Annotated in this window: 97 protein-coding genes, 2 tRNA genes and 3 pseudogenes (2 of these 102 running past the window's edge); 52 read left to right on the top strand and 50 right to left on the bottom strand. The window is 62.6% G+C overall.

Annotated elements, in window-relative coordinates:
- Positions 1-288, top strand: partial view of an acyl-CoA thioesterase gene (locus tag ACIQUF_RS12620; RefSeq protein ID WP_403131760.1) — the 3' portion only. The gene continues 153 nt to the left of window position 1, outside the view; the window shows 288 of its 441 coding nt (coding positions 154-441); its start codon lies beyond the left edge, outside the window; it ends in the stop codon at positions 286-288.
- Positions 289-395: 107 nt separating this feature from the next.
- On the opposite strand, the gene ACIQUF_RS12615 is transcribed toward ACIQUF_RS12620, so the two are convergent.
- The 4 genes from ACIQUF_RS12615 to fdhD all read right to left on the bottom strand — a co-directional run bounded on the left by ACIQUF_RS12615 (position 396) and on the right by fdhD (position 4,855).
- A complete protein-coding gene (locus tag ACIQUF_RS12615; RefSeq protein ID WP_403131759.1) occupies positions 396-848 on the bottom strand; it encodes a hypothetical protein in 453 nt (150 codons plus the stop codon).
- A gap of 145 nt (positions 849-993) precedes the next feature.
- A complete protein-coding gene (locus ACIQUF_RS12610) occupies positions 994-1,473 on the bottom strand; it encodes a glycine zipper domain-containing protein (protein WP_016484415.1) in 480 nt (159 codons plus the stop codon).
- 203 nt (positions 1,474-1,676) lie between these two features.
- Positions 1,677-4,022: an FdhF/YdeP family oxidoreductase gene (locus ACIQUF_RS12605; protein WP_403131758.1), complete on the bottom strand. Its 2,346-nt coding sequence runs from the start codon at positions 4,020-4,022 to the stop codon at positions 1,677-1,679.
- Entirely contained in the window at positions 4,019-4,855 is an 837-nt protein-coding gene (gene fdhD, locus ACIQUF_RS12600) for a formate dehydrogenase accessory sulfurtransferase FdhD (protein WP_403131757.1), read from the bottom strand. The genes ACIQUF_RS12605 and fdhD overlap by 4 nt, the downstream gene beginning before the upstream one ends.
- Before the next feature lie 175 nt (positions 4,856-5,030).
- Here fdhD and lysM point away from each other — a divergent pair, with 175 nt between their 5' ends.
- The gene (gene lysM, locus ACIQUF_RS12595) at positions 5,031-5,471 is read left to right on the top strand and encodes a peptidoglycan-binding protein LysM (protein ID WP_403131756.1); all 441 of its coding nucleotides are present in this window, start codon (positions 5,031-5,033) and stop codon (positions 5,469-5,471) included.
- A gap of 103 nt (positions 5,472-5,574) precedes the next feature.
- On the opposite strand, the gene yrfG is transcribed toward lysM, so the two are convergent.
- The gene (gene yrfG / locus ACIQUF_RS12590) at positions 5,575-6,237 is read right to left on the bottom strand and encodes a GMP/IMP nucleotidase (RefSeq protein ID WP_403131754.1); all 663 of its coding nucleotides are present in this window, start codon (positions 6,235-6,237) and stop codon (positions 5,575-5,577) included.
- Positions 6,238-6,301: 64 nt separating this feature from the next.
- Here yrfG and nudE point away from each other — a divergent pair, with 64 nt between their 5' ends.
- The gene (nudE, locus tag ACIQUF_RS12585; RefSeq protein WP_403131753.1) at positions 6,302-6,868 is read left to right on the top strand and encodes an ADP compounds hydrolase NudE; all 567 of its coding nucleotides are present in this window, start codon (positions 6,302-6,304) and stop codon (positions 6,866-6,868) included.
- Entirely contained in the window at positions 6,865-7,683 is an 819-nt protein-coding gene (cysQ, locus tag ACIQUF_RS12580; protein WP_403131752.1) for a 3'(2'),5'-bisphosphate nucleotidase CysQ, read from the top strand. The genes nudE and cysQ overlap by 4 nt, the downstream gene beginning before the upstream one ends.
- A 123-nt stretch (positions 7,684-7,806) precedes the next feature.
- Here cysQ and ACIQUF_RS12575 read toward each other — a convergent pair whose 3' ends face one another.
- The 5 genes from ACIQUF_RS12575 to rfbC are packed head-to-tail and all read right to left on the bottom strand — an operon-like array spanning position 7,807 to position 12,916.
- Complete coding sequence (locus ACIQUF_RS12575; protein WP_403131750.1) at positions 7,807-8,262, bottom strand: YiiD C-terminal domain-containing protein; 456 nt, start codon at positions 8,260-8,262, stop codon at positions 7,807-7,809.
- Positions 8,249-9,667: a sigma-54-dependent transcriptional regulator gene (locus ACIQUF_RS12570; RefSeq protein ID WP_403131748.1), complete on the bottom strand. Its 1,419-nt coding sequence runs from the start codon at positions 9,665-9,667 to the stop codon at positions 8,249-8,251. The genes ACIQUF_RS12575 and ACIQUF_RS12570 overlap by 14 nt, the downstream gene beginning before the upstream one ends.
- Positions 9,664-11,478: an ATP-binding protein gene (locus ACIQUF_RS12565; RefSeq protein WP_403131746.1), complete on the bottom strand. Its 1,815-nt coding sequence runs from the start codon at positions 11,476-11,478 to the stop codon at positions 9,664-9,666. Before ACIQUF_RS12565 ends, ACIQUF_RS12570 begins: the two co-directional genes overlap by 4 nt.
- A gap of 38 nt (positions 11,479-11,516) precedes the next feature.
- Entirely contained in the window at positions 11,517-12,377 is an 861-nt protein-coding gene (gene rfbD, locus ACIQUF_RS12560; protein WP_403131744.1) for a dTDP-4-dehydrorhamnose reductase, read from the bottom strand.
- Complete coding sequence (gene rfbC, locus ACIQUF_RS12555; protein ID WP_403131743.1) at positions 12,374-12,916, bottom strand: dTDP-4-dehydrorhamnose 3,5-epimerase; 543 nt, start codon at positions 12,914-12,916, stop codon at positions 12,374-12,376. Before rfbC ends, rfbD begins: the two co-directional genes overlap by 4 nt.
- A 186-nt stretch (positions 12,917-13,102) precedes the next feature.
- Between rfbC and ACIQUF_RS12550 the strand changes: the two genes are divergently transcribed.
- Entirely contained in the window at positions 13,103-16,003 is a 2,901-nt protein-coding gene (locus ACIQUF_RS12550; protein ID WP_403131742.1) for an aminotransferase, read from the top strand.
- A 151-nt stretch (positions 16,004-16,154) separates the two neighbouring features.
- Positions 16,155-17,261 carry an agmatine deiminase gene (aguA, locus tag ACIQUF_RS12545; protein ID WP_403131741.1) on the top strand — a complete coding sequence of 369 codons (1,107 nt, stop codon included), beginning with the start codon at positions 16,155-16,157 and terminating at the stop codon, positions 17,259-17,261.
- Positions 17,262-17,763: 502 nt separating this feature from the next.
- On the opposite strand, the gene ACIQUF_RS12540 is transcribed toward aguA, so the two are convergent.
- On the bottom strand, positions 17,764-19,866 hold the full coding sequence (locus tag ACIQUF_RS12540) for a TonB-dependent receptor (RefSeq protein ID WP_403131740.1): 2,103 nt from the start codon (positions 19,864-19,866) through the stop codon (positions 17,764-17,766).
- Positions 19,867-20,340: 474 nt separating this feature from the next.
- Between ACIQUF_RS12540 and ACIQUF_RS12535 the strand changes: the two genes are divergently transcribed.
- The gene (locus ACIQUF_RS12535) at positions 20,341-21,660 is read left to right on the top strand and encodes an OprD family porin (protein WP_403131739.1); all 1,320 of its coding nucleotides are present in this window, start codon (positions 20,341-20,343) and stop codon (positions 21,658-21,660) included.
- A gap of 30 nt (positions 21,661-21,690) precedes the next feature.
- Here ACIQUF_RS12535 and ACIQUF_RS12530 read toward each other — a convergent pair whose 3' ends face one another.
- The 3 genes from ACIQUF_RS12530 to ACIQUF_RS12520 form a co-directional block, all read right to left on the bottom strand.
- The gene (locus ACIQUF_RS12530; RefSeq protein WP_403131738.1) at positions 21,691-23,358 is read right to left on the bottom strand and encodes an FMN-binding glutamate synthase family protein; all 1,668 of its coding nucleotides are present in this window, start codon (positions 23,356-23,358) and stop codon (positions 21,691-21,693) included.
- Between the two features lie 242 nt (positions 23,359-23,600).
- Positions 23,601-24,968 carry an ATP-binding protein gene (locus ACIQUF_RS12525; RefSeq protein ID WP_403131737.1) on the bottom strand — a complete coding sequence of 456 codons (1,368 nt, stop codon included), beginning with the start codon at positions 24,966-24,968 and terminating at the stop codon, positions 23,601-23,603.
- 1 nt (position 24,969) lies between these two features.
- Positions 24,970-25,689, bottom strand: a complete 720-nt coding sequence (locus ACIQUF_RS12520) for a response regulator (RefSeq protein WP_403131736.1) — start codon at positions 25,687-25,689, stop codon at positions 24,970-24,972.
- 139 nt (positions 25,690-25,828) lie between these two features.
- Between ACIQUF_RS12520 and ACIQUF_RS12515 the strand changes: the two genes are divergently transcribed.
- Positions 25,829-28,090: a TonB-dependent siderophore receptor gene (locus ACIQUF_RS12515; protein WP_403131735.1), complete on the top strand. Its 2,262-nt coding sequence runs from the start codon at positions 25,829-25,831 to the stop codon at positions 28,088-28,090.
- Between the two features lie 138 nt (positions 28,091-28,228).
- On the opposite strand, the pseudogene ACIQUF_RS12510 reads toward ACIQUF_RS12515, so the two are convergent.
- Positions 28,229-28,372 (bottom strand): annotated as a pseudogene (locus ACIQUF_RS12510) (DUF3079 domain-containing protein); the annotation flags it as partial.
- 171 nt (positions 28,373-28,543) lie between these two features.
- On the opposite strand from ACIQUF_RS12510, the gene moaB reads away from it, so the two are divergent.
- From moaB to ACIQUF_RS12485, 5 genes are read left to right on the top strand one after another with little or no spacing between them, the layout of a single operon-like run.
- The gene (gene moaB / locus ACIQUF_RS12505; RefSeq protein ID WP_403131734.1) at positions 28,544-29,098 is read left to right on the top strand and encodes a molybdenum cofactor biosynthesis protein B; all 555 of its coding nucleotides are present in this window, start codon (positions 28,544-28,546) and stop codon (positions 29,096-29,098) included.
- A complete protein-coding gene (gene glp, locus ACIQUF_RS12500; RefSeq protein WP_403131732.1) occupies positions 29,095-30,327 on the top strand; it encodes a gephyrin-like molybdotransferase Glp in 1,233 nt (410 codons plus the stop codon). Before moaB ends, glp begins: the two co-directional genes overlap by 4 nt.
- A 25-nt stretch (positions 30,328-30,352) precedes the next feature.
- On the top strand, positions 30,353-31,348 hold the full coding sequence (locus ACIQUF_RS12495) for a peptidase U32 family protein (protein ID WP_403131731.1): 996 nt from the start codon (positions 30,353-30,355) through the stop codon (positions 31,346-31,348).
- A 7-nt stretch (positions 31,349-31,355) separates the two neighbouring features.
- Positions 31,356-32,243 carry a U32 family peptidase gene (locus ACIQUF_RS12490; protein ID WP_403131730.1) on the top strand — a complete coding sequence of 296 codons (888 nt, stop codon included), beginning with the start codon at positions 31,356-31,358 and terminating at the stop codon, positions 32,241-32,243.
- On the top strand, positions 32,240-32,695 hold the full coding sequence (locus ACIQUF_RS12485) for an SCP2 domain-containing protein (RefSeq protein WP_403131728.1): 456 nt from the start codon (positions 32,240-32,242) through the stop codon (positions 32,693-32,695). The genes ACIQUF_RS12490 and ACIQUF_RS12485 overlap by 4 nt, the downstream gene beginning before the upstream one ends.
- A gap of 121 nt (positions 32,696-32,816) precedes the next feature.
- Here the strand turns inward: ACIQUF_RS12485 and narL are convergent, their stop codons facing one another.
- Positions 32,817-33,455 (bottom strand): two-component system response regulator NarL, encoded by a 639-nt coding sequence (gene narL / locus ACIQUF_RS12480; RefSeq protein WP_403131727.1) that lies wholly within the window; start codon positions 33,453-33,455, stop codon positions 32,817-32,819.
- Positions 33,452-35,257 (bottom strand): HAMP domain-containing protein, encoded by a 1,806-nt coding sequence (locus tag ACIQUF_RS12475; RefSeq protein WP_403131725.1) that lies wholly within the window; start codon positions 35,255-35,257, stop codon positions 33,452-33,454. Before ACIQUF_RS12475 ends, narL begins: the two co-directional genes overlap by 4 nt.
- A 234-nt stretch (positions 35,258-35,491) precedes the next feature.
- Here ACIQUF_RS12475 and ACIQUF_RS12470 point away from each other — a divergent pair, with 234 nt between their 5' ends.
- The 12 genes from ACIQUF_RS12470 to ACIQUF_RS12415 all read left to right on the top strand — a co-directional run bounded on the left by ACIQUF_RS12470 (position 35,492) and on the right by ACIQUF_RS12415 (position 50,188).
- Positions 35,492-36,745, top strand: coding sequence for a nitrate/nitrite transporter (locus ACIQUF_RS12470; RefSeq protein ID WP_403131723.1), 1,254 nt, complete (start codon positions 35,492-35,494; stop codon positions 36,743-36,745).
- A gap of 19 nt (positions 36,746-36,764) precedes the next feature.
- Positions 36,765-38,144, top strand: coding sequence for a NarK family nitrate/nitrite MFS transporter (locus tag ACIQUF_RS12465; protein WP_403131722.1), 1,380 nt, complete (start codon positions 36,765-36,767; stop codon positions 38,142-38,144).
- A 61-nt stretch (positions 38,145-38,205) separates the two neighbouring features.
- On the top strand, positions 38,206-41,976 hold the full coding sequence (locus ACIQUF_RS12460) for a nitrate reductase subunit alpha (protein WP_403131720.1): 3,771 nt from the start codon (positions 38,206-38,208) through the stop codon (positions 41,974-41,976).
- Between the two features lie 10 nt (positions 41,977-41,986).
- Positions 41,987-43,525 (top strand): nitrate reductase subunit beta, encoded by a 1,539-nt coding sequence (narH, locus tag ACIQUF_RS12455; protein WP_403131718.1) that lies wholly within the window; start codon positions 41,987-41,989, stop codon positions 43,523-43,525.
- Positions 43,526-43,527: 2 nt separating this feature from the next.
- Complete coding sequence (gene narJ, locus ACIQUF_RS12450) at positions 43,528-44,280, top strand: nitrate reductase molybdenum cofactor assembly chaperone (protein WP_403131716.1); 753 nt, start codon at positions 43,528-43,530, stop codon at positions 44,278-44,280.
- Positions 44,273-44,968, top strand: coding sequence for a respiratory nitrate reductase subunit gamma (gene narI / locus ACIQUF_RS12445; RefSeq protein ID WP_403131714.1), 696 nt, complete (start codon positions 44,273-44,275; stop codon positions 44,966-44,968). The genes narJ and narI overlap by 8 nt, the downstream gene beginning before the upstream one ends.
- A 15-nt stretch (positions 44,969-44,983) precedes the next feature.
- On the top strand, positions 44,984-45,817 hold the full coding sequence (locus ACIQUF_RS12440; RefSeq protein WP_403131713.1) for a peptidylprolyl isomerase: 834 nt from the start codon (positions 44,984-44,986) through the stop codon (positions 45,815-45,817).
- An 83-nt stretch (positions 45,818-45,900) separates the two neighbouring features.
- The gene (gene moaA, locus ACIQUF_RS12435; RefSeq protein WP_403131711.1) at positions 45,901-46,890 is read left to right on the top strand and encodes a GTP 3',8-cyclase MoaA; all 990 of its coding nucleotides are present in this window, start codon (positions 45,901-45,903) and stop codon (positions 46,888-46,890) included.
- A 90-nt stretch (positions 46,891-46,980) separates the two neighbouring features.
- Positions 46,981-48,732, top strand: a complete 1,752-nt coding sequence (locus ACIQUF_RS12430; RefSeq protein WP_403131710.1) for a ribonucleoside triphosphate reductase — start codon at positions 46,981-46,983, stop codon at positions 48,730-48,732.
- Positions 48,707-48,856, top strand: coding sequence for an anaerobic ribonucleoside-triphosphate reductase (gene nrdD / locus ACIQUF_RS12425; RefSeq protein WP_403131709.1), 150 nt, complete (start codon positions 48,707-48,709; stop codon positions 48,854-48,856). The genes ACIQUF_RS12430 and nrdD overlap by 26 nt, the downstream gene beginning before the upstream one ends.
- Positions 48,857-49,021: 165 nt before the next feature.
- Complete coding sequence (locus ACIQUF_RS12420; protein ID WP_403131708.1) at positions 49,022-49,741, top strand: anaerobic ribonucleoside-triphosphate reductase activating protein; 720 nt, start codon at positions 49,022-49,024, stop codon at positions 49,739-49,741.
- Between the two features lie 90 nt (positions 49,742-49,831).
- The gene (locus ACIQUF_RS12415; protein ID WP_403131706.1) at positions 49,832-50,188 is read left to right on the top strand and encodes a hypothetical protein; all 357 of its coding nucleotides are present in this window, start codon (positions 49,832-49,834) and stop codon (positions 50,186-50,188) included.
- A 285-nt stretch (positions 50,189-50,473) separates the two neighbouring features.
- Here the strand turns inward: ACIQUF_RS12415 and ACIQUF_RS12410 are convergent, their stop codons facing one another.
- The 7 genes and pseudogenes from ACIQUF_RS12410 to ACIQUF_RS12380 form a co-directional block, all read right to left on the bottom strand.
- On the bottom strand, positions 50,474-51,115 hold the full coding sequence (locus tag ACIQUF_RS12410; protein WP_186703136.1) for a hypothetical protein: 642 nt from the start codon (positions 51,113-51,115) through the stop codon (positions 50,474-50,476).
- Positions 51,115-51,510 (bottom strand): hypothetical protein, encoded by a 396-nt coding sequence (locus ACIQUF_RS12405; RefSeq protein WP_403131704.1) that lies wholly within the window; start codon positions 51,508-51,510, stop codon positions 51,115-51,117. Before ACIQUF_RS12405 ends, ACIQUF_RS12410 begins: the two co-directional genes overlap by 1 nt.
- 4 nt (positions 51,511-51,514) lie before the next feature.
- Entirely contained in the window at positions 51,515-52,564 is a 1,050-nt protein-coding gene (locus ACIQUF_RS12400) for a hypothetical protein (protein WP_186703138.1), read from the bottom strand.
- A gap of 567 nt (positions 52,565-53,131) precedes the next feature.
- Positions 53,132-54,112, bottom strand: a complete 981-nt coding sequence (locus tag ACIQUF_RS12395; RefSeq protein ID WP_403131702.1) for an integrase domain-containing protein — start codon at positions 54,110-54,112, stop codon at positions 53,132-53,134.
- Positions 54,113-55,033: 921 nt separating this feature from the next.
- Positions 55,034-56,353 (bottom strand): annotated as a pseudogene (locus ACIQUF_RS12390) (tyrosine-type recombinase/integrase).
- Positions 56,354-56,515: 162 nt separating this feature from the next.
- A tRNA-Thr gene (locus ACIQUF_RS12385) sits at positions 56,516-56,591 on the bottom strand.
- A gap of 98 nt (positions 56,592-56,689) precedes the next feature.
- Entirely contained in the window at positions 56,690-56,935 is a 246-nt protein-coding gene (locus ACIQUF_RS12380; protein ID WP_403131700.1) for a hypothetical protein, read from the bottom strand.
- 470 nt (positions 56,936-57,405) lie between these two features.
- Here ACIQUF_RS12380 and ACIQUF_RS12375 point away from each other — a divergent pair, with 470 nt between their 5' ends.
- Positions 57,406-57,678: a hypothetical protein gene (locus ACIQUF_RS12375; protein WP_403131699.1), complete on the top strand. Its 273-nt coding sequence runs from the start codon at positions 57,406-57,408 to the stop codon at positions 57,676-57,678.
- Positions 57,678-57,950: a DUF3077 domain-containing protein gene (locus ACIQUF_RS12370; RefSeq protein ID WP_403131698.1), complete on the top strand. Its 273-nt coding sequence runs from the start codon at positions 57,678-57,680 to the stop codon at positions 57,948-57,950. Before ACIQUF_RS12375 ends, ACIQUF_RS12370 begins: the two co-directional genes overlap by 1 nt.
- 275 nt (positions 57,951-58,225) lie before the next feature.
- Here the strand turns inward: ACIQUF_RS12370 and ACIQUF_RS12365 are convergent, their stop codons facing one another.
- From ACIQUF_RS12365 to ACIQUF_RS12345, 5 genes are all read right to left on the bottom strand, one after another.
- Positions 58,226-59,431 carry a methyltransferase gene (locus tag ACIQUF_RS12365; protein WP_403131696.1) on the bottom strand — a complete coding sequence of 402 codons (1,206 nt, stop codon included), beginning with the start codon at positions 59,429-59,431 and terminating at the stop codon, positions 58,226-58,228.
- 95 nt (positions 59,432-59,526) lie between these two features.
- A complete protein-coding gene (locus ACIQUF_RS12360) occupies positions 59,527-60,216 on the bottom strand; it encodes an ABC transporter permease (protein ID WP_400803770.1) in 690 nt (229 codons plus the stop codon).
- Positions 60,213-60,908 carry an ABC transporter permease gene (locus tag ACIQUF_RS12355; protein ID WP_400803772.1) on the bottom strand — a complete coding sequence of 232 codons (696 nt, stop codon included), beginning with the start codon at positions 60,906-60,908 and terminating at the stop codon, positions 60,213-60,215. Before ACIQUF_RS12355 ends, ACIQUF_RS12360 begins: the two co-directional genes overlap by 4 nt.
- A gap of 54 nt (positions 60,909-60,962) precedes the next feature.
- Complete coding sequence (locus ACIQUF_RS12350) at positions 60,963-61,715, bottom strand: ABC transporter substrate-binding protein (protein ID WP_403131694.1); 753 nt, start codon at positions 61,713-61,715, stop codon at positions 60,963-60,965.
- Positions 61,716-61,726: 11 nt separating this feature from the next.
- The gene (locus ACIQUF_RS12345; protein ID WP_400803778.1) at positions 61,727-62,500 is read right to left on the bottom strand and encodes an ABC transporter ATP-binding protein; all 774 of its coding nucleotides are present in this window, start codon (positions 62,498-62,500) and stop codon (positions 61,727-61,729) included.
- Between the two features lie 641 nt (positions 62,501-63,141).
- On the opposite strand from ACIQUF_RS12345, the gene gabP reads away from it, so the two are divergent.
- Positions 63,142-64,527, top strand: coding sequence for a GABA permease (gabP, locus tag ACIQUF_RS12340; protein ID WP_403131691.1), 1,386 nt, complete (start codon positions 63,142-63,144; stop codon positions 64,525-64,527).
- A 120-nt stretch (positions 64,528-64,647) separates the two neighbouring features.
- Here gabP and ACIQUF_RS12335 read toward each other — a convergent pair whose 3' ends face one another.
- The 6 genes from ACIQUF_RS12335 to ACIQUF_RS12310 all read right to left on the bottom strand — a co-directional run bounded on the left by ACIQUF_RS12335 (position 64,648) and on the right by ACIQUF_RS12310 (position 69,653).
- Positions 64,648-65,091 carry a hypothetical protein gene (locus ACIQUF_RS12335; protein WP_403131689.1) on the bottom strand — a complete coding sequence of 148 codons (444 nt, stop codon included), beginning with the start codon at positions 65,089-65,091 and terminating at the stop codon, positions 64,648-64,650.
- A gap of 87 nt (positions 65,092-65,178) precedes the next feature.
- Positions 65,179-65,640 (bottom strand): DUF4234 domain-containing protein, encoded by a 462-nt coding sequence (locus ACIQUF_RS12330; protein ID WP_403131687.1) that lies wholly within the window; start codon positions 65,638-65,640, stop codon positions 65,179-65,181.
- 270 nt (positions 65,641-65,910) lie between these two features.
- A tRNA-Phe gene (locus ACIQUF_RS12325) sits at positions 65,911-65,986 on the bottom strand.
- A gap of 90 nt (positions 65,987-66,076) precedes the next feature.
- Positions 66,077-66,349, bottom strand: coding sequence for an oxidative damage protection protein (locus ACIQUF_RS12320; RefSeq protein ID WP_400803789.1), 273 nt, complete (start codon positions 66,347-66,349; stop codon positions 66,077-66,079).
- Entirely contained in the window at positions 66,346-67,413 is a 1,068-nt protein-coding gene (gene mutY / locus ACIQUF_RS12315) for an A/G-specific adenine glycosylase (protein ID WP_403131685.1), read from the bottom strand. Before mutY ends, ACIQUF_RS12320 begins: the two co-directional genes overlap by 4 nt.
- Positions 67,410-69,653 (bottom strand): AsmA family protein, encoded by a 2,244-nt coding sequence (locus ACIQUF_RS12310; RefSeq protein ID WP_403131684.1) that lies wholly within the window; start codon positions 69,651-69,653, stop codon positions 67,410-67,412. Before ACIQUF_RS12310 ends, mutY begins: the two co-directional genes overlap by 4 nt.
- 369 nt (positions 69,654-70,022) lie before the next feature.
- Here ACIQUF_RS12310 and ACIQUF_RS12305 point away from each other — a divergent pair, with 369 nt between their 5' ends.
- The 6 genes from ACIQUF_RS12305 (at position 70,023) to hisF (ending at position 74,855) form a co-directional block, all read left to right on the top strand.
- Entirely contained in the window at positions 70,023-71,681 is a 1,659-nt protein-coding gene (locus ACIQUF_RS12305) for an OFA family MFS transporter (protein WP_403131683.1), read from the top strand.
- Between the two features lie 134 nt (positions 71,682-71,815).
- Positions 71,816-72,409: an imidazoleglycerol-phosphate dehydratase HisB gene (gene hisB, locus ACIQUF_RS12300; RefSeq protein WP_346613547.1), complete on the top strand. Its 594-nt coding sequence runs from the start codon at positions 71,816-71,818 to the stop codon at positions 72,407-72,409.
- Positions 72,410-73,048, top strand: a complete 639-nt coding sequence (gene hisH / locus ACIQUF_RS12295) for an imidazole glycerol phosphate synthase subunit HisH (RefSeq protein ID WP_403131681.1) — start codon at positions 72,410-72,412, stop codon at positions 73,046-73,048.
- Positions 73,049-73,309, top strand: coding sequence for a DUF2164 domain-containing protein (locus tag ACIQUF_RS12290; protein WP_403131680.1), 261 nt, complete (start codon positions 73,049-73,051; stop codon positions 73,307-73,309).
- A 27-nt stretch (positions 73,310-73,336) separates the two neighbouring features.
- Complete coding sequence (hisA, locus tag ACIQUF_RS12285; RefSeq protein WP_060494680.1) at positions 73,337-74,074, top strand: 1-(5-phosphoribosyl)-5-[(5-phosphoribosylamino)methylideneamino]imidazole-4-carboxamide isomerase; 738 nt, start codon at positions 73,337-73,339, stop codon at positions 74,072-74,074.
- A gap of 10 nt (positions 74,075-74,084) precedes the next feature.
- On the top strand, positions 74,085-74,855 hold the full coding sequence (gene hisF, locus ACIQUF_RS12280) for an imidazole glycerol phosphate synthase subunit HisF (protein WP_079226229.1): 771 nt from the start codon (positions 74,085-74,087) through the stop codon (positions 74,853-74,855).
- A gap of 74 nt (positions 74,856-74,929) precedes the next feature.
- Here hisF and choV read toward each other — a convergent pair whose 3' ends face one another.
- The 3 genes from choV to ACIQUF_RS12265 all read right to left on the bottom strand — a co-directional run bounded on the left by choV (position 74,930) and on the right by ACIQUF_RS12265 (position 77,982).
- On the bottom strand, positions 74,930-76,108 hold the full coding sequence (gene choV, locus ACIQUF_RS12275; protein WP_403131676.1) for a choline ABC transporter ATP-binding protein: 1,179 nt from the start codon (positions 76,106-76,108) through the stop codon (positions 74,930-74,932).
- Positions 76,105-76,953: a choline ABC transporter permease subunit gene (gene choW, locus ACIQUF_RS12270; RefSeq protein ID WP_400803860.1), complete on the bottom strand. Its 849-nt coding sequence runs from the start codon at positions 76,951-76,953 to the stop codon at positions 76,105-76,107. The genes choV and choW overlap by 4 nt, the downstream gene beginning before the upstream one ends.
- A gap of 81 nt (positions 76,954-77,034) precedes the next feature.
- The gene (locus ACIQUF_RS12265; protein WP_403131674.1) at positions 77,035-77,982 is read right to left on the bottom strand and encodes a choline ABC transporter substrate-binding protein; all 948 of its coding nucleotides are present in this window, start codon (positions 77,980-77,982) and stop codon (positions 77,035-77,037) included.
- 441 nt (positions 77,983-78,423) lie between these two features.
- Here ACIQUF_RS12265 and ACIQUF_RS12260 point away from each other — a divergent pair, with 441 nt between their 5' ends.
- The 7 genes from ACIQUF_RS12260 to ACIQUF_RS12230 all read left to right on the top strand — a co-directional run bounded on the left by ACIQUF_RS12260 (position 78,424) and on the right by ACIQUF_RS12230 (position 90,479).
- Complete coding sequence (locus ACIQUF_RS12260; protein ID WP_403131673.1) at positions 78,424-79,800, top strand: L-serine ammonia-lyase; 1,377 nt, start codon at positions 78,424-78,426, stop codon at positions 79,798-79,800.
- 392 nt (positions 79,801-80,192) lie between these two features.
- Positions 80,193-81,299, top strand: a complete 1,107-nt coding sequence (locus ACIQUF_RS12255; protein WP_403131671.1) for a GlxA family transcriptional regulator — start codon at positions 80,193-80,195, stop codon at positions 81,297-81,299.
- Between the two features lie 173 nt (positions 81,300-81,472).
- On the top strand, positions 81,473-81,973 hold the full coding sequence (locus tag ACIQUF_RS12250; protein ID WP_403132509.1) for a sigma-70 family RNA polymerase sigma factor: 501 nt from the start codon (positions 81,473-81,475) through the stop codon (positions 81,971-81,973).
- 88 nt (positions 81,974-82,061) lie between these two features.
- Positions 82,062-83,027, top strand: coding sequence for a FecR family protein (locus ACIQUF_RS12245; RefSeq protein ID WP_403131670.1), 966 nt, complete (start codon positions 82,062-82,064; stop codon positions 83,025-83,027).
- Positions 83,028-83,190: 163 nt separating this feature from the next.
- Positions 83,191-86,028, top strand: a complete 2,838-nt coding sequence (locus ACIQUF_RS12240) for a secretin and TonB N-terminal domain-containing protein (RefSeq protein ID WP_403131668.1) — start codon at positions 83,191-83,193, stop codon at positions 86,026-86,028.
- Positions 86,029-86,058: 30 nt separating this feature from the next.
- The gene (locus tag ACIQUF_RS12235; RefSeq protein WP_403131667.1) at positions 86,059-88,827 is read left to right on the top strand and encodes an insulinase family protein; all 2,769 of its coding nucleotides are present in this window, start codon (positions 86,059-86,061) and stop codon (positions 88,825-88,827) included.
- Entirely contained in the window at positions 88,824-90,479 is a 1,656-nt protein-coding gene (locus ACIQUF_RS12230; RefSeq protein WP_403131666.1) for an ABC transporter ATP-binding protein/permease, read from the top strand. Before ACIQUF_RS12235 ends, ACIQUF_RS12230 begins: the two co-directional genes overlap by 4 nt.
- 59 nt (positions 90,480-90,538) lie before the next feature.
- On the opposite strand, the gene ACIQUF_RS12225 is transcribed toward ACIQUF_RS12230, so the two are convergent.
- The 5 genes from ACIQUF_RS12225 to choX all read right to left on the bottom strand — a co-directional run bounded on the left by ACIQUF_RS12225 (position 90,539) and on the right by choX (position 94,456).
- The gene (locus tag ACIQUF_RS12225) at positions 90,539-90,796 is read right to left on the bottom strand and encodes a hypothetical protein (RefSeq protein ID WP_401078610.1); all 258 of its coding nucleotides are present in this window, start codon (positions 90,794-90,796) and stop codon (positions 90,539-90,541) included.
- A gap of 254 nt (positions 90,797-91,050) precedes the next feature.
- The gene (locus ACIQUF_RS12220) at positions 91,051-91,527 is read right to left on the bottom strand and encodes a thioesterase family protein (RefSeq protein WP_403131664.1); all 477 of its coding nucleotides are present in this window, start codon (positions 91,525-91,527) and stop codon (positions 91,051-91,053) included.
- 10 nt (positions 91,528-91,537) lie between these two features.
- Positions 91,538-92,503 carry an L-carnitine dehydrogenase gene (locus ACIQUF_RS12215; protein WP_403131663.1) on the bottom strand — a complete coding sequence of 322 codons (966 nt, stop codon included), beginning with the start codon at positions 92,501-92,503 and terminating at the stop codon, positions 91,538-91,540.
- Between the two features lie 18 nt (positions 92,504-92,521).
- A complete protein-coding gene (locus ACIQUF_RS12210) occupies positions 92,522-93,406 on the bottom strand; it encodes a 3-keto-5-aminohexanoate cleavage protein (protein WP_346613562.1) in 885 nt (294 codons plus the stop codon).
- Positions 93,407-93,511: 105 nt separating this feature from the next.
- Complete coding sequence (gene choX, locus ACIQUF_RS12205) at positions 93,512-94,456, bottom strand: choline ABC transporter substrate-binding protein (protein WP_403131661.1); 945 nt, start codon at positions 94,454-94,456, stop codon at positions 93,512-93,514.
- Between the two features lie 146 nt (positions 94,457-94,602).
- Here choX and ACIQUF_RS12200 point away from each other — a divergent pair, with 146 nt between their 5' ends.
- Entirely contained in the window at positions 94,603-95,547 is a 945-nt protein-coding gene (locus tag ACIQUF_RS12200; RefSeq protein WP_403131659.1) for a GlxA family transcriptional regulator, read from the top strand.
- Positions 95,548-95,648: 101 nt separating this feature from the next.
- On the opposite strand, the gene ACIQUF_RS12195 is transcribed toward ACIQUF_RS12200, so the two are convergent.
- On the bottom strand, positions 95,649-96,050 hold the full coding sequence (locus tag ACIQUF_RS12195) for a lysozyme inhibitor LprI family protein (protein WP_403131658.1): 402 nt from the start codon (positions 96,048-96,050) through the stop codon (positions 95,649-95,651).
- Between the two features lie 286 nt (positions 96,051-96,336).
- Here ACIQUF_RS12195 and ACIQUF_RS12190 point away from each other — a divergent pair, with 286 nt between their 5' ends.
- The 6 genes from ACIQUF_RS12190 to ACIQUF_RS12165 all read left to right on the top strand — a co-directional run bounded on the left by ACIQUF_RS12190 (position 96,337) and on the right by ACIQUF_RS12165 (position 104,141).
- Positions 96,337-97,314: a dipeptidase gene (locus ACIQUF_RS12190; RefSeq protein ID WP_325976750.1), complete on the top strand. Its 978-nt coding sequence runs from the start codon at positions 96,337-96,339 to the stop codon at positions 97,312-97,314.
- A gap of 77 nt (positions 97,315-97,391) precedes the next feature.
- Positions 97,392-97,922: a DUF5943 domain-containing protein gene (locus ACIQUF_RS12185; protein WP_027594293.1), complete on the top strand. Its 531-nt coding sequence runs from the start codon at positions 97,392-97,394 to the stop codon at positions 97,920-97,922.
- Between the two features lie 15 nt (positions 97,923-97,937).
- Positions 97,938-99,998, top strand: coding sequence for a dimethylglycine demethylation protein DgcA (gene dgcA / locus ACIQUF_RS12180; RefSeq protein ID WP_403131656.1), 2,061 nt, complete (start codon positions 97,938-97,940; stop codon positions 99,996-99,998).
- A 177-nt stretch (positions 99,999-100,175) separates the two neighbouring features.
- The gene (gene dgcB / locus ACIQUF_RS12175; protein WP_403131654.1) at positions 100,176-102,128 is read left to right on the top strand and encodes a dimethylglycine demethylation protein DgcB; all 1,953 of its coding nucleotides are present in this window, start codon (positions 100,176-100,178) and stop codon (positions 102,126-102,128) included.
- Complete coding sequence (locus ACIQUF_RS12170) at positions 102,128-103,360, top strand: electron transfer flavoprotein subunit alpha/FixB family protein (RefSeq protein WP_403131653.1); 1,233 nt, start codon at positions 102,128-102,130, stop codon at positions 103,358-103,360. Before dgcB ends, ACIQUF_RS12170 begins: the two co-directional genes overlap by 1 nt.
- A gap of 10 nt (positions 103,361-103,370) precedes the next feature.
- Entirely contained in the window at positions 103,371-104,141 is a 771-nt protein-coding gene (locus tag ACIQUF_RS12165) for an electron transfer flavoprotein subunit beta (protein WP_400803848.1), read from the top strand.
- A 695-nt stretch (positions 104,142-104,836) separates the two neighbouring features.
- Here the strand turns inward: ACIQUF_RS12165 and gbcA are convergent.
- Complete coding sequence (gbcA, locus tag ACIQUF_RS12160) at positions 104,837-106,129, bottom strand: glycine-betaine demethylase subunit GbcA (protein WP_403131651.1); 1,293 nt, start codon at positions 106,127-106,129, stop codon at positions 104,837-104,839.
- Positions 106,130-106,424: 295 nt separating this feature from the next.
- Between gbcA and gbcB the strand changes: the two genes are divergently transcribed.
- Complete coding sequence (gene gbcB, locus ACIQUF_RS12155; protein WP_400803852.1) at positions 106,425-107,525, top strand: glycine-betaine demethylase subunit GbcB; 1,101 nt, start codon at positions 106,425-106,427, stop codon at positions 107,523-107,525.
- Positions 107,526-107,571: 46 nt separating this feature from the next.
- On the opposite strand, the gene ACIQUF_RS12150 is transcribed toward gbcB, so the two are convergent.
- From ACIQUF_RS12150 to ACIQUF_RS12135, 4 genes and pseudogenes are all read right to left on the bottom strand, one after another.
- Positions 107,572-107,844, bottom strand: coding sequence for a DUF3077 domain-containing protein (locus ACIQUF_RS12150; protein WP_403131650.1), 273 nt, complete (start codon positions 107,842-107,844; stop codon positions 107,572-107,574).
- 3 nt (positions 107,845-107,847) lie between these two features.
- The gene (locus ACIQUF_RS12145; RefSeq protein ID WP_403131649.1) at positions 107,848-108,117 is read right to left on the bottom strand and encodes a hypothetical protein; all 270 of its coding nucleotides are present in this window, start codon (positions 108,115-108,117) and stop codon (positions 107,848-107,850) included.
- A gap of 436 nt (positions 108,118-108,553) precedes the next feature.
- Positions 108,554-109,417: a methyl-accepting chemotaxis protein gene (locus tag ACIQUF_RS12140; RefSeq protein WP_403132506.1), complete on the bottom strand. Its 864-nt coding sequence runs from the start codon at positions 109,415-109,417 to the stop codon at positions 108,554-108,556.
- Positions 109,409-110,164, bottom strand: a pseudogene (locus tag ACIQUF_RS12135) (MCP four helix bundle domain-containing protein); the annotation flags it as partial. The pseudogene ACIQUF_RS12135 and the gene ACIQUF_RS12140, both read right to left, overlap by 9 nt.
- 290 nt (positions 110,165-110,454) lie before the next feature.
- Between ACIQUF_RS12135 and ACIQUF_RS12130 the strand changes: the two are divergent.
- From ACIQUF_RS12130 to ACIQUF_RS12120, 3 genes are all read left to right on the top strand, one after another.
- Complete coding sequence (locus ACIQUF_RS12130) at positions 110,455-110,685, top strand: hypothetical protein (protein ID WP_400803857.1); 231 nt, start codon at positions 110,455-110,457, stop codon at positions 110,683-110,685.
- Positions 110,682-110,984, top strand: a complete 303-nt coding sequence (locus tag ACIQUF_RS12125; protein WP_403131647.1) for a cell division protein ZapA — start codon at positions 110,682-110,684, stop codon at positions 110,982-110,984. The genes ACIQUF_RS12130 and ACIQUF_RS12125 overlap by 4 nt, the downstream gene beginning before the upstream one ends.
- A 108-nt stretch (positions 110,985-111,092) precedes the next feature.
- Positions 111,093-113,030, top strand: a complete 1,938-nt coding sequence (locus ACIQUF_RS12120; RefSeq protein ID WP_403131645.1) for a methyl-accepting chemotaxis protein — start codon at positions 111,093-111,095, stop codon at positions 113,028-113,030.
- Between the two features lie 94 nt (positions 113,031-113,124).
- On the opposite strand, the gene ACIQUF_RS12115 is transcribed toward ACIQUF_RS12120, so the two are convergent.
- Positions 113,125-113,889, bottom strand: partial view of a low specificity L-threonine aldolase gene (locus tag ACIQUF_RS12115; RefSeq protein WP_400798096.1) — the 3' portion only. The gene runs 276 nt beyond the window's last position; 765 of the gene's 1,041 nt are visible here — the last part of the coding sequence; the start codon falls outside the window, past its right edge; its stop codon occupies positions 113,125-113,127.

The following is a 113,889-nucleotide window of genomic DNA, read 5'->3' as shown; positions in this document are numbered from 1 at the left end:
TTCGACCTGCGTGAAGGCGAACTGGCGGCATTCGTGGTCAGTTCGGCGGCGGATTTCTTCGCGTTGCCGGGCTTCCCGGATGTGCTCGAGGTGGGCCTGGGCGTGACGCGCCTGGCAGGTAGCACGGTGGAGTACCGGTTGGCGCTGTATCGCCCGGGCGAGACGGAAGCCTGTGCAGTGGGAGCGGTAGTGCAGGTATTTATCGAGCGAGCAAGCGGCAGGCCGGTACCGCTGCCAATGGCGCTACAGGTCATTCTTTGTAGCTTGAAGCTCAACCCACAAACCTGAAAAAAGCCGGTAGTAATGTCTTGCCAGTTTATTGTGCATGCGAGCTAAAAAGAGCCTGCAGTTAACAGGCTCTATTTTTTGGCGCGGGCAGGATGCAGCTAAATTAATCAATCCACATAAACTGTAGTAATGTCGGTGATGCTGAAGTCAACACCTTGGTCTGCACTAACGGGGACTATAAAATCAATATGCTCAATGTCCTTGCCGGTTGTGTAATCAAGAGCGTAATCGCCCAGTGCAAATTCGTGGCTTTCCACCGTGCCGTCCACAGCAAATGCTTTGAATTGCGGCTTGGTACCGTCCGGCGATCGCGTATTAATTAAAATGGAGAACTTTTTCAGTTTTTGAGCACGGTCTGTTTTTGCGTAAAAGCTGAAGGTTGCTGATGAGGGGAAGTGCAAGCCGCCGTCGCCTGTGATCTTCTTTCCATCTTTTGACGATGGTTCAACCCTAAGTCGAACATCTTCAGGAAGTTTTAGAACAAAACCCTCACGCGTCAACTCACGAGTATTCAGGTCACCGACTAGCAAATTTTCGAATGAATCTTGATAAGTGGGCATGACAGCCTCCATTGCTTGGTTGGAGGCATGAATTTAAAGTCTAGGGTCGCGAAGCGCTACTGGTAAAAATGATAGTTTTTTATTGTAAGTTAACACTATCGACGCAAATGAAAAGGCCCTCCTGAGTGAGGAGGGCCTTGGAACATCAATCGCGCCAGTGGCGCTTGTGCTTGCGGTGGCCATAATGACGGCCGCGGTCATAGTGACGACGGTCGTCGTAACCACGACGGTAGCGGCGATCGTCATGGCGCTCGTCTTCATCGGCCTTGTTGCCCATGTAGTTACCCAGCGCGCCACCGGCGCCGCCGCCTGCGGCTGCACCGATGTAGCTACCGGTGGTGCCACCCACCGAGCGACCGACCACGTTACCGCCTGCAGCGCCCAGTGCACCACCGATGGCGGCCTCACCACGCTGGCGCTTGTCGGCACCCAGGGCACCGCCGGCCGCGCCGCCCAGGCCGGCACCAATGGCGCCGCCGGTGCTACCGCCGATGGAGTTGCCCACTACGGAGCCGAGTACCCCACCCAATGCGCCGCCAATGCCGGCCTCGGTATTGCCGCCTGCCATGGCAACGCCGCTGAGCAAGCTGAAAGACAACAACAGAATCGAGGAGTACTTCTTCATCAAGAGAGCCTCATAGGGATGACGAGGGCGAATTTGAGGCTCTGCGATGCGCCTGGCAATGGAAATCCGACGAGTAGCACGAGTTGTACACAATTCTCTAAGTTACTGTATTTGCTATGAAACTTAATCGATTTTCGCGTGTCTGAGGTTATTGTGACAAAGCCCTGAACCCTCGCGGAACAGGGCTTTTTCGTTTTTGCCCGTTATACGATCCGGCCGTCGTCGCGCGCCCGTTCCAGCTTGATGGCGACGAATTTGGAGGTTGGCGTATGGCTGCCCTCACCGATGCTTTCCAGCGGAATCAGCGGATTCACCTCGGGGTAGTAGGCCGCCGCCTGCCCAGCCGGGATATCGAAGGCCAGTAGGGTGAAACCCTGCACTCGGCGCACATGCTCATCGCCCCACAGCGACACGATGTCTACCTTCTGCCCCGGCTGGAAGCCCAGGCGGATGATGTCGGCTTCATTGACGAACAGCACGTCCCGCTGGCCGCGTACGCCACGGTAGCGGTCGTCCAGGCCGTAAATGGTGGTGTTGTACTGATCGTGCGAGCGCATCGACTGCATGATCAGGTCCGGCACCTGGCCGCTGGCGCGCACGCGCTCATCGAGCAGAGTGTCGGGCAGCAGGTTGGCCTTGAAGTTGGCGCGGCCGCTGGTGGTCTTCCATTGGCGGCTGCCGGCGCTGTTGCCCAGATAGAAGCCGCCGGGGTGGCTCAGGCGCTGGTTGAAGCCAGCGAAGCCGGCGATGGTGTCGCCGATCAGGTCACGAATACGGCTGTAGTCCGCGACCAACCAGTGCCAGTCCACCGGGCGTTTGCCCAGCGTGGCGGCGGCGATGCCGGCGACTACTGCCGGCTCCGAACGCATCTGCTTCGACAGCGGCTTTAGCTGGCCGTTGGAGGCGTGGACCATGCTGAACGAGTCTTCCACCGTGACCGCCTGCGGGCCGTCGGCCTGCAGGTCGATGTCGGTGCGGCCCAGGCAGGGCAGAATCAGCGCCTGCTTGCCGTGGATCAGGTGGCTGCGGTTGAGCTTGGTGCTGATGTGCACGGTCAGTTCGCAGTTGCGCAAGGCCTTTGCTGTGCGTTCGGTATCCGGGGTCGCCTGGGCGAAGTTGCCGCCCAGGCCGATGAACACCTTGGCGCGGCCATCGAGCATGGCGTGGATCGCCTCGACGGTGTTGTGGCCGTTGTGTTGCGGTACGCGGAAGCCAAAGCGCTTTTCGATGGCATCGAGCAGCGCCACCGGCGGGCGCTCGTTGATGCCCATGGTGCGGTCGCCCTGCACGTTGCTGTGGCCGCGCACCGGGCACAGGCCGGCGCCGGGTACGCCGATATTGCCGCGCAGCATCTGCAGGTTGACGATTTCCTGAATGGTGGGAACCGAATGGCGGTGTTGGGTAATGCCCATCGCCCAGCACATGATCACCCGCTTGCCACGGCAATACATGCGCGCGGCCAGTTCGATGTCGTCCAGCGCCAGGCCGGATTGCTCCTGGATGTGCTGCCACGAGGTGGCGTCCACCGCCGCCAGGTATTCATTGACGCCGTGACCATGCTCGGCGATGAATACGTGGTCGAAGATCGCCGGCTCGCCCTTGGCCTGAGCCTCGCGCTCCCACTGCAGGACGAACTTGGCCATGCCGCGCAGCATCGCCATGTCGCCGCCCAGTGCCGGGCGGAAGAACGCGGTATTGGTCGGGCGGTCGCTGTTGGTGAGCATCTCCAGCGGGTTTTGTGGGTGCTGGAAGCGCTCCAGACCACGCTCCTTGAGCGGGTTGACGCACACCACCTGGGCGCCGCGCTTCACCGCATCGCGCAGCGGGTCGAGCATGCGCGGGTGGTTGGTGCCGGGGTTCTGGCCCCAGACGAAAATCGCATCGGCATGCTCGAAGTCGTCGAAGGTGACCGTGCCTTTGCCCACCCCGACGCTCTGGCCCAGCGCCACACCGCTGGCCTCGTGGCACATGTTCGAGCAGTCGGGAAAGTTGTTGGTGCCGAACGCGCGGACAAACAATTGGTACAGGTACGCCGCCTCGTTGCTGGCGCGGCCCGAGGTGTAGAACTCGGCCTGGTCGGGCGTGGCGAGTGCGTTCAGCTCTCGGGCGATCAGGGTGAAGGCCTCTTCCCAGGCGATCGGCTGGTAGCGATCGCTGGCCGGGTCGTAGACCATCGGCTCGGTCAGGCGGCCCTGGTATTCGAGCCAATAGTCGCTCTGCTGGAGCAGTGCGCTGACGCTGTAACGGGCGAAGAAGGCCGCATCCACACGGCGCTTGGTGGCTTCCCAGTTGACTGCCTTGGCGCCGTTTTCGCAGAACTTGACCATGCCGCTTTCGGGAGAGTCGCCCCAGGCGCAACCGGGGCAATCGAAGCCGCCGTTCTGGTTGGTCTTGAGCAGGGCGCGCAGGTTTTTCAGCGCGTTGTCGCTGCCGACCCAGGCCTTGGCCACGCTGCGCAGCGCACCCCAACCGCCGGCAGGGCCGTGGTAGGGCTTGTAACGAGGGGTGGAGGCGGGGGCATTGTCGGGAAGAGGCTGGTACGAGGTCACGGCTGGTTCGACTCCGCCGCAGGGCTGTAGACCCGCGGTGCACTGTGTTTAGGCAGATGAATGAGGTTGAGGTTGTGCTTGCGCGCCCACTGCAGGGCGAGGCCGGTGGGCGCCGAGAGGCTGACCAAGGTCTGGATGCCGGCGCGCAGGACTTTCTGGATCAGCTCCAGGCTGCAGCGGCTGGTGACGATGGCCAGGCCGCCTTCTGTCGCAATGTTCTGGCGCAGCAGAGCGCCGATGACTTTATCCAGCGCGTTATGCCGGCCGATGTCTTCGCGGCCTAGCAGGATTTCGCCCTGGGCATTCATGAACAGCGCCGCATGCACGGCGCCGCAGTGCTGGCCCAGAGGCTGGAAGACACCGATGCGTTCACGCAGGCCGTCAAGCCACTGCGCGGGAGGTAACGGCGCACCAGGCAGTTCAGCCAGATCCGGCAGCGCCTGCTCCAGGGCCTCGACGCCACACAGGCCACAGCCACTGGTGCCGGCCAACTGGCGGCGCTGGTTCTTGAGGTTCCAGAACGCACGGCTGGAAATCTCAAGATCGGCGTACATCGCCGAGCCGCTGCCGGACAGTTTCAGGTCATAGATTTCTGCAGTGCCTTCGACAATCCCGCTGCCAACGCTGAAGCCGACCGCAAAGTCTTCCAGGTCGGTAGGGCTGACCAGCATCACAGCCTGGTTGAGGCCGTTGTAGGCGATGGCCAGGGCAACTTCCTCGGCCAGCGGCGTGCTGGCTCGTGCGGTGTCGTCGAGCTGGACGTAGTGGTAGGTGTTGCTGGCGGCAGGCATGGCAAGAGGTGTGGCGGCCGCGCAGACCGGAGGCTTGTTCATCGGCTGACTACCGGCGGCTATTTGATAGCACCCAGCCTAGGCCCGTGCGCCGGCCACGTCTAATCGCTAAGGTCTATGCCTTGATAGACCGCGTCGATTGGTCGCAGTGGGGCGGGCGGGGCAATCCTGGCCTAGACTCCTTTCTCCGAGGTTTTCAGTCAACAAGGAGCGCGCTATGAGCCTGTTCAGTTTCGTGAAGGAAGCCGGCGAGAAGTTGATCGACCTGCTGACCCCAGGCAATGCCAATGCTGAAGAGCAGTTGAAGAAACACGTGGAGAGTGTCGGCCTGGGCAACCCCAACATCACCGCCACGGTAGAGGGTGACAAGATCATCCTCAAGGGCGAGGTGGCCAGCCAGGAGGAGAAAGAGAAGATTATCCTGGCGGCGGGCAACATCAATGGTGTGGCCAGCGTTGATGATCAGATCACCGTGACCGGGCCAGTCGTCAAGGCTGCACGGTTCGTAACCGTGAAAAAGGGTGACACGCTGTCAGCCATTTCCGTAGTCGTGTATGGCAACGCCAATCAGTACAACAAAATCTTCGAGGCCAACAAGCCGATGCTCACCCACCCGGACAAGATCTATCCGGGGCAGGTTTTGCGTATTCCCGAATAAGTTCTCTAGCCTGACCCGGCCCTTTCGCGGGGCAAGCCCGCTCCCACAATGATGGGTGTTGCCAGGACCATTGTGGGAGCGGGCTTGCCCCGCGAAAGGGCCATTACAGGCCCTGCAGTAATTCCCGGTAATCCTCGACGGCAGCGAACTCCTGGGTATCTCGTGGCGCCGCCTGGCTGTCCGGCTGGCGCACCGCCAGCAAATGCCCCACGCCATACCGCTGTGCACTGCGAAGAATCGCCAGCGTGTCATCGATGAACAGACTCCGCTCCGGCACAAACCCGATATCCGCCTGCAACGCATCCCAGAACTGCGGGCTCTCCTTCGGGTAGCCATAATCATGCGAACTGATCAGCCGCTCAAAATACGGCGCCAACTCCACTCGCTCCAGCTTCAGCGACAGCGAATCACGGTGGGCATTGGTGATCATCACCACGCGCTTGCCCGCCTGGCGGATCGCTGCAAGGAAGGTATCGGCATCGGGCCGCAGGGCGATCAGGTCGGCGATCTCGCGCTTGAGCTCGCGAATCGGCAGGTTCAGCTCGTGGCTCCAGAAGTCCAGGCAGTACCAGTTGAGGGTACCGGCATTGCGCTCGAACAGCGGTTGCAGCTCCATTTCCGCCATGGCCCGGCTCACGCCATGCAGCTCGGCGTAGCGCTGGGGCAGGTGCTCCAGCCAGAAGCGGTTGTCGTAGTGCAGGTCGAGCAGGGTGCCGTCCATGTCCAGCAGGACAGTATCGATGGCGGACCAGGGAAGAACAGGCATGGGAAACTCTCGTTCAGTCGGCAAGCCACGGTATAGTAACCCGTTCACGCCAAGGAGCCGCCCCATGCGCCAGAAACCCACCGTTCTCAGACGCGAAATCGTCGCCAGCAGCCGCTTGTTCCGCGTCGAGGCGGTGCAGTTGCGTTTCAGCAATGGCACCGAGCGTACCTACGAGCGCCTGGTCGGCCGTGGCAACGGTTACGGCGCGGTGATGATCGTGGCCATGATTGATGCTGAGCACGCGGTGCTGGTCGAGGAATATTGCGGCGGTACCGACGAGTACGAGCTGTCGCTGCCCAAGGGCCTGATCGAACCGGGCGAAGACGTGCTGGCGGCGGCTGACCGGGAACTCAAGGAAGAGGCCGGCTTTGGCGCGCGTCAACTGGAACACCTGACCGAGCTGTCGCTGTCGCCGGGCTACATGAGCCAGAAGATTCAGGTGGTGCTGGCCACCGACTTGTACGAAGAGAGGCTTGAGGGCGATGAACCCGAGCCGATGCGAGTCGACAAGGTCAACCTGCGTGAGCTCTCGGCCTTGGCCATGCATCCGCAGTTCACCGAAGGACGGGCGCTGGCGGCGCTGTACCTGGCACGTGACCTGATGATTCAGCGAGGGCTGCTTGACCTATGAACGACCTGCAATTGATGCACGAAGTGGTGGAACTGGCCGGCCAGGCGGGCGAGGCGATCCTGCCGTTCTGGCGCGCCGATGTGGCGGTGACCAACAAGGCCGACGATTCGCCGGTGACCGCCGCTGACCTGGCCGCGCACCGGGTCATTGCCGACGGCCTGCAGGCCCTGGCGCCTGAGATCCCGGTGTTGTCCGAGGAAGACTGCAACATCCCGCTGGCCGAACGCCAGGGCTGGCAGCGCTGGTGGCTGGTCGATCCGCTCGACGGCACCAAGGAATTCATCGCCGGTAGCGAAGAGTTCACCGTCAATATCGCCTTGATCGAGAATGGCGACGTGGTGTTTGGCGTGGTGTCGATGCCGACCAGCGGGCGCTGCTACTTCGGTGGCCGCGGCTTGGGCGCCTGGCGCGCAGAGGCGGGCGGCCAGGCCCAGCCGATCCAGGTCCGCAGCGCTCCGCCTGCCGATGGCCGCTTCACCGTGGTGGCCAGCCGTCGCCACTCCAGCCCGCAGCAGGAAGCGTTGCTGGCTGGCCTGGGCGCTGCGGTTGGCGAACTGGAGCTGGCCAATATCGGCAGTTCGCTGAAATTCTGCCTGCTGGCCGAAGGCAGCGCCGACTGCTATCCGCGCCTGGCGCCGACCTCGCAGTGGGATACCGCTGCCGCCCAGGGTGTGCTGGAAGGCGCGGGTGGTGAAGTGATCGGGGTGGATGGGCTGGCGTTCCGTTATCCGGCTCGCGATTCGCTGCTCAACCCATTCTTCGTGGCGTTGCCCAAGAATGCCGCCTGGCGTCAGGCGTTCCTGAAGCTTATCTAAGAGCCTGCGCAATACCCCTGTGGGAGCGGCTTTAGCCGCGAAGCAGGCAACGCGGTGGATGGCACCGGCTTCGCCGGTGTTCGCGGCTGAAGCCGCTCCTACAGAGGATTGATGCAAGCCGTGTCAGCGGTGCAGGACGTACTGGCCGCTGAACGTGACGGCGGGCTCGTCGCTGTCGACGTTACTCACGGTAGTTTCCAGCGTCAGCCGCGCGCGGCCCCGGCGCTGGTACATCGTCACGAAACGTTCCCAGGTTTTGTCGTCCGGCGCTGCACAGCGTGCCACCGCCGTGCCGGTCACCGGCAGCGGATAGCTGATCTGGCCCTCCTGAATGACGATATGCCCGTCATCGATCCCCATCTCGCGCAGCCGCAGGTGCAGCCATCCCCAACCCACCAGCACAGCAGCGCAGTACAGGCTGCCGCCGAACATGGTGCTCTTGTGATTGACGTTGGCGGCCAGCGGCAATTGCAGGCGCAGACTCTTGCCTTGCCAATCGATGACTTCCAGGCCCATTTCGCGGGTCAGGGGAATATCGCTGTGCAGCACCGACTGCAGGTACTGGCTATCGCTGTTCATGGCGGTTGTCCTCGTTGTCATCGTGTCCGCTGTTGCCGCCGTCGAAATTGAGGCCGTGCTTGCGCAATTTGTCGTGCAGTGTCTTGCGCGGGACGCCGAGTGCCTCGGCCAGGCTGCGCATGGAACTGTGCGGCTGGGCCAGTTCGGCGGCGATCAGCGAGCGTTCGAATTGCTCGACCTGTTCACTGAGATTACCCAGCGATATCGGCGCCGAAGGGGCAGCCGCAGCAGGTGCCTGACTATCAAGGGCCAGTTCCAGGCCCAGGGCGAAGCGTTCGGCGGCGTTCTGCAGTTCACGCACGTTGCCGGGCCAACCGTGGCGCAACAGCATGGCCCGTTGCGCTGGCTGCAGGCTGTGCACCGGCAGGCCGTGGCGTTCGCTGGCGGTGTCGGCGAAATGCTGGAACAGCACCAGGATGTCATCACCCCGTTCGCGCAGCGGCGGGATGCGCAGCGGGGCCACGTTGAGGCGGTAATAAAGGTCGGCGCGGAAGCGGCCCTGGTCGGCGGAGGTGCGCAAGTCTTCCTTGGTCGCGGCGATGATGCGGATGTCCAACGGGATCAGCTGATTGCCGCCCAGGCGCTCAACCACTCGCTCCTGCAGCAGGCGCAGCAGCTTGACCTGCACGTCCAGGCTCATGCTCTCGATTTCGTCGAGGAACAGCGTGCCGCCGTTGGCGAACTCGAACTTGCCGATGCGGCGCTTCTGCGCGCCGGTGAAAGCACCGGGTTCATGGCCGAACAGTTCGCTTTCGACCACCGACTCGGCCAGCGCCCCGGCATTGATGGCCACGAATGGGCCGTCGCGGCGGCTGGACAGGTCGTGCAGGGCGCGGGCCACCACTTCCTTGCCGGCGCCGGTCTCACCGAGGATCAGCACGTCGGCGCGGGTGCCGGCCAGGGCGCCGATCTGCTCGCGCAGGCGCTGCATGGCAGGCGAATGGCCGACCAGGCGGGTGGCCAGTTGCTGGCGGTCGCTCAGGGCCAGGCGCAGGCTGCGGTTGTCCAGCACCAGCCGGCGCAAGGCCAGGGCGCGGCGTACGCTGTCGAGCAGGGCATCGGTGGCGAAGGGTTTTTCCAGGAAATCGTAGGCCCCCGCGCGCATGGCTTGTACTGCCAGCGGCACATCGCCGTGGCCGGTGATCAGCAGCACCGGCAGTTCGTTGTCGAGGCCATGCAGCTGCTCAAGCAATTGCAGGCCGTCGATGCCGGGCATGCGGATATCGCTGACCACCACACCGGGCCAGTCGGGCTCGATGTGCTCGGCCAAGCCCTGGGCGTCGGCCAGGGCGACTACCTTGAGGCCGGCGAGGTCGAGGGTTTGGCTCAGGGCCTGGCGCAGGTGTGGGTCATCGTCCACCAGCAGGACCTGGGCCTGGCTGTCGATGTAAGGCTCGGTGGTCATGCCGAGGGGTCCTCTGAAGGTTGCAGGTTGGCGCCAGGCGTGGCGACGCGCAGTTGCAAGGTAAGCAGGGCGCCGCCTTCCGGGTGGTTGGCCAGCAGCAGCTCGCCCCCCAGCGCACGCATCAGGCTTTCGCAGATGGCCAGGCCCAGACCGAGGCCCTGGGTGCGGGTCTTGGTGGTGAAGAACGGCTCCTTGGCGTGCTCCAGGGCCTGGCGGCTGAAGCCCGGGCCGTTGTCGCGGATGAACAGGTAGACGTAGTCGTCGCGCTTTTCGGCACTCAGCCACAGGCGGCGTGGGTTGGCCTTTTCGGTCAATGCATCGAGGGCATTGGCCAGCAGGTTGCCGAGCACCTGGCGCAGTCGGGTTTCGCCGGCCTGTACCCACAGGGTGGCATCGGGCAGGTCGCGGATCAGCTCCACGGCCATGGCCCGGCGGCGCTTGGCCAGCAGGGCCAGGGCGTCGTCCAGCGCCGGCTGCAGGGCAACGCTTTCCGGCGCGTGGCGATCGCGGCGGGCGAAGGCGCGCAGGTGCGCGATGATCGAAGCCATGCGCCCGGTCAGCTCACCGATCAGCTTGAGATTGCCGCGGGCATCCTCGGTACGTTGGTGGTCGAGCAGGACCTCGGCGTTTTCCGCGTAGCTGCGGATCGCCGCTAAGGGCTGATTGAGTTCGTGGCTGATGCTCGCCGACATGGTGCCGAGCACCGACAGCTTGCCGGCCTGCACCAGCTCGTCCTGGGCGCGCACCAGTTCTTGCTGGGCGTTCTCGCGCTCCAGCACCGCGCTCTTGAGCCGGGTATTCAGGCCTTCGAGGTCGGCGGTGCGCTGCACCACACGGTTTTCCAGCTCCTGGCGGCCGCGGGCTTCGAAGTCGATGCGGTCGATGTAGTGTCGGCGCCGCTGCATCACTAGGCCCGCCAACAGCATCAGCACCAGCAGCGCACCGCCGCCGATGGCCATGACCGTCTGCACCGAGCGGTCGACCAGCATGCGCGGGGCGAGGATGCTGACTTGCCAACCGGTCTCCTTGATGTCGCGGGTCTGGGCCAGCCAGGCGTCCTGGTTGAGCACCAGCGGCTGCGGCGCCTGGGTCGGGTAGGGCTGGATGGCGATGATCGCCTGGCGCTCGGCTTCGGTCAGCTCACGGGTGGCGCGGAAGCGCCAGTCTGGCCGCGAGGTGAGGATCACCACCCCATTGTGGTCGGTCAGCAGCAGTTGCTCGGGCGTGCGGCCCCAAAGGGTCTCGGTGTGGTCGAGGTCGACCTTGACCACCAGCACGCCGACGATGCGTTCGCGGTCGCGCACGGCGGCGGCAAAGAAGTAGCCGCGCTTGGCCGAGGTGGTGCCCTGGCCGAAGAAGCGCCCAAGTTGCCCGGCCATGGCTTCATTGAAATACGGGCGGAAGGCGAAGTTGCGGCCGACGAAGCTGTCGCGCTTGTCCCAGTTGGAGGCGGCCAGGGTGTTGCCGCTGATATCCATCAGGTACATCACCTCGGCACCGGTCTGGTGGACGATGTCCTTGAGCAGGCGGTTGGCGTTGGTCACCGCTTCGAGCTTGAACGGGTCGTCCAGCACGCCGCGCAGCGCCGGTAGGTCGCCGAGGATCTGTGGCAGGGTTTCGTAGCGGTGCAGGGTGCCGAGCAGGTTGGCCACGTACAGGTCGAGGGTCTGGCGGTTTTGCGAGGCCAGTTCGTCCTGGTAATAGCGTTCGGCGAGATGATGCAGCGGCCACAGCAAGGGGGCCAGGCACAGGGCCAGCAGGGCCAGGCTGCGCCAGCGGGGACGGCGAGGGTGCGTGGGTTTTGCAATCATTGCGAAAATGCGCCAGTGGAGTCTGGCGCAATTATGCGCTACTTGAGGCAGTCGATCAGTGCTTGCTGCCAATGTGCTGGCTGCACGTCCCATTCGCGGGCCAGGCGCGAGCAGTCCAGGCGCGAGTTGAGCGGCCGGCGGGCAGGTGTCGGGTATTCGCTGGAAGGGATCGGCAGTACCTCGGCGCAAGGCAGGCCGCGGGCCTTGAGTTGCTCGCCGATGGCCTGGGCAAAGCCGAACCACGACGTCTCGCCCTGTGCGGTCAGGTGATAAGTGCCCCAGGGGCCAGCCTCCCCGGCTTGCCAGCGTGCGATAAGCGCTTGGGTGGCGGTGGCGAGGGCCGTGGCCCAGGTGGGAGCGCCGATCTGGTCGTCGACCACGCGCAGCTGCGGCTTCTCCTGCAGCAGGCGTTGCATGGTCAACAGGAAGTTGCGCCCGTGCAGCGAGTAGACCCAGCTGGTGCGCAGGATCAGGTGCTCGCCCCCGACTGCGGCAATGGCCTGCTCTCCGGCCAGTTTGCTGCGTCCATAGACACCCAACGGGTTGGGTACATCGTGCTCGTTATATGGGGTAGCTTTCTCGCCGTCGAACACGTAATCGGTGGAGTAGTGGATCAATGGCGCGCCAAGGCGCAGGGCCTCTTCGGCGAGCACCCCGGGTGCCTGCGCATTGATCGCAAAGGCTAGGTCCGGTTCGCTCTCGGCCTGGTCCACGGCGGTGTAGGCGGCGGCGTTGATGATCAGCTCAGGCGCTAGCCGACGCAGCGGTTCGCGCAGTGCCTCGGGCCGGGCCAGGTCCAGTTGCTCGCGGCCAAGTACGTGCAGCTCACCAACGCCGGAGAGTTGCGCCTTCAGCGCTTGGGCGACCTGGCCGTTGCAGCCACAGACCAGCACTTTCATGGGAACAGGTCCGCGTCTTTAAGCAGCGCGCCAGCCTGGTCCTTGGGCGACAGCAACGGCGCTTCAACGCCCCAGTCGATGGCCAGGTCCTGGTCGTCCCAGCGGATGCAGCGCTCGGCCGCCGGGTTGTAGTAGTCGGTGGTCTTGTAGAGGAAGTCTGCCGATTCGCTGAGGACCAGGAAACCATGAGCGAACCCTGGTGGGATCCAGAACTGGTGGTGGTCCTGGTCACTCAGCCGGGTCGCTACCCAGCGGCCGAAGGTGTCCGAGCTGCGGCGGATATCCACGGCGACGTCCAGCACTTCGCCCTTGGTCACGCGGACCAGTTTCCCCTGGGGATTGTCGATCTGATAGTGCAACCCGCGCAGCACGCCGCGCTGCGACCGCGAATGGTTGTCCTGAACAAAGCGCACTTTAGATCCAATCTGCTCGGAAAAATCGCGTTCATTGAAGCTTTCAAAGAAAAATCCGCGATCATCGCGGAAAACCTTTGGTTCGATGATCAGTACATCAGGTATGTCAGTTTTGATGATCTTCATGGTGATTGTCTGACCTGTACTCAAGGGTTGTCCGCTGTGTTGAATGTAGCCTGCCTTGGCCTTATGCAATCCTAGATTGCCGTCATGATCGCGCACGGGCGCACATTGATCTTTTCATCTTTGCCACTTGTTTATCGGCCACTGCAGTGGCGAGATAAGCAAAAAAGTAAAAGAGGTTTCATCTTCATGCCCCTGCGCACCCTGATCCAGCGTTCCAGCCTGCCCAGCCCGTCGCTCAGCGAAGCCCAGGCGCATGCCTTGCTGCAGGCTCATTATGACCTGGCTGGCAGCCTGTCTGCGCTGGGCAGCCAGCAGGACCTCAACTTCCGCCTGGACACCGGGCAAGCGCGGTTCGTGCTCAAGGTGTGCCATGGCAGTTATGCCCAGGTGGAGTTAGAGGCGCAGCATGCGGCCCTGGCTTACCTGAGTGAGCAGGGGTTGCCGGTTCCAGCGGTACGTACGGCCCGGGACGGCAAGGATTTGCTGACGCTGGACATCGACGGCCAACCGCTGCGCGCACGGTTGCTGGGTTATATAGAGGGTCAGCCGCTGACGCGCCTCAAGCACATGCCGCCACGGCTGATGGCCGAACTGGGCGCGCTCTGCGCCCGCATCGATCAGGCCCTGGTCGATTTCGACCACTCGGGCCTGGCGCGCACCCTGCAATGGGACCCGCAGCATGCCCAGGCCCTGATCGAGCATCTGCTACCTGTGTTGCAGGATGCCGGCCAGCGCGCCCGCGTCGAGCAGGCCACCCGCCTGGCCGCTGAAAAGCTTGCACCGTTGGTCGGGCAACTGCCGAGCCAGGCCGTGCACCTGGACATCACCGACGACAACGCCGTGTGGGCTAGAGACGGCGAACGCCAATGGCAACTGCAAGGCGTCATCGATTTCGGCGACCTGCTGCGTACCTGGCGTATCGCCGACCTGTCGGTCACCTGTGCGGCATTGCTGCATCATGCCGAGGGAGATCCGTTGCGCATCCTGCCGGCAGTGCGCGCTTATCAGGCCGTCAACCCGTTGAGCGAGGCCGAACTGCGCGCCCTTTGGCCGCTGGTACTGAACCGTGCCGCCGTGCTGGTGCTGAGCAGCGAGCAACAACTGGCCGTTGACCCTGGCAACCAGTACACCCGCGACAATATCGCCCATGAGTGGGAGATCTTCGACACCGCTACCGCCGTGCCTTTCGCCCTGATGGAAGCCGCCATTCTGCAGGCAGCGGGTCTTGAGCCGTGCGCGCCCGATCTGGCTGACGCTGCACCCTTGCTCCCGGACTTGGCCGGGCAGGAGGTGGCCCGGGTCGATATGGGCGTGCTCAGCACGCACTGCGAAGCTGGAAACTGGGAGCAACCGGGGTTCGATCAGCGCCTGCTGACCGCGCAACCGGCGCCGGCGTGCAGCCTGCATGGGCAATACCGCCTGTCCCAAACGCACATCGACCGTCCCGAAGAACCCGCCACCTGCGCCTTGGGCGTCGAGTTGCACGTACCTAACGGCACAACGCTGCAAGCACCTCAGACAGGTATCTGGCAGCGCCAGGGCGATGGTCGCGGGAGCCTGCGCACGGCCCAATGGACGTTGTGGCTCAGTGGCCTGGAAGACGCACCGGCAGACGGCCAGTCCTTGACCAAGGGCCAGACGTTGGGCAGCAGTTGTGGCTTCCTCAGTGTTCAGCTATGCCTGGACGACGCTCTCCAACCACCATTCTTTGCCACGCCTTCCCACGCTGCCGCCTGGCTGGCGCTGTGCCCTTCGCCGGCAGCGCTGCTGGGCTTCGACTGCGACGCAGAACCGCTGGCCGACCCGCAGGCCCTGCTAGCCCGCCGCGACGCCAGCTTCGCCCGCTCGCAGAAGCACTACTACGCGCAGCCGCCGCACATCGAACGCGGCTGGCGCAATTACCTGTTCGACATGCAGGGCCGCGCCTACCTCGACATGCTCAACAACGTCGCGGTGCTCGGCCATGGCCATCCGCGCATGGTGGCCGAGTCGGCGCGCCAGTGGTCGCTGCTCAACACCAACTCGCGCTTCCATTACGCCGCCATCGCCGAATTCTCCGAGCGCTTGCTAGACCTGGCACCGGCCGGTTTCGACCGGGTATTCCTGGTCAACAGCGGCACCGAAGCCAACGACCTGGCGATCCGCCTGGCCTGGGCTTACAGCGGCGGGCGCGACCTGCTCAGCGTGCTGGAGGCCTACCACGGTTGGTCGGTGGCCACCGATGCCATTTCCACCTCGATCGCCGACAACCCGCAAGCCCTGGAAACCCGGCCGGATTGGGTGCACCCGGTCGAGGCGCCGAATACCTTCCGTGGCCGCTACCGGGGCGCCGGCAGTGCCGGTGACTACCTGCGCGACGTCGACGCCAAGCTGGCCGACCTCGATGCCCGTGGCCGTCAGTTGGCCGGCATGATCTGTGAACCGGTGTATGGCAATGCCGGCGGCATCTCGCTGCCGCCGAGCTACCTGCAAGAAGCCTATGCCAAGGTGCGTGCCCGCGGCGGCGTGTGCATCGCCGACGAAGTGCAGGTCGGTTATGGCCGCCTGGGTGAGTACTTCTGGGGCTTCGAGGAACAGGGCGTGGTGCCCGACATCATCACCATGGCCAAGGGCATGGGCAACGGCCAGCCACTGGGCGCGGTAATCACCCGCCGCGAAATTGCCGAAGCGCTGGAAGCGCAGGGTTACTTCTTCTCTTCCGCAGGCGGCAGCCCGGTCAGTTGCCGTATCGGCATGGCGGTGCTGGATGTGATGGAAGACGAGGGGCTGTGGCAGAACGCCCGTGAAACCGGGCGTTACTTCAAGGCGCGCCTGCAGGCGTTGGTCGATAAACATCCGTTGGCCGGAGCCGCCCATGGGTCGGGCTTCTATCTGGGGCTGGAGCTGGTGCGTGACCGCGAAACGTTAGAGCCGGCTACCGAAGAAACCATGACGTTGTGCAATCGCCTGCGCGACCTGGGCATTTTCATGCAGCCGACCGGCGACTACCTGAACATCCTCAAGATCAAGCCGCCGATGTGCACCACGAAAGCCAGCGTGGACTACTTTGTGAACAGTGTGGATCGGATTCTGTCCGAAGACCTGTAAGCATCAGGAATGCCGTGCATGTCGATTGTTATCGGCTTGTGCGGCATTTTTATTGACCGTTCGTATGCATCGAGCTTTAAAAGCCGATATTTATCGGTTATAAATCCAGCATTCCATTGACCATCGGCCTAGGCCTTTGCAGAGGTTACCCATGAAAACCCTGAACTCCACCCCCCGCGCCGACGGTTTCCACATGCCCGCCGAATGGGCTCCGCAAAGCCAGGTGTGGATGGTCTGGCCAGAGCGTGCAGACAACTGGCGCCTGGGTGGCAAGCCTGCCCAGGCGGCCCACGTGACCTTGGCCAAAGCCATCGCCCGTTTCGAGCCAGTCACTGTGGCGGTTTCCGCCGGTCAGTACGAAAACGCCCGTCGCCAGCTCGACCTGCCGAACATCCGTGTGGTGGAAATCAGCAACGATGACGCCTGGGTGCGCGACACCGGCCCAACCTTCGTGATCAACAACGCGGGCGAAGTGCGCGGTGTGGACTGGGGCTTCAACGCCTGGGGTGGCTTCGAGGGCGGCCTGTACGCGCCGTGGAACCGCGACGAGGAACTGGCGGCCAAGGTCATGGAAATGGAGCGCTGCCAGCGTTACCACACCGAGGGCTTCGTGCTCGAAGGCGGCTCGATCCACGTGGACGGCGAGGGCACCCTGATCACCACCGAAGAGTGCCTGCTCAACCACAACCGCAACCCGCACCTGAACCGCGAGCAGATCGAAGAGATCCTGCGCGAACACCTGGCTGTCGAGACCATCGTCTGGCTGCCGGATGGCCTGTATAACGACGAAACCGATGGCCACGTCGACAACTTCTGTTGTTACGTCAGCCCAGGCGAAGTGTTACTGGCCTGGACCGATGATTCCAACGACCCCAACTACAAGCGCTGCCATGCCGCCTACGAGGTGCTGAAAAACACCCGCGACGCCAAGGGCCGCGAGTTCGTGGTGCACAAGATGCCGATCCCGGGCCCGCTGTTCGCCACTGAAGAAGAGTGCGCCGGTGTCGATCACGTGGCCGGTAGCCAGGAGCGCGACCCGTCGGTACGCCTGGCCGGTTCCTATGTGAACTTCCTGATCGTCAACGGCGGCATCATCGCGCCAAGCTTCAACGACCCGGCGGATGCCCAGGCTAGAGCGATCCTGGCCAAGGTCTTCCCGGACCATGAGGTGGTGATGATCCCCGGCCGTGAGTTGCTACTCGGCGGTGGCAATATCCACTGCCTGACCCAACAGCAGCCGGCGCCGGTCAAGCGCTGAATCAACGCCATGTAACGAGGCCCGTCAGATGACGGGCCTTTTTTTTGCGGCGATATTCGGCACCCCGAAATGGCATATGTTTTGTATTGATTTCAGCGAGTTAACTCGGACAGGTCGGTTTTTCCGTTCTGTAACAATCGCCAAGTAGATTAGCCGCTCACGGGCACCAGGAGTACGTGTAGACATGAACGCAGCAAGTGAGACGGCTTTGCGCCCATCGGCAGTGAATCACCAATCGCTCAGAACGTTGACGCAGTGGTTGAAGCACCATGGAAGCAAACGGGTCAGGACGACCGACCCACGACGTCTGCTTGACGGCCGCTATCCCCAAGGCCTGATCAGCGATGCGGAGCTGGAAGCGCTGCTGGGAGTTTGGCACTGATAGTACCGGCCTCTTCGCGGCTGAAGCCGCTCCCACGGGTACTACACAATGCTTGAAATTTGTGCAGTATCTGTGGGAGCGGCTTCAGCCGCGAAGAGGCCAGTACAGCCAGCAAAAAAATCAGAAGGTGTAAGTCCCTGTAACCACCAAGCTACGCGGATCACCAATCTGAATCTGCGCCGCACTGGTCGCCGAGCTGTAATACGTCTTATCGGTAATATTGCTCAGCGCCGCCCGCACATCCCAGTCATGGGTACGGAACCCCGCCAACGCATCCCACCGCCCATAACCCGGCATCACCGTGGTGTTCTGGTTGTCGGCATAGCGCTCACCCACCAGCGTCAACCCGGTCTCGGCGTACCAGCCAAGCTCCGGCTTCCAGGTCACGAACAGGCTGCCATTGCGCTTGGCCACGTCGTTGATGCGGTTGCCTTCCTGGCCGTTGTTGTCCTTGACGATGGTTGCATCCTGCAAGCCAATACCCCCACGCACGTACCAGTTGCCGACGATGTTGCCGGTGGCGGTCAGCTCGATGCCGCGTGAGCGCTGCAGCCCGCTCAGCAGGGTGATTTCCGGGTTGTTCGGGTCACGCGTGCGGCGGTTGTACAACTCAAGTTCATAAATGGCGAAGGTGGTGGTCAGGCGCTCGTCGAACCAGTCGCTCTTGACCCCGATTTCCTTCTGCCGGGTCAGTTCCGGGCTGGTGTCGTTGGTGTTGCCCGGCGCGCCTGGGGTGATGCCGATTAGGCCGCCACCGACGGGCGAGAAGGTCTTGCTCCACGACGCATAGAACGAGTGGTCGCGCCACGGCGTATAGACCACGCCCAGACGCGGGCTGGTGGTGTTGCTGTCCTGCTTTTCAGACAGGTTGCGCACCTTGTTGGTGGTCTCCACGTCGAACTGGTCGAAGCGCACGCCGGCGAGAATCTGCCACTGATCGTTGAGGCGGATCTGGTCCTGCAGGTACAGGCCACGGCTGTCGACCACGGTGTGGTTGTCGCTCGATACGACCATGCGGCCGGTGTGCTGCAGGTCGCGATTCGGGTTGTTCAGGTCCAGGCTCGGGACCGGGCGACCACCGGCCGAGACGGCAGCGGCGGTATACAGCGTCGGGTCGCGGCGCTGGTTGCCGAACTCCAGGCCCAGCAGCAGTTTGTGTTCCAGGCCCCAGGTGGCGAAGTCGCCTTCGGCTTCCAGGTTGTTGAACAGGTTGCGGGTGTTCAGGTCCTGTTGCCAACGTTGGCGGGTGACCGTGTTGTTGCTGGCGTTGTAGCCGGTCAGGTAGGTGTTGTCGAACTCGCTGTCGAGCTTGAACAGGCCGAGGGTGTGGCGCAGTTGCCAAGTGTCGTTGAGCTGGTAATTCAAGCGCGAACGCAGCGATTGTGCACGATCGTCGATGAAATCGCGCTGGGTGTCGCCATAGGTGGTGCTGCGGCTGACATCGGCAGGGCGCCCATTGACCCCGGGGATGCCGCGGTCGGGGGTGCGGTTGTAGCGGCTGTACTCGTATTGCACCAGCCAGTTCAGGTCGGGGGTGAGCTGCCAGCTCATCGACGGGGCGAACAGCTGGCGGCTGCCATCAATGCCGTCGCGGAAGCTGTTGTTGTCCTGGTTGCCCATGTTCAGGCGCAGGCTGACGGTGTCGCTGGGGTCGGCGCTGAGGTCGGCATACAGGCTTCGCAGGTCCTCGCTGCCACCCTGGGCCTCGATGGACGAGCGGCGGCCTCTTTCCGGTGCCTTGCTCACCCGGTTGACGATGCCGCCCTGGCTGCCACGGCCATACAGCACGGCGGCCGGGCCCTTGAGCACTTCGACCCGCTCGATGTTGTGCAGGTCGCGAATGTACTGGCTGTCGTCGCGGATACCGTCGAGGTAGAAGTCGTTGCTGGCTTCGAAACCGCGAATGCGCACGCTGTCGAAGCGTGTGTCCGCGCCGCTGCTGACGTTGGGGATACCTTCTAATGCCTTGCCCAGCGAGTCGCTGCCGTAGTCCAGGACATTGCGGGTCTTCACCGTGTCGATGGCCTGGGGCACGTAGCGCACAGGGGTGGAGGTGCGCGTTGCGGTGCTGACCTCCTTGACCCGTGGGTTGTCTTCTTCGCGCTCGCTGTCGGCGGTAACCGACAACTCGGGCAGGGTAGTGGAGGCGGCACTGGCCAGGCTGGCGCTGAATAGCAGCGACAGGCCTAGCGTAAGGGGTGAAAGTCGGCAGGGGGCAGGCATGGAGACATCCGAACCTAAGGCAGGTGAAAAAAGAGGTGCGAATGGTAATGCTTGCTATTTGCTGTTGCTTGGGTATTTGTAAAGACTCGTCTTTACATAGGTAACACTTTGTAAATAGTCATTTGGCATTGGGTCGCGTCCGGGAAATTATCCGGTGCGTCAGATCGACACATCTGACAAAAGACAAAATCCCCACTGATGGCGGGGAGGGGCATGAAAATGCCCTTCACCTGCCGGTTATTTTGGTTATATCGACCTGCATTTCACGACTTTTTGACATTTGTAATCGCACACGGCTAGGATTCGGCCAACGCCTGATGGCCATGACCTGGCCATGCTGCTGCACAAGGCCCGCCACGCAACCCTCGGCGGCCTTTCAGTTGGATCCGCATAGCGTCGAACCTACGAAGGGGCGTTGGTTCCTGGCGTCATATTGCAGAGCGTTTTTGATTAAGAAATAAGGAAAAGAACAACATGTTGAAAACCAGGATCAGCCTGGTCGCCCTGGCGATGATCGCCGCGACCCAGGCACAGGCCAACGAGCAGGCCGACAGCAAGGGCTTCATCGAAGACAGCCACGCAAACGTTTTGCTGCGTAACGCTTACATCAACCGTGACAAGAAGCACGGTACCGACGACCAGATCGAGTGGGGCCAGGCGGCCATCGCCAACTTCTCCTCTGGTTTCACCCAGGGCACCGTCGGTGTCGGCGTTGACGCCTTCGGCCTGTACGCTGTGCGTCTGGACGGCGGCAAGGGCCATAACGGCGGCGCCGGTGTCGACTTCTTCAAGCCGGAAAACACCAAGAACGCCGATGGCAACGCCAGCGGCCCGCACGACCTGGCCCGTGCTGGCGCAGCCGTGAAGTTCCGCATCTCCAACACCGTGCTCAAGTACGGTGACCAGATGCCAGCACTGCCCGTGCTGAACTACGACGACGGTCGTCTGCTGCCTGAAAGCTTCACCGGCACCCTGATCACCTCCAAGGAGATCGAAGGCCTGGAGCTGAACGCCGGCCGCTTCACCCAGGAAGCGCGCAAGAGCGCCGAGCGTCGTGACGGTGGCGGCCTGAAGTCGATCAACGTCTTCGGCGGCAGCTACAAGTTCACCGACAACTTCACCGCTTCGCTGTACACCGCAGACAACGAAGACGTGATGAAGAAGCACTACCTGGGCTTGAACTACGTCTTCCCGATCGCCAATGACCAGTCGCTGACCCTGGACTTCAACGGCTACAAGTCGGACATCGACAAGCAGTACGTTCAGTCCGCCAAGCTCAACGGCGACTCCAACACCATCTGGAGCCTGGCCGCGACCTACGCCTACGGTGCGCACTCGTTCACCCTGGCGCACCAGCGCAGCACCGGCAGCACCGGCTACAACTACGGCTGGTACCAGAACGAAGGCGGCGTGGGTGACGGTGGTTCGACCATCTTCCTGGCCAACTCCTACTGGTCCGACTTCAACGCCGAAGACGAGCGTTCCTGGCAGCTGGGCTACGGCCTGGACTTCGGTGCCTACGGCATCCCGGGCCTGACCTACAAGCTGGCCTACGTGGTGGGTGACAACATCAACACCCGCAGCGTCGACAGCCCGCAAGGCTTCGGCGAAGGCAAAGAGCGCGAGATCTTCAACCAGATCCGTTACGTCGTTCAGGAAGGCCCGGCCAAAGACCTGTCGATCAAGCTGCGCAGCTCGTTCCTTCGCACCAACAACGCTGTACAGCAGAACGGCTACAACGACGACGGCAACGAAGTCCGCGTATTCGTCGAGTACCCGATCAGCATCTTCTGATACTGATCCCGTGTACCGAGCAGCCCCGGCCTATGCCGGGGTTGTTTCTTTCCGGCGTACCGCTGGCGCTGGTATCGAAGCTGTTTCCCCCGTCTCCGGTGCAAAGCTGTCGCTGCGCGCCATCCGCCACATCCGCGCATAGAACTCGCTCGCGATCGAGCCACTGAGCAATTCGCCAGGCTTGAGGAACGTGTGCACATCCGAAAACAGGCTGATCTCGCTGCTGCTGATGCGCCGTGCCAAGTGTTTTGGCTTGAGCTCCGACGGGTGCTCAAGGCCAGCGGCGGCGAGCATCTCGGCCAGGGCATGCAGGGTGTTGCGGTGGAAGCTGGCAACCCGCTCTGCCTTGTCCGGCACCACCAGCGCACGCTGGCGCAATGGGTCCTGGGTGGCCACACCGGTCGGGCACTTGTTGGTGTGGCAGCTCTGCGACTGGATGCAGCCGATGGCGAACATGAAACCGCGTGCCGAATTGACCCAGTCGGCGCCGATGGCCAGCACACTGGCGATATCGAAGGCACTGACGATCTTGCCCGCCGCACCGATGCGGATGCTCGAACGCAGGTTCAGGCCAACCAGGGTGTTGTGCACGAACATCAGGCCTTCGCGCATGGGCACGCCCATGTTGTCACTGAACTCGCGCGGTGCCGCGCCGGTGCCGCCTTCCTTGCCGTCGACGACGATAAAGTCCGGGGTGATGCCGGTAGCCAGCATGGCCTTGGCGATACCCATGAACTCCCACGGGTGGCCCAGGCAGAACTTGAAACCCACCGGCTTACCGCCGGACAGCGCGCGCAGCTGAGCGACGAAGTGCAGCAGCTCCAGCGGCGTGCGGAATGCGCTGTGGGCGGCCGGCGAAATGCAGTCTTCGCCTTCGCGCACGCCACGGGTGGCGGCGATTTCCGCGCTGACCTTGTGCCCCGGCAGGATGCCGCCGTGGCCGGGTTTGGCACCCTGGCTGAGCTTGATCTCGATCATCTTCACCTGCGGGTCGCAGGCCTGAGCGGCGAAGCGCTGCGGGTCGAAACGGCCTTGTTCGGTGCGACAGCCGAAGTAGCCGCTGCCGATTTCCCAGATCAGGTCGCCCCCATGCTCGCGGTGGTAGGGGCTGATGCTGCCCTCACCGGTGTCATGGGCAAAGCGTCCCAGGCGCGCGCCCTGGTTGAGCGCGGCAATCGCGTTGGCGCTGAGTGCGCCGAAGCTCATCGCCGAAATGTTGAAGATCGAGGCCGAGTAGGGCAGACGGCACTGCGGCCCGCCGATGGCAATGCGGAACGAGGCAGGGTCTGGCGTTGCCACCGGCAGCATCGAATGGCTGATGAACTCGAAGCCGGGCTTGTAGGCGTCGTTGAGCGTGCCGAAGGCTTTCTCGGCGCTTTCATTCTTTGCTCGGGCATACACCAAAGAGCGTTGCGAGCGGGAGAAGGGCAGCTTGTCGTCGTCACCTTCGATCAGGTATTGGCGGATCTCCGGGCGAATGGTCTCGATCAGATAGCGGATGTTGCCCAGGATCGGGTAGTTGCGCCGTACCGCGTGATGGCTTTGGCGCAGGTCGTTGAGGCCGACCAGGCTGAGCAGCGCGCTGATCACGGTCAGCGGCCAGAGCCAGGTGTGTGCGGCTAGGAGGGGAAGGCTGGCGAAGCTGAAAATCAGGCAGATCGCCAGGCAGGCGTAGCGGCTGGGGAGAGAGTGTTTCATGGGTCCATCGCAGGCAGGATGACCGGGGCAAGGATAGGCAAACTGGCGGTGCGGAAAACCAGGGGAATTGGTAAAACACTGTTACCCGAAAGTGGTGCGCACAGAATAAAACATTGAGCGCGCCGCATATTCCGTGGGAGCGGCTTTAGCCGCGAAGCAAGCGGCGCGGGGGCTGGCACCGGCTTCGCCGGTGTTCGCGGCTGAAGCCGCTCCCACAGGGGCGCCGGCAAGAAGTTATTGTGTCAGCCCGGCAGCAGCACGCTCACGCGTAATCCGCCTCTGTCGCGGTTCATCAACATCAGCTCACCGCCGTGGCTGGCGGCAATCCGCTGGGCAATGCTCAACCCCAATCCATACCCCCCAGACGCCTGGTTGCGAGACCCCTCGCCGCGCACGAACGGATCGGTAATGGTCGCCAGCAGCCCTGGGTCGATGCCTGGCCCGTGGTCGTCGATATGAATGACCACGCCCGTAGTGGTGCGCTCCAGGGTGACGGAAACCTCCTTGGCATAGCGCAGTGCATTGACCAGCAGGTTTTGCAGGCAACGCTGCAGCAGCAAGGCATCGACCCGCAGGCTGCCAGCCTTGCCCTGCACCGGCAGCGGCTCGTCGGCGCTGGCAAGGTCCGCGCACAAGCGTGCTACCAACCGGTCGATATCGACCTGCTGCAGGTTCTGTTGCTCCCCCGCACGCAGGTAATCCAAAACCTGGCCAATCATGTCGTCCATCTGCGTGATGTTCTGCCGCAAACGCTCGTGGTGGTCGTCGTCGGGCAGCCGTTCCAGACGCAGGCGCATGCGCGTCAGCGGGGTGCGCAGGTCGTGGGATACGGCCGCCAGGAAATAAGCCTTGTCGTTGACCATGGCGATCAGCCGTTGCTGCATGGCGTTGAAAGCCTGGGCGGCCTGGCGCACTTCTTCCGGGCCATCCAGGGCCAGCGGGGATTGCTCCAGATTGGCCCCCAGGCCGCGCGCGGCATCGGCCAGGCGACGCAGCGGGCGCAGGCACAGGCGTACCGCGATCAGGCAGACCAGCAGCACGGCGACGATGCGCAGCGCGTAGACCCGCAACAGGTAATCGCTGATCAGCACCCAGGCCGACTCGCCGCTCCAGCCCTGCAGCTCCTGGCCGTCAATGCTCAGCCAATGGCCGTCAGCCAGGGGCACGGCGAACTGGATATGCGCCTGGGCGGTGCGCAAGCCGAACAGGCTGCGCCAGACGATCGGCTGGCCCAGCTCGTCAGTCAGCTGCACCTTGAGCAGGCGTACTTCCTGGGTATGGCCAAGTTCGTACTTGAGCGCCTGCTGCAGCAACAACTCTACGCGCCGTCGCCCCCGGCGCTGGTCTTCCTCCACGGCGGGCACGTCGTCGGTACAGCGCACTTGATAGTGCGCCGGTATTGGCAGCGATCCAGCATGGCAATCGGCGTGGGCAATCAGCGGCGCGCTGCGTGCTGCCATCAACCTGACAGGCGCCTCCAGCACCTGGGCAAAGCGCACATCGAACCAGATGCTGCTGGACATCAGCTGGATCACCAGCGTACCGCTGACCATGATCAGCAGCAGCTGGCCAAACAGGGTGCGCGGCCACAGCCGCCGGAGCCAGCGCACCTCAGATAGCCGCTTCGGCGCGGGCCATGCTCAGCAGGTAGCCTTCGTTGCGGATGGTGAGGATCTGCACAGTGCCGCCCGGCGCGCGGCGCAGCTGCTGGCGCAGGCGGCTGATGCACATGTCCACCGAACGGTCGTCGGGGAGGTGGTCGCGGCCAAAGGCACTGCGCGTCAACTGATCGCGGGAGACCACGCGGTTGTTGGCTTCCAGCAGTTCACGCAGCACCCGGTAATCGGAGCGGGGCAGGGTCAAGGCCTGACCATCAGGGCGGGTGAGCAGGCGCTTGACGTGGTCGAGGCTGAAGCCGGCAAAACATTGTGCGTCGGTTGCGGGTTCGTCTACTGCAGCATCGAGGCGCTGGGGGCGGCGCAATACCGCTTTGATGCGGGCGACCAGTTCACGCGGCTCGAACGGCTTGGCCAGGTAGTCGTCGGCACCGACTTCCAGGCCGATGATGCGGTCCAGCGTACTGCCCTTGGCCGAGAGCATGATCACCGCCAGACCTGGGGTTGCCTGAAGCTGTCGACACAGGCTCAAGCCATCCTCGCCCGGGAGCATCAGGTCCAGCACTACCAGCTCTACCTTGTGCTGAGCCAGTTGCTCGCGCATACCCTCCCCATCGGCGGCAGCCAGCACTGTGTAGCCGGCATCGCTCAAATAATCACAGAGAAGTTCGCGGATCTCGTCGTCATCATCGACAACCAGCAAGGTCGTGCTCATTGCAAAAAACACCTGTTCGGGAGGGCTGGCAGCGCTCGTTACGTTCAATTACATGCCCATACAAGCCGGGTATGGAGCCCGGAAGGCGGATGCCTAGAATCGTAACAAAAAATCATCTGCAAATACGAAGCCTTCCCAAATGAAACCTCCAAGTCTCACGATTCACCCGCTTGCCCTATTCGTTGCATTGGCCGTCAGTGGCGGTGCCGTGGCCGCCGACGGCCAACCCCTGGAGCTGGATGCCACCCAGATCGATGACAGTGCGCTGCTGTCCGCCGATGAGACTGGGCAGTTGGGTTACACGGTGGAAAGCACGCGCAGCTCCACCGGCCTCAAGTTGACGCCGCGCCAGACACCCCAGTCGGTCACGACCATTACCCGTCAGCAGCTGGATGACCGCGACATTCACAGCATCGAGCAGGCACTGGACACCACACCGGGCGTGAGCACCACCAAGTCCGAAGTCGGCGGGCGCACCGACTTCCGTGCCCGTGGCTACTCGATCAGCAACTGGAAGGTCGATGGTTTGCAGTTCCAGGGTGGCTCGGACTTCAGCGGCGGCGGCAACGCCTTGAACATGGACCTGTACGAGCGCATCGACATCGTCCGTGGCGCCAACGGCCTGCTCGGCGGCACCGGCGACCCGTCGGCCACCGTCAATCTCATCCGCAAGGCCCCGACCAAGACTTTTGGCGGCAGCGCCTACGCCACCTACGGCAGCTGGGACAAACGCCGCCTCGGCGCCGACCTGAACCTGCCGCTGTCCGAGGATGGCCGCTTGCGCTCGCGTTTCGTGATGACGCAAGGCGATGCCAACTCCTTCCGCGACAACCAGTCCGAACGCTCGCGCGCGGCCCTGGCCAATTTCGAGTTCGACATCGACGACGCCACCACCCTCGGCGCCGGCTACCAGTACGAATACAACAAGGTGGTGGGTGGTGGCTGGGGCGCCAACATCCCGATCTGGTACCGCGACGGCAGCACCACAAACCTGCCGCGCAGTACCAATGTGGTGCCGAGCTGGAGCTTTGGCGAATACACCACGCGTACCGCGTTCGGCTCGCTGGTGCACCACTTCGACAACGACTGGAGCCTCGACCTGAAAGCCGCCCAGAGCACCAGTGAGGCGCTCAACCACCGCGGCCTGGCCAAGGTCAATTCGGCCGGGCGCGGCAGCTATGGCGGTTACTGGGACCAGGACGGCAGCGGCGCGATACTGAATGGCCTGCACAGCTCCAGCGACACCACCCAGCAGTCGGCGCAAATCGACTTGTCCGGGCCCTTCCAGCTGTTTGGCCGCGCCCACCAGGCGATGGTCGGCTACAACGACAGCCGCACCGTGGCCTGGTCGCCGGAGTACAGCTGCACGATGGTCAGCGATAACCGCGTCAGCGCACCGTCGGTGGGCTGCCAGTTCCGCGCCAACAACGGCTTCCCGGTGACCGACTGGCACAACGGCGTGGACAGCGACTACGACATGCTCGCCTCGCGCACCGGCCGCCACAGCAAGACCACCACGCGCCTGCAAGGCATGTATGCGGCTACCCGCCTGAGCATTACCGACCCGTTGTCGGTGATTATCGGTATGCGCACCACCGATTACTCGGCCACCACCCGCAATGTCAGCGGCGTGCGCAGCAATCAGCAGAACAGCGGCATCGTCACGCCGTACCTAGGCGCGGTGTACGACCTCAACGACACCTACTCGCTGTACGCCAGCTACACCGATATTTTCAACCCGCAGACGGCCGAGACCGAGAGCGGTACCAAGGTCGAGCCGATCCGTGGGCAAAGCTACGAGACTGGCATCAAGGGCGAATGGCTGGATGGTCGCCTGAACGCCTCGGCGGCGTACTTCCGCACCAAGCAGGAAAACAAGGCGGTGCTCGACGATGGCCTGACCACCCCAACCGGTGGCGATGCCTACAAGGCCGGCACCGGCCAGGAAACCGACGGTATCGACCTGGAAATCGCTGGCGCCCTGACACCGAACTGGAACCTGTATGCGGGGTATACCTACCTGCATTTCCGCCGCGTCGACAGCGATGGGCGCAGTGACCCGTCGCACCTGTTCAAGGCCTCCACCACCTATCGCCTGTCTGGCCCGCTCGACCGCCTGACCTTGGGTGCAGGCGTGAAGGCGCAGACTAATATCCGCGCAATCTCAAGCCCGGCGGGGCAACCTGTGAATGGTGTGAGTGGGGGTTCGACCGATGTGAATTGGTCGGGCTATGCGATCTGGAGTGCCATGGCCAAGTACCAGGTGACTGACGATACCTCGGTTAGCCTCAATGTCGACAACCTGTTCGACAAGCATTACTACACCCAGTACGGGTTCTATGCGGGAGCGATTTATGGGGATCCGCGGAACATGTCGCTGACGGTCAGTACGGCGTTCTGATTCCGGACTTCACCCCGATTTCTCTGTGGGAGCGGCTTCAGCCGCGAAGCTGGCGACGCGGTGAATGGCACCGGCTTCGCCGGTGTTCGCGGCTGAAGCCGCTCCTACAGGTTCCTCCTGCAGCGCATCGAAACTGTCCCAATCCTCCCCAAACAATTCCACCGGGTGCATGGTCCGGTCCGCGCCATTGCCACACGCCAGCGCCTTGGCCGGGCAGTACAGGTCACACCCCCAGCAGATGCGCTCCGGGTGGCTGGGGTTGTGGGGGAATTTCTTGGCCATGGCATGCCTCCAGCAATCGCCGTTTGCCCCAGACTATGCCCGTCACCCCCGCCAGGCTTGATCGAAATCAAGCTTTGCTGCATCTACCCCGGGGTGTACCTCCTTCGAGGAATGTGACGAGCAGATAACCTGGCACAGGCTGCGCACTGTCATTCAGAGGAGGGTGCCAACATGGCTCACCTTGCACTCAGCGAATTCCAGGCACTGCGCATTGCCGTGCTGACCATCAGCGATACTCGCACCCCGGCCACCGATGGCTCTGGGCAAACCCTGGTCGATAGCCTGCAGGCAGCGGGGCACATCCTCCACGACCGGGCATTGGTGCCCGACGACATCTGGCAGATTCGTGCGCGGCTGTGCGCCTGGATCGCCGATGCCCAGGTGCAGGTGGTGCTGCTCACCGGGGGCACAGGCTTTACCGCCCGTGACAACACGCCCCAAGCCGTCGAGCCGCTGTTGGACAAGCGCGTGGAAGGTTTTGGCGAGCTGTTCCGCCAGGTTTCGCTGGCGCAGATCGGCACCTCGACGATCCAGTCCCGCGCCCTGGCCGGGCTCAGCAACGGCACCCTGGTGTGCTGCTTGCCGGGCTCCCCAGGCGCCTGTCGCACCGGCTGGGACGAGATCCTGCACAAGCAACTCGACTGCCGCACCACGCCGTGCAACTTCGTGCCCCACCTCAAGCAGCTGCCCGAGCAAGCCCTGGCTGCCTGCGGGAGCCGCGCATGAATGCCTGTGGCTGCGGCGTCGACAACCTGCGCCCAGTCGACCAGGCCATCAGCGAATTGCTGGAGCAGGCACCCCGGCCCCCGGCGGCCGAGCGGCTACCACTGGACATGGCCCTGGGCCGCGTTCTCACCGATGACGTGCTGGCGCCGCGCCCTAGCCCAGCCTGGGACAACAGCGCCATGGACGGCTACGCTCTGCGCGCCGCCGACTTGCCCACAGAGGGCGGCTACTTGCCGCTGGCGGGGCGCATCGCGGCCGGGGACGCGGCGCTCGACGAATTGCCAGAAGGTCATGCGGTGCGCATTTTCACCGGCGCACCTTTACCGGCCGGGGCCGACAGTGTGGTGCCGCAAGAGCACGCCAAAGCCTGTACCGGGCGCGTCTGGCTGCCGGCCTGCTGGCCTGGCGACCATGTGCGCCGTTGTGGCGAGGAGTTCCGCCAGGGCGCCCGTTTGCTGGAGACCGGGCAGCGCCTGCGCCCTGCCGAGCTGGGTTTGCTCGCCAGTCAGGGCATCGCCTCGGTACGGGTGTACCGGCCGCTGCGGGTCGGCCTGCTGAGTACCGGTGACGAACTCTGTGCGCCGGGCGATGTGCTGCGCCGTGGTCAGATCTACGATGCCAACACCCACAGCCTGGCTGCTGCGCTTCGCGGCTGGCAGCTGGAAGTCGGTGAATTGGGCCACCTGCCAGACAATCCTCGGGCATGCCGCGAGACATTGACCAAGGCCGCCGCCTACTGGGATGTGATCATCACCTCGGGTGGGGTTTCGGTGGGCGAAGAGGATCACCTCAAGTCCGCCGTCGAAGCGCTGGGCGATCTGCGCCTGTGGCGCCTGGCGATCCAGCCCGGCAAACCGTTCGCCTACGGCCGAGTGGGGACAACCCCGTGGCTTGGCCTGCCGGGCAATCCCGTCGCCGCGCTGCTGTGCCTGCAGGTGGTGGCCCGGCCCTTCCTGCTGCGTGCGCAGGGCCGCCGCGACGTGATGCCACGGGCCATGCCGGTGGTCGCCAACTTCGACTGGCCACGGGCCAACCTGCGCCGCCAGTACCTGCGCGCCTGGCTCACCTCGACACCAGCAGGCCTTCGCGTGATCCCCAACGCCTGGCAAGGCTCGGCCATGCTCAGCGGCATGTGCAGCGCCGAAGGCCTGGCCGTGATCGAGGCGCATCGCACCTTGCGTGCCGGCGAGACGGTCGACTTCATCAGCTTCGACACCCTGGCGGCCTGAGCTGCTTTGCACAGGAGACAACACCATGCACCTGGTTTGCCCGGCAGGTAGCCTGCCCGCGCTGAAGGCCGCGTTGCAGCAAGGCGCGGACGCCATCTACGTAGGCTTTCGCGATGACACCAACGCCCGGCATTTCACCGGGCTCAACCTCGATGAACGGCAGCTGGAGATTGGCTTGGCGTTGATCCATGAACAGCGCCGGCAGTTGTATGTTGCCGTCAACACCTACGGCCAGTCGCAGGGCTGGTCGCGGTGGCAGCGCGCCGTCGACCAGGCTGCTGACCTTGGCGTCGACGCACTGATTGCCGCCGACCCCGGCGTCCTGGCCTACGCCAGCCGACGCCATCCCAATCTGAACCTGCACCTGTCCGTGCAAGGTTCGGCCACAAATCCTGCGGCCTTGTCGTTTTTCCACCAGCGCTACGGCATCCGTCGCGCCGTGTTGCCGCGGGTGCTGTCACTGGCCCAGGTGCGCCAGGTGGCCGAACGCAGCGAGGTGCCGTTGGAGGTGTTCGCTTTCGGCAGCCTGTGCATCATGGCGGAAGGCCGCTGCCACCTGTCGTCCTATGTAACCGGCGAGTCGCCCAACCTCTGTGGCGTCTGCTCGCCGGCCAAAGCCGTACGTTGGAGCGAAGATGCCGACGGCCTCAGCGCACGACTTGGTGGTGTGCTGATCGACCGCTATGCGCCTGAAGAGCCTGCCGGTTACCCAACCCTGTGCAAGGGCCGTTTCGTGGTCGAGGGCCAGAAGTTTCACGCGCTGGAAGAGCCCACCAGCCTCAACACCCTCGACCTGATCCCGCAACTGGCGCAGCTGGGCATTGCCGCCGTGAAGATCGAAGGCCGCCAACGCAGCCCGGCCTATGTCGAGCAGGTGACGCGGGTGTGGCGCCAGGCACTGGACGCGCATGCCCGGGAGGGCAGCGGGTTCGCTGTGCAAGCGCAGTGGCGCAAGGTGCTCTCGCAATTGTCCGAAGGCAGCCAGACGACCCTGGGTGCCTACCATCGAGCCTGGCAGTGAGGTGCCTATGAAACTGAGCCTGGGACCTGTGCTGTTCTACTGGAGCCGGGAGAAGCTGCTGGCGTTCTATGAAGCGATGGCGAGCCAGCCGCTGGATGTGATCTACCTCGGTGAAACCGTCTGCTCCAAGCGCCGCGCCCTGTCGCTGGACGACTGGCTGGCCCTGGCCCGCGAGTTGCGAGCAGGCAGCAGCGTTGAGGTGGTGTTGTCCGGGTTGGCGCTGGTCGAGGCGGCGTCGGAGCTGTCGAGCCTCAAGCGCCTGTGCGAAAACGGCGAACTGCGAGTCGAAGCCAATGACATGGGCGCGGTGCAGCTGCTCGCTGAGCGGCACCTGCCCTTTGTCGCCGGCCCGGCGCTGAACCTGTACAACCCCTATGCATTGCAGGAGTTGATGGACTGCGGCCTGCAGCGCTGGGTGCCGCCCGTCGAATGCTCGGGGCAGCTGGTGCGCGACTGCCTGGTGCAACTCGACGCCCTGGGCATAACCCGGCCAGAGGTCGAGCTGTTCGCCTACGGCCACCTCCCGCTGGCCTACTCGGCCCGTTGCTTCACCGCCCGCGCCGAGAACCGCCCCAAGGACGACTGCCAGTTGTGCTGCCAGAAACACGTCGAAGGGTTGCCCATGTTGAGCCAGGAAGGTGAGCGGTTGTTCGTGCTCAATGGCATCCAGACGATGTCGGGCGAAGCCAGCAACTTGCTGGGTGATTACCCAGGGCTCGTCGATTGCGGTGTGGATATCCTGCGCCTCAGCCCGCGTGGCGAGGGTATGCAACAGGTGATCGCGGCCTTCGACGCAGTGCGCGAAGGGGCCTCACCGCCCATCGCGACGAGCGGCTGCAACGGCTACTGGCATGGCCAACCGGGCATGCTGCGGGTTGGCGAGGTGCTGCCATGAAGCGCTTGCTCAAATACGGCGAGCCGCTGCTCAAAGCGGGCAGGCATGTGCCGTTCGCCTGCCAGAAGCTGGCAATCGAGCAGCTGGCCCAGCGTCTGTTTGCCGAGCCGTTGGCCGAAGGGGCGTTCGACTTGTTGCGCGGGCACTGGTTGCGGCTGCAAGTGACTGACCTTGGGCTGGCCTGGAGCGTGACTTGCGAAGGCCAGCGCTTGAAGGTAGCGGCGCGGGGCAGGGCGGATGTGACCATCCGTGGCAACTGGCGGGAGTTCCTGCTGCTGGCCAGTCGACAAGAAGACCCCGATACCCTGTTCTTCCGGCGGCGCCTGGTGATCGAGGGCGATACTGATTTGGGGTTGGGGGTGAAGAACCTGCTCGATGCGCTGGACCCGGAGCACCTGCCGCCGATGCTATGGCGGATGATTCGCGGCATGGGCAAGGCAGTGAGGGCTTAGCACGGACCCGGTGGGAGCGGCTTCAGCCGCGAAGCAGGCGACGCGGTGTATGGCACTGGCTTTGCCGGTGTTCGCGGCTGAAGAAGCTCCCACAGTGTGGGCACTGCCAATCCTGCGAAGCCTAACGCAGATTCTCCAGCGCCCACACCGCCGCCTCCACCCGCGACCGCAACCCCAGCTTGTGCAGCAGGTTCTTCACATGCACCTTCACCGTACCTTCGGTGATGCCCAGCTTGTTGCCGATCATCTTGTTGCTCAACCCCCCGGCGATCATCTTCAGCACCTGCCGCTCGCGGTCGGTGAGGTCCAGCGAGCTGGCGCCATGTGACGAGCGCAAAGCCTGGGCCAGCACCGTGGTCAGGGAAGGGCTGATCACCAAGCTGCCCGCCAGCACCTCACGCAAGCGGTCGATCAGCAGTTCAGGCTCCATGTCCTTGAGCAGGTAGCCATTGGCGCCAAAGCGCATGGCATCGCGTACATCCTGTTCGGCATCGGACACCGTGAACAGCAGGATCTGCCCGGTATAACCCTGCTCGCGCAAACGCTTTAGCGCCTCGATGCCATTGAGTTCGGGCATGTTGTTGTCGAGCACCACCAGGTCAGGCTGCAGGCGGGTTACCAGCTCGCAGGCCTCAAGGCCGTTGTTCACTTCGCCGACCACCACCAGGTCGCTTTCCAGCTCGATCAGCTGGCGCAGCGCGCGGCGCATCATTGGGTGGTCGTCTGCCAGTAGCAGGGTGTAAGGGCGAGCAAGGTTCATGTGTAGCTCTCGCTGTCAGGTTGGCGTAGAAAGCCCGGCGCGAAACGCAACCGCACTTGGGTGCCTTGGGGCTGGCGTGGCTCAAGGCTGAGCTCGCCGCCCAGGCTGCGGGCGCGCTCCTGCATGATGGTCAGGCCGTGGTGCAAACGCGTGTCGAAGCCTGGCTGCAGGCCTACGCCGTCATCCTCGATCAGCAGTTCGATCATTTCCCCTTCCTGGCGCAGGTGCACCCAGGCCTCGCTGGCCTGCGCGTGCCGGGCGCAATTGGAAAGGGCTTCACGGGCAATCTGCAGGACATGGATCTGTTCGTTGGCACCGAGGTTGAAGGCCAGCGGCTGCTGTTGCAGGCGCACGCGCAGGTTGCCGCGTTCCGCAAATTCCAAGGAGGTGTCTACCAGCGCCTGCTCAAGCCCGCCGTCCTGGATCTGCAGGCGGAAGGTGGTCAGCAGTTCGCGCAGTTGCCGGTAGCCATTATTCAGCCCATCGCGCAGTTCGTCGCTGACCGACAACAGCGTTTCAGGCTTTTCGCCACGACGAATCAGGGTTTGCAGACGGCTGACCTGCAGTTTCATGTAGGACAGCGCCTGGGCCAGCGAGTCATGCAGTTCGCGGGCGATGGTGGTGCGCTCATCAAGCAGCAGCAGGCGGTTGTCCTTCTCACGCTGGCGCTCAAGCGACAGGCTGGTGCCGATCAGGTCGGCCAGCGCCTGGATCAGCTCACGCTCCCAAGGGTGCGCGGCATGCCCGTCGAGAAAGTGTGCGCGCAGGTCGCCGAGCACGGTGCCCTGCGAACTCACTGCCAGGCTGAAGCGGTTGGCCAGGTGCTGGCGCTGGCAACCGGCGCAATCATCGGGTGCGCATAATTCTCGGCTGTTGTCGTCGCCATGCAGCGCGATCAGCTGCGCCTCGCCGGCCGGGGTTTCGCGGCGCAGGCACAGGGACAGGCGCAACCCGGGCAAACGCTGCTGGAAGCTGGAAATCAGCTCGTCCAGGTGCTCGGCGCTGGTGGGCTGGGTGGCGATGCTGCGGCCGGCGTGGCACAGCAGGTCGAGTGCGGCGTTGCTCTGCTCCAGCTCCTGGGTTTTCTCCGCCACCCGCGCGGCCAGGGTGTGATGGGATTGTTCGATGGCATCGGCCATGGCGTTGAAGCTGTCGGCCATCTGCCCCAATTCGTCGCGGGAGCGATAGCGGATGCGCGCATCGAGCTTGCCGGCGCGAAAGCGCTCGGTGGTGCGCACCAGCTCCTGCAGTGGCGCGAGCACGCTGCTGTTGAGCTCGAACAGGCCGATCAGCAGCACCACCACGCTGATCAGCAGCGCCGCGCCCTGAATGTTCTGTTGCCAGCCCTGGCGCCGCTCGCTCTGCTTCTGCAGTTGCAGGACGAAGTTTTCCAGGTGGTCGACGAACATCTCGGCTTCGCGTTGGAACAACGCTTTGTCATTCGCTTGCAGCGCCGGCAGCAACTGGCTTTGCCACTGCCCGAGCACCAGCGCGAAGGCCTTGCCCACCGGGCTCTGTTCGCCGTCGTCGAGCATGTGCGCGAGCGCCGGGCTGTGCAGGCGCTGCTGCATGTCCTGGCTCAGCTGGTCGAGGGTTTGTGGCGAGGCGTTGGCTTCCAGCTGCCAGTCGAGGCGGTAGGTGGCCATGCGCAGCGACCCTGCGGTGTTCATCGCGGCCGCATCGTTTTCACTGACCCTGGCGATCATCACCGCGCTGAGGGTGCTGGCCAGGCTCAGTGTGGCCAGCACGACCACCGCCAGGCCGGCGCGGGCGGGTAACGAGCTTTTCAGCCAGCTCAGCATGGCGCTACCTCCAAAGAGTCCGATGGCGATTATCAACAGCCAACGGCTTCCTACAAGTTCATATAACTAACTGATTAATAAGGATTAATTCATGTTTATAAGTGCTACCACTTTGGTGGTAGACAGCTTAATGGTAGGCCAGCCCAGGCTTTGCACACCTTGATGCAGGTCAACTGTGGCTGGCTGGCATGCTCCTAGCCTGCGCGTGAAATGTCGCCCTGGAGAGCGTTCATCATGCAACGCAACGTACAACAGGGGCTGGTGCTCGGGATGAGCACGACTGCGTTCACCATCTGCTTCATGGTCTGGATGATGTTTGCGGTGCTGGGTGTGCCTATCAAGGATCTGCTCGACCTCAACGAAACCCAATTCGGCCTGCTGGCCGCCACCCCGGTGCTCAGCGGTTCGCTGGTGCGCCTGCCGCTGGGCATGCTCGGCGACCGCTTTGGCGGGCGCATCGTGTTCTTCGTGCTGATGCTGGCCTGCGTGTTGCCGATCTACCTGATCAGCGAGGCCACCGCGTACTGGCAGTTCCTGGTCCTGGGCCTGTTCGTGGGCCTGGCCGGTGGTTCGTTCTCGGTGGGCATCGCCTATGTTGCCAAGTGGTTCGACAAGTCCAACCAAGGTTTGGCGATGGGCATCTTCGGTGCTGGCAACGCGGGCTCGGCCCTGACCAAATTCCTCGCCCCGGCGATCATCGCCGCCGCCAGCTGGCAGATGGTGCCCAAGGTGTTCTCGGCCATCCTGTTCGTCACGGCGGTGATGTTCTGGTTCTTCACCTATGACGACAAGTCGCACCGGGTGTCCTCTTCCATTCCCCTGCGCGAACAGCTCGCCACCCTGAAAGACCCTCGCGTCTGGCGCTACTGCCAGTACTACTCGATCGTCTTCGGCGGCTACGTCGCACTGGCCCTGTGGATGACCCAGTACTACGTCGGCGAGTACGGCTTCAGCCTGCAGAGCGCCGCCCTTCTGGCCGCCTGCTTCTCGTTGCCCGGCGGCGTGCTGCGTGCGCTCGGTGGCTGGATGTCGGACCGCTGGGGCGCGCACAGCGTGACCTGGTGGGTGATGTGGGTGAGCTGGGTGTGCCTGTTCCTGCTTTCGTACCCGCGCACCGACATCACCGTATACACCCTGGAGGGGATGCGCACCTTCCACATCGGCCTCAACGTCTGGGTGTTCACCGCGCTGATGTTCGTCGTCGGCGTGGCCTGGGCATTCGGCAAGGCCTCGGTGTTCAAGTACATCGCCGACGAGTTCCCCGACCGCATGGGCGCGGTGTCCGGCATCGTCGGCCTGGCTGGCGGCCTGGGCGGTTTCATTCTGCCGATCGTGTTCGGCGCCCTGGTCGACCTGACCGGCGTGCGCAGCTCCAGCTTCATGTTTCTGTATGGCGTGGTCTGGGTCTCGCTGATCTGGATGTACCGCAGCGAGGTGCGCAAGGCACCGGTGCTGGGTGCCCGCGCAAACCCGAATTCCGATTCCTGAAACCTCAAGGAGACTGACCATGTCGGCATCCAACAACCCCGCTATCGGCCGCCAGGCCAAGCCTGGGCCGGTGATTGAAGACTGGCGCCCGGAAGACCCGCAGTTCTGGGGTGCGACCGGCAAGGCCATCGCCAACCGCAACTTGTGGATCTCCATCGCCGCGCTGTTTCTGGCCTTTGCCATGTGGATGATCTGGAGCACGGTGATCGTGCGTATGAACGCCGCCGGCTTCACCTTCAGCACCGACCAGCTGTTCTGGCTGGCCGCGCTGCCGGGCTTGTCCGGAGCAACCCTTCGGGTGTTCTACTCGTTCATCGTGCCGGTGTTCGGCGGCCGCCGCTGGACGGCGCTGAGCACCGCGTCGCTGCTGATACCGGCGCTGTGGATGGGCGTGGCGCTGCAAGACACCGCCACGCCCTACAGCGTGTTCGTGATCATCGCCCTGTTGTGCGGCTTCGGCGGCGGCAACTTTGCCTCGTCGATGTCCAACATCAGTTTCTTCTTTCCCAAGGCGCAGCAGGGCACGGCCCTGGGCCTGAATGCCGGCCTCGGCAACCTGGGTGTTTCCGGCATGCAGTTCCTGGTGCCGATGGTGATTGGCGTGGGCCTGTTCGGCGCCGCCGGTGGCAACCCCGCCGAACTCGCCGACGGCAGCGCACTGTGGCTGCAGAACGCAGGCCTGGTGTGGGTGCCGCTGATTGCCGTGGTCACCCTGGCCGCCTGGTTCGGCATGAACGACCTGAAGTCGGCCAGCGCCTCGTTCACCGAACAAGCGGTGATCTTCAAGCGCAAGCACAACTGGCTGATGTGCTGGTTGTACCTGGCCACCTTCGGCTCGTTCATCGGCTTTGCCGCCGCCTTCCCACTGCTGATCAAAACCTCGTTCCCGGACGTGAATGCCCTCAAGTTCGCCTTCCTCGGCCCATTGGTCGGCGCCCTGGCGCGCCCCCTCGGCGGCTGGATTTCGGACAAGCTCGGCGGTGCCCGGGTCACCCTGTGGAACTTCGTGCTGATGATCGCCGCCGTGTTCGGGGTCATCGCCTTCCTGCCGCGCGCGGGTGAGGCCGGGCACTTCTTCGGCTTCCTCAGCATGTTCATGGTGCTGTTCATCACCACCGGCATCGGCAACGGTTCGACCTTCCGCATGATCCCGGTGATCTTCCGCACCCTGCACCGCAACAACGCTGCCCGCGCCGGCAAAGAGGCCGCAGCGGTGCTCGGCTTCACCTCGGCTGTGGGCGCTTTCGGCGGCTTCTTCATCCCCAAGAGCTTCGGCAGCTCCATCGCCCTGACCGGCGGCCCGGAAGCAGCGCTCTACGCGTTCATCGCCTACTACCTCAGCTGCATCCTGGTGACCTGGTGGTGGTACGCCCGCAAGGGCGCGCAGACGCCCTGCTGACCGAACCCGACGACTTGATTACGGGCGCGGGCAGCCGCGCTCAGCCTGAGAGGAATTGAACATGAGCCACATACTCGACCAGATGCGCTTCTTCAAGCGCAAGCAAGGTGAGTTTGCCAACGGCCACGGTGAAACCCGCAAGGAATCCCGCGACTGGGAAAACGTCTACCGCTCACGCTGGCAGTACGACAAGATCGTGCGTTCCACCCACGGGGTGAACTGCACCGGGTCGTGCTCCTGGAAGATCTACGTGAAGAACGGCCTGATCACCTGGGAAACCCAGCAGACCGACTACCCGCGCACACGCAACGACCTGCCCAACCACGAACCCCGTGGCTGCCCGCGCGGCGCCAGCTACAGCTGGTACATCTACAGCGCCAACCGGCTGAAGTACCCGAAAGTGCGCAAGCCGCTGCTGAAACTGTGGCGCGAAGCGCGCCAGACCCTGGCCCCAGTGGACGCCTGGACGAGCATCGTCAGCGACCCGGTCAAGGCCGAGTCGTACAAGAGCCAGCGCGGCATGGGCGGCTTCGTGCGCTCAAGCTGGGAAGAGGTCAACGAGATCATCGCCGCGGCCAACGTGCACACCGTCAAAGAGCACGGCCCGGACCGCGTGGTGGGCTTCTCGCCGATCCCGGCCATGTCGATGGTCAGCTACGCCGCTGGCGCCCGTTACCTGTCGCTGATCGGCGGCGTGTGTCTGTCATTCTATGACTGGTACTGCGACCTGCCGCCTGCTTCGCCGCAAGTGTGGGGCGAGCAGACCGACGTGCCGGAGTCGGCCGACTGGTACAACTCCAACTACATCATCGCCTGGGGTTCCAACGTCCCGCAGACCCGCACCCCCGATGCGCACTTCTTCACCGAGGTGCGCTACAAGGGCACCAAGACCGTGGCCATCACCCCGGACTACGCCGAGGTGGCCAAGCTCACCGACCTCTGGCTCAACCCCAAGCAGGGCACCGACGCCGCGTTGGCCCAGGCCTTCGCCCACGTGATTTTCAAGGAATTCCACCTCGACACCCCGAGCGACTACTTCCGCGACTACGCCAAGCGCTACACCGACATGCCGATGCTGGTGCTGCTCGAAGAACGCGGCGAAGGCTACAGCGCCGACCGCTTCCTGCGCGCCTCGGACCTGGCCGACAACCTCGGCCAGGAAAACAACCCCGAGTGGAAAACCATTGCCGTCGACGACATCAGCGCCGGCCTGGTTTCGCCGCAGGGCTCGATTGGCTACCGCTGGGGCGAGAAGGGCAAGTGGAACATCGAAGCCCGCGAGGGCGGCGAGGGCCGTGACACCAACCTGCGCCTGAGCCTGCTCGCCGATGGCGAAGCGGTCGACGTGGCCTTCCCGTATTTCGGCGGCCAATACCACGAACACTTCGCCGCCGCCCCCGGCGACGACATTCAGCTGCGCCGCGTGCCGGTACGCAGCCTGACCCTGGCAGATGGTCGCCAGATCAAGGTCGCCACGGTGTTCGACCTGATGGCCGCCAACCTCGGCATCGACCGTGGCCTGGGCGGCGCCAATGTCGCCAGCAGCTACGACGACGCCTCGGTACCGGGCACCCCGGCCTGGCAGGAGCTGATCACCGGTGTCAGCCGCGAGAAGGCCATCCAGGTAGCCCGCGAATTCGCCGACAACGCCGACAAGACCCATGGCCGCAGCATGATCATCGTCGGTGCGGCGATGAACCACTGGTACCACATGGACATGAACTACCGCGGGCTGATCAACATGCTCATGCTCTGCGGTTGCGTCGGCCAGACCGGCGGCGGCTGGGCCCACTACGTCGGCCAGGAAAAACTGCGCCCGCAGTGCGGCTGGCTGCCCCTGGCCTTCGGCCTGGACTGGAGCCGCCCGCCACGGCAGATGAACGGCACCAGCTTCTTCTACAACCACAGCTCGCAGTGGCGCCACGAGAAGATGAGCATCCACGAAGTGCTCTCGCCGCTGGCCGACAAGTCGCAGTTCCCCGAGCACATGCTCGACTACAACATCCGCGCCGAACGCGCCGGCTGGCTGCCCAGCGCCCCGCAGCTCAACCGCAACCCGCTGCAGGTCACCCGTGACGCCGCCGCTGCCGGCATGCCGGCCAAGGACTACGTGCTCAAGTCGCTGCAGGACGGCTCGCTGCGTTTTGCCTGCGAGCAACCGGACAACCCGGCCAACTTCCCGCGCAACATGTTCATCTGGCGTTCCAACCTGCTGGGCAGCTCGGGCAAGGGCCACGAGTACATGCTCAAGTACCTGCTCGGTACCCGCAACGGCGTGATGAACGAAGACCTCGGCAAGCGTGGCGGCTTCAAGCCCAACGAAGCCGAATGGGTAGACGAGGGCGCCATCGGCAAGCTCGACCTGGTCACCACCCTGGACTTCCGCATGTCATCGACCTGCATGTACTCCGATATCGTCCTGCCGACCGCGACCTGGTACGAAAAGGACGACATGAACACCTCGGACATGCACCCCTTCATCCACCCGCTGTCGGCCGCCATCGACCCGGCCTGGGAAGCGCGTTCGGACTGGGAAATCTACAAGGGCATCGCCAAAGCCTTCTCGGCCATGAGCGAAGGCCAACTGGGCGTGGAGCAGGACCTGGTCACCGTGCCCCTGCTGCACGACAGCCCCGGCGAGCTGGCGCAGCCGTTCGGCGGCAGCGACTGGAAGACCGACGGCGTGGCCCCGGTGCCAGGCCTGAACTGCCCGAACATGACGGTGGTGGAGCGCGATTACCCGGCCACCTACAAGAAGTTCACCTCCCTCGGCCCGCTGCTCGACACGCTCGGCAACGGTGGCAAGGGCATCAACTGGAACACCGAGCATGAAGTGGCGTTCCTTGGCGAACTCAACCACACCGTGCGCGATGAAGGCGTAAGCCAGGGCCGGCCGCAAATCGAATCGGCCATCGACGCGGCCGAGGTGATCCTCAGCCTGGCCCCGGAAACCAACGGCCATGTGGCGGTCAAGGCCTGGGCTGCGCTGTCGGAATTCACCGGCCGCGACCACAGCCACCTGGCGCTGCCCAAAGAGCATGAAGCGATCCGCTTCCGCGACATCCAGGCGCAGCCGCGCAAGATCATCTCCAGCCCCACCTGGTCGGGCCTGGAAGACGAACACGTGAGCTACAACGCCGGCTACACCAACGTCCACGAGTACATCCCGTGGCGCACCATCACCGGCCGCCAGCAGTTCTATCAGGACCACCCGTGGATGCAGGCCTTCGGCGAGCAGCTGCAAAGCTACCGGCCGCCGATCAATACCCGCACCGTGGACTACGTCAAAGGCAAGAAGCCCAACGGCAACCCGGAAATCGCCCTCAACTGGATTACTCCGCATCAGAAGTGGGGCATCCACAGCACCTACAGCGACAACCTGATCATGCTCACCCTTAGCCGTGGCGGGCCAATCGTGTGGATGTCCGAGATCGACGCGAAGAAGGTCGGCATCGAGGACAACGACTGGATCGAATGCTTCAACGCCAACGGCGCGCTGACGGCCCGTGCGGTGGTCAGCCAGCGGGTTAAAGAAGGCATGGTGATGATGTACCACGCCCAGGAACGCATCGTGAACGTGCCCGGTGCCGAGACCACCAAGACCCGCGGCGGCCACCACAACTCGGTGACCCGCGTGGTGCTCAAGCCCACCCACATGATCGGCGGCTATGCCCAGCAGGCCTACGGTTTCAACTACTACGGCACGGTCGGCTGCAACCGCGACGAATTCGTCGTGGTGCGCAAGATGAGCAAGGTCGACTGGCTCGATGGCCCTGAACACGGTGGCCTGGGCGGCGATGCCCTGCCACAGCCACTGCCGACCGACATTTGAGGAAATAGCCATGAAGATTCGTTCGCAAGTCGGCATGGTCCTGAACCTGGACAAGTGCATTGGCTGCCACACCTGCTCGATCACCTGCAAGAACGTCTGGACCAGCCGCGAAGGCATGGAATACGCCTGGTTCAACAACGTCGAGAGCAAGCCGGGCATCGGTTACCCCAAAGAGTGGGAGAACCAGGACAAATGGAAAGGCGGCTGGGTACGTAACAGCGACGGCTCGATCAAACCGCGCATCGGCGGCAAGTTCCGGGTGTTGGCGAACATCTTCGCCAACCCCGACCTGCCGGCCATCGACGACTACTACGAGCCGTTCGATTTCGACTACCAGCACCTGCACACCGCCCCGCAGGCCAAGCATCAACCGGTGGCGCGGCCACGTTCGCTGATCTCCGGGCAGCGCATGGAGAAGATCGAATGGGGCCCGAACTGGGAAGAAATTCTCGGCACCGAGTTCGCCAAGCGGCGCAAGGACAAGAACTTCGACCAGGTGCAGGCCGACATCTACGGTGAATACGAAAACACCTTCATGATGTACCTGCCGCGCCTGTGCGAGCACTGCCTCAACCCGGCATGCGCGGCGTCCTGCCCAAGCGGTGCGATCTACAAACGCGAAGAAGACGGCATCGTCCTCATCGACCAGGAAAAGTGCCGCGGCTGGCGCATGTGCATCAGCGGTTGCCCGTACAAGAAGATCTACTTCAACTGGAAGAGCGGCAAATCCGAGAAGTGCATCTTCTGCTACCCGCGCATCGAGGCCGGCATGCCGACTGTGTGCTCGGAAACCTGTGTGGGCCGCATCCGCTACCTCGGCGTGCTGCTGTACGACGCCGACCGTATCCATGAGGTGGCCAGCACGGCGGGCGAGCAGGACCTGTACCGCAAACAGCTGGAAATCTTCCTCGACCCGAACGATCCGAAAGTGATCGAACAGGCGCTGAAAGATGGCGTACCGCGCTCGGTGATCGAAGCCGCGCAACAGTCGCCCGTGTACAAGATGGCCGTCGACTGGCAGCTGGCGCTACCGCTGCACCCTGAATACCGCACGTTGCCGATGGTCTGGTACGTGCCGCCGCTGTCGCCGATCCAGAACGCCGCCGCAGCCGGCAGCGTGAGCATGGATGGCGTGCTGCCCGATGTCGACAGCCTGCGTATTCCGGTGCGCTACCTGGCCAACATGCTCACGGCTGGCGATGAAGAGCCCGTGCGTCTGGCGCTCAAGCGCCTGCTGGCCATGCGCGCCTACAAGCGCGCCGAGCAGGTGGACGGCGTCATTGACCTGCAGGTGCTGGAGTCGGTGGGCCTGACCCAGGAGCAGTGCGAGGACATGTACCGCTACCTGGCCATCGCCAACTACGAAGACCGCTACGTGGTGCCGTCCGCGCACCGTGAAGACGCCATGAGCGACGCCTTCGCCGAGCGCTCGGGCTGTGGCTTCAGCTTCGGCAGCGGCTGCGGCGGCAGCTCCGACACCAACATGTTCGGGGCGAAAAAAGCCAACCGCCGGGATGTGCTCAAGACCGTTCAGCTGTGGGAGAAATGAACATGCGAATTCTCAAAGTGATTTCCCTGTTGCTGGACTACCCCGACGCGCCGTTGTGGCAGGCCCAGGCAGAGCTGGCCCAGGCCATCGACGACGCCCGCGAGATCAGCCCGGAGCAGCGCACCGCCCTGCGTGGCCTGCTCGATGAATTGGCAGGTGAAGATCCGATGGAAGTACAGGCCCGTTACGACGGCCTGTTCGAACGGGGTTGGGCGCTCTCGTTGTTGCTGTTCGAGCACGTGCATGGCGAGTCGCGTGATCGTGGCCAGGCCATGGTCGACCTGATGGCCCAGTACGAGGAAGCGGGTTTCGCCATCGGCGTGCGCGAGCTGCCTGACTACATCCCGCTGTACCTCGAATACCTCTCCACCCGCGACGACCTGAGCGCCCGCGAAGGCCTGGCCGACGTGACTCACCTGCTGGCGCTGCTCGCCGCACGCCTGGAGGAACGCGACAGCCGCTACGCCGCCTGCCTGCGGGCGCTGTTGCAGATCGCCGGGGTGCACCCGCAACAGGTCATGGAAGTCGCCCGCGATCGGGTAGCCGAAGAAGTGCGCGACGACTCGCTCGAAGCACTGGACAAGGTCTGGGAAGAGGAGGCCGTGGATTTCCTCAAGGCCGAGCAGCAGGAGCGTTGCCCCAGCCAGCCACGGGCGCCGGGCAAGGCGCGTGAAGAGGTGCCGGTGCCGTTGCACTGGGTCGATTTCAACCAGGGCGGGCCGGGTGCGCCGGCTCGGGAGGTGCACAATGTCTAACTTCAACTTGCTGATGTTCGGGGTCTACCCCTACATCGCCCTGGCGGTCTGCCTGATCGGCAGCTGGGCGCGTTTCGACCTGTCGCAGTACAGCTGGAAAGCCGGCTCCAGCCAGCTGTTCAGCCAGACCCCGGCCGATCAGCGCTACATGCGCGTGGCCAGCAACCTGTTCCACGTCGGCGTGCTGTTTATCCTGGCCGGCCACTTCGTCGGCCTGCTGACGCCGGAGGTGGTGTATCACCGCTTCATCGGTACCGCCGACAAGCAACTGCTGGCCATGGTCTCGGGTGGGTTCTTCGGTGTGCTGTGCTTCTTCGGCCTGATCATGCTGCTGTACCGGCGCGTGTTCAACCCACGGGTGCGGGCCAGCTCGAGCTTCTCCGACATCATGATCCTGGTGGTGCTGCTGGCGCAGCTGTCGCTTGGCCTGATGACCATCGTCGCCTCCACCCAGCACCTGGACGGCTCGGTGATGGTGATGCTGGCCGACTGGGCGCAGTACACCGTCACCCTGCAGCCGCAACTGGCGGCCGAGGCCATTGCTCCGGTCGGCCTGGTGTACAAGCTGCACGTCGCGTTGGGCCTGACCCTGTTCGTGCTGTTCCCGTTCACCCGCCTGGTGCACTTCGTCAGTGCCCCGGTGTGGTACCTGGGCCGGCGCTACCAGATCGTTCGGCAGAAAGGCTGATCAGGAGGCTCGACCATGGCTATCGCACAGCGTCATGAACCTGCGGAACTGATCGCCACCAGCGAGCAGCATTGGCCGCGCATTACCGTAAACGGGGTGGAGATCGAGGGTGATGCCATTGCCCGTGAGTTGCAGTACCACCCGGCGGAGCACCGCGAAGAAGCGGTGTTCCTGGCCAGCCAGGCGCTGGTGGTGCGCGAGCTGCTGAAGCAGCGCGTCGCCGAACTGGGCCTGCAGGCCGAATGCACCGAAGGCGAGAGCGAGGAAGAAGCGTTGACCCGAATGCTCATCGAACGCGAACTGCCGCTGCCAGGCGCCGATGACGACATCTGCCGGCACTACTTCGACAGCAACCGCGAGCGCTACGCGACCGCACCGTTGCTGGCGGCCCGGCACATTCTGCTGGCCTGCGCGCCGGAGGATGCCGAAGGGCGCAGCCAGGCACGGGAGTTGGCTACTGCCTTGATCGCGCAACTGGCTGAGGACGGTTCGCGCTTTGCCCAGTTGGCGGTGGCACATTCCGGCTGCCCGTCGAAAGAGCAGGGCGGGGCGCTGGGGCAGATCAGCCAGGGGCAGACCGTACCGGAGTTCGAACGCCAGTTGCTGCGCTTGCCGTTGGGGTTGGCGATGCAGCCATTGGAGAGCCGATATGGCGTGCATCTGGTCTGGGTGGATCAGCGAATCGAGGGCAGGGCGTTGCCGTTCGAGGTGGTGCATGAAGCCATCCGCGCCGAGCTGGATCAACGGGTGTGGCAGGTGGCGGTGGGGCAGTACCTGAAGAGCCTGGTGGGCCAGGCGGACATTCGCGGCATCGTGCTCGATGGGGATGCAAGCCCCCTGGTCCAGTAACCCATTCGAGGGCCTCTCTGCAAATTTTGTGGGAGCGGGCTTGCCCCGCGAAAGGGCCGCAGAGCGGCCCCAAGGACACCACCATGACCACCCAACTGCAAGACGGCTGCGGCCGCAACATCGACTACCTGCGCATCTCAATCACCGACCGCTGCGATTTCCGCTGCATCTACTGCATGGCCGAAACCATGCAGTTCCTCCCACGCCAGCAAGTCCTCACCCTGGAAGAAATCGAACGTGTCGCCCGCCTGTTCGTCAGCCAGGGCGTGCGTAAGATCCGCCTCACCGGCGGCGAGCCCCTGGTACGCCCCGGCATCGTCGGCCTGTGCCAACGCATCGCCGCGCTACCCGGCCTGCGCGAACTGGTGATGACCACCAACGGCTCACAGCTGGTAAGGCTCGCCCGCCCGCTGGCCGACGCTGGCGTCAAACGCCTCAACATCAGCCTCGATACCCTCGACCCGAAACGCTTTCGCACCATCACCCGCACCGGCGAACTCGGCCGCGTGCTGCACGGCATTGAAGCCGCGCGCAACGCAGGGTTCAACGCCATCAAGCTGAACACGGTGGTGATGCACGGGCGCAATTCCGATGAAGTCCCGGCGTTGGTCGACTTCGCGATCAACAATGGCCTGGACATCACCTTCATCGAAGAAATGCCCCTGGGTGACGTCGGCCGCTCACGCAACGAAAGCTACTGCTCAAGTAGCTGGGTCCGCGAACGCATCGCCTCCCGCTATACGCTGATCGACAGCGCCGAACAGAGCGGCGGGCCTGCCCGATATGCGCGGGTGAGCGGCCATCCTGATACCCGAATCGGCTTCATTTCACCCATCAGCCAGCACTTCTGCGACACCTGTAACCGCGTCCGCATGACCGCCGAAGGCCGCCTGTTGCTGTGCCTGGGCCACGAGCACGCGCTGGACCTGCGCGGCCTGCTACGTCGCCACCCGTTTCACGACGCCCCGCTGCTCGAAGCCGTGCAGCAAGCGTTGCTGCGCAAACCTGCCCGCCATGACTTCGGCAATGACGATGTGCAGGTGCTGCGCTTCATGAATGCCAGCGGTGGTTGAAACACTTGATATGGGTCATTTTTCAAAATCAGGCACAACATATAGTGGTTGCAGGTTTTTCGATAACTAGATGATGTGTCTGGAGGCTAGATGGAGAGGGAGCAAGACGGGCAGCGTGGGCGCCGCTCGATCGACGTGGCAGGGGCCATGAACGAGTATCTGTCACGCCAGGACTGGCGCGTGCAGGCCAACGCCAACCAGGGATATTCGCTGGGCGGCCTGGTGCTCAACGTGTCCGGCAAAGTCACCGCCAACTATTGGCTCGACGAAATCTACCGCGCCGAAATCGGCGAGGCGCACCGCCAGGGCGATATCCACCTGCACGACCTCGACATGCTCGCTGGCTACTGCGCCGGCTGGTCCCTGCGCAACCTGCTGCACGAAGGCTTCAACGGCGTGCCCGGGCGCATCGAGGCAGGCCCGCCCAAGCACCTGAGCAGCGCCCTGGGGCAGATGGTCAACTTCCTCGGCACGCTGCAGAACGAATGGGCAGGCGCCCAAGCCTTCAGCTCGTTCGACACCTACCTCGCCCCCTATGTGCGCAAGGACAACCTGTCCTACCCGCAGGTGCGCCAGGCCGTGCAGGAGTTCATCTACAACCTCAACGTCCCGTCCCGCTGGGGCAGCCAGACGCCCTTCACCAACCTCACTTTCGACTGGGTTTGCCCGGAAGACCTGCGCGAGCAGGTGCCGGTCATCGGCGGCGAGGAAATGCCCTTCACTTACGGCGAACTGCAGGCGGAAATGGACCTGCTCAACCGCGCCTACATCGACGTGATGATGGCCGGCGACGCCAAGGGCCGGGTGTTCACCTTCCCCATCCCCACCTACAACATCACCCACGATTTCCCCTGGGACAGCGACAACGCCCAGCGCCTGTTCGAGATGACCGCCCGCTACGGCCTGCCGTACTTCCAGAACTTCCTCAATTCCGACATGCAGCCCAACCAGGTGCGCTCGATGTGCTGCCGCCTGCAACTGGATGTGCGCGAGCTGCTCAAGCGCGGCAACGGCCTGTTCGGCTCGGCCGAGCAGACCGGCTCGCTCGGCGTGGTCACGTTGAATTGCGCACGCCTGGGGTACCTCTACCCAGGTGACCCACAAGCGCTGTACACACGCCTCGACGCCTTGCTTGAACTGGCCTTCGAGAGCCTTGAATGCAAGCGCGAAGTGATCCAGCGTTACATGGACAACGGCCTGTTCCCCTACACCCGTCGCTACCTCGGCACCCTGCGCAATCACTTCTCGACCATCGGCGTAAACGGCCTGCACGAGATGCTGCGCAACTACACCTGTGACCGCGACGGCCTGCACACCGAAGCCGGCAGAGCCTTCGCCCTCGCCATGCTCGACCACGTGCGCGCCCGCCTGGTGACATTCCAGGAACGCAGCGGCCACCTCTACAACCTCGAAGCCACCCCCGCCGAAGGCACCACCTACCGCTTCGCCCGCGAAGACCGCAAACGCCACCCCGGCATCCTCCAGGCCGGCACCCTTGAGGCACCGTACTACACCAACTCCTCGCAGCTGCCGGTCGGCTTCACCGACGACCCCTTCGAAGCGCTGGAACTGCAGGATGCCCTGCAATGCAAATACACCGGCGGCACCGTGCTGCACCTGTACATGGCCGAGCGCATCAGCTCCGCCCATGCCTGCAAGCAGCTGGTACGCACGGCCCTGAGCCGCTTCCGGCTGCCCTACCTGACCGTAACCCCGACGTTTTCGATATGCCCGGTGCACGGATACCTGGCGGGCGAGCACGAGTTCTGCCCGCGTTGTGATGAAGTTTTATTGAGCGCAGAAAAGGAGCAAGACCATGAATGCAAACCAGCCATTGCCTGAAGCCAAGCGCCAACGTTGCGAAGTATGGACCCGCGTAATGGGCTATCACCGCCCCGTCGCCGCCTTCAACCCCGGTAAACAGTCCGAACACCGCGAACGCCTGCATTTCCGCGAGCAACGCTGACCCTTTCGCGGCTGCAGCAAACCCTCCGGGACCCACGCGCCCCCCGTAGGAGCGGCTTCAGCCGCGATCACCGGCAACGCCGGTGCCATCCACCGCGGCGCCTGCTTCGCGGCTAAAGCCGCTCCCACAGGTTCCGCACAACCCCCCCAAGGCACAGGAGCCCCCATGACAGTGCCAAACCCCAAATCCCACCCCACCGCCCTGCGCATCGGCGGCCTGCAACCCCTGACCACCCTCGACTACCCCGACCACCTCGCCTGCGTAGTCTTCTGCCAAGGCTGCGCCTGGCACTGCCGCTACTGCCACAACCCCGAACTCATCCCCCCCACCCCCAACCCAGGCCTCCCCTGGACCGACGTCCTCGAACTCCTCGACCGCCGCCAAGGCCTGCTGCTAGCCGTCGTCTTCAGCGGCGGCGAAGCCACCCTGCAACCGGCGCTGCCCGCCGCCATGCGCGCCGTGCGTGAACTCGGGTTCAAGGTCGGCCTGCACACCGCCGGCATTCGGCCAGGGTCGTTGAGCCGGGTGCTGCCGTATTGCGATTGGGTGGGGATGGACGTCAAGGCGTTGGAGGAAGATTGCCAGTTGATTACCGGCGTGCGCGGGAGTGGGCGGGCGAATTGGGCGAGTCTGGATTTGTTGCTGGGTAGTGGGGTGGCTTATGAGTGCAGGACTACGGTGCATTGGGGGTTGTTTGATTGCCAGCGGGTGCAGCGGTTGGGGGAACGGTTGGCGGGGGAGGGGGTGAAGCGGTTTGTGGTACAGCTGGCGCGGGCGGGGCGGGTGTTGGATCAGGGGTTGGGGGATGTGCCCAGGCCTGTTGAGGTTGAGCGGGTTTGGGAATACTTGGGGCAGCTGTTTGAGTGGTTTGAGGTTCGCGGATGAATACATTTTGTCACATGCCGACTATGACAGAAGCTATGAAAGCGATGTTAGATACTGGCTCGGTGAGGTGGCTAGGTTTGAGGTAACTGCATGAAGCGTGGAGAAATTCAATCAACTGAACTGGGCGCTGTGATCGCTGAGGTATCACTCATTCTTGCAGGCCCAGGGGGGCGAGAGGTTTCCACGGCGTGCCTTGTGTCGGCATATCGTCACCCTGTCAGGAGTGATGAGGAACTGCAGGCGCGCATGGCCTTGATTGACGAGCTTTACTCCCATGCAGACAGCGAAAGCCACACCGCAGCACGGTTTGCCGAAATGGTGACTGATCGCGTTTATGAGTATGAACAGGAAACGGTGTTGGCGCCTTATTCATGCCAGTCTCTTGCGACCGTTCGCGAGCGAATGGCCGATCCTCAGCGGGTGAAGGTTTCTCTGAATGATCTATAGGACTGGGGTGATGGGGAACGCAAAACAAAAAAGGCCCACCTTTCGGTGAGCCTTTTGAGTACTGCGTATGGTGCGGCACCAAGAGTCGAAAAATATTATAAATAATTGAAATGTATGCACTTAATTGTAGGGGTATTCATTTTCTATCCCTAAAACTATCCTTAGGTATTTAACTGGCTTCTGCATGAGAGCCTTCCTAGAGATTTTGGGGTGTTCAAAAAAGGTCGATGGCGGCACTAAGTTATAAGTGCCCTGGCGCTAAGTACGATAAAGAAGCTAGAACACTCAGCGACGGTCTTGAGGATCGAAACCAAGGATGACCCCAATATGTCGAACCGTGAACGGGGTCCCTGATCTAGAGTGGCTGTGCTTTGTAATAAAGGCAAAGTTAGGACGATGTTTACAGTCGCTTTCTTCGAAGCTATCTAGAGATTTTTCCCGTAAATGCTGTCGCCAGTTTGTAACAACTGCATTCGCATCGCGGTTCCTAATGTATATCAGCATCCCTCCTTGGTCTTGGTTAACATCTCCAGTTGAGTAGCGTGTTGTTAGCTGCTGAAAGCCCTGATAGAGATAGTCATACGAACTATGTATTTTTGCTTCGCCGATCCACAAATAGTTTTTTTGACCTCTGACCGCCAAATCGGAATGTCCGCCAATTTTTTCGTCATGCGTAGCCTTGTAACCCATGTGTGTGAGGCTTCGTTTTATTTCAGATGTGAGTCGATCTTCCCCGTCTTCGGACAGTAGTTCGGGGTTTTCTTGAAGTTTTGAGACTATTTCATCAATATCGATGCGCAACGCCTCGACAAAGTCTTCGTAGCTATCGGCTAATAGCCGATTTATGAAGTTTCCTATCCCGGGAATGTGTGGTGCCAAAACTTTCAGGTCGTTGAGGCTGTAGTCGCCAATTGATGTCTTGCTCACTATTGCGCCTCCTGTGAGAAGGCTTGGCCAATAGTAAAATAGGGATAGATTTTTGTCTCGAAGCCTTCGAAACTTTGGCCGCTTTCTGGGTGGTAAAATACGCCAGTGCGTCTAGCTTCGCTTAACTCTTCCGGCGTGACTGGATACGATTCATCACCATCTATGAATTCGAATTTCGCTTCGAGTATTCGAAGAGGATACCCGGTGAGGTATTGGACTGTTAATATCGCCAATGAAATGTCAGGGGCGCTTATTATTTTACTTATTCTAGTAAATGTAAGGTGGTTGATAACTTTTTCAGAAAGGAGATAGTCAACCATAAGAAGACTTGCGCTCATCAGTGGCTCTGATGGTGCGCTTTCTTCTATTAGGGCGACTATCTCTTCTCTAGTCATGATATTAAAGGACTTTCATCATCACGAAATTGTAGTCCTCAATGCAAGTGCAGCCAAAAATGTAAATCATGTCAATTACGGGGTCTTCGCTGCTTGCAACGGAGAAGTGTGCTGGGATCGCAACTTCAGGGTATCCATAACCTTGCTCCGAAATCCAACGTTTGGAAATGGAGAAGGGATTGAGGTTCTTAACGGCCTCTGTTCCGCCATGATGGTATGGATCTTTTCTTACGTCCAGATCCTTTCGTCGCATTTTTTCTTTATATATGCCTGCGGCATCAGTGACGTGCCCCAACTCGCCAATAGTACCGTCTGGAGCTTCGTAGAGCCGCTCAATGGCAGGATAGAAATTTATAGGGTTGGCTAAGATCCTATCGACTCCCAAGGTTTTTTTTGCGAATTCATTTATGATTCGCTCAATAGCTGTGACCCTGAGTTTTAGATCTTCGGCACTGATTTTTTTTAGGCCGTCTAGCCGAATGTCAAGATAGCCAGCTACAGGGTCAATGGAGATGACGTCAAAAAGTTGAACAGGCCGTCTCCTAATTCCAATAAGCTCATCAAACGCACCAAAGTCTTGGACAGCTTCATCACCCAGCGCGGTGCCCGGCATTTCCTCCCTTTCAGTGACACGTATCTTAGAGCAAAGAATGAAGTCGTGCTGGTTTCCGATCTGCATGTATGCAACGCAGGTAGCACCCCCATTATACTCTTGAAGTTCGTCCCTAGGCATAGGGTAAGGATAGTGACCAGACAAGTCAGAGTCGCAGACGAAGTCTTTAGCCATGCTCTCAATTAGAGCTTTGAGATAGACAGAGTCTATTTCAAACACTTTAAGGCATTTGTCACCGAAGCTAGTTAGCTCATTGTGAATGCTCTCAATGGCTACAGCATACTTCTCTTTATCTTGCCCAGTAAGTCCTGGCTTCAGCTTTTCTACCGTCGGGTCCCAGCCGGTGGAGGCTGGAAGGTTATGGTTTTTAAGTGCATTTCTGAAATTTGTAAACGAAATGTCTCTAGCTTGTAGTGCAGCAATGAAATCCAAGGTGACCATAACGGTAGAGTCCAGCTGAGCCTAAATACCATGCAAGGAGAATGACATTGGCTACCTTAGGAACCGTCCGAAATTGCATCCTTGCCATTCGACGCCGTCCGCTTTCGAGGTTTCGGCTGAAAAACGTATGACTGATGGCGTTTTAGCATCTGAAGGCGAATCCTGCAAAGTGATTTCATGCCAGATGGCAGGCAGCCATCTGGCATGGGGCCATATACCTGCGACGTCTGGCCGGGCTGGCTGATACGCGAGCATGACAAAATGCCATACGTTATGGGCTCCGGGGTGCGATCGTTCGGGGGTCGAACGTCCAGCATTTATTTAGCCGAAGGGTGAGCAGCTTCACCGTCAGGAAATACTGATAGCGCGTGGCCTCACTGTGTTTGGCTAGTCGAATCTCTAGGAACCAAACAACATGCTTCCTTTGCCACGCCCATGGTGTCTGTAGCTTCCATCGCTCCGCTATTGCAGCTTGGATCACCTTCGCTTGCCGTAGGTGCCGCTGCCGCGTCGCATTCGACCCCGTTAGCACTCCACTCAAAAGCACCTCGATATCGAACGTTCTTGTCATACCCGCTTCCCGATGTAAGCAGCGACTATCTCGATCCGACCATGCCCCAACTCATAACCGACCTGTATGCGAGCCTCGCGGTCGAGGTGCCGGTCTACGCCATAGCAATGGCCACCGTTAATGGGCGCACGGTGCTGGGTGATTTGTTCATAGCGTTCACATGCAAATGCGGCGCGCAATTCATGAAATCCTTTCAGTCCGTATTCATGGAGGATTTCCCGCGATGCTCCAGCTACTCTCTGCACAACATCTGTGTAGCTTTCGCGTTGCGCAATCATGTTGCGGCTACCGGTTGGCGACACTAGCGTCGCGAACCTCAGTGCATGACGAATATGGTTATCCACCTCAATCCACCGGGGTGCCGATGCACCGCCCCGGCCGCCTTTCGTGCCGTCCTGGATGTTGATCTTGCCGCAGGCTTCAGCCTCACGGCTAAGCCGTGGCAGGTCAGCCAAGATGGCCTCACGCAAGCGCATGCCGGTGGCTCGCGCCAACAGGACAATCGCTGCGGCCCGTCTCTGGTCACAGCTGCAAAGAGCATCGACGATCTGCTTAACGTGTTCGCGGTCTTGGCCCTGAGGCACTGAGTGTCGAACCCCGGTGCGCTGCATTCCTAACGCCTTGCTCGGGCTTGGCAATTTCACGCACTGATCACCGCGAAGCGCCGCCATGGTCCTGTTAACGCTAGATAGCCGATTTTGTGCGGTGCTGATGGCGAGATCACCGCGCCCAACCAGGTCACGCAGATACGCCGCATAGTCGGTCAACACCTTCCGATCAATCTGTCGCGCATCATTGAAACCGGGGCCCTGATCGGAGCGGCACCACTTCACGAATGCCTGCCACCGATCACAGTGCGCTTTGACCGTGCCGTAATGACCGCCACCGAACATGTCTTTCAGCGCTTGCGGCCCTGCGTAGCTCAATTGCCTGCCGTAACCGAAATTGCGGCCATCGCGTCTACCCACCAATGCCATGTCAGTCACCTCATCATCCGATCTCCGCCCCACGTCATCCCGTCAAGAATGTTGAGTGTTATCAGGGATCAAGGCCCCTGCGACCTGTGAGGATGTCCTCTAACGCGGGACTGGCGGCTCCTTACGACCGGGAGCAAGGGCATCTCATGATCTGGCCTCCTGAGCACCGTTACCGGTGGGCGGGTGGAGGCTGCATTTGCTGACGAGACCAGTGCCGCGAGATCCTGAGCCGGGTGAACGCAGCAATGCGATGACCGGGGCATGCCTGACTGTCAGTCAGGTGCAGTCCAGTCCTTGGTCTGCGGCACCATCATCTGCATGGCTGTTGCTGGTGACATCGGCGTTTGTCACGCCAATTGTCACGAGGGGGATTGCCGCTGAGCCATGTGCGATCAGGGCTGCAGCAGTGTCAGGAGCGCCCGTCTCTTTCCAGTGAAAGAGACGGGCGCAGGTTGGCGCACGCGAAATGGCCAAGCGGATAGGTTGCTGCTGAGCAGATGGGTAGGGTGGTTGCCGCAGGGGCAACGATATTGAGTTGGCATCCATCACATGGGTAGTGACCGTACGAGCTGCCGGACGCGAATCGTACTTGCGGGTGAACCACCGCGGGAGCGGCGTGACCTTTAAGGTTCGGGTCACCTGGGGTGCTGTCATCGACAGCTCTTGCGACTCCCGGTCTACGCTTGTGGACAATATTCGTCAAGTATCGGGATATCAGGGATTTAGCACCTGTGGATAAAACTATCCCCCGGTGGACATCAGTGGTTTTCCACAGACGTAAGCTGTGCCAGCAGTTTTTTCTTAGGGATGGTCCTTTCAAACGGGGCGGCTTTGCAGCCCCGTTTGAAAGGACCCGCGCGGAGGAGCTTCATGCGGTGCTGTGGCTAACTTCACAGCGAGTTGAGGTGGTGGTGCGGCGGGTTACTCGGTCTTCTTGGCACTGCGAAGCCGCGTGACGTTCTCGCCCGTCTGCTTGGCAAACTCATGCGGCGTCACATGGTCCTCGCGGTTCGCCTCCAGAAACCGGCTCCACCAGGTCATGATCATCCGGCGCTCTTCGAGGAACTCGGCCTTGTGGGTATAAGCGGCCCGCACGTTGTTGCGTTCCTTGTGGCTCATCTGGAGCTCGATCGCTATCTCTGACCACAGCCCGGACTCGACCAGCGCACTGCACGCCATGGCTCGGAACCCGTGGCCGCAGATATCCACCTTGGTGTCGTAGCCCATCGTCCTGAGCGCGGCATTCACTGTGTTCTCGGACATGGGTTTCCATGGCTTGGCATCTCCCGCGAACACCAGGTCGAACTTGCCGGTGATCGTGTGGATCTGCTCAAGCAAGGCCACTGCTTGCGGCGATAAGGGTACAACGTGAATGTCTCCGGCCATTTTCGTACCCCTTGTGGAAAACGGTACGCCGTCGAGCGCCGGGCGAGTGTCGGGGATCTCCCAGATGCCGCGATTGAGATCGAACTCGTTCCAGCGGGCGAAGCGCAGCTCGCTGGAGCGTACGAACACGTGCAGCGACAGCATCACGGTAAGGCGTGTGAGTGGACGACCTTTGTAGCCGTCGATGCGCGCCTGTAGCTCTGGCAGCCGCGATAAGGGTAGTGCGGGTCGATGTGTAACCCGGGGTGCTCTGATTGAGCCATCGAGGTCGTGGGCTGGGTTCGTCGTGATCAGCCGCAGCCGTTTGGCTTCGCGCATGATGCTTTGCAGGTAGTTCTTGATCCTGAGCGCCACGTCGATGGTGCCGCGCTTCGTCACGGCTTCCAGTGGCTGCATGAGGTCGTGGGTGTCGAGTTCAACGATTGCCCTGGCACCGAGCAAAGGGAATACGTGAGTCTTCAACCGGCTGAGCACAGTCTTGGCATGGCCCGGCGCCCACTTCGGCACCATCCCGGCATACCAATCGAGCGCAACGCTTTCGAAGGTACGGCCATTGATTACGGCTTGCACCTTGGCCTGCTGCTTGGATTGGATGGGGTCAATACCGTTGGCGAGCTGCTGTTTGAGCTCGAAGCGCTTGTGGCGAGCGTCAGCCAGCCCGACCACCGGGTAATTGCCGAGTGAGGTCAGGCCCTCGCGACCATCGGGCTTCACGTACCTGAGCCGCCAGCCTTTGCGACCGTTGGGCTTCACGAGCAGTTAAAGGCCATCGCCGTCAAAAAGCTTGTACTCACGTTCGCGAGCCTTTGCAGTGCGGCAGGCGTTGTCGGTAAGGGGAGCCGTTGTGCGAGCCATAAGGGTACTTTCCAATGTCGAATTGGTAGGTATCCTTAAAAGTACCCTTATTAGCGCTGGCTACCCTCGGAATCCGACGGAACGCCAAAACGAAAAAACCCGCCAGAAGGCGGGTTTTTCGGGGGTTCCAGAGATTTTGAAAGCTTTCTATGGAACCTTGAATGGTGCCGGCACCAGGAATCGAACCCGGGACCTACTGATTACAAGTCAGTTGCTCTACCATCTGAGCTATACCGGCAATGGGGCGTCATTATAACGACAGTTTCGCGCCTGTAAACCACTTCCTTGCGATTGTGCGCAAATGACCTAAGTCACCGGCCTGGAAGGAGAATTTTCCTACCAGCCGCGGTGGATGGTGTTGACGTTTGGCTCGGTCTTGCCGGGGTTGAAGAACAGCTTGTTGTTGTCGCAGCCGCGCTTGCGGCAGGGCTCGGTGCGCAGGGGCAGGCCATTGTCACCGCCCAGCTGCATGCCGGGTGTGTTCCAGTCCAGGTTGCTGGTGTGCTGTGGCGCAGGGTCGCTGGCGCAGGCGGTCAGGGTCAGGGCGCAAGCCAGCAGGGCGAGGGGTTTGGTGTGGGTCACGATGTCTAAGTCCGTTTGTCCATTGTCGATTCTGGCGCAACGCCAGACGGTCGCGGGGCTGGCGGGCAGCGCGCGACGGAGCTTTTCAATAATTTGGGGGGCGGATGATACACCGTTGGCTTTGGGTTGCGGTGGGCATCTTCGTGGATCTCATCTGTAAGGCATTTCTGAAGATGAAACCAAATGCTTCAAGTCTGGTTGGTTTGGGAATTATCCTACGCGCGCTGGCGAGCCTTCACTGTTGGCGGGGAAGTGCCCCAGGGATAACGTTCCTGGGTCGCCGATTCCGGTGACCGGGTGTGAGAACCCGAGTGTGAATAAGTTGTTGCCACATGGTGGCCGTACACGGGCAGACCTCGGTCTGGCCGAGCTTCCTTATTCCCTCGGTTTCTCACCCCGTGTACGGCTGCCACCCAAATCCGTGAGAAAGATTAGGTGGTACGCATTTTCAGTGGAATAAGGATTAAGCCATGAAGAAAATCGTTCCAGACCCACCCCGTCCACTCATCACCACCCCGTACTTCACCATCCACAGCGACATCTCCCCAACCGACGCCATGGCCCACGCCTGCGAACTGCTACGTGTCGCGGTCGATACCCTCGATGAACATTGCCGTGCCCACGCCGGCGAACCTGGCTTGAACCTGCTGACAAATGCCGCCCATGCGACCGATTCAGCGCGCGTGCTGGTCGAGCATGCGAAGCGGCGGATGAAAGATGGTCAGGCTGAGGAGGTGCTGTGATGAGCGATCAAGCCAAACCAGTGACCACAGCGGGCGTGGAAACCTTTCTCGAAGTCGGTAATCCGGGTATGAACCTGCTGCGCGTTCAGCCTGGCATTCCTGTCGATGCTGCCTATGAGCAGGTTTCGGTGCTGTTGGGCTATATCAAACACCTGGTGCGCGAGGGAGATATGGAGGATGACCACAAGCTGTTGGGGGCTGCGGATTATCTCAGTGCCTTGGCCAAGGCGTTGATGAATGATATCGAGGTGGCTAAGAACCGGTTGCATTGAGCATTTGGCCTCTTCGCGGCTAAAGCCGCTCCCACAGGTTCGATAGGGGTTCTACAGAGCGAGTTTGCCTAATCGAATTTTTGTTTATGCACAAGAGGCATCGGCACGTTGCGCGAAAGGCATGCCCAATAGCTACACCGCCTGTCTTTGCGCAAATGCCTGTTTTTACTGGGCTTGCCGGTTGAGTCGGAATAAGCGAAGCCGTTGAAATAGCAGTTTGGACGAAGCATCTATCACAAGCTTGTTCACAGACTTATCCACAGGTTGTGCTGTGGCTAACTGTCGCGTTCGGCGAGCAAAAGCAGGTTGCGTGGAGTGAGCGGGTAATCGCAGAAGGTGCCCAGGCGAACGGCGTAGCCTTGTTCTTCAAGGAACAGCGCGCGGTCGAGCACCAGCCACAACTCCAACGGCCTGCGGAACAGATTGCGAACACGTTCGAGGTTGCGTACTTCGGCCAGTCGCTGCCAGCCGACGGCTTCCAGAGTCTCCCAGTCCGGGGTGACGGTCAGTTCCAGCTGCTTCAAGTCAGCCAGCTCCCGGCAGTACTGCTCGAAGGGTTTGCTTAGCCAGGCTACCGGCAGCGACGGAGTGGGCAGGTAGTCATCGCACTGGCGCTGTTGGCGTTGCAGCAGATCGAAGCCCAGGCGCCGGGCCATGGAGCAATCGCGCTGTTGGCGAACGCGGGCGCCGGCGGTGACGGTTTCGCTCAGTGGCAGGCCCAGGTCCAGCAAGGACAGTTGCAGCGCCGATGCTCTCGCAGCTGTGGATAACGGCTGGTACTGCTCGCCCTGGATGCGGTTATAGCAGCACGGGGCCACGGCCAGGTGGCGGCAGCCTTGCTCGCTGGCTACGCGCAGCAAGTGCACGTGCAGGTCGCCGCAGGCGTGCAGGGCCACCACGCTTTTGTCGCTGCCCAGGTAGCGGCGGCTGTCGGCGGCCATGACGTCTTGATGGATGTGGGTTGCCGGCAGGTGGTGGTGGTCGCTGAGGGCTTGGCCTGCAGTGACCAGTTCAGGGTCGTACTCAAGGCAGGTCAGCTGCTGGCCTGGCTGTAACAGGCGGCGGCCGAGGTAGCCTTTGCCCGAGCACCAGTCCAGCCAGTGCTGGGTTTGGGTGCGGAAATCCAGGCGGCGGCTGAAGGCTTCGATCTGCTGCCATTTGCGGCCGGGGACGTTGACGTCCAGGCGGTGGGCGGCGGGGGGGAGGCCGGTGTCGGGGAGGGCGCCTAGGGAGCTGAGCTGGTGGGCTTTTTCGCTGAGCTGTGGATACGGGGCGGGTAGGGCTTGTGGGTCGTGGTCGGCTTCGGCGTCGGCCAGGCTGCAGTGGCGCAGGTGGGCGGCGAGTGCGGGGTGTTGGGTTTCCCAGTCCAGGCGCAGGGTGGTGAAGGGCCTGGGTTTCCACAGCTTCTGGTGCTCGATCAGGAATTGGTCGAGGGCCTGGAAGCGGTCGGTTAGGTGGTGGCTGTGGAGGAAAGGGGTCATGGGGTTTTGGGGTGTGTTTGAGGGCCTCATCGCGGATGAATCCGCTCCTACAGGTCCCGTAGGAGCGGATTTATCCGCGAGAGGCCATTGAGGTCTCAGCGCCCTTGGCAGGCGTCAACGCGCAACCAGCGCTCCAGCAACTTGAAGCCTTGCACCAGCACGAACGAGATCACCAGGTAGAACACCCCGGCGGCGAAGAAGATCTCCACCGGCAGGTAGGTCCGGGCGATGATGGTGCGGGCCATGCCGGTCAGTTCCAGCAGGGTCACGGTACTGGCCAGGGCGCTGGCCTTGAGCATCAGGATCACTTCGTTGCTGTACGCCGGCAGGCCGATGCGCGCAGCGCGGGGCAGCATGATGTAGAACAGCGCCTTGCCGCGTGACATGCCCAGTGCCCGGGCCGCTTCGATTTCACCTTTGGGGATCGATTGCAGCGCGCCACGCAGGATCTCGGCGATGTAGGCGGCGGTGTGCAGGGTCATGGTCAGCACCGTGCACCAGAACGGATCGCGTAGGTATGGCCAGAGGCTGCTGGAGCGCACCGCGTCGAACTGCGCCAGGCCGTAGTAGACCAGGAACAACTGCACCAGCAGCGGCGTGCCACGGAAGAAGAAGATGTAGCTGAAGGGTAGGGCGCGCACGTACCAGTGCCGCGATGAGCGGGCGATGCCCAGCGGGATCGCCAGGATCAGCCCGGCGACGACCGCGATGGCCACCAGCTCCAGGGTCAGGGTGGCACCCTGGGCCAGGCGCGGCAGCCACTTGATGATCACTTCCCAATTCATTGTTCGGCCCTCGCAAAGCCGCGAGCGGCGCGTTTTTCCATGAAGTGCATGCCGGTCATGGCGATCACGGTCAGGCTCAGGTAGATGCAGGCGGCGACCATGTAGAAGGTGAACGGCTCCTTGGTCACGGTCACGCCGATCTGCGCGTGGCGCATGATTTCTTCCAGGCCGATCACCGACACCAGCGCGGTGTCCTTCATCAGGATCATGAACAGGTTGCCAAGGCCCGGCAGGGCGATGCGCCACATCTGCGGGAGGATGATCCGCGACAGGATGCGCCCCTTGGACATGCCCAGGGCCAGGCCGGCCTCACGGTGGCCTTTGGGGATCGCCAGGATGGCACCGCGGAACACTTCGGTGGCATAGGCGCCGAAGCACAGGCCGAGGGCGATCACGCCGGCGGCGAAGGCGCTGAGTTCCAGGCCGGGCATGTTGAGGGCTTCGCCGAGGCTGTTCATCAGCCCGACGGTGCCGAAATAGATAAGCAGCACCCACAGCAGTTCGGGCACGCCGCGAACCAGGGTCGAATAGAAGCCGCCAAGCCATTGCAGCGGCTTGATCGGGGATGTCTTGGCCAGGGCGCCGAGCAGGCCCAGGACCAGCCCCAGCAGCAAGGCGCAGAGCGCCAGTTTTACGGTCATCACGGTGCCGGCCATCATGGCCGGACCGAATCCGTGCAGGTCGATATTCATGGGCAGGTCATTCTAGGGACTGGCGCGCCACGAGGGCGCGCCGGTCAGGGCGGGTCATTCGATGCTGAATGGGAAGTACTTGTCGTTGATCTTCTTGTACGTGCCGTCGGCTTTGATTTCTGCCAGGGCTTTGTTCAGCTTCTCGCGCAGCGGGTCACCCTTGCGCACGGCGATGCCGATTTTGTCGCTGTCGACCACAGGCTCGCCTTTGAACTCGAAGTTCATGCCGTCCTTGCTCTTGAGCCACTCGTACTGCACGTACTTGTCGGCCAGGATGCCGTCGATGCGGCCGGAGACCAGGTCGAGGTAGGCGTTTTCCTGGGTGTCGTACAGCTTGATGTCGATGTCGCTGCCGTAGGTGTCTTCCAGCCAGGTACCGGCCAGGGTCGCGCGCTGGGTACCGATGGTCTTGCCTTTCAGGTAGCCCGCGTCGGTCTTGAAGTCGACGTTCTTCGGCGCAATGAACTGCAGCTTGTTGGAGTAGTACGGCTCGGTGAAGTCGACGGCCTGCTTGCGCTCGTCGGTGATCGACAGCGACGACACCAGGAAGTCGAACTTCTTGGCGTTCAAGGCCGGGATGATGCCGTCCCAGTCGGAGGTCACCACCGAGCACTCGACTTTCATCTTGGCGCACAGGGCGTCGCCGATGTCTTTGTCGAAGCCGACGACCTGGCCGCTGGCATCCTTGTTGTTGAACGGCGGGTAGGCCGCTTCGATACCCATGCGCAGTTTTTCTGCAGCCATGGCATTGGCCGACATCACCAGGGTGGCGGCGGCTGCCAGGAGAAACTTCTTATAAGTCTGCATGTATTGCTCCGTTAGCGGTGGCTGGACATGAATTGCTTGCAACGCGCCGAGGTCGGGTTCTCGAAGACCTGCTGCGGCGATCCTTGCTCTTCAACCAGGCCCTGGTGCAGGAAGACCACTTCACTGGACACCTGGCGGGCAAAGTTCATCTCGTGCGTCACCAGCAGCATGGTACGGCCTTCTTCGGCCAGTGCGCGGATAACGTTAAGCACTTCCTGGACCATTTCCGGATCGAGCGCCGAGGTCGGCTCGTCGAACAGGATGACCTTGGGCTTCATGGCCAGGGTGCGGGCGATGGCAGCACGTTGCTGCTGGCCACCGGAAAGCTGGGCGGGGTAGCTGTGGCGCTTGTCGAAGATGCCGACCTTGTTCAGCAGCGCTTCGGCGGCTTCGATGGCCTCGGCCTTGCTCTGGCCGAGCACGCGGCGCGGCGCCTCGATGATGTTGTCGAGGATCGACATGTGCGGCCACAGGTTGAAATTCTGGAAGACGAAGCCGATTTCACTGCGCAGGCGATTGATCTGGCGGTTGTCGGCAGCGATCAGGTCGCCGTTTTTGGCGGCCTTGAGCTTGAGTGCTTCACCGGCCACCAGGATTTCGCCCTGGTGCGGGTTTTCCAGCAGGTTGATGCAGCGCAGCAGGGTGGACTTGCCGGAGCCGGACGATCCCAGAATGGAGATCACGTCACCGTCACGTGCGGTCAGCGAAATGCCCTTGAGAATTTCCTGGTCGCCGTAGCGTTTGTGCAGATTGCGGATTTCCAGCGCGGGCGTGGCCTGGGCCATGTGCGGTCCTCATGTGTTCGGGTGCGTTCCCAGCTGTTGGCGGCCTTCCTGGCGTGCGCCAAGCTAGCATAGCGGCAATATGGCGGCCAACAGGGGCGCAAGGGGCTCGGGGCAATGCTGGGGCAGTTTGTCGCATCGGTGCAGCGCAACGTCGCGCATCTGTCTGCGAAGGTGTCGCCCAGCTCCAGAGCCTTGATGAAAAAAGGCGCGATGTTGCCAGCTTTGGGCAAGGCTGGGAAGCGGTTTTGACCCCTTCGCGGCTAAAGCCGCTCCCACAGGCGCCGCCATCCTCCCGTAGGAGCGGCTTCAGCCGCGATAGCGTCGACTCGGAACCAGGTTGTACCCCAAGGTTGCACTTTTCGCCTTGCACTGGTGCAAAGGTGTTACCAAGGAGCACCTTTGGTGCGTTTGTAAGTGGGTATTTCAGTAATCCGGCGATTTAACGCCCTTTCGGTCAAGACTTGGCCGAATGCCCTGCAAGCCACGTCCTTCAAGGTTGCCAGATGTATCTGACGAATGCATTCAGCACCTGGCCCGCTTATTGCCATCTGGAACTCACCGATTACAGCAGCGCCCGAATCAACCCTTGGTGCGCCTGGCATTCGCAATCGAGTAGTCCACTCCTTACAAAGGTAGTTTCAATGAGCGGTAACAATTCCAATGACCTCGCTCAGGGGCTCAAACAACGGCATGTGACCATGCTGTCCATTGCTGGCGTCATCGGCGCTGGCCTGTTCGTCGGTTCCGGCCACGCCATCGCCGCCGCCGGCCCCGCCGTGCTGCTGGCCTATGCCGCTGCCGGTACCTTGGTGGTGCTGGTGATGCGCATGCTCGGTGAAATGGCGATCGCCTCGCCGGACACCGGTTCGTTCTCTACTTATGCCGACCGCGCCATCGGCCGCTGGGCTGGTTTCACCATCGGCTGGCTGTACTGGTGGTTCTGGGTGCTGGTCATCCCGCTGGAAGCCAACGCCGCCGCGGCGATCCTGCATGCCTGGTTCCCCGCCGTCGATCTCTGGGCCTTCTCCCTGCTGATCACCCTGGCGCTGACCCTGACCAACCTGTGCAGCGTGAAGAACTACGGTGAGTTCGAATTCTGGTTCGCCCTGCTCAAGGTGCTGGCGATCATCGGCTTCATCGTCGTCGGTTGTGTGGCCATGTTCGGTTTCGTGCCCAACAGTCAAGTGAGCGGTGCCAGCCACCTGTTCGATACCCAGGGCTTCATGCCTAATGGTTTGGGTGCTGTGCTGGCCGCCATGCTGACCACCATGTTCTCGTTCATGGGCACCGAAATCGTCACCATCGCCGCCGCCGAATCGAAGGACCCGGGCAAGCAGATCAGCCGCGCCACCAACTCGGTGATCTGGCGCATCTGCCTGTTCTACCTGGTGTCGATCTTCCTGGTCGTGGCCCTGGTGCCGTGGAACGACCCGGCGCTGGCCGAAATCGGTTCCTACCAGACCGTGCTGAGCCGCATCGGCGTGCCGAACGCCAAGCTGATCGTCGACATCGTCGTGCTGGTCGCCGTGACCAGCTGCCTGAACTCGGCGCTGTACACCTCGTCGCGCATGCTGTTCTCGCTGAGCAAACGTGGTGACGCGCCGGCCATCGCCCAGCGCACCACCAAGGCGGCTACCCCGCATGTGGCCGTGCTGCTGTCGACCGCTGCAGCGTTCCTCTGCGTGTTTGCCAACTACGTCGCGCCGGCCCAGGTGTTCGAATTCCTGCTGGCAAGCTCCGGTGCGATCGCGCTGCTGGTATACCTGGTGATTGCCGTATCGCAGCTGCGCATGCGCAGCCAGCGTGAAGCGCGGGGCGAGAAGATTGACTTCAAGATGTGGCTGTTCCCGGGGCTGACCTGGGCGACCATTGCCTTCATCGTCGCCGTGCTGGTGGTGATGGCGTTGGGTGAGGATCACCGGGCGGAGATCATCGCTACTGCGCTGCTGAGCATTGGTGTGGTGGCGGCGGGCTTGCTGGTGCATCGCAAGCGCCAGGCTGCCGGGCGGGTGGCGTTGGATAGCTGATCTGCGCTGGCTGCAATGAAAAGGCCGCGCCCTGTGTAAGGGCGCGGCCTTTTTGTTTGTCAGTGCCGGCCTCTTCGCGGCTGAAGCCGCTCCTACGGGATTTGTGCGGCCGGTGAAGACTCAGCCGAACTGCTTCTGCTGTTGCTGCTGCTTGGCCACCAATTCGGAGGCGGCGATATAGGCTTCCTGGAACTCGTCGCTCTCCAACCAGGCCATGGTGGTGTCTTCGTCGGCGCCGTCGAGCCAGGTTCGGTAGGCGTTGAACACCAGCACGATGTAGTCGGTGGCGTGCTCTTCCTTGTGCCCCTTGAGCACCAGGGCCAGTAGCGGGTCGACCAGGAACACCGAGATCATCGATACCAGGCCGTTTTCCTGCGCAGCTTTCATCTTCTCGAACAGCTCTTTATAGCTGTCCGACTCCATGGCCTTGTTGAACACCTGCTCGATGCTGGCGCTGTCGCCCGCGCTGGCCTTGACCGCCTGGCCGCTGCGCACCATGCGGTTTTGCTTGGCTTTGGTGGCGGCGCGTTTGGCGCGTTTCTGTTGCTTGGTCGAGGTGGCCATGGGGCGAATCCTTGGGTGAGCCTGAAATTGCGCGTATTGAAGCGCAGCCGCCCGGGCGATTCAACTGCAGGGCGGCTCGGCAATGGGTCAGGCCTGCGCGGTCTGCTGGTAATACGGACTCTGGCGAGCGTCGAGATCCCCTAGTGCGTTGATGCAGTAGTTGATGTGGTAGGTATTGAAAAGCAATGTGTAGAGGGGGTTCATCGTGAATTGGGGTTGCTGATGGCTATGGGCGTAATCCAGCAACACACGGCGTGCCTTGAATGCCCAGACGATGTTCATGACGATACGGATGATTGCGAGCAAGCCGCACAGAGCGTTAACGCTGGGATCACCGGTGTTGGCAAATGCGCCAGCAAGGCCCAGGCATACACACAGCCAGATGATGTAGGTCTCGCTGGACACTGCTTTGCCGGTGGCTTCGCGAAGTTGCTGGTTGGTCTTTTGCATCCAGATCAGCTGGTAGAGAAGGCAGGTGACGATTTCCAGGAGGATGAGGTGGAAGGTCTTGCGGTTGACCTGGCTCTTGAGTTCGGCGGGCGATGTCATGGTGCTTCCAATTTTCATAGGCGAAATGAAAACGGGCTGAGACATTGATGGTGCGGGGGCATTCCGTGCTCAACTACCGTCCTGGGTGGAGTGCCGCCACATAAGCGTGCGCACGCGTCGGATAGTAGCATGTTGCTATGCTCGTCACCGTGCTTCGGAAGGGGGCATCTGGATGGCAGTGAGCAAAAATCGCAGACAACAAAAAACCCGCACTAGGCGGGTTTCTTGTTGTCGCTTCGGGTAACTTTGCAACCACCAGAAGCTTGAAGGTGGTGCCCAGAGACGGAGTCGAACCGCCGACACGAGGATTTTCAATCCTCTGCTCTACCGACTGAGCTATCTGGGCGACGAGGTGAATTAAATAGATTTCCAGACCGCTCGTCAACGACTTTTTGAAAAAATTTTAAATTAATTCCGTCGCTTACGATTTTTGGGGTCATTCGGCGGGTGGAACGTAGCCTTCCGCCTGGGCGTAATCCTCGCCGGCAAAAAACTTGTCCATCTCGGCCTGGATGAATTTGCGGTCCTCGGCATTCATCATGTTCAGGCGCTTTTCGTTGATCAGCAGGGTCTGGTGCTTCTGCCAGTCGGCCCAGGCTTTCTGCGAGACGTGTTCGAAGATGTCCTGGCCCTTGGGGCCGGGGTAGGGCGCGCGCTCAAGGCCTGGCAGTTCTTCTTTGTACTTGCGGCACATTACGGTGCGGGTCATCGGGCTTCTCCTGCAATCAGTTCGTCGGCCGCGCGTTTGAGCAGCTTCTTGACCGGGGCGGCGAGGCCCAGGCGCGGCGGGGTGGCGAGGTTATACCAGAGCCAGTCGGCCTCGGCCACGTGCTGGCCGACGGGGTCGACACGCACCAGCCACGGCTCGATAGCCAGCTGGAAATGGCTGAAGGTGTGGGTCAGGCCGTCCAGTGCGCGGCTTTCAGCCAGGCGCAGGCCGTGCTGGTAGGCGAGGTCGTCGAGCTGTTCGATGTCGTCCAGCTCGGGCAGGCTCCACAGGCCGCCCCACAGGCCGCTGGATGGGCGACGGTAAAGCAGGATGGCGCCTTCGTGGTTGGCCAGCAGCGGCATCAGCGTGCGGCGTTGCGGCAGGGCCTTGCGTGGTTTTGGCTCGGGGTAGCGGGTTTCTTCACCGTGCAGGTGCGCTTCGCAGCCACGTTGCAGCGGGCAGATCAGGCAGCTGGGCTTGCTGCGGGTGCACAGCGTGGCGCCCATGTCCATCATCGCCTGGGTATAGTGGTTGGCACGGTGCTGCGGGGTGAAGCGCTCGGCGGTGGCCCACAGCTGGTTGGCCACCTTGGGTTCGCCCGGGTAGCCGCCTTGTGCAGTGAAACGAGCCAGCACGCGCTTGACGTTGCCATCGAGAATCGGCGCTCGGATGCCCATGCTGATACTGGCGATGGCGCCAGCGGTGGAGCGGCCGATGCCGGGCAGCTCGGTGAGCTGTTCGACACTGCGCGGGAATTCGCCGCCGTGTTGCTCGACAACGATCTTCGCGGCTTTCTGCAGGTTGCGTGCGCGAGTGTAGTAGCCCAGCCCGGTCCAGAGGTGCAGCACTTCGTCTTCCGGCGCCTCGGCCAGGGCCTGCACGGTCGGCAGGGCCTGCATGAAGCGGTCGAAGTAGTTCAGCACGGTGCTGACCTGGGTCTGTTGCAGCATGATTTCCGACACCCACACCCGGTAAGGGTTGATGCCCTGTTGCCAGGGCAGGTCGTGTCGGCCGTGCTGGTCATACCAATCCAGCACGGCGCTGGAGAACTGCGCAGGGGTCATCGCTTGAACAGCCCCTTGAGCGCGTCTTTCAGTTCTGGGCTCACTTTGTCTCCGAGTTTTTCATCGAGCTTTTCATCGATCTTGTCTTTCAGGCGGTTGCCGGCCAGCTTGGCCGCGACCTTGCCCAGGCCATCCTGGTCCAGACGGCAGGCCTTGGCGCCCAGCTCCAGCGGGCCACGGCAGCGCAGCGGCACTTCGACGCCGACATAACGTTCGTTGACCTGGCAGGCCGGGTCGGGCATGGCGCGCTGGTCGCCTTCGACGATCACGCCCACGTTGTAATCCATGCCCAGCACGCGCAGGTCGAGGTCGCCGTGGCCGTTGACGGTCAGGCCCGGGATACGCGCCTTGAGGTCCGGGTTGCTGGCCACGCCGTTGCGTACCACCAGGCTGCCGCGCAGTTCTTCGAAGGGTGTGTCCTTGCCGCGCGGTTCGCCGCTCAGCGACTTGCGGTTGAGGGTGGCGATGGCCTGGCAGAGTTGCTGTTCCAGGTTGGCGTTGACCAACACGCCGTCGTTGATGGTGAAGTTTGCGCTGCCATTTAGGGTGTCGACCAGTGCCTTCTGGCTGTTACCAGTCGCTGTCAGATCGCTGGTCAGGGTCAGCAGGCCTTTGACCGGCGGGGCCTGGTCTTTGTCTTCGGCCTTGATGAAGTGCTCCACCGGCACCCGGTTGATTTTGGTGTTGACGCCGATCTGCGGCACGGCTGGGCGCACGTCGACGGTGCCTTTGGCTTCGAAGCTGCCGTTGTAGAGCCCGCCGCGCAGGGTTTGCAGAGTGACCAGGCCGCCCTGGCCGGTGGCCTGCAGCTGGGCGTCGCTGATCGGCAGCTTGTCCAGGGTCAGCGAACCGAAGGCCAGGTCGGCTTGCAGGTCGAGGGCGCGCAGGCGGTCGACCGGCAGCAGCTTGTCGTTGCTCCAGGCCACCTGGGTCGGCGCCTTCGGCAGCGGCGAGCTGCCGGCACCGGCTACGGCGCTGGCTTCCTGTTGCTTGACTTCGTTCTGGCGGGCCACGGTGGCGCCTTTGGCTTCTTCGCTTTTGGCTGGCATGTAGCGGTCGGCGTCGAACTTGTCGGCCTTGAGCTGCACGCGCAGCGCCTGCTTGGAGAAGTCTTCGACTGCTACTCGGCCACTGAAGGTGCTGTCGTCCAGTTTCACCGCCAGGTCTTCCAGCGCCAGGCTGTTAGGCGTGCCCTGCAGGCGGCTGACCAGTTCCAGCTTGTTGAAGGCGGCCGGGTCGTTGGTGGCCGGCAGCGGGTGGCCGATGCCGTCGAGGAAGGTGCGCAGGTCGAACTGGGCGATGGACAGGCCGCCGCTGAGTTGCGGCGCTTTGTCCAGGTCGCGCAGGTTCAGCTCCCCCAGGGCGCGCAGTTGGTTGGCGGAGATCTTCAGGCCGTTCCACGAAGCGACGTTGGCCGCCATGTCGACCAGCAACTGGCCCTGGGCGGCGAAAGTCATGGTCTTGCCGGCAAACGGCTCGCCGGAGGTTTCACCAGACAGGCGCATGTCCTCAAAGTTGTAGCGCTTGAGCTTACGGTCGAAACGCAGTTCGCCGGCCAGTTCCGTGCGGGCCTTGAGGTTTGGCTGGCTGGCGCTGAGGAAAGCGCTGGCCTTGAGCGCGATGTTCGCGCCTTCATGAACTGGCCCGGTGCTCAGTTGGATGCTTTCGGCGCTGTAGCTCTTGCCGGTCTTGGCATCGGTGTACTGCACGCGGGCGTTGTTAACGGTCAGGCTGTCGATGTCGAGCTTGACCGCGCGTTCGCTGCTGCTTTCGGCGGGTGCGTTCGGCTGGTCGGCAGGCGCGGGTGCGCTGGCGGGTGCGCCATCCTTTGCCGGCAGCGGCTTGCCGATGTCTTCCCAGTTGCCATGGCCCTGTTCATCGCGAGCCAGGGTCAGGTTCAGGCCCTCGACACGCACGTCGCTCATCTGCACTTCGCGGCGCAGCAACGGCAGCACGCGCACCGACAGGCCGAGCATCTGCAGGTCGGCGAACGGTTCGGTGGGTTTGTTCAGCGTGGCGATGCTGGCTTCGTGCAGCTCAAGGCCCAGCCAGGGGAACAGGCTCCAGCCGATATCGCCATTGAGGGTCAGCTCGACATGGGCCTTGTCGCGCGCCAACTGGCGGATCTCGTCTTTATAGTCGTTGGGATCGAAGAGGTGGGTCAGGGCGAAGCCCAGCGCCACGATGATCAGCAGCAACCCGAGAAGCCCCAGTCCCAGGATTTTGCCGAACGCTTTCATGGGCGAGTCCTTGTAGTTCGTATTTGAATTCAAGCGGCAGAGTATAGCGCCGCGGCGGTCGGCCCTGCGTATCAGGCAAGCGATACAGGCCATTTCCTGCAGATTGATCAGGCATTGCGGGTTTCGACAGCTGTAGCGCGCGCAGTTCATTTGCGCTGACGGCCGAGCAATACCGATTCAGCCTCGCGAAAAATAACGATATCAGATTGCTTTCATGTCATGGACGAACTGGTACTCTTGCGCCGCTTGCGAAGCGGCCGCGACCCATTGTCGCGGGGCGTTGCCATGAAACGGCCGAGCCTTGCATACAGCCAGAAGAGCCGGGCATTCAATGCGCAAGCGTCGTCTACCTACAAAAGGATCGAATCCATGAGCAGTACCATCACGGCAGAAGCCCGGGTCAGCGCCCCGAGCTTCTTGTCGAAGGAGCGCATCATCGCCCGCCCGGGCTTCAACCGCTGGTTGGTACCCCCGGCAGCCCTGGCCATTCACCTGTGCATCGGCATGGCCTACGGTTTCTCCGTGTTCTGGCTGCCGCTGTCGCAAGCCATCGGCATCACCGCGCCGGTCGCCTGTTCGGCGGACATGGGCTTCATTGCCCGCCTGTTCAGCGCCGAATGCGACTGGCCGATTTCCATGTTGAGCTGGATCTACACCCTGTTCTTCGTCTTCCTCGGTTGCTCGGCAGCGGTGTTGGGCGGCTGGCTGGAGCACGCCGGTCCGCGTAAAGCTGGGCTGGTATCGGCCCTGTGCTGGTGTGGCGGCATGCTGATCTCGGCGATTGGCGTGAAGACCCACCAGCTGTGGCTGATGTGGCTGGGTTCCGGCGTGATCGGCGGTATTGGCCTGGGTCTGGGCTACATTTCGCCCGTTTCGACGCTGATCAAGTGGTTCCCGGACAAGCGCGGCATGGCCACCGGCATGGCGATCATGGGCTTCGGCGGCGGCGCGATGGTTGGCGCCCCCCTGGCCACCGCACTGATGGGCCACTTCGGCAACGAGCATGAAGTGGGCGTTTGGCAAAGCTTCGTGGTCATGGCGGCCATCTACTTCGTGTTCATGACCGCGGGCGCCCTGGCTTACCGCGTGCCACCCACCGGCTGGAAGCCGGAAGGCTGGACCGCGCCGGTGAAAAAGGCCAACGCAATGGTCACCGACCGCCACGTTCACGTGAGCGTTGCGTGGAAAACCCCGCAGTTCGTGCTGATCTGGCTGGTATTGTGCCTTAACGTGTCGGCGGGTATCGGCATTCTCGGCATGGCCTCGCCGCTGCTGCAGGAAGTGTTCGCCGGCAAGCTGCTGGGCAACGAGCTGACCTTCAGCGAACTGAACGCCGCGCAGCTGGCGCAGATCGCCGCGATCGCCGCCGGCTTTACCGGCCTGCTGAGCCTGTTCAACATCGGCGGGCGGTTCTTCTGGGCATCGTTCTCCGACTACATCGGCCGCAAGAACACCTACTTCGCCTTCTTCGCCCTGGGCGTTGGCCTCTACAGCCTGGTGCCAAACATGGGCCACCTGGGTAACGTGGCGCTGTTCGTGGCGGCGTTCTGCATCATTCTGTCGATGTACGGCGGTGGTTTCGCCACGGTGCCGGCCTACCTGGCCGACCTGTTCGGCACGCAGATGGTCGGGGCCATCCATGGTCGTCTGTTGACGGCGTGGGCCGCTGCCGGCGTGCTCGGCCCGGTGTTGATCACCTACCTGCGCGAGTCTCAGCTGGCGGCAGGTGTCGAGCGTGCAGCGGCTTACGACATGACCCTGTACATCCTCGCCGGCCTGCTGGTGCTGGGTTTTGTCTGCAACTTGCTGGTACGCCCGGTGGCCGACAAGCACTTCATGACCGACGCCGAGCTTGCCGCCGAGCGGGCGCTGAGCCACGACAAAGGTGCCGATGGCGCGCGTTCGCTGGAGTGGCACGCCGCGCCGGGTAGCCTGCCGCTGGTGCTGATTGCCTGGGCGGTGGTGGTGATTCCGCTGGCCTGGGGGGTGTGGATTACCCTGCAGAAGACGGCAGTCCTGTTCCATTGATGTAGCTGCCTTGGGGGCTGCGCAGCAGCCCCTGAATCTGAAAGCGACCTGCCATATGTCATCCGCGTTTCAAGCTTGCGCGTTCTGGGCCTATAATGGAGCCCTTTTCGCCCAATGATTTTGCGGAGCTGGTGATGGTCGAACGTAAGGCTTCCGTCGAGCGCAATACCCTGGAAACCCAGGTCAAGTGCTCGATCAACCTCGATGGCAGTGGCAAAGCCCGATTCGATATCGGCGTGCCTTTCCTTGAACACATGCTCGACCAGATCGCCCGACACGGGCTGATCGATCTGGATATCGAGTGCAAGGGTGACCTGCATATCGACGATCACCATACCGTCGAAGACGTCGGTATCACCCTGGGCCAGGCATTCGCCCAGGCCATCGGCGACAAGAAAGGCATCTTCCGCTACGGCCATGCCTATGTGCCGCTGGACGAAGCGCTGTCGCGCGTGGTCATCGACTTCTCTGGCCGCCCAGGCCTGCAGATGCACGTGCCGTACACCCGCGCCACGGTCGGTGGCTTCGATGTCGACCTGTTCCAGGAGTTCTTCCAGGGCTTCGTCAACCACGCCCTGGTCAGCCTGCACATCGACAACCTGCGTGGCCACAACACCCACCACCAGATCGAAACCGTGTTCAAGGCATTCGGCCGCGCGCTGCGCATGGCTGTAACCCTCGACGAGCGCATGGCCGGGCAGATGCCATCCACCAAGGGATGCCTGTAAATGCAGACGGTAGCCGTAATCGACTATGGCATGGGCAACCTGCACTCGGTGGCCAAGGCGCTCGAGCACGTCGGTGCCGGCAAGGTGCTGGTCACCAGCGATGCCGCGGTAATCCGCGAAGCTGACCGCGTGGTGTTCCCGGGCGTGGGCGCAATTCGCGACTGCATGGCCGAGATCCGCCGCCTGGGCTTCGACAGCCTGGTGCGCGAAGTGAGCCAGGACCGCCCGTTCCTCGGCATCTGCGTCGGCATGCAGGCGTTGCTGGACCACAGCGAAGAGAACGATGGCGTCGATTGCATCGGCCTGTTCCCGGGCCAGGTGCGCTTCTTCGGCAAAGGCCTGGAGGAAGATGGCGAGCACCTGAAGGTGCCGCACATGGGCTGGAACGAAGTCAGCCAGAGCATCGACCACCCGCTGTGGCACGACATCCCTGACCGCGCGCGTTTCTATTTCGTGCACAGCTACTACATCAATGCCGGCAAGCCTGGCCAGGTGGTCGGTCGCGGCCACTATGGCGTCGACTTCGCCGCAGCGCTGGCTGACGGTTCGCGCTTTGCCGTGCAGTTCCACCCGGAGAAGAGCCATACCCATGGCCTGCAGCTGCTGCAGAACTTCGTTGCCTGGGACGGGCGCTGGTAAATGAGCCGATCGAAGACCAAGGCCCCGGTCATCACCCTGGCCGCCGAGCAGGAGCGCGAGGCGCTGGACACGCTAAAGCGTTTCCTCGAAGACCGCTTCGAGCTGCAGCTGGGGTCGTTCGAAGTGGCCGAGGTCCTCGAGCTGTTCAGCAAAGAGATTGCACCCCATTACTACAACAGGGCGATTGCCGATGTTCAGCTGCACCTCAAGGAGCGGTTCGAGAGCATCGAAAGCGACCTGTGGGCACTCGAGAAGCCCTGAAACCCAACAAATAGACAGGTTCCCAAGATGCTGATTATCCCCGCTATCGATCTGAAGGACGGTGCTTGCGTGCGCCTGCGCCAGGGCCGCATGGAAGACTCCACGGTATTCTCCGACGATCCGGTGAGCATGGCCGCCAAATGGGTCGAGGGTGGCTGCCGCCGCCTGCATCTGGTCGACCTCAACGGCGCCTTCGAAGGCCAGCCGGTCAATGGTGAAGTGGTCACCGCCATCGCCAAGCGCTATCCGACCCTGCCGATCCAGATCGGCGGTGGCATCCGCTCGCTGGAAACCATCGAGCACTACGTCAAGGCGGGCGTCAGCTACGTGATCATCGGCACCAAGGCGGTCAAGCAGCCTGAGTTCGTCGCCGAAGCGTGCAAGGCCTTCCCGGGCAAGGTCATCGTCGGCCTGGACGCCAAGGACGGCTTCGTCGCCACCGACGGCTGGGCCGAAGTGAGCTCGGTGCAGGTCATCGACCTGGCCAAGCGTTTCGAGGCCGATGGCGTCTCGGCGATCGTCTACACCGACATCGCCAAGGACGGCATGATGCAGGGCTGCAACGTACCCTTCACCAAGGCGCTGGCCGAAGCCACGCGCATTCCGGTGATCGCCTCGGGCGGCATCCACAACCTGGGTGACATCAAGGCCCTGCTCGACGCCAAGGCGCCAGGCATCGTCGGCGCCATCACCGGCCGTGCCATCTACGAAGGCACTCTCGATGTCGCCGAGGCCCAGGCCTTCTGCGACAACTACCAAGGCTGAGGACTGAACCATGGCACTGGCCAAGCGCATCATCCCTTGCCTGGACGTGGACAACGGCCGGGTGGTCAAGGGCGTCAAGTTCGAGAACATCCGTGACGCCGGTGACCCGGTGGAGATTGCCCGTCGCTACAACGAGCAAGGTGCCGACGAAATCACCTTCCTCGACATCACCGCCAGCGTCGATGGCCGCGACACCACGCTGCACACCGTCGAGCGCATGGCCAGCCAGGTGTTCATCCCGCTGACCGTGGGCGGTGGCGTGCGCACCGTGCAGGACATCCGTAACCTGCTCAACGCCGGTGCCGACAAGGTTTCCATCAACACTGCCGCAGTGTTCAACCCGGAGTTCGTCGGCGAAGCCGCCGACCGATTCGGTTCGCAGTGCATCGTGGTGGCGATCGACGCGAAGAAGGTGTCCGGGCCGGGTGAAGAACCGCGCTGGGAAATCTTCACCCACGGCGGGCGCAAGCCGACCGGGCTGGATGCGGTCGAGTGGGCGAAGAAGATGGAAGGGCTGGGTGCCGGTGAGATCCTGCTGACCAGCATGGATCAGGACGGCATGAAGAATGGCTTCGACCTGGGTGTGACCCGCGCCATCAGTGATGCGCTGGGGATTCCGGTGATTGCGTCGGGTGGTGTGGGTAATCTGCAGCACTTGGCCGACGGGATTCTGGAAGGGCATGCCAGTGCGGTGTTGGCGGCGAGTATCTTCCACTTTGGTGAGTACACGGTGCCGGAAGCCAAGGCCTATATGGCTTCGCGCGGGATTGTGGTTCGCTGATGGAGTGATTGGGGCTGCTTTGCGGCCCATCGCGGCTTCAGCCGCGATGGGCCGCAAAGCGGCCCCAATTTGCATCACCCGTGATTCTTGCCAAGCAACGCGTGATAAAGCTCGGTATCCCCCAATATCCCCACCACCTTGTCGTTATCCTGCAACACCAGCTTGTTGCCGGTCTGATAACGAATCCGCAGCGCCTCGCGCATGCCGATATCGGCATTGACCAAGGTCGGCCGCCGCTCCAGCAGATCCACATCTTCCCCCGGCGCCCAGTTCTGCAGGTCCAGCCCGTTCTGCCCCTGGCGCGCACGCTTGAGTGAACCGCCTTCGCCCAGGTCCAGCCACGAGTCGATACCCGGATCCAGGCACACCGAGCCATTGATCCGCTTGCAGTTGTCCAGCGTGCGCATCAGGCTGCGCCCGCACAACACGTTCAGCGGGTTGGTATGGGCGACGAAGGTACGCACATATTCGTCCGCCGGGTTGAGCACGATCTCCTCGGGCTTGCTGTACTGGATGATCCGCCCGTCCTTCATGATCGCGATGCGCGAACCCAGCTTCAGCGCCTCGTCCAAGTCGTGGCTAACGAACACGATGGTCTTGCTCAGCTTGCGCTGCAGCTCCAGCAGCTCGTCCTGCAGGCCTTGGCGGATCAGCGGGTCGAGTGCGGAGAACGGTTCGTCCATCAACAGAATGTCGGCATCCATCGCCAACGCCCGGGCCAGGCCCACGCGCTGCTGCATGCCACCTGAAAGCTCATCCGGCTTCTTGTTGCGCCACTGGGTCAGGCCCACCAGCTCAAGTTTCTCGTCGACCAGCTTGCGCCGTTCCTTCTCCGGGCGTCCCTGCATTTCCAGGCCAAAGCTGATGTTCTCGCGCACCGTCAGCCAGGGCATCAGGGCGAACTTCTGGAACACCATGGCGATGCGCTTGGTGCGCATCATCTTCAGCTCTGCAGGGGTGCAGTGGGCGATGTCGATGTGCTTGCCTTCGTGCTCGACGAACAGCTTGCCGCGGCTGACGGTGTTAAGGCCGTTGATGCAGCGCAGCAGGCTCGACTTGCCGGAGCCGGACAGGCCCATCAGCACGCAGATCTCACCCTTGTTGATGTCCAGGTTGGCCTTTTCGACGCCGACCACCAGGCCCGTCTGCTTGAGGATCTGCTCGCGGGTCTTGCCTTCGTCGAGCAGCGACAGGGCCTCGCGCGGTTTGTTGGAGAAGATGACGTCGACGTCTTCGAATCGAATGATGCTCATGCTTCACCCCTTACCGTGACTTCCGGTTGCTTGCAGATACGGTCGAGCATGATCGCCAGCAGCACGATCGCCAGGCCCGCTTCGAAGCCCAGGGAAATGTCGGCGGTGTTGAGTGCGTTGACCACAGGTTTGCCCAGGCCGTCGGCGCCCACCAGGGCGGCGATCACCACCATCGACAGCGACAGCATGATGCATTGGGTGACACCGGCAGCGATGCTCGGCATCGCGTGGGGCAGTTCGATGCGGGTCAGCAGCTGGCGGCGCGAGCAGCCAAAGGCTTTACCGGCGTCGAGCAGCTCTTGCGGCACGTCGCAGATGCCCAGGTAGGTCAGGCGAATCGGCGCGGCGATGGCGAACACCACCGTCGAGATCAGCCCCGGCACCACGCCCAGGCCGAACAGGGTCAGGGTAGGGATCAGGTAAACGAAGGTCGGCACCGTCTGCATCAGGTCGAGCACCGGCCGCATCGCGGTATAGAACATTGGCTTGTGAGCGGCGACGATGCCCAACGGCACGCCGATGGCCACGCACACCACGGTGGCAAAGGTGACCTGCGCCAGGGTCTCCATGGTTTCCTGCCAGTACCCCAGGTTGAGGATCAGCAGGAAGGAAAGGGCGACGAACACAGTGAGTGCCCATTTGCGCTGAATCAGGTGCGCGAGGGCGGCGAACAGGGCGATGAGAACGAACGGGTTGAACCAGGTCAGGGCGCTGGTGACGCCGTGGATCATGAACTCCAGGCCTTGCGCGATGGCGTCGAAGTAGTTCGCGCCGTTCTGGGTCAGCCATTCGACGAACGACGCGATGTACTGCCCCAGGGGTATTTTCTGATCGATAAGCATGATAGCGAGCTTCCACCTGCAATGATTGAAATCAGTCCGGGGCGAGCACGGTCTCGCCCCGCGGTGTTGCTTGAGCGTCTTGCGTTATTGCGTCAGTTTGGCTTTGGCCGCCTCAAGGCCGGGTTTGCCATCCACGGTGGTCACCCCGGCCAGCCAGGCGTCCAGCTTGCCTGGGTTGTCCTTGAGCCACTTTTGCGCGGCCGCCTCGGGCTTCATCTTGTCGTCCAGGACATAGCCCATCATGGTGCTTTCATCCTTGAGCTCGAACGACAGGTTCTTCAACAGCTGGCCTACGTTGCTGCATTCCTGCACATAGCCCTTGCGGGTATTGGTCAGCACGGTCGCCTTGCCGAAGTCGGGGCCGAAGAACTCGTCCCCACCGGTCAGGTACTGCATCTTGAAACGCGTGTTCATCGGGTGTGGTTCCCAACCCAGGAACACCACCGCCTCACCGCGTTTCTGTGCCCGCTCGACTTGCGACAACATGCCGGCCTCGCTGGACTGCACGATCTTGAAACCGGCGTCCTTGAGGCCGAAGGCGTTCTTGTCGATCATGCTCTGGATGGTGCGGTTGCCGTCGTTGCCGGGCTCGATGCCGTAGATCTTGCCGTCCAGCTCCTTCTTGAACTTGGCAATGTCGGCGAAATCCTTGAGGCCTTTGTCATACAGCGCCTGGGGCACGGCCAAGGTGTACTTGGCGTTTTCCAGGTTGGCGCGCACGGTCTCCACCGTGCCGGCGTCGCGGTACTGCTTGATGTCGTTCTCCATGGTCGGCATCCAGTTGCCGAGAAACACGTCCAGGTCCTTGCCGGCGGCCAGCGACTTGTAGGTCACCGGCACCGAGATCATGGTGGTGTGGGTCTTGTAACCCAAGGCTTCGAGCACGACGCTGGTGGTCGCTGTGGTCACGGTGATGTCGGTCCAGCCGACATCGGAGAAACGCACCGTCTGGCACTGCTCGGGTTCTGCAGCCTGGGCCAGTAACGGTGCGGACAGCAACGCGACCAGCAACAGCGAGGGTGAACCTTTCATGGATGGACTCCTGTGATTTTATCTTCGGGTTCGCGAGGGCCGCCGGGCGTTCTCAGGGTCCGGTCGACCAGGCCTGCAGAGGGCAGGATGCGAGGCCGTGCAATACGAGTCGCTTTCGATAATCCTCCAGCGTCGGGCAATCGCCTACTGGTGGGGTCGTATCCAGTACGCAACGGGTCGTATCCAGTACGGGCGACGTCGCTTATGGATTTATCCACCCTTGCTTGCGCATTTTTCCGTCATCCAAGCGCCGGAAAACGGCGCACAAGTGACCAAAACAGCACGGCGCTGCTGAGCAAAATTACGTCGGTTGCAGACGGCGAGGGGGTGCGTAAAAGCCCGATGATGCGTGCATTCGTGGCGGCTCGCAGCTTCAGCCTAGCAGTTGCCCCGCCCTGCGCATGGCGCGCAGAGACAAGCCCAGCAAGAGGTGAAGCGACAATGGCCATCAGCGTGTTCGACCTGTTCAAGATCGGTGTCGGCCCCTCCAGCTCGCATACCGTCGGCCCCATGCGTGCGGGGGCGTTGTTCGTCCAGGGCCTGCGTGAGCGCGGCGAGCTGGAGCACGTGAAGCGCATCGAGGTACGGCTGTACGGTTCGTTGTCGGCCACCGGCATTGGCCACGGCACCGACAACGCCACCATCATGGGCCTGATGGGCGAATGGCCGGACGCCATCGACCCGACCCAGATCGTCCCGCGTATCGCCGACCTGCGCGAAACCGACATACTCAAGCTCGACAACCGCTTGCCCATCGAATTCGTCTGGGCTCGCGACATGCTGTTGCTGGACGAGAACCTGCCCTACCACCCCAATGCCATGACCCTGATCGCCGAAGGCGAGCACGGCGAGCTGCACCGCGACACCTACTATTCGGTGGGCGGTGGCTTCGTGGTCGATGAAGCCCAGGCCGCCAGTGGCGTGCTGGACGCCGACCAGACGGTGCTGCCGTACGATTTCAACAGCGCCGCCGAACTGCTGCGTCTGTGCAAGCAAAACGACCTCAGCGTGTCGCAATTGATGATGGCCAACGAGAAGGTCTGGCGCAGCGAGGAAGAGATTCGTGCGGGCCTATATAAGCTCTGGGAAGCCATGCAGGAATGCGTCAACAATGGCCTCAAGTACGAAGGCATCCTGCCCGGCGGGCTGAACGTGCGCCGCCGCGCCGCCAAGCTGCACCGCAGCCTGCAGGAAATGGGCAAGCCCAACGTGATCGGCTCGACCATGAGCGCCATGGAGTGGGTCAACCTGTTCGCCCTGGCGGTCAACGAAGAGAACGCTGCCGGCGGGCGCATGGTGACCGCGCCCACCAACGGCGCGGCCGGCATCATCCCGGCAGTGTTGCACTACTACATGCGCTTCAGTGATGCGGTGAATGATTCCAACGTGGTCGATTACTTCCTCGCCGCAGCCGCCGTGGGCATCCTCTGCAAGAAAAACGCGTCGATCTCTGGCGCCGAAGTCGGCTGCCAGGGCGAGGTCGGTTCGGCCTGCGCCATGGCGGCGGCGGGCCTTGCCGAAGTGCTGGGGGCGACCCCGCCACAGGTGGAAAATGCCGCCGAGATTGCCCTTGAACACAACCTTGGCCTGACCTGCGACCCGGTCGGCGGCCTGGTGCAGGTGCCGTGCATCGAGCGCAACGCGATTGCCGCAGTGAAAGCCATCAATGCCGTGCAAATGGCCCTGCGCGGCGACGGCGAACACTTCATCTCCCTCGACCAGGTGATCCGCACCATGCGCGACACCGGCGCCGACATGCACGACAAGTACAAAGAGACTTCGCGCGGTGGCCTGGCGGTCAGCGTCATCGAATGTTGATGCGCTGAACGCGCGCTATGCTGGTCACGACGCCCCGTTATGGGGCGTTTGTGCATCTACCGATTGTCGGATGTCGTGATCAGTGTGGGCATTGTCGGTGACACTCAAGAGTGTCGTTTCTGGGAAACCTACACTGCGCGTGTCACCAAATTGCTCAGCTGTTACACCAACGGCGCTAGCCCGCCGCTTTGCGACGACAGGCCAACTTGATCGAAACGCCTGATTTGCCCAACGAAGGCGTCGTTTTCAGGTTTTTTTGGATAGCCGTTCAAATTCAGGCACGGCGATTGCGTTGAGATTGGCCACAAGCCCCTGCGACCGAATCAGGGGCCATAACAAAAAATCAGTGCCCGCCTGAGGCACACCCTGCATTTGTGTGAGGAGAAACCGCGATGACGTCGTACACCTCCGGGAACCCAACCCAGAACCGCACAGCACCCCAGTCCATCGGGTTTCTTCTATTGGACAATTTCACCCTGATTTCCCTGGCGTCGGCCGTCGAGCCGCTGCGCATGGCCAACCAGCTGTCCGGCCGCGAGCTGTATCGCTGGCATACGCTGACGGCCGATGGCGGCCAGGTGTGGGCCAGTGATGGCTTGCAGATCACCCCGGACGCGGCCATGCACAGCGCGCCGCCAATCGACACCGTGATCGTCTGCGGCGGCGTGGGTATCCAGCGCAGCGTCACCCGTGAACACGTCACCTGGCTGCAGGCCCAGGCGCGCCAGTCGCGCAGGCTGGGCGCTGTGTGCACCGGCAGCTGGGCGCTGGCCTGTGCCGGCCTGCTCGACGGCTTCGATTGCAGCGTGCACTGGGAATGCCTGGCGGCCATGCAGGAGGCCTTCCCACGGGCCAACATGAGCACACGCCTGTTCACCCTCGACCGCAACCGCTTCACCAGCTCCGGCGGCACCGCGCCGCTGGACATGATGCTGCACCTGATCAGCCGTGATCATGGCCGCGAACTGTCGGCGGCGATCTCCGAGATGTTCGTCTACGAGCGCATTCGCAACGAGCAGGATCACCAGCGCGTGCCGCTCAAGCACATGCTCGGCACCAACCAGCCGAAGCTGCAGGAAATCGTCGCGTTGATGGAGGCCAACCTCGAAGAGCCGATCGACCTCGATGAACTGGCGGTTTACGTGTCGGTGTCGCGGCGCCAGCTCGAACGGCTGTTCCAGAAGTATCTGCACTGCTCGCCGTCGCGCTACTACCTGAAGCTGCGCCTGATCCGCGCGCGGCAGCTGCTCAAGCAAACGCCGATGTCGATCATCGAAGTGGCGTCGGTGTGCGGTTTCGTTTCCACGCCGCATTTCTCCAAGTGCTACCGCGAGTACTTCGGTATTCCGCCGCGCGATGAGCGGGTAGGGTCCAATACTGCGCAGCAGGTGGCGATGATGCCGATTCCGCAGGCCATGGCCTTGTCGCCGCACAGCGGGCCGATGGCGGCGCTGAGCCAGGCGCGCAATGAGTCGACGTTTGCCAGTGTGAGGCTCTGATACAGCGTCGCCCTTTTCGCGGCTGAAGCCGCTCCCACTGGAAGTAGCGTTACCCAGTGGGAGCGGCTTCAGCCGCGAAGAGGCCAGCCCAGGCAATACAAATCCTTCGGTTGATAATGATTCTCGACTACAGGTAACATCCCCGCCCCCGAAATCGCTTGGCATACCACCCCGTGGCGGACGACAAACTGCAACTCTACCTCGCCCACCGGGCAGCATTGGTCGACTATGCCGCGCCAATCGTGGGTTGCCGTGCCCGTGCCGAAGACGTGGTGCAGGAAGCCTGGCTGCGTTTCAGCCGCCAGGACAGCGACGCCGAGATCCGCCACCCAGCCAGCTATCTCTACCGCATCGTGCGCAACCTGGCGCTCGACCAGACCCGCCGTACGGCCACCGAGAAGGCCCAGCCCGCAAGCGACGAGATACTCGCCGAATTGCCGTCCAGCAGCGCCTCGCCCGAACAGACCGTCACCCAGCAGGACGAGCTCGCCGCCATCAGCCGTGCCCTTGAGGCGTTGCCTGCGCGCACCCGCCTGGCCTTCGAGATGCACCGCCTGGGTGGCTTCACCCTGCAGCAGGTGGCCGCCCACCTGAACGTCTCGGTGAGCCTGGTGCACCAGTTGGTCCACGACGCCTTGCGCCATTGCATGGAACACCTGGAGGACGATCTGTGAAAAATCCGGCTGCTGGTGCGTCCTTTGCTCAACGGGCCGACTCTGTGCGACCCTTCGCGCCCCCGAGCCCCCAGGAGACTTGCCGGACATGACGTCAGCAGATCGCGTATCCAGCCGCCGCGACCAGGCCCTGGACTGGCTCCTGCGCATCCAGCAGGCCCCGCACGATGCGCAGCTGCGTGCCGAGCTGGCGCAGTGGTGCGCCAGCGATGTGGCCAATGCCCAGGCCTACGGCAAGGCCGAGCGGGTCTGGCGCCTGACCGGCCAGCTGGCCCCTGCCACCGTCGAGCAGTGGCCCGAACCAACCGCCACGGTCGTGCCGCTGCCGAAAAGAAAACCGACCCGCCGCTGGTGGCTCGGTGCAGCGGTGGCCGCCTGCCTGATGGTAGCCGTGGCGCCGTCGCTGAGCCTGCGCCTGCAAGCCGACTACCGCACCGCCCAGGGCGAGACCCGCGATGTGACGCTGGCCGATGGCAGCGTGGTGCAGATGGACAGCGACACGGCAATCGCCGTGGACTACTCCGGCAATCACCGCAACGTGAAGCTGCTGGCGGGCCAGGCGTTCTTTGAAGTCACACCTGACAAGACCAAGCCGTTTCATGTGCGTGTCGACGACGTGCAGGTGACGGTCACCGGCACTGCGTTCAACGTCGAGCTGCGGCCGGGCAGGATGGGGGTGGATGTGCAGCACGGCTCGGTGCGGGTCGAAGACACCGCGAAGGCCCAGGTGCTGGCCGCCGCGCTGACGGCTGGGCAGAAGCTGCGCTATGTCCAAGGGCAGGCGCAGGTGCTGCCGTTCCAGCCGTCCCAGGCGGCGGCGTGGCGCCAGGGGCAGCTGATTGCCGATGAGACGCCAGTGGCCGAACTGGTGGCCGAGTTGGCGCGGTACCTGCCAGGCAAGGTGCTGCTGCGTGATGACGCGCTGGGCGTGAAGCGCGTTAGCGGCGTATATGACCTGCGCAAGCCTGAGGCGGCGCTGCGCGCGGTGGTCCGGCCACACGGAGGCCAGGTTGAAAGCTATGGGCCTTGGCTGTGGGTGCTCAGCCGGCCATGAGATATCCGGGGCCGCTTTGCGGCTCCAAATTCCCCCGTCAAAAAAAATTCAAAAATCTTCTGAAAATTCCCTGAACTGCCCCGTCTTCTCCCCCGCGCGCAACAACTGATATCGATTCGTATTCAATTTAATGCCCGGCGACTGCCCGGGGCGGGGACGTGGGATGACTGAAACAACAAGCCGTAGGCCGCGCCAAGCGCGGGGTTGGTCGTTGCGCCTGAAACAAGCTGCTGGTGCAGGAGTACTGGGGTTGTGCAGCTCGCTGGCGGTGGTGTCGGCCTTTGCCGAACAGCCTGCGCAGCGCAGCGAGCTTACCCAGGTGCACAGCTTCGATATCCCCGCGCAGAAGCTCGCCATCGCCCTGATCAATTTCGGCCAGCAGAGCGGCATGCAGGTCACGGTCGACCCCGACCTGCTCGATGGCCTGCAGTCCACCGCCATCAGCGGCCAGCTCAGCAGCGAGTCGGCGCTGGCGCAGTTGCTGATCGGCACCGGCATCACCTGGGATTACCAGGACGGCGCGCTGGTGTTTCGCCTGCTCCAGGCCGGCAACGGTTCGCTGGAGCTGCACAACACGGTGATCCTCGGCGACACCGAAGAGAACAGCTACATGGGTGCCAAGGTCATCGACCGCAAGGCGATCCAGGCCTTCCCCGGTGCCAACGGCGATATCACCACGCTGCTGCAGATGCACCCCAACGTGCAGTTCAGCACCGAGCAGAAGAGTTCCAACACGCCGGGCGAAATCGACCCCGCCGACATCAGCATCAACGGCGCCAAGTTCTACCAGAACAACTTCATGATCGACGGCATCTCGATCAACAACGACCTCGACCCCGGCGCCCACGGCTACAACGAAACCCGCCAGTTCGATTCGGCGCCCAGCCGCTCGCACGGCATAGCCCTGGACGCCGACCTGCTCGAAGAGATCAAGGTCTACGACAGCAACGTCCCGGTCGAATACGGCGGCTTCAATGGCGGCGTGGTCGACGCCATCACCCGTCGCCCAAGCTACGACCTGCACGGCAAGCTGTCCTACGCCATGACCCGTTCGGAGTGGACCAGCTACCACATCACCCGCGAGAACAAAGAAACATTCGACACCTCGTCGAACGAGAAGAACCAACCCGAGTTCACCAAGACCACCCTGCGCGGCACGCTCGAAGGCCACCTGACCGACGACTTCGGCGTGTTGTTCAACTTCTCGCAGAAGCGCTCGTACCTGCCACTGCGTACCTATGCCAACGGCTACAACAGCCCAAACAACGACAACGAACAGGAACAGACCCGGGCGCTGGACAACTTCCTGCTCAAGACCTACTGGAACGTCAACGACCGCCTGACCCTCGACACCTCGATCGTCTACGCCCCGCAGGAAAACACCTATTACCGCGAGGACTACCGCGACTCCGGCTACACCAACATCAACGGCGGCTGGCAGGGCTCGTTCAAGGCCATCTACGAAGGCGATACCGCCCGCTGGACGCAGCAACTGGCGGTGAGCAACCTGTACGCCTCGCGCGACTCCGACCGCAACCAGGAGATCAAGTGGTACTGGTCCGACACCAAGAACTGGGGTAACCCCGACGACAGTAACGCGCGCAGCGCCGAGGGCGGTTTCGGCAGCCTCTACCAGACCCAGCGCAGCATCGACTACAAGCTCAAGGCCGACTGGCAGACGTTCAGCATCGGTTCTGCGGCGCACAGCCTGACCACCGGCCTTGAGCTTGGCTATCAGCGGGCGAGCTGGGAGCGTGAGGATGAAGCGCTGTCGATCACTACCTTGAAGCGCGACAACGGCGTGTGCAGTGGCGGCGACCCTTGGTGCTCGAACGGGCAGTTGCTCAACGGCAACAACCGCCAATACGGCTCGGCGATGATGGTCTACGGCGCCGGCAAGATCGACATGGAGCAGAAGAAATACGCGCTGTTCGTCCAGGACGAGATCGGCTACGGCAAGCTCACCCTGCGCCCCGGCCTGCGCTTCGAGGGCGACGACTACATGGAGCAGAAGAGCCTGGCGCCGCGCTTTGCCGGCGATTACGACTTCTTTGGCGACCGCAGCACGGTGCTGGTGTTCGGCGCCAACCGCTACTACGGCCGCAACCTGTTCAAGTATCGCCTGGCCGATGGCCGCCAGCAGTTCACCTCGCGCTACACCCGCGCCACCCAGGCCGCCGAATGGGCACTGTCGAGCACCAACAAGAACATGAGCAGGTTCTCCAGCATGGACATCCCCTACGACGACGAGTTGATGCTGGGGCTCAACCAACGCTGGTTCGACACCGAATTTCAGCTCAAGTACGTCAACCGCAAGGGCCACGACCAGATCTATCGCACCCGGCCCTATTACAACCTGGATGCCAAGGATATTCCCGAAGGCTACAGCAAGGATTACTACGCCTACCTCAACGCCGGTACCAGCGAGACCGAGAACGTCAGCCTGACCGTCACGCCGATGCAGCCCCTGCGCTTCAAGGGCACCAGCACCAGCGTGCAGCTGGCCCTGGACTGGTCGCGGACCAAGAGCGGTTATGGCCAGACTTACGAGGCAGGCCTGGACGGTGACGAGCTGGCCGGCAACGATGTGGTACTCGACGGCAAGCGCATTCCGTACCACGAACTGCCGGGCAGCGACTACAACCGGCCCTGGACCGCGCGGCTGACCACCATCACCGACATCCCCCAGTGGAACCTGTCGATCAGCAACTTCCTGCGCTATCGCGGAGCGTACGACCAGGTCGTCAACCTGGACGAAGACATCGAGGTCGACGGCGAAGTGCTCAGCCGCTACGAGACCGTGGCCACTCCGGCGGCACCGACCTGGGACATGAAGCTGGCCTGGGACATCCCTACCGGCAAGGACCAGGCGTTTTTCGTCAACGTCGATATCACCAACGTCACCGACAAGGTCAACAAGATCTCCAGCCGCGAGTCGGTGAGCCTGGTGAGCTACGAAGTCGGCCGCCAGTACTGGCTGGAAGTCGGCTACCGCTTCTGACCCCTCCCTAAAAAAACCGTGGACACCCTGATGAAAAAGCTCATTGCGGGCCTGCTCGGCCCGCTGCTGCTCGGCGCCTGCGCGTCGCTGCCCGAACCTGACGCGCCGTTGCCCTGGGATGCCCAGGTCACTCAAGGCACCCTGGCCAACGGTGTGCAATACCGCCTGGTGCGCGAGGCCGCGCAACCCGGCCGGCTGGACCTGCGCATGACCGTCAACGCCGGCTCCGTGGACGAGGCCGACGACCAGGTCGGCGTCGCCCACCTGGTCGAGCACCTGGTGTTCCACAGCCGTGCCGGGCAGGCGCAGAACCTGCGCGCGCGCATGGTCGGGCTGGGCTGGGTGCAAGGCCGGCACTTCAATGCCGTGACCAACTACGAGCGCACTCAATACATGCTCAGCCCGCCGGCAGGCATGCGCCAGGCGCCGCAGGCTTTGCAGGTGCTGGCCGACATGGCCTTCGCCCGCGACTACAGCGCGGCGGATCTGGAGCGTGAGCGGCCGATCGTCATCGAAGAATGGCGCGGCGGGTTGGGCGTGGCACAGCGCATGAACGAACAGCGCACGGCGTCGCAGCGGGTCGGCTCGCGCTACCCGGCACACCGCACCATCGGCAACGAAGCGGCTATCCGCAGTGCCAGCCTGGCCAGCCTGCAGGCGTACCAGGCCACCTGGTACCAGCCTTCCAACCTGGTCATTTCAGCGGTGGGCGATTTTGAGCCCAAGGCTATGCTGGCGCAGATCGAAAGCGTGTTTGGCAAAGCCCAGGGCAGTGAAACACCGCGGCGCGATCATCGCGACCTGCCATTGGATAACCAGCTGAAAATTTTCCGCCTGCAGGACCCGCAGTCCGGCAGCAATCAGGTGTCGCTGTTGCTGCGCCTGCACGAGCCGGACAGCCGCGGTACCTCCCAGATCGCCCTGCGTGAGCGCTTGATCGACCGCATGGCCCTGGCCGCGCTGGTCGACAATCTGCGTCGTCAGCCTCGGCAAACCGGCGTGCGCAGCTTCACCGCACAGAAAACCCTGATCGGCAGCCAATCGACGGTGCTGGGGATTGCGGCAGGCGTCGAAGGCCTGCAGCACGAACAGGCGCTACGTCAGTTGCTGACCGAGATCGAGCGCCTGCGCCAACACGGCTTCAGCGAACAAGACTTCGAGAGCGAGCGCAGCCATATCCGCGCCTTGGCCGACAAGACCTTGGCTAATCAGGCGCCACGCACCTTCGAGCAGTGGGTCGAGCAGCTCAACAACGCCACCGCGCCAGAAGGCCGCGTTGTCGAGCGGCATGCGGCTGCCCAGCGCTATCTGGATGTATTGCCAGACGTCGACCGCGAAGACCTGAACGACAGGCTGCGGTTGTGGCTGGGCAGTGCCGACCGCGTGCTGCAGATCAGCGTGCCCGGGCAGTCGCAGGTCGCCTTGCCGAGCGTCGCGGCGGTCGAGGCATTGCAGGCGGAGATCGCCAAGCAGGTGCTGGGCGCCCCTGTGCAACAGCAAGCCGAAGCGCCGGCTGTTGCTGAATATGAACCCGATGCCCCGGCCCCCGCCGGGAACATCGTCGCCCGCAAGACATTCCCCGCCGAACAGGTCGAACACTGGACCCTGGGCAATGGCGATCGCCTGGTGTGGCTGCGCCGTAACGGCCCGGACGGCAAGTGGTTGCTGCAAGCCGACTCGTCCGCCGGCTATCGCCTGGCCGACGCCCCCGCGTGGCGCTTGCAGATGGCCGCGCAACTGGCTGTACGCAGCGGGCCGCAAGGCGCCCAGGCGTGGCGCGAGAAGCAGCGGGCCACGCTCAGCCTTGAGCATCAACCGCAACGCCTGCAGCTGAACCTCAGCGGTGCTCCCGAGCAACTGCAAGCCATGCTCCAGAGCTATCGCCTGAGCCAGCAGGCAGGCATCGATCCGACCCTGTTCCACGAGGCCCGCAGTGATCTGCTGCAGCGTTTGCGCAGCCGTCCTGAAGATGTGCGTTCGCGCCAGGAGAGCGCGCAGCGCAAGCTGAAGTACGGTGCCGATCATTGGCAAACGCCGGACCCGGAAGCGTTGCAACAACTCGATCAAAAGCAACTGCAAGCCGACTGGCAGCGCCTTGCCAGTGCACCGGTGACCTATTACCTGATGGCCGATGTGCCCGCAGAGCAGCTGGACCCGCTGGTGCGCGACTACCTGGCCAACCTGCCGCGCGGCGCTTCACCCAGCCCGCAAGCGGCCGTGCAGCAAGCCGGCCAGCGCCGCAGCGACCTGGCCATCGCCCTGGAGCCACGTGCCGTGCTGCAGGCCAGCAGCTACCAGTCCAAAGCCTGGCAACCACAAGCCGCCATGCGCGTCGCATTGCTGCGCGAGCTGGCCAACCAGCGGCTCAAGCAGCAGCTGCGCGGCGAGGCCTCGGGGGTTTATCGCCTGAGTTTCGACGCACAGCTCGACCCCGACTCGCAGCGCATCGAAAGCAGCCTGAACTTCACCTGCGACCCGGCGCGCGTGGATGAATTGTGGGCAATGGCGCAAAACACCCTGGCCGGTTTGACCGTGGATGAACAGTGGCTGCACACCGCGCGCCGCGAGCTGGTGCGCCAGGAAGCCAAGCGCCGCGAAGATCCGCAAACCCAGTTCAAGCGTCTGATCCTCAGCGAGCGCCACTATCAGGACCCACGCTACCTCAGCGAACAGGCCAAATTGCCCGAGGCGTTGACCTTGCCAGCCATGCAGCAACTGGCCCGGCAGTTGTTCCCCGCCGCCAACCAGGTGCAGCTGCGCCTGCTGCCATCGCCCGCCGCGCTGGAGCAGGCCCTGTGAAGACCCTGCGCACGTTCTACCGCCTGAGCCGCCCGTTCTGGCACGACCGCCGCCAGTGGCCCGCCTGGCTGATGCTGGCAGCGGTGATCGGCCTGGGATTGCTGGTGGTGCAGATCAATGTACTGATCAACAGCTGGAGCAAGACGTTCTACGACACCCTGGCCGCGTTCGACACGACCGGGCTGTACGGCCTGGTCAGCGAGTACGCGCTGTACCTGTGCAGCTATGTGCTGATCGTCGTGGCCATGGATTACATCCGCAAAGGCCTGGAGCTGCGCTGGCGCCAGGCGATGACCGGGCGCCTGACCGATGCCTGGCTGGCCGACCAGGCGTTCTACCGCCTGGGCCTGACCGGCGAGCCGGACAACCCCGACCAGCGCATTGCCCAGGACGTCGACCTGATGGTCGGCCTGAGCATCGAACTGGTGGCGTCGCTGGTGATCAACCTGGCGCAGGTCGGTGCGTTCGTGATCATCCTGTGGAACCTGTCGGGCGTGCAGACCTTCAGCCTGTTCGGCGAAAGCTTCACGGTGCATGGCTATCTGGTGTGGATCGTACTGGCCTACACCGTGCTCGGCAGCCTGTTCACCCACCTGATCGGCAAGCCGCTGCATGCGCTCAACTACGAGCGCGAGCACCGCGAAGCAGACTTTCGCGCCAGCCTACTGCGCAAGCGCGACCATGCCGAGCAGATCGCCCTGTACCGTGGCGAGGCCGTCGAGCGCGCGCACCTGGCCGAGCGCTTTCGCGCCATCGCCGACAACTGGCGGCAGTTGATGGGGCGTGAGCGCAATCTCAGCCTGTTCACCGTCTCCTACGAACGCCTCAGCTTGATCATCCCCGTGTTCGCGGCGTTGCCGGCGTTCATGGCCAAGACCATCACCCTTGGTGGACTGATGCAGATCCGCAGCGCGTTCAGCGCCGTGCACGGCTCGCTCAGCTGGTTCATCAAGCTGTATACCCGGCTGGTGCGCTGGAGCGCCGCGCTGCAGCGGCTGGAGCAGTTCGAACAGGCGATTGTCGCCAGCCGCGAACAGGCCGTTGCTGCTGCGCGCGGCGACTGCCTGTGCACACGCGGGCTGACGCTGTGCCGGCCGGATGGCAGCGCCATGCTGCGCGACTTCGACTTGCGCGTGGGGCAGGGCCAATGGTTACGCCTGGGCGGGCGCAGCGGGCTGGGCAAGTCGACCTTGCTGCGCACCCTGCAGGGGCTGTGGCCCTACTGCCTGGGCAACTGGCAGCTGCCTCCGGGGCGCAGCCTGTTGTTGCCGCAGAAACCCTACATGCCGCACATGAGCCTGCGCGGGTTGCTGGCTTATCCACAGGTGCAGGCGATCGACGATGTGGTGTTGGTCGATGTGCTGGGCAAGGTGGGCTTGGGCGGGCTGATCGGGCAACTGGACAAGCAGGCGGAGTGGGATCGCGTGCTTTCCGGTGGTGAACAGCAGCGGGTCGGCCTGGCGCGGGCGTTGTTGTATCGGCCGGATACGCTGTATCTGGATGAGGCAACCAGTCAGCTGGATACCGGCAGTGCGCGGGGGTTGCTGGAGATGCTCAAGCGGGAGTTGCCGGGGTGTACGGTGGTGGCCGTCACTCACCAGGAAGGGTTGGCTTCGGTGTTTGGGAAAACAGTGGAGCTGGAAGCGGTGTGAATCTGTACCGGCCTCTTCGCGGGCTTGCCCGCGAAGAGGCCGGTACAGGCAAACCCTTTTCAAGCCCGCTTGCTGAAACTCGCCAATGCCGGCAGCAATTGCTTGTCGATGGCCTGACGCACCGCCGGCAAAATCGTCGCGCTACCGGTATACATCTGCTCGACCATGCCTTTCAGCGCCCGCGCATTGGGCTCGGTCAGCCCGCGCACCACCGCCTCGCACGCCTGCTCGGCACTGGCCCCGGCAGGGATATCGAAACCGCGCGCGCGCAGGTGGCCGGCGAGGTCGTCCTGGTCAATCAAATCCGCATGCATCATGGCTGTTGTCCCTTTTATCGCTAAGAGAGTGCTGCTGTGATTTACGACCGATTCTGTGTCCATGGCGACATGCCCGCAACAACTGAATGTCGGCATGACTGCTTTGGCTAAGAACAGGTCGCTCCCGGCTAATTCCTTGTGCCGGGAACTCAGCACACTGACCCCATTCACGGTACCGGAGGGTTTGGTCACCCTCACTCACGCACAGTGGATGTTGCTCGCTCTTGGCCCCGCTGGCTCACGGCTTTGCGGGGTTATTTTTTTTGCGGCAAGCCAATCACCCGGCCCAGGAAGGCGGGCGCCTGAAGATCTTGCTGTTCGGCCACAAGTCCCTGCAGCAAACCCACGCTGCGCTCGCTGAATGGCGCCGCTTTCGGCCCCGCCAGGTCCACATGCAGCAGCATCTGCTCGCTGGCCGCCAGCGCCTCGTCGAACCCTGCCCGGTGAAGGCTGTGATAGACCTGCAACCGCTTGCTGTCGAAACCTATGATCTGCGTCTGCACCCACACCTCGGTGCCTAGCTTCACCTCGTGCAGATAATTGATGTGCGCTTCCAGGGTGAACAGCGAGTGCCCACTCTGCCCACGGCTGTCGGCATCCAGGCCGATGCGCTCCATCAGCGCATCGGTGGCGTAACTGAAGATCAGCAGGTAGAAGGCATCGCGCAGGTGCCCGTTGTAATCGACCCAGTCCTCCTGGACCGGGGTGCGGTAGGTGATCAGTGCGGGCATCGTGGTCTCCTCAATCGCTGAACGACATGCCGTGGCTGGCCTTGCTGGTCTTCACCGCTTCCAGCACTGCGAGCAGGGTGTCATCACGATAGCGCTCCAGCGCGGCGATGCTGCGTTCCCCCAGCTGCTCCGAGGTGCCGTCCACCACGTCGTCGATCAGCTTGTCGGTCAGCTCCGGTGCCGGCAGGTAGGTCCAGGGCAGTTTCAGCGCGGGGCCGAACTGCGACATGAAGTGGCGCATGCCGGCATCGCCGCCGGCCAGGGTGTAGGTGAGGAAGGTGCCCATGAACGACCAGCGCAGGCCGGCGCCGAAGCGGATGGCGTCGTCGATTTCGCCGGTGGTCGCCACGCCGTCGTTGACCAGGTGCAGGGCTTCGCGCCACAGCGCTTCGAGCAGGCGGTCGGCGATGAAGCCGGGGACTTCCTTGCGCACATGCAGCGGGCGCATGCCGAGGGCGGTGTAGATGGTTTTCGCCGCTTCGATAGCTTCCGGCGAAGTGCGGCTGCCGCCTACGATCTCGACCAGTGGCAGCAGGTACACCGGGTTGAACGGGTGGCCGACGACGCAGCGTTCCGGGTGGGTGGACGACTCGTAGAACTCGCTGGGCAACAGGCCCGAGGTGCTGGAGCCGATGATTGCATCAGGCTTGGCAGCAGCGCTGATCTTCGCATGCAGGTCGAGCTTGAGGTCCAGGCGCTCCGGTGCGCTTTCCTGGATGAAATCGGCGTCGCGAACGCATTCTTCGATGGTTGTGACGAACTTCAGACGGTCTTGTGCGGCGCCCGGCGCCAGGCCTTGTTTCTCAAGCGCAGGCCAGGCGTTGGCGATGCGCTTGCGCAGGGCCTGCTCGGCGCCCGGCGCCGGGTCCCAGGCGACCACGTCCAGGCCGTAGGCCAGGGCGCGGGCGACCCAGCCGCTGCCGATCACGCCGCTACCCAGGGCGGCGAAGGTCTTGATCTCGGTGATGAAGGGCATATCAGTCTCCTGAAGGGATCAGCGGCGTTTGAGGTTCATTTTTTCCCGGCCTTCTGCCGGGGTCAGTACGCGGCCGCCCAGGCGGGTGATGATCTCGGCGGCACGTTCCACCAGCTGGCCGTTGCTGGCCAGCACACCTCGGTCCAGGTACAGGTTGTCTTCAAGGCCGACCCGCACGTTGCCGCCGAGGAGCATGGCTTGCGCGGCCATCGGCATCTGCATGCGGCCGATGCCGAAGCCAGCCCAGGTGACGTTGGCGGGCAGGTTGTCGACCATCGCTTTCATGGTGGTGGTGTCGGCCGGTGCGCCCCACGGGATACCCAGGCACAGCTGGAACAGCGGGTCATCGAGCAGGCCCTCTTTGATCATCTGCTTGGCGAACCACAGGTGGCCGGTGTCGAAGATTTCCAACTCGGCTTTCACGCCCAACTCGGTGATGCGCTTGGCCCCGGCGCGCAGCTGTGCGGGGGTGGAAACGTAGATTGCGTTGCCGTCTCCGAAGTTGAGGGTGCCGCAGTCGAGGGTGCAGATTTCCGGCAGCAGCGCTTCGATGTGGGCCAGGCGTTCCAGCGGGCCGATCAGGTCGGTGCCGGGGCCGAATTCCATGGGCGATTCGCCCGGGCCGATTTCCAGGTCGCCGCCCATGCCGGCAGTGAGGTTGACGATGATGTCCACGTCAGCTTCGCGGATGCGTTCCATGACTTCGCGGTAGAGGTTGACGTCGCGGCTGAAACGGCCGGTTTGCGGGTCGCGGACGTGGCAGTGGACCACGGTGGCGCCGGCCTTTGCGGCTTCGACGGCGGATTCGGCGATTTGCTTGGGAGTGACTGGGACCAGGTGGCTCTTGGCGACCGTGTCGCCGGCGCCGGTGAGGGCGCAGGTGATGATGACGTCGTGGTTCATGGTGGATTCCTTGTGAGATCGGTTGTGGGCTTTTCGCGGATGAATCCGCTCCTACAGGGTCCACGCGGGACCCCGTAGGAGCGGATTCATCCGCGAAGCGAACTATCAGTTGGCAGTAAGCTTGAGGTTCTCAGCCGCAGGCTTGCCATCGAAGGTAGTCACCCCCTCAAGCCAGCGCGCCTTGCCCTCGGGATGGTCCTTCAGCCACTGGCGGGCCGACTCCAGCGCGTCCTTGTGGTCGAGCAGCGGCTGCATCATCCGGCTCTCGTCCTCGGCGCTGAAGTTCAGGTTGGCCAGCAGCCGATTGGCGTTGGGGCAGCGCTCGGCGTAATCCGGCGCGGTCACCGTCCACACCGTGGCACGGCCTTCATCCGGGCCGAGGGCATCCTGGCTGTCACCCAGATAAACCATGTCGATGTTCACGTTCATCGGGTGCGGCGCCCAGCCGAAGAACACCACCGCCTGCTTGCGCCGCACGGCGCGGTCGACGGCGGCGAGCATGCCGGCTTCGCTGGACTCGACCAGCTGGAACTTGCCCAGCCCGAACTGGTTCTTGGCGATCATCGCCTTGATCTGCGTGTTGGCGCCGGAGCCTGGCTCGATGCCGTAAATCTTGCCGCCCAGCTCTTTCTCGAACTTGGCGATGTCGGCGAAACTTTTCAGGCCCTTGTCGGCCAGGTACTTGGGCACGGCCAAGGTGGCGCGGGCGTCTTCCAGGCTCGGTTTGTCGAGCACCTTGACCTGCTTGGCATCGACGAAGGGGGTGATGGTCTGGGTCATGATCGGGTTCCAGTAACCCAGGAACATGTCCAGGCGCTGGTCACGGATGCCGGCGAAGATGATCTGCTGCGAGGCGCTGGTCTGCTTGGTCTGGTAACCCAGGCCGTCGAGCAGCACCTGGGCCATGGCGCTGGTGGCGATGACGTCGGTCCAGTTGACCACGCCCAGGCGCACGTTCTTGCAGGCCGCAGGCTCGGCGGCGAAAAGCGGGGTTGCAACGATGCAGCTCACGGCAAGGGACAACAGGCTGCGGCGGATCAAGCTGTGCATGGTGGCTCTCCATCGGCAGTGCATATTGTTATTGAGGGCGGCCTCTGCGGGCCGTTTGAATACGCTACGCTGGCGCCAGGGTGGAAAATCGCACCCTGGCGACCAACACTAGTACGGAAGCGACCACCTGCAACGTGGAGCATGCAATGCCGCAACTGATTCATTTCCTGCTGCTGCCGGGTTTCTCGGCCATCGGCTTCATCAGTGCCCTGGAGCCGCTGCGCGTGGCCAACCGCTTCAAAGGGCCTTCATACCGCTGGCGGGTGCTGAGCCTGGATGGCGGCGCGGTTGAAGCCAGCAATGGCATGTCGGTGAATGCCGACGGCGCGCTGGGGGAGGGGGAGCCGGGCGGGATACTGTTGATTGTCGCCGGCTTCGAGCCGCTGGCCTTTTACGGCCCGGCGCTGCAACAGGCGTTGCGCCGCCTCGATCACGAGGGCGTGATTCTTGGTGGCATCGATACAGGCCCCGTGGTGCTCGCCGAAGCAGGCCTGCTCGATGGCCATCGCGCCACCTTGCATTGGGAAGCGCTGGACGCCTTCAAGGAGCGCTATCCGCGCTTGCATGTGACCCAGGAGCTGTTCGAGATCGACCGCCGGCGCATCACCTGTGCAGGCGGCACGGCATCCATTGACCTGATGCTCGACCTGATCGGCCAGGCCCATGGCAGTGAATTGGCAGTGCAGGTGTCCGAACAATTCGTGCTCGGACGTATCCGCCCGCGCCAGGACCACCAGCGCATGCAGATCGCCAGCCGCTATGGCATCAGCAACAAGAAACTGGTGAAGGTGATCGGCGAGATGGAGCGCAATACCGAACAGCCACTCAATACCCAGGTGCTGGCGGAGGCGGTGCAGGTGACGCGGCGGCAACTGGAGCGGTTGTTCCGCTTGCACCTGGATGACACGCCCAGCGGGTTTTACCTGCGCTTACGGCTGGACAAGGCGCGGCTGTTGTTGCGCCAGACCGACATGAGTGTGCTGGAGGTGGCGGTGGCGTGTGGGTTTGAGTCGGCTTCGTACTTTACCCGGTGTTATCGGGCGCGGTATGAGCGCTGCCCCCGGGAAGATCGGCTGGCGCGGGCGGTTTGATGTGTGTCAGGGCCGGCCTCTTCGCGGGGCAAGCCCGCTCCTACAGAGATCACACCGTCTCTGTGGGAGCGGGCTTGCCCCGCGAAGAGGCCGGCACGGAATTACTGCTGCCCAATGGACTGCAAATATTCCGACCGGTCATCACTACGCTGCGCCACGCAGGTATTCCACGCCGCCTCGAACGCCTTGCTCCCAGGCTTCTCGGCATAGGTTTCGACCTTGCAATCGGCATCCCGCAACTGCGCCCACAGCTTCTCGGCCGCCTCCATCCGCCCGCTGAGCGCCGTGGCCTTGTCTGCCTCATCGGCATACTGGTCGCGAATACGCTGGATCAGATCATCGTAAGCCGACTTGAGCTCGCGCTCGGCAGTCTGCTTGTTGAACGCCGCGCAGGCATAGGTCTGCTGGTCGCTGTCGACGTTGTCGCAAGGCGTGCTTTCTTCCTCGCCGGCCTGGGCGCCGCCAACGACGGTCAGCAGCACCAGCCATGCCAATGATTTCATCCTTATTCTCCTCAACAGGCGGACCAATCGCAGGGATTCTCGCTCAGCCGGGGGCAGGGCGATAGCTCCCTGACGAAATGTTCATGAACGGGCCGCAAAGGTCGTTATCGAGACTGTCTCTCATCCCCGAACGCCGCGCCAGACACGCTCATGTCGCGCATTGACGCTTTCGGCAAACCCCCTGTCGTTTTTGCATCGGGGCGTCTCGGGGCACAGGCATATGCTGGCCCCAAAGCGCCGGCAATAAGGTTTGGCGCCAACCCATTCAATAAAAGGGGACAGCCTGATGAGCCCAGCCGAACTGCACGCCGACAGCATCGTCATCGACGGTTTGATCATTGCCAAGTGGAACCGCGAGCTGTTCGAAGACATGCGCAAAGGCGGCCTGACTGCAGCCAACTGCACGGTGTCGGTGTGGGAAGGGTTCAAGGCCACCGTCGACCAGATCGCCGCCAGCCAGAAGCTGATCCGCGAAAACGGCGACCTGGTGATGCCGGTGCGCACCACCGCCGACATCCGCAAGGCCAAGGAGCTGGGCAAGACTGGCATCCTGTTCGGCTTCCAGAACGCCCACGCATTCGAAGACCAGATCGCCTACGTCGACGTGTTCAAGCAGCTGGGCGTGGGCATCGTGCAGATGTGCTACAACACCCAGAACCTGGTCGGCACCGGCTGCTACGAGCGTGACGGCGGGCTGTCTGGCTTCGGTCGCGAGATCGTCGCCGAGATGAACCGCGTCGGCATCATGTGCGACCTGTCCCACGTCGGCTCGAAAACCTCCGAAGAAGTCATCCTCGAATCGAAAAAGCCGGTGTGCTACTCGCACTGCCTGCCGTCGGGCCTTAAAGAGCACCCGCGCAACAAGTCGGATGAAGAGCTTAAGTTCATCGCCGACCACGGCGGTTTCGTTGGCGTGACCATGTTCGCGCCGTTCCTGGCCAAGGGCATCGACTCGACCATCGACGACTACGCCGAAGCCATCGAATACACCATGAACATCGTCGGTGAAGACGCCATCGGCATCGGCACCGACTTCACCCAGGGCCACGGCCAGGACTTCTTCGAGTACCTGACCCACGACAAGGGCTACGCCCGTCGCCTGACCAACTTCGGCAAGATCATCAACCCCCTGGGCATTCGCACCGTCGGCGAATTCCCCAACCTGACTGAGACCTTGCTCAAGCGCGGCCACTCCGAACGTGTGGTGCGCAAGATCATGGGCGAGAACTGGGTCAACGTCCTCAAGGACGTCTGGGGCGAGTAAGCCGCTCTCCAAGCCTGATAGCCCCTGCTAGCAACGCCGGGGCACCCACATAAAAATTTTTATGGAGTTGAGTTTCCATGGCCAAGATCGCCCCGCAATTGCCAATCGAAGTCGACAGCGAGACCGGTGTCTGGACCAGCGATGCCCTGCCGATGCTGTACGTACCCCGCCATTTCTTCGTCAACAACCACATCGGCATCGAGGAAGTGCTGGGCGCCGACGCCTACGCCGAAATCCTCTACAAGGCCGGCTACAAATCGGCCTGGCACTGGTGTGAGAAAGAAGCCGAATGCCACGGCCTGGAAGGCGTGGCGGTGTTCGAGCACTACATGAAGCGCCTGTCCCAGCGTGGCTGGGGCCTGTTCGAGATCCAGGACATCGACCTGGACAAAGGCACCTGCAGCGTCAAGCTCAAGCACTCGGCGTTCGTGTACGTGTACGGCAAGGTCGGGCGCAAGGTCGACTACATGTTCACCGGCTGGTTCGCCGGCGCAATGGACCAGATTCTCGCTGCCCGCGGCAGCAAGATCCGCACCGTGGCCGAACAGGTCTACGGCGGGTCGGAAGAAGGCCACGAAGATGGCCTGTTCGTTACAAAGCCGTTGTAAGCCGGAGATAGCGTCATGGCCTTCGAAGCAATGTTCCAGCCGATCCAGATCGGCAAACTGACCATCCGCAACCGTGTGCTCAGCACCGCGCATGCCGAGGTGTATGCCACCGACGGCGGGATGACCACCGACCGCTATGTGAAGTACTACGAAGAGAAGGCCAAGGGCGGCATCGGCCTGGCGATCTGCGGCGGCTCGTCGGTGGTCGCCATCGACAGCCCGCAGGAATGGTGGGCGTCGGTCAACCTGTCGACCGACCGCATCATCCCGCACTTCCAGAACCTGGCCGACGCCATGCACAAGCATGGCGCCAAGATCATGATCCAGATTACCCACATGGGCCGCCGCTCGCGCTGGGACGGCTTCAACTGGCCGACCCTGATGTCGCCGTCGGGCATCCGTGAACCGGTGCACCGTGCCACCTGCAAGACCATCGAAGTGGAAGAGATCTGGCGCGTCATCGGCAACTACGCGCAGGCCGCGCGGCGTGCCAAAGAAGGCGGGCTGGACGGCGTCGAGCTGTCGGCCGTGCACCAGCACATGATCGACCAGTTCTGGAGCCCACGGGTCAACAAGCGTACCGACGAGTGGGGCGGCAGCTTCGAAGGCCGCATGAAGTTCGGCCTGGAAGTGCTCAAGGCGGTGCGTGCCGAAGTCGGCGACGACTTCTGCGTCGGCATGCGCATCTGTGGCGACGAATTCCACCCCGATGGCCTCAGCCACGAGGACATGAAGCAGATCGCCGCCTACTACGACGCCACCGGCATGCTCGACTTCATCGGCGTGGTCGGCTCGGGCTGCGACACCCACAACACCCTGGCCAACGTCATCCCCAACATGAGCTACCCGCCGGAGCCGTTCCTGCACCTGGCGGCCGGCATCAAGGAAGTGGTCAAGGTCCCGGTGCTGCACGCGCAGAACATCAAAGACCCGAACCAGGCCACGCGCATCCTCGAAGGCGGCTACGTCGACATGGTCGGCATGACCCGTGCGCACATGGCCGACCCGCACCTGATCGCCAAGATCAAGATGGGCCAGATCGACCAGATCAAGCAGTGCGTCGGTGCCAACTACTGCATCGACCGCCAGTACCAGGGCCTGGATGTGCTGTGCATCCAGAACGCCGCGACCTCCCGTGAATACATGGGCGTGCCGCACATCATCGAGAAGACCACCGGCGTCAAGCGTAAGGTGGTGGTGGTCGGTGCCGGCCCGGCCGGCATGGAAGCCGCTCGCGTGGCGGCCGAACGCGGCCACGACGTGACCCTGTTCGAGAAGAAAGACCAGATCGGCGGGCAGATCACCATTGCCGCCAAGGCACCGCAACGCGACCAGATCGCCGGCATCACCCGCTGGTATCAGCTGGAACTGGCGCGCCTCAAAGTCGACCTGCGCCTGGGCACCGCCGCCAGCGTGGACGCCATCCAGGACCTGCGCCCGGACGTGATCGTCCTGGCGGTGGGTGGCCATCCGTTCGTCGAGCAGAACGAACACTGGGGCGCCGCCGAAGGGCTGGTGGTCAGCAGCTGGGACGTGCTCGACGGCAAGGTCGCACCGGGCAAGAACGTGCTGGTTTACGACACCATCTGCGAATTTACCGGCATGTCGACGGCAGACTTCATCGCCGACAAGGGCAGCCAGGTCGAGATCGTCACCGACGACATCAAGCCAGGCGTAGCGATGGGCGGCACGACCTTCCCGACCTACTACCGCAGCATGTACCCGAAAGAAGTGATCATGACCGGCGACATGATGCTGGAGAAGGTCTACCGCGAAGGCGACAAGCTGGTGGCGGTGCTGGAGAACGAATACACCGGCGCCAAGGAAGAACGCGTGGTCGACCAGGTGGTGGTCGAGAACGGCGTGCGACCTGACGAAGAACTGTATTACGCGCTGAAGGACGGTTCGCGCAACAAGGGCCAGATCGATGTGGAGGCGCTGTTCGCCATCAAGCCACAGCCGATCCTCAGCCAGCCGGGCGAGGGCTATTTGCTGTATCGTATCGGCGACTGCGTGGCCCAGCGCAACGTGCATGCGGCGATCTACGACGCCTTGCGGCTGTGCAAGGACTTCTGATCGCACCGCCTCGTTAGGGGCGGGACTGGCCCCCTGTAGGAGCGGATTCATCCGCGATGAGGCCGACACAGGCAAATGTGTTGTCAGTGCCGACGCTATCGCGGATGAATCCGCTCCTACAGGGTCCGCGCCGCACTTCAGAGTGGCGCAAGAATCCAGCTGTTGTGGGAGCCTCCCATGTTGAACACCCTTCTACCCATCCTGCTGTTCGCTGCCCTCGGCCTGGCGGTGCTCGGCGCCGTGCGCCGGGTGCGCATGTGGCGGCGTGGCCGGCCGTCCAAGGTCAACCTGCTCGGCGGCCTGCTGGCCATGCCGCGACGCTACCTGGTGGACCTGCACCACGTGGTCGAGCGCGACAAATACATGTCCAAGACCCACGTGGCCACGGCGGGCGGCTTCGTGCTGTCGGCTGCGCTGGCGATCCTGGTGCATGGCTTCGGCCTGCAGAGCAAGATCCTCGGCTACGCCCTGCTGGTGGCCACGGTGATCATGTTTACGGGCGCCATCTTCGTCTTCAAACGCCGCCTGAATCCACCTGCGCGCCTGTCCAAAGGCCCGTGGATGCGCCTGCCGAAAAGCCTGCTGGTGTTCGCGGCGAGCTTCTTCATCGCTACCTTGCCGGTGGCCGGCATCCTGCCCGCCAACACCGGCGGCTGGGTGATGGTCGGTGTGCTTGGCCTGGGCGTGCTGTGGGGCGTGTCGGAGCTGTTCTTCGGCATGACCTGGGGCGGCCCGATGAAACACGCCTTCGCCGGTGCCCTGCACCTGGCCTGGCACCGCCGTGCCGAACGCTTCGGCGGCGGGCGCTCCACCGGCCTCAAGCCGCTGGACCTGGAAGACCGCAACGCGCCATTGGGCGTGGAAAAACCGGTGGACTTCACCTGGAACCAGCTGCTTGGCTTCGACGCCTGCGTGCAGTGCGGTAAATGCGAAGCCATGTGCCCGGCCTTCGCCGCCGGCCAACCGTTGAACCCGAAAAAACTCATCCAGGACATGGTCATCGGCCTGGCGTGTGGCACCGACGCGCAGTTCGCCGGCAGCCCGTATCCCGGCAAGCCAATCGGCGAACACGGCGGCAACCCGCACCAGCCGATCGTCAATGGCCTGGTCGACGCCGAGACGCTGTGGTCGTGCACCACCTGCCGCGCCTGCGTCGAGGAATGCCCGATGATGATCGAGCACGTCGATGCCATCGTCGACATGCGCCGCCACCTCACCCTGGAAAAAGGCGCGACCCCGAACAAGGGCGCCGAGGTGCTGGACAACCTGATCGCCACCGACAACCCGGGCGGCTTCGCCCCGGGCGGGCGGATGAACTGGGCGGCCGACCTCAACCTGAAACTGCTGTCGGAAGTGAAAACCACCGAAGTGCTGTTCTGGGTCGGTGACGGGGCCTTCGACATGCGCAACCAGCGCACCCTGCGTTCGTTCGTCAAAGTGCTCAAGGCCTCGGGCGTGGACTTCGCCGTGCTCGGCCTGGAAGAGCGCGACAGCGGCGACGTGGCGCGTCGCCTGGGCGACGAAGCGACCTTCCAGCACCTGGCCAAACGCAATATCCAGACCCTGGCCCAGTACAAGTTCCAGCGCATCGTCACCTGCGACCCGCACAGTTTCCATGTGCTGAAGAACGAGTACGGCGCGCTGGGCGGCGATTACCAGGTGCAGCACCACAGCACCTACATCGCCGAACTGATCGCCGCCAAGAAGCTCAACCTCGGCCAGCACAAGGGCGGTAGCGTGACCTATCACGACCCGTGCTACCTGGGCCGCTACAACGGCGAGTACGAGGCGCCGCGCGAAGTGCTCAAGGCGCTCGGCATCGAAGTGCGCGAGATGCAGCGCTCGGGCTTCCGTTCCCGTTGCTGCGGCGGTGGCGGCGGTGCGCCGATCACCGACATCCCGGGCAAGCAGCGTATTCCCGACATGCGCATGGACGACATACGCGAGACCGAAGCCGAGCTGGTCGCCGTGGGTTGTCCACAGTGCACGGCAATGCTCGAAGGCGTGGTCGAACCGCGCCCGCAGATCAAGGACCTCGCCGAGTTGGTAGCCGACGTGCTGATCATCGATGAAACCCCGGCGGCCCCAAAGTCGCCAACGGTCAAACGTGAACCTGCGGAGGTGCACTGATGAGCGACATCATCCGCCGCGACCCACGCGCCGAGTGGATCGCCCGTAATCGTCTGCACCCGCTGCACGCAGCGATGCAGACGCAACAAACCAGCTGGATGGGGCCAAATGGCATCATCCGCAAGAACCCGCATGCCATCGCCGCCGGCTTCATCGGCCCCGCTGGCCTCAAGCGCATCGACCGCAGCGGTGCCCAGCAGGGCACCGGTGTCGGCGGGCGGCGTACGGCAGCGGCGGCTGTGCAGTTGCCACTGCACCAGGTGCCGGCACCAGCGTTCTACATTGCCGTGGTGCCGGACATGGTCGGTGGCCGCCTGAGCAGCCACGACCGCGACCTGCTGGGCCTGGCCCACAGCCTGGCCGGCAGCGACGGTGCGGTGATGGCCGTGGTGTTTGGCGAGCACAAGGAAAACAACTTTTCCACAGCCGGCGTTGACCGCTTGCTGGTCATCGAAGGTGAAGCGTTCGAAGGTTATGCACCGGAACAACTTGTGCAGGGCCTGCGGGCTGTGGATAACCAATTCGCGCCGCGCCACTGGCTGCTGCCCGACAGCCGTACGGGCGGCGGCGAACTGGGCCGTCGCCTCGGTGCCGCGCTGGGCGAACGCCCGGCGACACGGGTCTGGCAGGTCAAGGACGGGCAGTGTATCGGCCGTGCCGGCGCTGGCCAGCAAGACCTGCAGCGGGCGGTGCCGCGCTTGATTCTGGCGGCGGCAGAGTGTGCCGAGCCGGTCAGCGAAACGCGTCACGAAGCGCTGTCGGTGGAGTTGTCCACAAGCGTTGCGCGCAGCTTGTCGCGTATCGAGGATCTCGGGTCGGTGGCCGTCGACCCCGCCACTATCGCCATGGCAGAAGCCGAGTTCATCGTCTCGGGCGGCAATGGCGTCAAAGATTGGGACCTGTACCACCAGGCGACCGCCGCCCTCGGCGCCACCGAAGGCGCCTCGCGGGTGGCGGTGGACGACGGCTTCATGCCGCGCAACCGCCAGGTCGGCGCTACCGGTACCTGGGTCACGGCACGGGTTTACGTGGCTGTGGGTATCTCTGGCGCGATCCAGCACCTGCAGGGCATCGGCGCTTGCGACAAGGTAGTGGCGATCAACATGGACCCTGGCTGCGACATGATCAAACGGGCCGACCTGTCGGTAATTGGCGACAGTTCGGCGATCCTCAAGGCACTGATCGAGGCTGTGGACAACTTCCGCAGCGGCGGCCAGCGCGACGCGGCATAAGGGCACGAGCATGAGTACGAAAGTGATCAGCCTGGTTTCCATCGGTGCTCACCCGACTTCAGGTCGCGCTCGCCGCGCCGAGCAGGATGCGCGCGCAGTGGAGCTGGGTTTGCAGCTGGCTGGGGATAACTTGCAGGTGGTGCATGCCGGGGATCCGCGTGAAGAGGCGCTGCGTGCCTACCTGGGTATGGGGCTGGAGCACCTGGATGTACTCGAACAGCCGGCTGGTGCCGATGTTTTGGGGGTGTTGGGCGACTATCTGCGTGACGCTGGCGCGCAGCTGGTGCTGACCGGTAGCCAGGCCGAGACCGGCGAGGGCTCAGGCATGTTGCCGTTCCTCCTGGCCGAGAAGCTGGGTTGGCCGCTGGTGGTGGGGCTGGCCGAGGTGGAATCGATCGATAACGGCACCGCGCAGGTTCTGCAGGCGCTCCCACGTGGCCAGCGGCGCAGGTTGAAGGTGCGACTGCCATTGTTGGCGACTGTGGATAACGCTGCGCCCAAGCCGCGCCAGAGTGCCTTCGGGCCGGCGCGACGCGGTGTGCTGGCGGCGCGTAACGTGGCGATTGTCGAGGATGAGCTGCTGGCCGAAGCCGAATTGCAGCCCGCCAGGCCCCGGCCTAAGCGGCTCAAGGTGATCAAGGCCAAGAGTGGTGCGGACCGGATGAAAGCGGCCACGGCCAAGGCCAGTGGTGGTGGCGGCAAGGTGTTGAAGGATGTTTCTCCACAGGAAGGGGCTGAGGCTATTTTGAAGCTGCTGGTGGAGGAGGGGGTTTTGCGTTAGGGCGGCGTGGCGTTCGTCGCGGCATTTTTAGCGTCTAGGAGATCGAGCGCCGCTCGCGCGGCGCTCGATCTCGACACCACCGAATTTCTTCCGTCATACACCCAGAAGCCCCGCAAATCTTCTTACCCACCGATTCTGTTCGCCAAGGTGTGGATAAAGTGTTCACGCCTCGCTGTAAGCCCCGGCTGGCATGGCTTACGTAGATATGATCAAAAAATGATCAGCTGCGGCGATGGCAATCGCAAGTCAGCCGGGTGAATGTTTGAATGAGTTTCCCACAATCGCTGTTGGCGGCTCTGTGGATAATATGTTTGGCAATATCTACAACCCGCGCAGCCATTGGCCTACAGAAATATGATCAATAATTGATCAATTACCCATGTTATCCCGCCAGATCAGTGTTTTCAGTGGCTTAAGCTGTTATCCACAACGTTTTTGACCTGCAGGTTCTTTCTGCACACAAAATCTGTTGGCCCTTCTGTGGACAAGGTGTTCGGTGAACGCTGGAAGCCACGAATTCAGTAGCTTACAAAGTTTTGATCAAAAAACGATCAATCAGCATCCGCAGTCGTGCTGGACTGCTGTCCACAACCCCTGTCGATAGTTCTGTGGATAACATGTACCAAAGCTCTGCATGACAATGTAAAACGCCACGGCTGACGCATCAGCCGTGGCGTTTTCAATGCAGAGTACAGTTACTGTGCTTTCACTTCCTTCAGGTACGGCGCAGGCTCTGCGCCAAGGTTTTCCAGCACGCGCTGGCTGTACCAGTCGATGAAGTTGACCACGCCAAACTCGTAAGTCTTGGAGTACGGCCCAGGCTGGTACGCAGTGGAGTTGATCCCACGCTGGTTTTCTTCCGCCAGGCGGCGGTCCTGATCGTTGGTGGCGTCCCACACCTTACGCATGCGCTCCGGGTCGTAATCCACGCCTTCGACGGCATCCTTGTGCACCAGCCACTTGGTGGTGACCATGGTCTCCTGGGCGCTGATCGGCCATACGGTGAAGACGATCAAATGATCGCCCATGCAGTGGTTCCAGGAGTGCGGCAGGTGCAGGATGCGCATCGAACCCAGGTCCGGGTTCTTGATGCGGCCCATCAGCTTCTGGCAGGCCTGCTTGCCGTCCATGGTCATCGACACGGTGCCCTTGAGCAGCGGCATGCGCACGATGCGGTTACGCAGGCCGTGGCTCTTGTGCAGGTAAGGGATTTTTTCGGCTTCCCAGGCGGCGGCGGAGGCGGCCACGTGGTCCTTGAATTCCTGGCTGGCGCGCGGGTCGTTGGTGTCGTCCCACTCCAGCAGGGTCTGCAGCAGCTCCGGGTGCGAGCCGCTGCAGTGGTAGCACTCGCGGTTGTTTTCCAGCACCAGCTTCCAGTTGGCCTTTTCCATCAAGGTGGTGTGCACCGCCACCTTGGTGTTCTCCATGTCGTACGGTTCCATGTAGTGCTCAAGGGTGGTCAGGAACTCGTCGATGGCCGGCGGGTTCTCCGCCAGGCTGATGAAGATGTAGCCGCCAGCGACTTTGACGTGCACAGGCTTGAGGCCGTATTCCTTCATGTCGAAGTCGTCGCCCATCTCGGTGCCGGCGAACAGCAAGCGGCCGTCCAGTTCGTAAGTCCACTGGTGGTAATGGCACACCAGCTTGGCCACCTTGCCCTTGTCGCTGACGCACAGGCGCGAGCCGCGGTGGCGGCAGACGTTGTGGAAGGCATGCACCTTGCCCTCGGCACCACGCACCACGAGGATCGGGTTCTTGCCGATCTGCAGGGTGATGTAGTTGCCCTTTGCCGGGATCTCGCAGGTCATGCCAGCGATCAGCCATTCCTTCTGGAAGATCTCCTGCATGTCGATCTGGAACAGACGCTCGTCGGTGTAGAACGGCTGGGGCAGCGAGTAGGTGCGCTCGCGGGTCTGCAGCATCTCGGCGGTCGCCTTGCGTGCAGGTTCCAGTGGATCGCCCAGGCTCAGGGTTGCGGTGACGTCCATCGTGTAATCCTCGGGGCCGTGTGCGGCCGGCAAAAGGTGGCTAATCGTTGTTGTGGTGCCGCAAGACTGGCTGCCCAAAAAAGGCAGCTTCTTTTGCCGTGGAGTGTGCGTCCGAAGGCGCCGCGAACCGTATCCATGGGCGACATGGCCGATATGAATTACGACGCGCCAGCCCTTGTAGCGCGGGGCTGGTCGCGATAAGCACGCCGATGTCGCTGGCAGGAATGTACGTCGTGTTCAGCTTGCGCATTATCGCAGCCATAAAAAGGGCCATTGTCGGCCGCTGGAGATGAACATGTCCGATACCTTCCTCAATCCGGTCAGCACGCAGACCTGGGCCAACGGCCGCCACATCGTGCGCTGCGTCAAGGTCATCCAGGAGACCTGGGACGTGCGCACCTTCTGCTTCATGGCCGACCAGCCGATCATGTTCTTCTTCAAGCCCGGGCAGTTCGTCACCCTGGAGCTGGAGATCGAAGGCAAGCCGGTGATGCGCTCGTACACCATTTCCAGCTCGCCGTCGGTGCCCTACAGCTTCTCGATCACGGTCAAGCGCGTGCCGGGTGGGCAGGTCTCCAACTTCCTCCACGACACCATGCATGAAGGCGCCGAGTTGCCGGTGCACGGCCCGGTCGGGCTGTTCAACGCCATCGACTTCCCGGCGGGCAAGGTGTTGTACCTCTCGGGTGGTGTCGGCATTACTCCGGTGATGTCGATGGCGCGCTGGTTCTACGACACCAATGCCAACGTCGACATGGTCTTCGTGCACAGCGCCCGCTCGCCGAAAGACATCATCTACCACCGCGAGCTGGAGCAGATGGCGTCACGCATCCCCAACTTCAGCCTGCATATCATTTGCGAGAAGCACGGGCTGGGCGAGCCGTGGGCGGGTTACCGGGGTTATCTGAACCAGCGGCTGATGGAGCTGATCGCGCCCGACTACATGGAGCGCACCATTTTCTGCTGCGGCCCGACGCCGTATATGACCGCGGTCAAGCGCATGCTCGAAGCGGTCGGCTTCGACATGAAGAATTACCACGAGGAATCGTTCGGCGCGACGCCGCCGGAAGCCAAGGCCGATGCCGTGGAGCACGCCGAACAGGCGGCCGATGCGCCGGAAGTGGATGTGTCCGATCTCAACCTGGTGGAGTTCATCGGCAGCGAGAAGAGTATTCGCGTTGCGCCGGGTGAGACTGTGCATGCGGCGGCGGCGAAAGTCGGGCTGATGATTCCCAAGGCGTGCGGTATGGGTATTTGCGGAACCTGCAAGGTGCTCAAGCTGGGTGGTGAAGTGGAGATGGAGCACAACGGCGGGATAACCGAGGAAGACGAAGCCGAGGGCTACATTCTGTCGTGCTGCAGTGTGCCGAAGGGGGATGTACGGATCGATTATTGATCTGAGGACCTCTTCGCGGGCTTGCCCCGCGAAGAGGCCTCAAAAGTCAATGCAAGCGGTTCTTGGCCATCTCGATATCATTCATCAAAGCTTTGGCCAAAGCACTCAGGTAATCCGCAGCACCCAGCAACTTGTGGTCATCTTCCATATCACCCTCACGAACCAGATGCTTGATGTAGCCCAGCAGGACCGAGACCTGCTCGTAGACATCGTCGATGGGAATACCCGGCTGAACCCGTAACAGGTCAATCGGCGGGTTACCCACTTCGAGAAAAGTTTCGGCACCGATGGTTGCAACGGGTTTGGTTTGGTCCGTCATGTTTCATCCCTCTGCCTTTTGGCCATAGAGCCGATCATGAACATGCTCAACCAGTGAATGGGCGATCTCAGTGGCATGCATGGCATTGCTCAGCATGCTCAGGCCATGTTCGCCGGCGCGGGCGCGACAGTGTTCGTCGATGGTTTCGATGACGCCACGCAGCAGCTCGCTGACGTGAGCCAGGGCGTCGGGTGGGTTCATGTCGGATTGATGGGTGAAGAACGGGGTGGTGATGGGTTTGCGGCTGGGCGGATCGGGTACGTGCTTCTTCATGGTGTAATCCCTTCGCTTGATCAAGGAACCACCACCACAACCTTCTCACGGGTTTAGGTGGCAGCCGTACGCGGAGTGAGAACCGAGAAAGCAAAGGAAAACTCGGCCAGACCGAAGTCTGTCCGCGCACGGCCGCCATGAAAGCTGGCCGAAATTACTTATCGTCGGGTTCTCACGCCCGGTCGCCTAAACGACCCGAAAACGTTATCCCTGGGGCGTTTCCCCGACAACAGCGACACTTCAGCAGCGCGCGTAGGATAATTCCCAAGCATGCTGATCTTGAAGTATTTGGTTTCAAGTTCAGAAATGTCTTACGGCTGCTGACCTCTTCGCGGGCAAGCCCGCTCCCACAGGTACCCACTGAACCTGAGAGCAGTGGGGTACCTGTGGGAGCGGGCTTGCCCGCGAATGGGCCGCATAGCGGCCCCTGCAATTATCAGGTGCGGAATCGAGCTACCAGCCCATTCAGGTCCACTGCAAGACGCGACAATTCAGCACTCGCCGCACTGGTCTGATGCGCGCCGGTTGCGCTCTGCACCGACAGGTCGTTGATGTTCACCAGGTTGCGGTCCACTTCCCGCGCGACTTGAGCCTGCTCTTCCGCAGCACTGGCGATCACCAGGTTACGCTCGTTGATCTGTGCCACGGCCCCGGCAATGGTATCCAGCGCCATGCCAGCGCCCTGGGCGATGTTCAGCGTCGACTCGGCGCGCTCGGTGCTGGTGCGCATCGACTCCACCGCCTCTTCGGTGCCGCCCTGGATGCTGCCGATCATGCGCTCGATCTCGCTGGTCGACTGCTGGGTGCGATGGGCCAGCGCCCGCACCTCATCGGCCACTACGGCAAAACCACGGCCTGCTTCACCGGCACGCGCCGCTTCGATTGCCGCGTTGAGTGCCAGCAGGTTGGTCTGGTCCGCCAGGCCGCGAATCACGTCGAGCACCTTGCCGATGTCGCGCGACTGCTCGGCCAGGTGGGTGATCAACTTGGCGGTGGCCTGCACATCGCCGCTCATGCGCTCGATGGCGCCGACAGTCTCCATCACCAGGTCACGACCATCGCCGGCTGAGCGGCTGGCTTCGCCGGAGGCTTCCGAGGTGCTGACCGCGTTGCGTGCCACTTCTTCCACGGCGCTGGTCATCTCGGTGACGGCGGTGGCGGCCTGTTCGATTTCGTTGTTCTGCTGCTGCAGGCCTCGGGCGCTTTCATCGGTGACGCAGTTCAGCTCTTCGGCCGCCGAGGCCAGCTGGGTCGCGGAGCCAGCAATCAGTTGCAGGGTGTCGCGCAGCTTGTCCTGCATGCGCGCCATGGCACGTTGCAAGCGGGCGGCTTCATCGGTGCCTTCTGCACGAATGATTTTGGTCAGGTCGCCGTCAGCGATCTGCTCGGCTGCCTGCAGGGCTTCTTCGATCGGCTTGACGATGCTGCGGGTCAGCAGGAACGCGCAGAGGAAAGTCAGCACGGCGGCGGCGATCAGCAGCCCTATCACCAGGGCGAAGGCCGCTGAATACTGGCTGGCGGCCACTTCATTGGTTTCACGGGTCTGGTCGGTGTTGATGCGCACCAGGGTGTCCATGACCTTGTTGATCTGCTCGGAGTTATCCAGCAGGTCGCGGTTGAGCAGGGTGCGCAGGCCTTCGAGGTCGCCGGCCTGGCTCATGCTGCGCATGCGTGATTCCAGTTGGCGGTACTGGTCCAGCAACAGACGGTATTGCTCGAATGCGGCCTTTTCGTCCGCCGCTGTCACCAGCGGCTCATAGGCGCGCCGTGCGTTGTCGATCTGGGCGTTGCGCTCATCCAGCAGGCGCAGGGTGTCGCGCTGGGTTTCCGGCTCGCGGTTGAGTAGCAGGCGGTAGGACAGCGTGCGCAGGCGCAGGTTGAGCGAGGTCAGTTCGTCGAGGGTCTTGATACTCGGCACGCTGATGTTTTCGATGACAACACCCGCCTGACGGATATTGCCCATCTGCATCAGCGAGAAGATACCAAGGCCGAGCATGAGCAGGCCGATCAAGGCGAAACCGAGCAATGCGCGCGGTGCGATATTCATGTTGCGTAGAGACATGGGGGAGGAATCCAGGCAAGGGAGGAAGGCGCGGTCCGTGCGACAAAATAAGACTTGCCTGTCTATCGGTCGTGACCGGTCGGTCTTGAGTGTGTACGGGCAAATTTGTGAGCCAGCTAACTATTTACCTGACCGGCGGTTGACCCAGGCCGGAACAAGGGGCCGGATACCCTGTCAATCTGCGGGGTAAGAAACCTTAAGAATCCGTTATTTAATGGCGATGGCTCGCGCTTTTCTTTATCGTGTGCGCCCTTTGCAACAACTGAGATATCCCCATGCTGGAAGCCTCCCTGAATCAAATCGAGCAACTGGTCAGCGACCTGATGCAGAAAAACGCTCAACTCACCGAGCAGAACACCGCCCTCGGCCAGGAACTGGCCCAGGCCAAGGAAGAAAACGAAACCCTGCAGCTGTCGCTGATGGAGCAGGAAGAGAAGAACGGCGCCACCGCCGCGCGCATCCAGGCGCTGGTTGACCGTGCGACCGCAGGTGTCGTCGGCGCATGAGACTGCAAGCGCAGCCGGTCAATGTCGTGTCGATCCTCGGCAACGATTATTCGATCAAGGCGCCCGAAGGCCAGGAAGAAACCTTGGCGCAGGCGGTACGCATGCTCAACACCGCCCTGGCCGAGACGAAGCGTTCGTACCCGACCCTGATCGGCGACAAGCTGCTGGTGCTGGCCGCACTGAACCTGTGCTCCAAGCAGGTTGAACTGCAGAAGGAACACCAGCAGACCCTTGAGCGGACCCAGGCGCAGATCGATGCCACGGTGGACGCTATCGTTCGGACCATTTCTGAGTCCTGATGAATTCAGGGGCTGCATTGTCAGCCCCATTGTTTGAGATCACTGGATTAACTGAATACGCAAGTGTATACACTTCTCGCAAAACAATAATTAGCGGGGAGTAGGGGCATGCGTATCTGGCGTAAGAGCATCCAGTGGCAATTGATCGCGAGCATGGGCGCGGCCCTGCTGGCGAGCATTCTGGTAGTGGTGATCATCTTTACCGTGGCGCTCAACCGTCTGACGGAGCGCTACCTTGTCGACACGGCGCTGCCGGCCAGCATCGAAGCGATCCGCAACGATATCGAGCGCATGCTCGGCCAGCCGCTGGTGGCGGCGGCGGACATTGCCGGCAACACGCTGCTGCGTGACTGGTTGGCGGCCGGCGAAGATCCCGCCGAAGCGCCACGTTTCCTCGAATACCTGCAGGCTGCCAAGCAGCGCAACCATGCCTTCACCACGCTGTTCGTCTCGACCGAGACCGGCCATTACTACAACGAGAATGGCCTGGACCGCACCCTCAACCGCGGCAACCCCAAGGACAAGTGGTTCTACGGCTACATCGACAGCGGCGCCGAGCGCCTGATCAATATCGACATCGACGGAGCCACGGGTGAGCTGGCGCTGTTCATCGACTACCGCGTGGAGAAGGACGGCAAGTTGGTGGGCGTGGCCGGCATGGGCCTGCGCATGACAGAGCTGTCGCAGCTGATCCACGACTTCAGCTTCGGCGAGCACGGCAAGGTATTTCTGGTGCGCAACGATGGCCTGATCCAAGTGCACCCGGACAACGCCTTCAGCGGCAAGCGCCAGCTCGCCGAACAGCTCGATGCGAATGCGGCCAAGGCGGTGATGACGGGCGACCAGGGCCTGCGTACCAGCCGCTTCCAGCGCGATGGTGAAAACTACCTGGCGTTGGGCCTGCCACTGCGCGACCTGAACTGGACCTTGGTCGCCGAGGTGCCTGAGGCCGAGATCTATGCACAGATGCACCAGGCCGTCTGGTTGACCACGCTGATCGGTGGGGGCGTGGCCCTGTTGTCGTTGCTGCTGGTGGTGCTACTGGCGCGTGGGCTGGTGCAGCCCATCCGCCGCGTCACCGCCGCGCTGGTGCAGATCGGCAGCGGCGGGGGAGATCTTAGTCACCGCCTGGATGATTCCCGTAAGGACGAGTTGGGTGATCTTGCACGCGGCTTCAACCGCTTCCTCGATAGCCAGCGCAGCCTGATCGGCGAAGTGCTGCGCACCACCGAGCGCTTGCATCGGGCGGTGGAGCAGGTGACCCAGGTGGTGGACAACACGGCCGACCGTTCAGGGCGTCAGCAGGAAATGACCGAGATGGTTGCCACCGCCGTGCACGAAATGGGGCTGACAGTGCAGGACATTGCCCGCAACGCCGGGGATGCTGCCCAGGCTTCGCAGTCGGCGCGGGAAGAAGCCCTGCAGGCGCGTGAAGTGGTGCGGCGGTCGATCCAGGGTATTGAAGGCATGTCGGGCGATATCGGCAAGGCGGCAGACGCGGTGACCCAGTTGGCAGACGAAGTCGCCTCGATCGATGAAGTTCTAGCTGTTATCCGTAGCATTTCCGAACAGACCAACCTGCTGGCGCTGAATGCCGCGATCGAGGCCGCGCGGGCAGGGGAGATGGGGCGTGGCTTTGCCGTGGTCGCGGATGAGGTGCGCACCCTGGCGCGACGGACGCAGCTGTCCACCGATGAAGTGCAGCAGATGATCCAGCGCCTCAAGCAGGGCGCGGGTTCAGCGGTGACGTCGATGCAGGCCGGGCAGCAGGCGACGGGCAGCGGGGTCGAGTCGAGCCAGCGGACTGGAGCTTCGTTGGGGGCGATTACTGATCAGGTCGAACACATCAGCGACATGAACCATCAAGTGGCCACGGCGACGGAAGAGCAGTCGGCGGTGACCGAGGAGATCAACCGGACGGTGCAGGGGATCTCCGACTTGGCCAGGGAGACGGCGGCGGAGGTGCAAGGGTGCCGGGAGGAGTGCCAGGCGTTGCGCGGGTTGGCTGATGATCTGGCGCGGCAGATGGGTGGTTTCAAACTGTAAAGTCGGCGGTGAATTCTTCGCGCCTGAAGCCGCTCCCACTGGGTTGTCGCTGGTCTGGACCTTTGGGAGCGGCTTCAGCCGCGAATGCGCCAGTTCAGGCGCCGATGATCGCGCGGATATCCGCCGCCAGCTCACGCACCCGCGCTTCCTCGGTATCCCACGAACACATGAACCGCGCCCCGCCGCTACCAATAAAGGTATAGAACCGCCAGCCCCTGCCACGTAATGCTTCGATCGCAGGCTCCGGCATCTGCAGAAACACCCCGTTGGCCTCCACCGGGAACATCAGCTCCACCCCCGGCAAATCACTGACCAACGACGCCAGCAATTGCGCGCAATGGTTGGCGTGGTTGCCATGGCGCAGCCAGGCGCCGTCTTCCAGCAGCCCGACCCAGGGCGCGGACAGGAAACGCATCTTCGAGGCCAGCTGCCCGGCTTGTTTACAGCGGTAGTCGAAGTCCTCGGCCAACTGGCGATTGAAGAACAGAATCGCCTCACCGACCGCCATGCCGTTCTTGGTGCCGCCAAAGCACAGCACGTCGACACCGGCCTTCCAGGTCAGCTCCGCCGGGCTGCAGCCAAGGAAGGCGCAGGCATTGGTGAAGCGCGCGCCGTCCATGTGCAGGTTCAGGCCCAGTTCCTTGCAGGTGGCGCTGATCGCCTTGAGCTCGTCGGGGCGGTACACGGTACCCACTTCGGTGGCCTGGGTGAGGGTCACCACGCGGGGCTTGGGGTAGTGGATGTCCTGGCGCTTGAGCGCCACTTCGCGGATCGACTCGGGCGTCAGCTTGCCGTTGACGCTGGGCGCGGTCAGTAGCTTGGAGCCGTTGGAGAAGAACTCCGGCGCGCCACACTCGTC

Source organism: Pseudomonas sp. NPDC090233 (genome assembly GCF_044772285.1).
GTDB lineage: Bacteria > Pseudomonadota > Gammaproteobacteria > Pseudomonadales > Pseudomonadaceae > Aquipseudomonas.
Note: the sequence above shows the minus strand (reverse complement) of the source record. Positions and strands in the feature narration are given on the sequence as shown.

Excerpts from the sequence above, each read along its gene's own strand:
- moaB (WP_403131734.1), top strand. The coding sequence starts at position 28,544 with ATGGCTCACCTTGCACTCAGCGAATTCCAGGCACTGCGCATTGCCGTG.
- ACIQUF_RS12170 (WP_403131653.1), top strand. The coding sequence starts at position 102,128 with ATGAGCGACATCATCCGCCGCGACCCACGCGCCGAGTGGATCGCCCGT.
- mutY (WP_403131685.1), bottom strand. The coding sequence starts at position 67,413 with ATGACCCCTGCGCAGTTCTCCAGCGCCGTGCTGGATTGGTATGACCAG.
- ACIQUF_RS12430 (WP_403131710.1), top strand. The coding sequence starts at position 46,981 with ATGGAGAGGGAGCAAGACGGGCAGCGTGGGCGCCGCTCGATCGACGTG.
- ACIQUF_RS12470 (WP_403131723.1), top strand. The coding sequence starts at position 35,492 with ATGCAACGCAACGTACAACAGGGGCTGGTGCTCGGGATGAGCACGACT.
- ACIQUF_RS12120 (WP_403131645.1), top strand. The coding sequence starts at position 111,093 with ATGCGTATCTGGCGTAAGAGCATCCAGTGGCAATTGATCGCGAGCATG.
- ACIQUF_RS12260 (WP_403131673.1), top strand. The coding sequence starts at position 78,424 with ATGGCCATCAGCGTGTTCGACCTGTTCAAGATCGGTGTCGGCCCCTCC.
- fdhD (WP_403131757.1), bottom strand. The coding sequence starts at position 4,855 with ATGAACAAGCCTCCGGTCTGCGCGGCCGCCACACCTCTTGCCATGCCT.
- choV (WP_403131676.1), bottom strand. The coding sequence starts at position 76,108 with ATGAGCATCATTCGATTCGAAGACGTCGACGTCATCTTCTCCAACAAA.
- ACIQUF_RS12200 (WP_403131659.1), top strand. The coding sequence starts at position 94,603 with ATGCCGCAACTGATTCATTTCCTGCTGCTGCCGGGTTTCTCGGCCATC.
- ACIQUF_RS12235 (WP_403131667.1), top strand. The coding sequence starts at position 86,059 with ATGAAAAAGCTCATTGCGGGCCTGCTCGGCCCGCTGCTGCTCGGCGCC.
- ACIQUF_RS12565 (WP_403131746.1), bottom strand. The coding sequence starts at position 11,478 with ATGATTGCAAAACCCACGCACCCTCGCCGTCCCCGCTGGCGCAGCCTG.
- ACIQUF_RS12570 (WP_403131748.1), bottom strand. The coding sequence starts at position 9,667 with ATGACCACCGAGCCTTACATCGACAGCCAGGCCCAGGTCCTGCTGGTG.
- ACIQUF_RS12215 (WP_403131663.1), bottom strand. The coding sequence starts at position 92,503 with ATGCCCTTCATCACCGAGATCAAGACCTTCGCCGCCCTGGGTAGCGGC.
- hisH (WP_403131681.1), top strand. The coding sequence starts at position 72,410 with ATGCAGACGGTAGCCGTAATCGACTATGGCATGGGCAACCTGCACTCG.
- ACIQUF_RS12225 (WP_401078610.1), bottom strand. The coding sequence starts at position 90,796 with ATGATGCATGCGGATTTGATTGACCAGGACGACCTCGCCGGCCACCTG.
- gbcB (WP_400803852.1), top strand. The coding sequence starts at position 106,425 with ATGTCCGATACCTTCCTCAATCCGGTCAGCACGCAGACCTGGGCCAAC.
- ACIQUF_RS12375 (WP_403131699.1), top strand. The coding sequence starts at position 57,406 with ATGAAGAAAATCGTTCCAGACCCACCCCGTCCACTCATCACCACCCCG.
- ACIQUF_RS12220 (WP_403131664.1), bottom strand. The coding sequence starts at position 91,527 with ATGCCCGCACTGATCACCTACCGCACCCCGGTCCAGGAGGACTGGGTC.
- cysQ (WP_403131752.1), top strand. The coding sequence starts at position 6,865 with ATGAACGACCTGCAATTGATGCACGAAGTGGTGGAACTGGCCGGCCAG.
- ACIQUF_RS12265 (WP_403131674.1), bottom strand. The coding sequence starts at position 77,982 with ATGAAAGGTTCACCCTCGCTGTTGCTGGTCGCGTTGCTGTCCGCACCG.
- hisA (WP_060494680.1), top strand. The coding sequence starts at position 73,337 with ATGCTGATTATCCCCGCTATCGATCTGAAGGACGGTGCTTGCGTGCGC.
- ACIQUF_RS12365 (WP_403131696.1), bottom strand. The coding sequence starts at position 59,431 with ATGACCCCTTTCCTCCACAGCCACCACCTAACCGACCGCTTCCAGGCC.
- ACIQUF_RS12415 (WP_403131706.1), top strand. The coding sequence starts at position 49,832 with ATGAAGCGTGGAGAAATTCAATCAACTGAACTGGGCGCTGTGATCGCT.
- hisF (WP_079226229.1), top strand. The coding sequence starts at position 74,085 with ATGGCACTGGCCAAGCGCATCATCCCTTGCCTGGACGTGGACAACGGC.
- ACIQUF_RS12540 (WP_403131740.1), bottom strand. The coding sequence starts at position 19,866 with ATGCCTGCCCCCTGCCGACTTTCACCCCTTACGCTAGGCCTGTCGCTG.
- ACIQUF_RS12165 (WP_400803848.1), top strand. The coding sequence starts at position 103,371 with ATGAGTACGAAAGTGATCAGCCTGGTTTCCATCGGTGCTCACCCGACT.
- ACIQUF_RS12370 (WP_403131698.1), top strand. The coding sequence starts at position 57,678 with ATGAGCGATCAAGCCAAACCAGTGACCACAGCGGGCGTGGAAACCTTT.
- ACIQUF_RS12290 (WP_403131680.1), top strand. The coding sequence starts at position 73,049 with ATGAGCCGATCGAAGACCAAGGCCCCGGTCATCACCCTGGCCGCCGAG.
- ACIQUF_RS12395 (WP_403131702.1), bottom strand. The coding sequence starts at position 54,112 with ATGGCATTGGTGGGTAGACGCGATGGCCGCAATTTCGGTTACGGCAGG.
- ACIQUF_RS12145 (WP_403131649.1), bottom strand. The coding sequence starts at position 108,117 with ATGAAGAAGCACGTACCCGATCCGCCCAGCCGCAAACCCATCACCACC.
- narH (WP_403131718.1), top strand. The coding sequence starts at position 41,987 with ATGAAGATTCGTTCGCAAGTCGGCATGGTCCTGAACCTGGACAAGTGC.
- ACIQUF_RS12190 (WP_325976750.1), top strand. The coding sequence starts at position 96,337 with ATGAGCCCAGCCGAACTGCACGCCGACAGCATCGTCATCGACGGTTTG.
- ACIQUF_RS12240 (WP_403131668.1), top strand. The coding sequence starts at position 83,191 with ATGACTGAAACAACAAGCCGTAGGCCGCGCCAAGCGCGGGGTTGGTCG.
- choX (WP_403131661.1), bottom strand. The coding sequence starts at position 94,456 with ATGCACAGCTTGATCCGCCGCAGCCTGTTGTCCCTTGCCGTGAGCTGC.
- ACIQUF_RS12440 (WP_403131713.1), top strand. The coding sequence starts at position 44,984 with ATGGCTATCGCACAGCGTCATGAACCTGCGGAACTGATCGCCACCAGC.
- ACIQUF_RS12305 (WP_403131683.1), top strand. The coding sequence starts at position 70,023 with ATGAGCAGTACCATCACGGCAGAAGCCCGGGTCAGCGCCCCGAGCTTC.
- gbcA (WP_403131651.1), bottom strand. The coding sequence starts at position 106,129 with ATGGACGTCACCGCAACCCTGAGCCTGGGCGATCCACTGGAACCTGCA.
- ACIQUF_RS12405 (WP_403131704.1), bottom strand. The coding sequence starts at position 51,510 with ATGACTAGAGAAGAGATAGTCGCCCTAATAGAAGAAAGCGCACCATCA.
- ACIQUF_RS12245 (WP_403131670.1), top strand. The coding sequence starts at position 82,062 with ATGACGTCAGCAGATCGCGTATCCAGCCGCCGCGACCAGGCCCTGGAC.
- moaA (WP_403131711.1), top strand. The coding sequence starts at position 45,901 with ATGACCACCCAACTGCAAGACGGCTGCGGCCGCAACATCGACTACCTG.
- ACIQUF_RS12185 (WP_027594293.1), top strand. The coding sequence starts at position 97,392 with ATGGCCAAGATCGCCCCGCAATTGCCAATCGAAGTCGACAGCGAGACC.
- ACIQUF_RS12475 (WP_403131725.1), bottom strand. The coding sequence starts at position 35,257 with ATGCTGAGCTGGCTGAAAAGCTCGTTACCCGCCCGCGCCGGCCTGGCG.
- ACIQUF_RS12420 (WP_403131708.1), top strand. The coding sequence starts at position 49,022 with ATGACAGTGCCAAACCCCAAATCCCACCCCACCGCCCTGCGCATCGGC.
- dgcB (WP_403131654.1), top strand. The coding sequence starts at position 100,176 with ATGTTGAACACCCTTCTACCCATCCTGCTGTTCGCTGCCCTCGGCCTG.
- ACIQUF_RS12465 (WP_403131722.1), top strand. The coding sequence starts at position 36,765 with ATGTCGGCATCCAACAACCCCGCTATCGGCCGCCAGGCCAAGCCTGGG.
- ACIQUF_RS12460 (WP_403131720.1), top strand. The coding sequence starts at position 38,206 with ATGAGCCACATACTCGACCAGATGCGCTTCTTCAAGCGCAAGCAAGGT.
- ACIQUF_RS12485 (WP_403131728.1), top strand. The coding sequence starts at position 32,240 with ATGAAGCGCTTGCTCAAATACGGCGAGCCGCTGCTCAAAGCGGGCAGG.
- ACIQUF_RS12495 (WP_403131731.1), top strand. The coding sequence starts at position 30,353 with ATGCACCTGGTTTGCCCGGCAGGTAGCCTGCCCGCGCTGAAGGCCGCG.
- yrfG (WP_403131754.1), bottom strand. The coding sequence starts at position 6,237 with ATGCCTGTTCTTCCCTGGTCCGCCATCGATACTGTCCTGCTGGACATG.
- ACIQUF_RS12610 (WP_016484415.1), bottom strand. The coding sequence starts at position 1,473 with ATGAAGAAGTACTCCTCGATTCTGTTGTTGTCTTTCAGCTTGCTCAGC.
- hisB (WP_346613547.1), top strand. The coding sequence starts at position 71,816 with ATGGTCGAACGTAAGGCTTCCGTCGAGCGCAATACCCTGGAAACCCAG.
- lysM (WP_403131756.1), top strand. The coding sequence starts at position 5,031 with ATGAGCCTGTTCAGTTTCGTGAAGGAAGCCGGCGAGAAGTTGATCGAC.
- ACIQUF_RS12335 (WP_403131689.1), bottom strand. The coding sequence starts at position 65,091 with ATGGCCACCTCGACCAAGCAACAGAAACGCGCCAAACGCGCCGCCACC.
- ACIQUF_RS12615 (WP_403131759.1), bottom strand. The coding sequence starts at position 848 with ATGCCCACTTATCAAGATTCATTCGAAAATTTGCTAGTCGGTGACCTG.
- ACIQUF_RS12350 (WP_403131694.1), bottom strand. The coding sequence starts at position 61,715 with ATGCAGACTTATAAGAAGTTTCTCCTGGCAGCCGCCGCCACCCTGGTG.
- ACIQUF_RS12360 (WP_400803770.1), bottom strand. The coding sequence starts at position 60,216 with ATGAATTGGGAAGTGATCATCAAGTGGCTGCCGCGCCTGGCCCAGGGT.
- nudE (WP_403131753.1), top strand. The coding sequence starts at position 6,302 with ATGCGCCAGAAACCCACCGTTCTCAGACGCGAAATCGTCGCCAGCAGC.
- nrdD (WP_403131709.1), top strand. The coding sequence starts at position 48,707 with ATGAATGCAAACCAGCCATTGCCTGAAGCCAAGCGCCAACGTTGCGAA.
- ACIQUF_RS12195 (WP_403131658.1), bottom strand. The coding sequence starts at position 96,050 with ATGAAATCATTGGCATGGCTGGTGCTGCTGACCGTCGTTGGCGGCGCC.
- ACIQUF_RS12125 (WP_403131647.1), top strand. The coding sequence starts at position 110,682 with ATGAGACTGCAAGCGCAGCCGGTCAATGTCGTGTCGATCCTCGGCAAC.
- ACIQUF_RS12330 (WP_403131687.1), bottom strand. The coding sequence starts at position 65,640 with ATGACATCGCCCGCCGAACTCAAGAGCCAGGTCAACCGCAAGACCTTC.
- ACIQUF_RS12535 (WP_403131739.1), top strand. The coding sequence starts at position 20,341 with ATGTTGAAAACCAGGATCAGCCTGGTCGCCCTGGCGATGATCGCCGCG.
- rfbD (WP_403131744.1), bottom strand. The coding sequence starts at position 12,377 with ATGAAAGTGCTGGTCTGTGGCTGCAACGGCCAGGTCGCCCAAGCGCTG.
- ACIQUF_RS12520 (WP_403131736.1), bottom strand. The coding sequence starts at position 25,689 with ATGAGCACGACCTTGCTGGTTGTCGATGATGACGACGAGATCCGCGAA.
- ACIQUF_RS12140 (WP_403132506.1), bottom strand. The coding sequence starts at position 109,417 with ATGCAGGACAAGCTGCGCGACACCCTGCAACTGATTGCTGGCTCCGCG.
- ACIQUF_RS12400 (WP_186703138.1), bottom strand. The coding sequence starts at position 52,564 with ATGGTCACCTTGGATTTCATTGCTGCACTACAAGCTAGAGACATTTCG.
- ACIQUF_RS12210 (WP_346613562.1), bottom strand. The coding sequence starts at position 93,406 with ATGAACCACGACGTCATCATCACCTGCGCCCTCACCGGCGCCGGCGAC.
- ACIQUF_RS12515 (WP_403131735.1), top strand. The coding sequence starts at position 25,829 with ATGAAACCTCCAAGTCTCACGATTCACCCGCTTGCCCTATTCGTTGCA.
- ACIQUF_RS12345 (WP_400803778.1), bottom strand. The coding sequence starts at position 62,500 with ATGGCCCAGGCCACGCCCGCGCTGGAAATCCGCAATCTGCACAAACGC.
- ACIQUF_RS12490 (WP_403131730.1), top strand. The coding sequence starts at position 31,356 with ATGAAACTGAGCCTGGGACCTGTGCTGTTCTACTGGAGCCGGGAGAAG.
- ACIQUF_RS12550 (WP_403131742.1), top strand. The coding sequence starts at position 13,103 with ATGCCCCTGCGCACCCTGATCCAGCGTTCCAGCCTGCCCAGCCCGTCG.
- narL (WP_403131727.1), bottom strand. The coding sequence starts at position 33,455 with ATGAACCTTGCTCGCCCTTACACCCTGCTACTGGCAGACGACCACCCA.
- ACIQUF_RS12130 (WP_400803857.1), top strand. The coding sequence starts at position 110,455 with ATGCTGGAAGCCTCCCTGAATCAAATCGAGCAACTGGTCAGCGACCTG.
- dgcA (WP_403131656.1), top strand. The coding sequence starts at position 97,938 with ATGGCCTTCGAAGCAATGTTCCAGCCGATCCAGATCGGCAAACTGACC.
- aguA (WP_403131741.1), top strand. The coding sequence starts at position 16,155 with ATGAAAACCCTGAACTCCACCCCCCGCGCCGACGGTTTCCACATGCCC.
- narI (WP_403131714.1), top strand. The coding sequence starts at position 44,273 with ATGTCTAACTTCAACTTGCTGATGTTCGGGGTCTACCCCTACATCGCC.
- ACIQUF_RS12255 (WP_403131671.1), top strand. The coding sequence starts at position 80,193 with ATGACGTCGTACACCTCCGGGAACCCAACCCAGAACCGCACAGCACCC.
- ACIQUF_RS12355 (WP_400803772.1), bottom strand. The coding sequence starts at position 60,908 with ATGAATATCGACCTGCACGGATTCGGTCCGGCCATGATGGCCGGCACC.
- narJ (WP_403131716.1), top strand. The coding sequence starts at position 43,528 with ATGCGAATTCTCAAAGTGATTTCCCTGTTGCTGGACTACCCCGACGCG.
- gabP (WP_403131691.1), top strand. The coding sequence starts at position 63,142 with ATGAGCGGTAACAATTCCAATGACCTCGCTCAGGGGCTCAAACAACGG.
- ACIQUF_RS12530 (WP_403131738.1), bottom strand. The coding sequence starts at position 23,358 with ATGAAACACTCTCTCCCCAGCCGCTACGCCTGCCTGGCGATCTGCCTG.
- ACIQUF_RS12150 (WP_403131650.1), bottom strand. The coding sequence starts at position 107,844 with ATGACGGACCAAACCAAACCCGTTGCAACCATCGGTGCCGAAACTTTT.
- glp (WP_403131732.1), top strand. The coding sequence starts at position 29,095 with ATGAATGCCTGTGGCTGCGGCGTCGACAACCTGCGCCCAGTCGACCAG.
- ACIQUF_RS12320 (WP_400803789.1), bottom strand. The coding sequence starts at position 66,349 with ATGACCCGCACCGTAATGTGCCGCAAGTACAAAGAAGAACTGCCAGGC.
- ACIQUF_RS12310 (WP_403131684.1), bottom strand. The coding sequence starts at position 69,653 with ATGAAAGCGTTCGGCAAAATCCTGGGACTGGGGCTTCTCGGGTTGCTG.
- rfbC (WP_403131743.1), bottom strand. The coding sequence starts at position 12,916 with ATGAAGATCATCAAAACTGACATACCTGATGTACTGATCATCGAACCA.
- ACIQUF_RS12575 (WP_403131750.1), bottom strand. The coding sequence starts at position 8,262 with ATGAACAGCGATAGCCAGTACCTGCAGTCGGTGCTGCACAGCGATATT.